Below are 112,509 nucleotides of genomic sequence, written 5' to 3'. Positions count from 1 at the left end.
AGGTCAAGTATGTTAACCTGTGCCGACCCGAGCACCTGGTCGCCGGCGATGCACAGCGTCTGGTACAGGTGCTGATCAACCTGCTCGGCAACGCGCGGGACGCGAGCCAGAGCGGCGACAGCATCACCATTGCCAGTCAGGAAAACGAGCATCAGGTGCTGCTGCAGGTTGAAGATCAGGGCAGCGGCATCGACAAGGAAATCAAGGACCGTCTGTTCGAGCCCTTCTTCACCACCAAGGAACCAGGGACAGGTACCGGGCTCGGATTGGCACTGGTCTACTCCATCATCGAAGAGCATTATGGGCAGATTACCATCGACAGCCCGGTCGACCAGACAAACCAGCGCGGCACCCGCTTTACCATTACATTGCCGCGCTACAGTATGAGCGCTAACGGCGCCCCTGCCTGAGCTGTATTCAGGCGCCGTCACGCACGAGGTAACTATGTCAGATATTCTGGTTGTTGAAGACGAAGCCATCATCCGCACGGCACTCAAGCGGCTGCTGGAGCGCCACCACTACCAGGTAGCGGAAGCCGGATCGGTCAGCGAGGCCTGCGAACGCCACAACCTCGACAACTTTGATCTCATCATCAGCGACCTGCGCCTGCCAGGCGAACCCGGCACCGAACTGATTCGACGCGCCGCCAACACCCCGGTGCTGATCATGACCAGCTACGCCAGCCTGCGCTCGGCCGTCGACTCCATGAAGCTCGGCGCTGTCGACTATATTGCCAAGCCCTTCGACCATGACGAGATGGTCGAAACCGTGCAACGCATCATTGCCAGCGGCAGCGCACGCAAGCAGCAAGCGGCCGCGCCCGAACAACCCGCAGCCAAGCAAGCGCCGCAAGCCATCCCGGACGAAGACATTCGCAAACAGATGGGCATCATCGGCGGCTGCGACACCATGCTCACGCTGTTCAAACGCATTCGCAAGGTCGCGCCCACCGACTCCACCGTGCTGATTCAAGGCGAATCGGGTACCGGCAAGGAGCTGGTCGCCCGGGCCATGCACGAGCAATCGCAACGCGCCAAAGCGCCGCTGATTTCGGTCAACTGCGCAGCCATTCCGGAGACCCTGATCGAGTCCGAGCTGTTCGGTCACGAAAAGGGCTCCTTCACCGGCGCCACCAGCAATCGCACCGGTCTGGTTGAAGCCGCCGACGGCGGCACTCTGTTCCTGGACGAAATTGGCGAGCTGCCACTGGAAGCGCAGGCGCGCCTGCTGCGCGTGCTGCAGGAAGGCGAAATCCGCCGCGTTGGCTCGGTGCAATCGCAGAAGGTCGATGTGCGCCTGGTCGCAGCCACCCACCGCGACCTCAAAACCATGGCGCGTCAGGGCCTGTTCCGCGAAGACCTTTACTACCGCCTGAACGTGATCGAGCTGCGCCTGCCGCCGCTGCGCGAACGCGGCCGCGACGTGATGCTGATCGCCGAAGCTCTGCTGCAACGCGCCGCCGACAACATGAACATGGAAGGCTTGCATTTCAGCAAGGATGCCGAGCAGGCCATTCTGGCCTACAGCTGGCCCGGTAACGTGCGTGAGCTGGAAAACGCCATTGAGCGCTCAGCCATTCTCTGCGACCACAACGAGATCACCGCAGACCTGCTGGGCATTGAGCTGGATGCAGAGATAGAGCGCGCCTCCGAAGCTGCCAACGCCCTGCAGACCATGCAGCACGACGTCACGCCAGGCCAGGAGCCGGCAGAAGACCTGTCGCTGGAGGACTACTTCCAGCACTTTGTGTTGGAGCATCAGGACCACATGACCGAAACCCAGCTGGCGCACAAGCTAGGCATCAGCCGCAAGTGCCTGTGGGAACGCCGTCAGCGTCTGGGCATCCCGCGTAAGAAAACCGCCAGCACCTGATCCTCCCCCTCGCAGCAGAGGCTCAGGCGCAAGTCGCCACCTCTGCGTCCCCTTGTAACGCCTTGCACCCCACCATGTGTTACCTGTTACCGGGAAAGTTCCCGCAAAACTGTTACCGCACTCCTACCCAGAGGTAACACTTTAGTCCAATTGGAGGTAACACCTTGGGGGTAACACGGGGGCAAGAAAATAAGCAAAAACACCAACTCATTGATTTTAAAGGATTTTAAAAAGTTGGCACGCGGAATGCTTTATATCTGGCACAACAACAATAAAAACCAAAGCACATAACAAAAATAACATTCTACTCCACACACAATAAAAACAAGACGTGAGAGACGCAGCAAACTGATTTTTTTGGAGAATAGCAGTCAGATCGTGAGCAGGATGCTCAGTTGGATGAAGAAGAATAAAAGTTGCCCAAGCAACCCGCCATCCAGAGCCATACGCAGGCCGAGCTGAACCTACGCTTCCAAAGCAATCCGTTTGGTTTAGACAACCCGAGATGGGTCAGTCGGAAAGCGGCGCTTGCCGCTTTGAACAAAAAAGAATAGCTCTCATAACAACAATAATAAAAAACCATTAGGGGGAGTGCCCTACTCCCCTTGAGCTTTCCTTCTCCGGCAACATCCCCCCTTTCCTTACCTTTGTTCACAAATCAAGCTAGAATGCTCGGCAACCGTGGCCTCTCGCCACCTGCGTGCCAGGCCAGGCATACCGCCAACCCGGCTCACTCACCTTGCGCTGCCGTGACGATGCTTGCTTGCTGACAACCCTGCTGCATCCCCGCACTGCCGCCGGAACCACTGCCATCTATGATTCGAAAGCTGTTGCAGAAAATGCCCTCTCCCTTCGGCCTACCCCAGCGCCGGCGCACCACCCCGTCCGTCATTCCCGCCAGCCAGCACCAGGTGCGGCGAGAGCGTCTGAGCCGGCACGCGGTGAGCGTAGTGGAAAAACTGCAGCAGGCCGGCTATGAGGCCTTTCTGGTAGGTGGCTGTGTTCGCGACCTGATGCTGGATATCACGCCAAAGGATTTTGACGTCGCCACCAGTGCCACGCCCGAGCAGGTGCGCGCCACCTTCCGCAATGCGCGCCTGATCGGCCGGCGCTTCAAGCTGGTCCATGTGCACTTTGGCCGCGAGATCATCGAGGTGGCCACCTTTCGCGCCAACCACGAAACTCAGGCCTCGGAAGAACAGTCCCGCCAAAGCGAATCTGGTCGCTTGCTGCGTGACAATGTGTACGGCACCTTCGAGCAGGATGCGCAACGCCGCGACTTCACCATCAATGCCCTGTATTTCGACGTCAGCACCGGGCAGATCCACGACTTTGCCCACGGCGTGCACGATATTCGTAACCGCCTGATCCGCCTGATCGGCCACCCCGAGCAGCGTTACCAGGAAGACCCGGTGCGCATGCTGCGGGCCATCCGCTTTGCCGCCAAGCTGGACTTCGAGATCGAGCCGCACACCGCCGCTCCCATCGAAGAGATGGCCCCGCTGCTGCACGACATTCCCGCAGCGCGCCTGTTCGACGAGTCCCTCAAGCTACTGATGAGCGGCCAGGGCAAGGCCACCTTTGATCTGCTGTACCAGTTCGATCTGATTGCACCGCTGTTCCCGGACACCGATGAGGCGATTCTGGAGAACCCGGAGTACACCCTGCGCCTGGTGCGCCAGGCACTGGACAACACCGATGCGCGCATCGCCCAGGACAAGCCGGTAACCCCGGCCTTCTTGTTTGCAGCCTTCCTCTGGCCGGCCCTGCCCGCGCGCGTCGCAGCCCTGGAAGAGCAAGGCATACCGCCGATCCCCGCTTATCAGCAAGCGGCCCACGAACTGCTCGCCGAGCAGTGCCTGCACACCGCGATTCCCAAGCGTTTCAGCATTCCTATGCGCGAGATATGGGACATGCAGCCGCGTCTGGAGCGACGCAGTGGCCGGCGCGCCGATCAGTTGCTGGAGCACCCGCGTTTTCGCGCGGCATATGACTTTCTGCTGCTGCGCGAAGAAGCCGGCGAACAGACCGATGGCCTCGGCCGCTGGTGGACCCTTTACCAGGACGCCAGCGCAGACCAGCGCCGCCAGATGATTCGTGAGCTGGGTGACGCACCCAAGAGCGGCGGCAAGCGCGGTCGTTCACGCTCGCGCCGCAAACCGCGCAAGCCACAGTCGAACGACTGATGCCTCAGGTCTATATCGCGCTGGGCAGCAACCAGGGCGACCCCGTTGCGCAGGTGCGCGCTGCCTGTCAGGCCATGGCCGCGCTGCCGGGCAGCCAGCTGCTGGCCTGCTCGTCGCTCTACCGCAGCGCCCCCATGGGGCCGCAGGACCAGCCGTCCTACGTCAATGCTGTCGCCTGCCTGCAGACCACACTGGCCGCAGAGCCACTGCTGGATCACCTGCAGGCAATCGAACAGGAGCACGGCCGTGTGCGTAAGGCCGAACGCTGGGGGCCGCGTACGCTGGATCTGGACATTCTGCTCTACGGCAGCGAGGTGATACACACCGACCGGCTGCAGGTGCCGCATTACCACATGCATGCCCGGGCCTTCGTGCTCTACCCCCTGGCCGAGATAGCGCCAGCGCTGCAGATGCCCGACGGCACACAGCTCGACACCCTGCTGCAGAACTGCCCGCGTGGTGATCTGCAGGCATTGCCCTTTTTTATACAACAGCCTGATGCGCGATCAGACTTGACACCCCATGACTGACACGTAGGATGCCGATTCCGGCAGGGCTCTACCCCGGCTCTGACGGACAGCCGTCTTACCAAGGCTATACTCTCGCAGCAGTGCCCCTGCGCGGGAGTCCGGACTCAACGGCGCCGCTGCCATGCAGTTGCGCACAGCAAAGGCCACACACTGGAAACAGCCATGCCTGACGTTACTCTGACCACACTGAACAAGCTCAAGCAAAGCGGCGAAAAGATCGTTTGCCTGACAGCCTATGACGCGACCTTCGCCCATGTTGAAAGCGAGGCCGGTGTCGAGGTGATGCTGATCGGCGACTCCCTGGGCATGGTCCTGCAGGGTCACGACAGCACCTTGCCGGTCAGCGTCGACGACATGGCGTACCACACCGCTGCGGTCAAGCGCGGCAACAAAGGCGCACTGATCATGGCCGATCTGCCGTTCATGGCCTACGCCACCCTGGAACAGGCACTGACCAACAGCACCACACTGATGCAGGCCGGCGCCCACATGGTCAAGCTGGAAGGCGGCCGCTGGCTGGCCGACAGCATTGAGGTGCTGAGCCGCAACGGCATCCCGGTCTGCGCCCACATGGGGCTGACGCCGCAAGCCGTGAATGTGCTGGGCGGCTTCAAGGTACAGGGCCGCGACGAGGTCCAGGCCCGCGCGATGATCGAAGACGCCAAGGCGCTGGAAGCCGCCGGTGCGGCCATGCTGCTGCTCGAGTGCGTGCCCCCGGCACTGGCCAACGCCATCACCCAGGCGGTGAAAGTGCCGGTTATCGGCATTGGCGCCGGCAGTGGTACCGATGGTCAGGTGCTGGTGGTCCACGACATGCTGGGCCTGTCTCTGAGTGGACGTGTGCCGCGCTTCGTGAAAAACTTCATGTCCGGCCAGCCTGACATTCCGGCAGCAATTCGCGCCTACGTCGCGGCGGTCAAGAACGTCGAATTCCCAGCAGCCGAACACGAGTTCTGAACCCATGAACACCCTGCATACCATCGCGCAAGTGCGCGCTGCGGTTGGTCGTGCCCGCCAGGAAGGCAAGCGCATTGGTCTGGTGCCCACCATGGGCAATCTGCACGCAGGTCACGTTGCCTTGGTGGAAAAGGCCCTGCAACGTACCGATTACGTGGTGGTGAGCATCTTCGTCAACCCGATGCAGTTCGGCCCCGGAGAAGATCTGGACAGCTACCCGCGCACCCTGGCAGAAGACCAGAAAAAGCTGCTGGAAGTAGGCGCTCATCTGGTGTTTGCCCCCAACGCCAACGAAATGTACCCCGATGGCATGGACGGCCACACGCGTATCAGCGTACCCGTAGTCTCTGAGGGGCTGTGCGGTGCCAGCCGCCCAGGGCACTTTGAGGGCGTGGCCACCGTGGTCAGCAAACTGCTCAATATTGTCGGGCCAGATGTCGCCGTGTTCGGACAGAAGGACTACCAGCAGCTGGCGGTGATCCGCAAGATGGCCCAGGACCTGAGCCTGCCGGTACAGATCATGGGCCACCCCACCGTGCGCGCCGAAGACGGCCTGGCGCTGTCCTCGCGCAACGGTTACCTGAGTGCCGAACAGCGGGCCATTGCCCCCGTCTTGCAACAGACGCTGCAGCAGATCGCCAGCGCTGTGCAGAGCGGGCGCACGGACTACGCGCAGGTCATCAACGAGGCCAGCCTGCGCCTCAGCGAAGCCGGGCTGCGACCCGACTATCTGGATCTGCGCAACGCCGACAACCTGGCGCCGGCGAGCGACGACAGCACCGATCTGGTGGTGCTGGCTGCCGCCTATCTGGGTACCACCCGCCTGATCGACAACCTGGAATTCAGCCGCGCCTGAGCGGCTTAACCTCTCTCCTGCGGGCCGTGGGAAGCACTGATTAATTCCGCATGCCCTCTGGGGCGTGCGTTGCGTCGCTTGCCAATAGCGCCAGTATCTGCCCCTTGAGCACTCGCAGAGGGCGTGTGGAGTTGATCTGTGCTTCCCCATCCGCCCGCCAATAAGACGCCCTCCTCTCATACCAAAGAAGGGTTGTCTTGCCCCCCTCTGATGGCCGACGCTAATTAGCCTAAACTGACCGACCAACCCCGCGCGGTTTCGTCGGTCCAGATTCTCTACTGCAGTACCGGATACCCCGCAGGGCCGGCTGACAAGAGACTGCCTGATTCAATAACAAGAGGGGAATTCCCATGTACAAGATTGAAAACCACAAGGTATCGGACGCCGCCCGTGCGCATACGCACCTGGACGACGCCGGCTACCAGCGCATGTACAAGCAGTCACTTGAACAGCCCGATCAGTTCTGGGCCGAGCAGGCCGAACGCTTCCTGACCTGGGACAAGCGCTGGAGCAAGGTTCACGAAAGTGATCTGAGCAAAGGCCAGGCTGCCTGGTTCATCGACGGCAAACTCAACGTCAGCGTCAACTGTATCGACCGCCACCTGGCCGAGCACGGCGACGATATCGCCATCATCTGGGAAGGCGACGACCCGAGCGACGCCCAGCGCATCAGCTACAAGCAGCTGCACGACAAGGTCTGCCGCCTGGCCAACGTGCTCAAGGCTCGCGGCGTCAAGAAAGGCGACCGGGTTTGCCTGTACATGCCCATGATCCCCGAAGCGGCCTACGCCATGCTGGCCTGCGCGCGCATCGGCGCGGTGCACTCTGTGGTGTTTGGCGGCTTCTCGCCCGACGCCGTACGCGATCGCATTCTGGATGCCGACTGCCAGGCCGTAATAACCGCAGACGAAAGCGTGCGCGGCGGCAAGCGCGTACCGCTGAAGGTCAACGTCGAGAAAGCCCTGCAAGAATGCCCCAACGTCCACACCGTTATTACCGTCAAACGCACTGGCGCCGACGTTGCCTGGACCGAAGGCCGTGACGTCTGGTACGACGAAGCCACCGCCAACGTCAGTGCCGACTGCCCGCCCGAACCGATGGACAGCGAAGACCCGCTGTTCATCCTCTACACCTCAGGCTCCACCGGCAAACCCAAGGGTGTGCTGCACACCACCGGCGGCTACCTCCTGATGGCGGCCATGACGCATTACTACGTCTTCGACTACGTGCCGGGCGAAGTCTACTGGTGTACAGCTGATGTGGGCTGGATCACCGGCCACTCCTACATTGTCTACGGCCCGCTGTGTAACCGCGCCACCACCCTGCTGTTCGAGGGCGTGCCGACCTACCCGGACGCCTCGCGTTGCTGGCAGGTTATCGACAAGCATCAGGTCAACATCTTCTACACCGCGCCCACCGCCCTGCGCGCACTGATGGCCAAGGGTGACGAGCCGGTGAAGTCCTCCTCACGCGCCAGCCTGCGCCTGCTCGGCACGGTTGGCGAGCCGATCAACCCGGAAGCCTGGGAGTGGTACTACCACGTGGTCGGCGAACAGCGCTGCCCGATTGTCGACACCTGGTGGCAAACCGAAACCGGCGCCGCCATGATCACCCCGCTGCCGGGCAGCACCACTCTGAAACCCGGCTCGGCAACCCGTCCGTTCTTTGGTGTGGAGCCAGCGCTGTACGATCCGGAAGGCAACGAACTGGAAGGCGCGACCAGCGGCAACCTGGTCATCAAACGTTCCTGGCCCAGCCAGATCCGTACGGTCTATGGCGATCACCAGCGCTTGGTCGACACCTACTTCAGCACCTACAAGGATGTTTACTTCACCGGCGACGGTGCGCGCCGTGACGAAGACGGCTTCTACTGGATCACCGGTCGCGTGGACGACGTTCTCAACGTCTCCGGGCACCGTATCGGCACCGCCGAAGTAGAAAGCGCTCTGGTACTGCACGACGCCGTTGCCGAGGCAGCCGTGGTTGGCTGCCCGCACGACATCAAGGGCCAGTGCATCTATGTGTACGTCACGCCGATGAACGGTGTCGAGCCGAGCGAGGAGCTGGTCAAGGAACTGAAAACCTTTGTCGCCGACCAGGTGGGCGCCTTTGCCCGCCCCGAGTTCATGCAATGGGCTCCGAGCCTGCCGAAAACCCGCTCGGGCAAAATCATGCGCCGCATCCTGCGCAAGATCGCCTGCAACGAACTCGATAGCCTGGGCGATACCTCAACCCTGGCCGACCCGACTGTTGTGCAGGATTTGATCAGCAACCGCATCGCCCACGCCTGAGAACAGGCACTGGTGCAGCCGCCCGGCTGTACCAGTGTCGAGACAGCTTGTTCTGACCAGACCACCCCTCTATGCTTGTGCACTCGAAAAATAGTGCCTGTGTAGAGGAGTCTGTTCATGCAAGAGGTCGTGATTGTAGCCGCCACCCGTACCGCCATCGGCAGTTTCGGGGGCCAGTTTGCCAAAGTGCCCGCCCACGAATTGGGCGCGACCGTTATCCGCCGCTTGCTGGACGAAACCGAAATTGACCCGGCGTCGGTCGACGAGGTTATCTTCGGCCAGGTACTCACCGCCGGCTGTGGCCAGAACCCCGCCCGTCAGGCTGCCATCCACGCCGGCCTGCCGCACAGCGTCCCCGCACTGACCCTGAACAAGGTCTGTGGCTCCGGCCTCAAAGCCCTGCATCTGGCTGCCCAGGCTATTCGCTGCGGCGATGCCGAGATCATGATCGCCGGCGGTCAGGAATCCATGAGCCTGTCGCCCCACATCATCCCCACCTCCCGCACCGGCCAGCGCATGGGCCACGGTCAGATGATCGACACCATGATTCAGGACGGCCTGTGGGACGCCTTCAACAACTACCACATGGGCATCACCGCCGAGAACCTGGTCGACAAGTACGGCATCACTCGCGAGGAGCAGGACGCCTTCGCGGCGGCTTCCCAGCAGAAAGCGGTTGCTGCCCGTGAGGCAGGCGTCTTTGATCAGGAAATCACCCCGGTGAGCATTCCCCAGCGCAAGGGCGACGCCGTGCTGATCACCCAGGATGAACAGCCGCGCGCAGGCACCACCGCCGAGAGCCTGGGCGGCCTCAAGCCGGCCTTCAAGAAAGACGGCAGCGTCACCGCCGGCAACGCCTCCAGCCTCAATGACGGCGCCGCCGCGGTGCTGATGATGAGCGCCAGCAAGGCCGCCGAACTGGGTCTGCCGGTGCTGGCCCGCGTCGCCTCCTACGCTAATGCCGGGGTTGATCCGGCGATCATGGGTATTGGCCCGGTCTCCGCCACCCAACGCTGCCTGAGCAAGGCCGGCTGGCAGGTCGCTGACCTGGACCTGATCGAGGCCAACGAAGCCTTTGCCGCACAAGCGCTGGCCGTCGGCAAGGAGCTCAAATGGGATGCCGAGAAGGTCAACGTCAACGGCGGCGCCATCGCGCTGGGCCACCCGATTGGCGCTTCCGGCTGCCGCGTGCTGGTCACCCTGCTGCACGAGATGCTGCGCCGTGACGCCAAGAAAGGCCTGGCCACCCTGTGCATTGGTGGCGGCCAGGGTGTCGCCCTGGCACTGGCCCGCGACTGATCTCCCCCGCCTGCAATGGCGCCGCCCGGCGCCATTGCATTGCTTGCTCGCAAGCGCCTGCACTGCCTCCTACACTGTTGAACTGACCGCCCGCAAACCGGTCATAGCCTGCGCAGCACCTGTCGCAGGTGCTTACCTGTGCCACTTCAATCTTGCGAGCCCTGCATGGACAGCCAGAACAGCCCTTGCGTCACCCTGCCGCCCGGCGCCTACCTGCTTGAAGGTACCCGTACGCCTGGCTTGAACAGCGCCAGCCGAGCCCGCGCCGGCTTCAGCGCACTGGATCTGGCGGTGCAAAGTGCCAACGCCCTGTTACTGCGCTGCGGCCTGGCCGCCAGCGCACTGGACGGCGTGGTACTGGCCACTGACGCCAGCCAGGCAGCAGATAAAGTGCGTCAGCGGCTGCAATTGAGCCCGGTTACGCCACTGCAGCAATGCACCCAGGGGCTCGATGCCGTCGCCCGCGCCAGCCAGCAGATCCGCAGCGGCGACGCCGATCTGCTGCTGGTCATTGCCAGCGACGCAGCAGCTGCGCATGGCTCGAGCGCCATCAGCGAATCAGCCAAGCGCCTGGCAGCCCTGTTCGAGGTGGCAGAGGAAGACGCCGAAGCCTACGATCAGGCCTGCGGCCAGCGCCATAGCGAAGCCGAGCAAAGCGGCCTGTTCAGCCCCTACCGCATTGCCCTGTTTGATCGCCAGGGCGAAGCCTACAACAGCGATCAGACCACTCCCGACAGCGGTGCCTGCGCCTTGCTGCTGGCCTCTGCCAAAGGCTGCGCACAACTCAAGCAACGCCCGCTGGCCCAGCTCAGCAGCCAGGCCCTGGCCCGCGCGCCGGCAGACTACCCCAGCCTGGCGCCGCTGCTGGCCAGCACCCGCCTGCTGCAGAAAGAGCGGCTAGGCCTGAACGACATTGATCTGTGGGAGTTACCCGACGCGCCCGCACTGGCGCTGCTCGCCAATCTGGCCGCCTGGCAGGACGCGCGCTTTTGCGAGCGCCAGCTGGAGCTGGAGCAGCCCATGGGCCGTCTGGACCCGACCAGCCTCAACCCGCTGGGCGGCTCTCTGGCGCTGGGCGCGCTGCCGGTCAGTGGTGGCTGCCGACAACTGCTGCAACAGGCCGACACCTTGCATCGCCATGCACTGGGCCGGGCGCTGGTGTGCGAGCAACAGGATACCGATCAGGCCCAGGCCTGGCTGCTGACCCGTGCAGAGGAGGTGCAGGCATGATGGACGCGCTCAACGACCTGATGCAACGCGAGCGCTGCTACGGCCCCTTCCGCCAGCAAGACCTCGAGCAGCCGAACGAGGGCCCGTGGCAGCACTGGCGCCTGCGTCGCGACGACAGCGAGGTCGCCTGGCTGCTGTTCGATCAGCAAGGGCAATCGGCCAACCTGCTCGGCAGCGCTGCGCTGCGTGAACTGGGCGACGTGCTGGCCAGCCTGCGCCGGGAAATGCCGCGCGCGCTGGTCCTGCGCTCGGCCAAGGCAAGCAGCTTTTGCCTGGGCGCCGACCTGCACGATTTTGCCGCTGTCGACAACGAAGCCGACGCGGTGCGCCAGCTGGTGGACGCTCACCTGCTGGCCCAGCAACTGATTGATCTGCCCTGCCCGACGCTGGCCGTCGTGCACGGCGACACCCTTGGCGGCGGCCTGGAACTCGCGCTGTGCTGCGACATGCGCCTGGCCGCACCGGATGCCCGGCTGGGCCTGCCGGAGATACTGGTCGGTCTGCATCCGGGGCTGGGCGCCACCGCGCGCCTGCCGGATCTGGTCGACCCGCTGCTGGCCATGCGCATGATGCTCAGCGGCAAGCCACTCAAAGCCGATGCGGCGGCACAGGCCGGACTGCTGGACGGCGTGGCAGCGGAACATGCCCTGCCCAAGCTGATTGACGACGCCGTCAACGGCCGCCTGACACTGCAGCGCCGCAACCTGCGCGCTCGCCCCTACCGGCTGGACTGGGTACGACGCCTGGCCGCCATTGGCTTGCAGCGCCGCGCCGACGCGCTGGTGGACCCCGCGCACTACCCGGCGCCCAGCGCACTCATCGACCTCTGGCGCCGCCACGGCGGCAAGCCGGACCTGATGCTGCACCGCGAGATCTACTCCTTTGCCCGCCTGCTAGCCAGCGGCACCACCGGCAACCTGATTCACCTGTTCTTCCTGCGCCAGCGCCTGAAGGCAGAGGCCGCGCCGGACCCGCGCCGGCGCGCCAATCACCTGCACCTGCTGGGTAACAGTCCGGCAGGGGTTGAGCTGGCCGCACTCGCGGCGCAACGCGGCCTCAAGGTGAGCATTGGCGATCAGCAGGCGATGACGCCGTGCATCCGTCAACTGGCCGGCAGTGAAGACCTGCAGGCCGCGCTGGATCGCCTCATCTTTGACCCGGAGCACCATGGCGCCGCCCTGGCCGATGCGCTGATCGACGCCCAGACCGGCGATCTGGAGGAACGCCGTGCCAAGCTGGCTCGCCTAGAGCCACAGATGCGGCCACAGGCGCTGCTGCTCAGTCTGCACGATGCGCTGGAGCCACTGCGCAGCGCACTCGGCGACGCCGGCCGTATGCTCGGCGTGCGCTTTGCCGGGCCGGTACAGCGCGGCGCGCTGGCAGAGCTGGCCAGCCACAGCACCGGGCGCACCATCAGCCAACAGCACGCGCGGCAATTACTCGGCCAGCTGGGCTGCCTGCCGGTTGCGGTAAGCAGCCAACCCGGTCTGCTGCTGCGCCGGGTGCTGGCGCCCATGCTGCTCGAAGCCCTGCTGCTGCTGGAAGAAGGTCACGAGGCCAGCGCCATCGACCAGGCGGCCCTGGACTTTGGCTTCGATAAGGGCCCGTTGGCGCTGTTGGATGACTGGGGTCTGGCCGACAGCCTGCAGCTGTTCGAACAACTGCACAGCGAGCGCGACACGCCACCGATCGAGCCGCCAGCGTTGCTGCGCAATTGGGTGGAACAGGGTCGTGAACGTATCCGCCCGAATCCGGCGGGGCGCTGGACGCTACCAGGGCGCAAGCAGCCACGCCTGCCCGCCGAGGAAGGCGACCGCATGCTGCTGGCCTTGCTCAACAGCGCGGTGCGTGCCTGTCGCCAGGGTATCGTGGCCGACGATGAAATGCTCGACGCCGCCATGACTCTGTCCGGCCACTTCCCGGCGTTTCGCGGCGGCCCACTGCGCTACGCGCGCAGCTGCGGACATGCAGCGCTGATTATCCGCCTGCAGGACCTCAGCCAAAGCCAGGGCCCGCGCTTTGCGCCAGACCCGGGCTGGACGCCGGCAGAGGATTCAGAAGCCGGGCAAGGATGAGGTCTGCTGCTCGGTCTTGCTCAGCTTGGCCTGCATCTCGGCACGCATCTTCTCGGCCAGGGGCGCGGCCAGCAGCTGGCGCAAAAAGGTCGGGTTCGCCCCCTTGCTGTGACAGTAGCGGAACACCTCGTTGATGGTCGGAAAGACCGCGTCACCGGCCAGCACGGTGACCTCATCTCCCGCCCTGACCTCGCCCGAGGTCAGCACGCGGGCGTAGGCGCCACAACGCTCGGCTCGCACAAAGGCCTTGGCAAAGCGGCTGTCACCTACCCGCGCGGCCAAGGTGGAGCAGGGAATGCGCGGTGCGGTAATTTCCAGCAACAGTTCGCCAATGCGCAGCCGATCACCAATGCGCAAGGCAGGCCACCAGTGTGACAGGGTCAGGTTTTCGCCAAAGAAACCGGCGGCCAACGGGCGCTGCAGCTGCTCACTCCACCAGTCGATGTCCTCCTGGCTGAAAAGATAGATGGCCTGGTCCGGGCCGCCGTGATGCTTCAGGTCACCAATAAAGTCGCCGGGCACACCAGCCTGCTCAACCATCACCGGGCCATCCAGAGGCTGCTTGAAGTGACCGGTACGCGCAGTGCGCACCCCCACCTCCAGGTTTTGCGCCTGGGCGGCGTTAATCGACAGCAGACTAGGGGAACGGGGCTGGCTCATGGACATACTCGCAACGGGGAGGAGAGACAGCAGTCGACCGGAAGTGGCGACCGCCTGTCAAGACGGGGCGCGGGCGGTCAGATAGCCGCGCGCCAGAAAGAGAAAGTGGGCACTGCCCACCATCGGCAGAAAGACCAGCATGAACGCCGCCGACGGCGTCAGTTGCCAACGCCAGAAAAACCCAAGCAGACACACCAGCCCGACCAACAGCATCAGCACAACAGCCTTTGGCGACACCTCCTGGCGCTGCGGACGGGTCAGTATCAGCAGCAACTTGGTGAGCGCCCACAGGCCACAAAAACCACCAACCAGCAGCGCCGTAAACAGCCAGGCAAAGGCTTGCGGCTCACCGGCGGCAAAGACCAGCGGCAACTGCACCAGCCCCAGCCCCAACAGCACCACCAGAGGACCAAAACACACCACCGCCTCCAGCAGATAAACGCGGCGCGGTGAGCGCAGTAGACGGCGCAGCGGGCTTTCGCTCACGACATCAGAGTCAGCGCAAGGGCGTGACACAGAGTGGGCAGGCAGGGTGCGTTCATGGCTTACCTTCGCCATACGGCGTTGCGGGCAGAGGTCAGTCTACAGGGGCCTCAGGAGCACGGTAACGCTCGCGTGCCTGCCTGTCCACCCGGTCAACGGAGGCCAGGTCGCAGGCACCAAATTCAGCGAGGTTCTGACGCGCCGTTGCCAGGGTCGCCTGGTTGGGCCCGCTGACAGTGTGCTCGTCACGCACGCCATCGTCTTCCCAGAAGCAGACCGAACAGATCTCGTAGCTGGCGCTGCTGCTCAGGCTGAAGTAACCGCAGCACGGGCAGGCGAACATCGGCTCGGGGTTACCCTCTATCTGCGCAACCGCGATACCGCGCTGGTTCAGCGCCTGCACCAGATAGGTATTGGTCACCCCGTAAAGATCCTCAACCAGGCTGACGTGCACCAGCGGGTCCAGACAGGGGTCTGCGGTATCGTCCGGCTCCACACCGCGCATTACCGCGATGCGCAACGCGGGCGGCAACGCCGCCAGCTGTGGATCGGCCTCGCTGAAACCACAAAAAAACCAGAACGCGATGCGCTCACGGCGTGACTGTTCATCCAGCTCTTTCAACAACCAGCCGGCCAATTCCTGCTTTGCCTGTTCCCTTTGCATGCCACGCCCTCCCCTGCGCCAGTTCGCCGGTGCTCAGCCAGTGAGCACCTTGTCCATGTCACAGCGTAGCAGGCTGACACCATCCCGCTGCACCGCCTGACGGGCGATCAGACGAAAGCCCTGGGCCTGGAAAAAAGGCAGGGCCGCCAGACTCGCTTCGGTCCACAGGCGCGTTACCCCGGCGCCACGCAGGTGCTGCTCTGCAGCCAGATAAAGCTCGCTGGCAACACCCTTGCGCGCAGACTCCGGAGCGCAATACAACAGGTCGATGTGACCATCCAGGCTGTAACCGATAAATCCGGCGAGCTGACCACTGTCTTCCAGCAGGCAAAGCTGCAGCGTCGCCAGGCGACGATGCCAGAGGGTTCGGTCGGGGTTGGACGGCGCCCAGGCATGGCGCTGCTCGGCGTCATAGTGCTCTGCCGCCAACTGATCTACCGAACGCTGGAACAGTGCGATGCAGGCGTCGTAGTCGCGCGCGCAGGCGTTGCGCAGGCAGCGACTCATGCCGTAACGCCGTACAGCGCGGCGCGCCCGTGACGGGCCTCAAGCCCGCGCCGGGTAGCCGCTGGCAGGCCCCTCACTACCAAGGTGTAAGACTGGTCGATCATCCTCTGCAACTCGCCGTCAGGCACCGAACCGTCAAGCCGTACGCTATTCCAATGTCGCTTGTTCATGTGATAACCGGGCGTTACTGCGGCAAACAGGTCGCGCAAGCCAACAGCCTCATGTGGGTCGCATTTGAGATTGACGCACTCACTGCCGCCGCGCTGATACAGCAGGGCAAACATCTTGCCCTGCACCTTGAACACGGCGGCATCGGGACCGAAGGGGTAATCAAGTTCCGCCTCGGGTTTGGCCAATAGTCTGTCTTTCACCTGTCCGTTCCTACTCTGCGAAACGCGGCATGTTGACGAAAAAGCGTGTGCCCTGATCAGAGGAAACAAAGCCAATCTGCCCGCCCATCTGCTCAACCAACCCCCGCGTGATTGCCAGACCCAGGCCGGTACCACCGCTGCGCCGCCGGCTGGAGCCGTCGGCCTGGGTGAAACGGTCGAAGACCCGATCGTAAAAGGCAGTCGGGATACCCTCGCCCTGATCGGTGACGCTGATACACCAGAGATCCTGCTGCTCGTCGGCGACAACACTGATACCCACTTCACCACCCTGCGGGGAAAACTTGACGGCGTTGGACAGCAAATTGTCCATCACCTGCTTGAAGCGGGTCGGGTCAGCCAGAATACGCGCATCGGGATGCGGATTGAGGTAGCGCCAGCGCACCTGACGCTGCTCTGCGTAGCCCTGGTTTTCCTGCATGGCGGCATGCAGCAGCGTGTCGAGGTTCTCCGGCTGCACATTGAGCTGCATCTGGCCGGCGACAAGCTTGTCGATATCCAGCAAATCGTTGATCAGCCTGAGCAGGTGTTCAGCGTTACGCATCGCCACCTCCACCAGATGCTGTCCGCGATCGGGCAGCGGCCCAAGGGCGCCCCCGCGCAGCAGGCCCAGGGTCCCCAAAATGCTGGTCAGCGGTGTGCGCAGCTCATGGCTGATCGTCGAGACAAACTCGCTCTTCAGGCGCTCGTTCTCGGCCCGCGCGGCGTCGCGGTCGCGCTGCTGGCGGATGGCGTTACTCCGGGTGTAACCGATCAACAACAGCACCACCAACAGCGCCCCGTAGAGCACGCCGCGAGGCGCACCACTGCCGGCCTGCGGCGTGCGGTACTGTACCTGCAGCTGCCAGACTATACCCGGCAGTTCGATATCCAGCACCGCCGCAGGCCGCTCCGGCGCCGGGGGAGTCCCCCAGATAACCCGGGCTTCGCCCTCTGCCTGAACGCGCAGCAGCCGGATACGCAAGTCCTGCCAGCGGGCCTCGCTGTCGAGCATGCCCAGCAGTTGGTCTGCATCCATCACAGTGCTGACCAGCCCCCAATAACGCCTGTTGATGTAGACCGGCGCACGGTAAACCAGGCCGTTGCCCCCTTGTACCAGAGTCAGGGGGCCATCCAGCACCGGCTGCGCCGAGGCCATCATGCGCTCAACCGCAGCCCACTGCGCCGGTGAGCTGGTGTAATCAAAGCCCAGCGCAGCCTCGTTATCCTGCAACGGATAAATCAGCTCGATGCGGTTGTTCGGGGCGACACCGATATTGCGAACATCACTGGTGCCCTCCAGCATGCTGGCCATCCACAAACGAATACGGCGCGGGTCATCCAGCCCCTGCTGACTCTGCAGATAGGACACCAGCCCGCGGCTCAGGTAGATGCTGTGATTCAGCCGCGTCTCCAGACTGCTGCGCACATCGGCAGCACGGGTGAGCAACGCGTGCTCAACACCTTGGCGCTCGATGCGGGCAAGCTCACGCACCGCGACCTCAATGACCACCACGCCCAGCAGCAGCAAGACCGACAGGCTCGACAACAGGCCGCGATAAGCGCGCAGCAGTTCCCGATTCATTCACTCCCTCCCCGTTCACACAGCCAACGCTGCAGCGTCATCCTTCGGCCCCTACTCTATACCCAAAGCTGCCAGGCCCGCATGCCGACGCCGCCATTGCAGGGGCGTCGTGCCGGTCCACTGCCGCCAGGCGCGGTTGAACGCGCTTTGCTCGCTGTAGCCCAGCAGCAAGGCGATCTCGCCAAGCTGTAGTGCGCTATCGGCCAGATAGGCCTGCGCTAGGTGCTGACGCGTGCGCTCAAGCAACAGGCGCCAGCTTAGTCCACGTTGCTGCAGGCGTCGCTGCAGACTGCGTACTGACAGGTGCAGGTCCGCAGCCACCCGGGCAAGACTGACCTCCCCCTCGGGCAGGCGCCTTACCAACGCCTGTTGCAGTGCACGGTCCAGCGCGTCTGCCGTTGGCAGCGCCAGCGCCAGCGCACGGGCCTGCTGCTCCAGCAGGGCGCGCATGGCCAAATCAGTGTGCGCCAGCGGCAGCGCCAGCAGGGTTGCAGGCAGCATGACGGCGGTGCAGTTATCGGCATAGCGCACCGGGCAGCCAAAGTGCGCCTCGGCGGCTTGTTGCTGGCAGGCATCAGCTGCAAAGGCAAAGCACACCTGGTGCAGGCGCGCCTGCGGCAACAGACGCCGCAGCATCCGCCACAAGGCTGCGATCGCCACGCTGTCCGCCAATGCACCGGTGGAGGCCGATGCCGGCCAACGCATCGCCAGTATGCCGTCCTCTAGGGAGACGCTGACCAGTTGCTCGCCGTAGAGCAGATGCTCGTAGCGCTGATACGCCTGCAGAGCCTCTGCCAGAGTCGCACTCGTCAGGCTGAGATAGCCAAGCAAGCCCGCGTGCCTTGGCTGCGCGCAGGCGCCGATCTGCAGCGCTGGCGCTGCCTCATGTGGCACCAGTTGAACGGCATCGGCCAGCATCTGCTGCCAGAGTTGCATGGGCACCGGTTCATCAGGCCGGCGACTGTCCAGCCGCAGGCGCAAGTCAGGCGCCGCCAACTGGTGCACGTCCAGCCAGTCACTCAGCAGCTGCGTCCAGGCTCCGGTGACTCGTACAGGAACGGCCATAGCTCTCTCTACATTGGCGTATTCAGTCAAAAATGCGGCACATATCGTCAATAAGCAAGTCCGCTGGCCGGCGCAAAATAACGCCAAAACAACGATGGAGCACGCCATGGACAGCCTGAGCAGCCTGTTCACCCAGGTCATCGCCGACAGCGGCCTGCAAGACCTTTTGCAGCGTTTGCCCGCCTGGTTGGCACTCGATGAGCGCCAGCTGATCTTTGTGCTGGCAACACCGGTGTTCATCGGCGTGTTCGTTTGGGAATACCTGAAAATCCGCCACGACCATAGCCTGGTCGACACCCGCGAATCAGTACGCAACTTCATGCTGGGCGCGGGCTATCAAACAACCGAGCTGCTGTTTGCCGGGCTGATCGCCTTCCCAGTCCACGCGCTGGCCTATCAACACCGGCTGTTCGACATCCCGTTAACCCTGACCAGCGCCTTGGCGCTGTGGCTACTGACCGACCTGTGCTTCTACTGGATGCATCGCAGCTCGCATCGGGTGCGCTGGTTCTGGGCCGCACATGTGACCCATCACTCCAGCGAGCGCATGAACTTCTCGACCGCCATGCGCCAGAACGCGACCAACATCTTCAATGGCGGCTGGCTGTTCTATGTGCCGCTGTCGCTGCTGGGCTTCAACCCGGTATGGATTGGCGTGTGCTATGCGCTGTCACTGGTTTATCAGTTTTTCATCCACACCACAGTGGTCGGCAAACTGCACCCGGTGATCGAGTACCTGTTCAACACGCCCAACCACCACCGGGTTCATCACGCCCGTAACCCGGGTTACATCGACACCAATTACGGCGGCGTCTTTATCATCTTTGATCGACTGTTCGGCACCTTTACCAGCGAGCGCGCCGACCAGCCGATCGAGTACGGCATCACCCGCCCGGTCTACAGCAACAGTCTGCTGGTGAACTGGTTGCATGAGTACCGCGACATCGCCCGTGACATGCGCCAACCGGGGCCGCTCGGCCAACGCCTGCAGCACCTGTGGCGGCCACCAGAGTGGGAGCGACCTGAACACAAGGACTAACCGCAGACGCGGTATACTCCGCGGCCATGAAACTCGACCGTTTTATCAGCAACAACACGCCGCACAGCAGGCAGGCCGCACGCCTGTTGATCGCCAGCGGCCGTGTGACGGTCGCCGGCGAGCGCGTCTGCGACCCGCGCTTTGAGGTGGATCAGTTTGTTGCGATCAACCTCGATGAAGCGCTGCTGCAATACCGTCCGGCGTTGTTTTTCATGCTGCACAAGCCCGTTGGTTATCTGAGTGCAACCAGCGATCCGGAGCACGCCACCGTACTTGAGCTGTTTGCACCGGAACTGAGAGATGAGCTGCATATCGGCGGCCGACTGGATCGCAGCTCCAGCGGCCTGCTGATTCTGACCAACGACGGCAGCTGGTCGCGGCGATTGACCGAGCCAAAGGTCAAGCTGCCAAAGACCTACCACGTGACCACCCTGCGCCCGATCAGCAGCGAGACTGCCGAGCGTTTTGCCGCCGGGATTTACATGACCACCGAGCAGTTGACCACCTCGCCCGCGAAGCTTGAGCAGTTGGCTGAATACGAGTGTCGGCTGACCATCTACGAAGGCCGCTATCACCAGATCAAGCGGATGTTTCATGCGGTCGGCAATCAGGTAGTGTCACTGCACCGCGAAAGCATGGGCGCAATTCAGCTCGACCCGGCTTTAGCACCGGGGCAATATCGCGCGCTGACCGCTGCCGAGATTGCTTCGGTTGATCAGGCGTCTACATCCTCATAGCAGGCGGGCTCAAAGCGCGGCGTACAGATCGCCAGAAACACCAGCGGCTGCTCACCAATACAGCGGATACGCTGCGGGCAGCCAGCCGGAATCACCACCACGTCTCCCGCTGATACTCGCTGTGGCGCCTATCCGCCCAACTCGACCACCCCCTCGCCAGCCTCGATCAAGTAGCGCTCAACCACATTGTGCAGCCGGTGCCACCGCGTCTGCCCGCCCAACGGCAGGCGAGCGCGGGCAACCGACATCACCGGATCATCCGGGCTGTTAGACAACTCGTGGATATAGCAGCCTTCTTCGAAGTAATACTCGTCGGCCGGGTCAAAGCGGCGAATCAGCGGACTCATTTACTCTCCAACGGATAGCGCACCAGCACCGAGTAGCGCGAGCCGCCCTGCCCCGCATCGCTGGCAAACAAACACAGCTCCGTTACCTGCCACGGCGCCAGCAACAACCCGCGTTGAGCTTGCAGAAACGGCTGCAGCGAACCGCACTCCGAGCCACAACGGGCAAGCGTCACATGAGGGACAAAGCGCTGCGGATCAGCGGCGCACCAGGGCGAGATAAGCAGGTCAATCTGTTCACGCAGCGCCTGCAGCGGCGCCGGCGCAACAACACCGGCCCACAAGATGCTTGGACGCTGGGGAGAGCCAAAGTAGCCCACACCCCCCACCTGCAAAGTGAACGCCGACGCCTGCAGCCGCTGCAGCGCTTCTGCCAACTGCGCGGTTGGGGCATCGGGTAACTCACCGATAAAGCGTAAGGTCAGGTGCAACTGGGCTGCTGATTGCCAACGCAAGCCCGGCCCAGGTTCGGCAAGCGCCAGCAGGGCCTGCGTTTGCGCGGCTGGCAGTTCAAGTCCGATGAACAATCTGGGCATCGCTACTCTCAACAGGGTGATATCGGGCCTGCGCGCGGCGCAGGTACTGCCCGGGCATCACACCAACCACGGCTTTGAAGGCATGACTGAAGTGCGCCTGATCGGCATAGCCCGCCTGGTACGCCACCTCAGCCAGCGGTTCGGGAGCGCCTTGCTTCAGCAGCTCGCGGGTAAAAGCGACCCGGTGCAGGCGCTATCTGGCGGTAGCCAAAACCCGCCAGGCTGCGTTGCCAGGCGGGCGGGCTGAGCTGCTGAACAAGAGGGGTAGTCATGGCTGCAGAATAGCAAAGCGCCGCCCAGCAGATGTCGAAAATCTACAATACCGCCAGCGCGGCCACGGATAGATTGGACTCACATTCAACAGTCGGAGAAACACCATGCGAGTCGACTACTTCACCGTTGCACCGGGCGTAGCCCGCGCCATGATGGGCCTGGAGGGCTATCTGCACAAAGAGGCCACAGGGGACGACAAACTGCCCAAGCGCTTGCTTGAACTGGTCAAGATCCGCGCCTCACAACTCAATCAGTGTGCCTATTGCCTGGACATGCACAGCAAAGACGCGCGGGCGCTCGGCGAAACCGAGCAACGTATCTACGCCCTCAGCGCCTGGCGCGAAACCCCGTTCTTTGACCTGCGTGAGCGCGCCGCCCTGAGCTGGACCGAGGCGCTGACCCGCCTGGAGCCGGGGGCGGTAACAGACGCCCTGTTTGAGCACGTACACGCCCAGTTCAATGATCGCGAACTCAGCGATCTGACCCTGGCCATCTGCTCGATCAATGCCTGGAACCGCTTTGGCGTCGCCTTCGAGCCAGAGGTAGGCAGCTACTCCCCCGCTTAAGCTGTGCTTGCAGGCCAACTGATTGACAGTGTCAACCAAAATGCAATATGGTTGACACTGTCAACGTAATAGAGCCCGCACGCATGCAGCGCCCCTCACTCAGTCACGCCCTCCAACAAGTCGCACACGCCTACCGCGGGCACATGGCGCAAACCATTCGCGAAGCCGACTTGCCGCTTCCCGGCACCCATGTTCGCGCGCTCAAGGCGGTTTGCTACATGGAAGGCTGCACCGCGCAACGCATCGCCCAGCGCATGCGTCGCGACAAGGCCCAGATCACCCGCGTACTGAACGACCTGCTTGAGAGCGGTCTGATCCTCAAAGCCTGTAACCCGGCCGATAAGCGCAGCCAATTGCTGCACGCAACGCCCGCAGGCGAGGCGATGATGCTGCGCATTCAGACGCTTGAGCAGCAAACGCTGGCACGTATGACCCGTGACCTGACCCAAGAAGAGGTCGAGCACTTTATCCGCATTGCCTGGCATATGACCCAGAACCTGGAAGGCGACCTGCCACCAGACAACTGATTGGAGACTCAACCATGGCCAGACCCACACCACGCACCCTGCACGTCATCGGCAAACAAGCCGTCAGCCGCAACATGCTGCGCGTGACCCTCGGCGGCGAAGGCATGCAGGCCTTCCCGGATGACCAGGCCGGTGCCTATATCAAACTGATCTTCCCGGCCACCGCCGAGCAACCGCAGTTGATGCGCACCTACACCGTGCGCGCGCAGCGCGAGCACGAGATTGATGTCGACTTTGTGCTGCATGATGACGGCGGCCCGGCGTCGCTCTGGGCCAGCGATTGCCAGCCGGGCGACAGCATACTGGTCGGCGGCCCGGGGCCGCGCAAATCGCTGCACGAAGGGCCGGATTGGTACCTTATTGCCGGTGATATGACTGCGCTGCCCGCCATCAGCGTCAACCTGGAAAGCCTGCCGCAGGACGCACGCGGCGTGGCCGTTCTGGAAATACTCGATGAAGCCGACATCCAGCCACTGCAGGTGCCGGACGGTATCGAGCTGATCTGGCTGGTCAACAGCCATCCTGGCGACGAGAGCCACCCACTGGTCGAGCGCATTCGCCAAATCGACTGGTCGCCGGGCAGGGTTCAGGTCTGGGCTGCCTGCGAATTCGGCAGCATGCGCGCGCTGCGCCAATTTCTGCGCGAAGAGCGAGAGGTCGCACGAGGCGACCTGTATATCTCCAGCTACTGGAAAAACGGCAGCAGCGAAGACCAGCACAAACTGGCCAAGCGCGCCGACGCCGAGCAGGCGGATCAACGCCCGGCGTAACCGGACAGCGTCTACGCCAATGAGGTGAGTAACGAGGGCCGCAACTGCGCCCTTTCGGCGTGCAGCACAACCACCTGCGGCCTGGCTGTCAGGTCCAGCTGCCACGGCCCCCGCGCTGGGCCAGGGTTTCAACACAGTGATCAATAAAGGCCCGCACCGGGGGCAGCATGCCCCGTGGCGTGGTAAAGACCATGTGGATCTGCCCCTCCAGCGCATGCCATTGCGGCAGGATATGCACCAGACGACCGCTGCGAATTTCTGCCTCACAGATATGCTCAGGCAACAGCACCACCCCGCGCCCGGCCACTGCCGCCTCGCAGATCAACTGCAGATCACCGCTGCTGAAATGGGGCACATGGTGGTGATCGCAGGTTTCGCCAACGTCGTTCGCGAACTCCCAGCGATCACGCTCCAACATTTCGCCCACTGACAGGGTCGGAAACCGCGCCAGATCATCCAATGTCTCCGGCGCACCGCCCAGACGCTGCAGAAGTGCCGGACTCGCTGCCAGAATTCGCGCCCCCACGCCAAGCGACCTCATCGCCAGCGATTGATCCGTATCAAAGCGGGTAGCCACCCTGAACGCCACATCGATCCGCTCATTGATCAGGTCGACCCGCTGGCTAGACAGGCGCAACTGCAAACGCACCTCAGGGTATCGACTCATAAAATCGACCAGCGTCGTTCGTCCAAGGTACTCGAGCATACCGGCAGACATGGCGACCCGCACGGTGCCACGCACCTCGTCCCGTGCGGTCATGGCCAGCGCTTCTGACGCCTCCAGCCGCTGCAGGATGACCTCGCACTCCCGGTACAGCTCGCGGCCGATATCGGTGACCCTAAAGCTGCGCGTAGAGCGCTCTATCAGCCGCGCACCAAAGTCAGTCTCCAGCCGCGCCACTCGCTTGCTCAACTTCGACTTGCGCTCCCCCGTCGCACGCTCGGCTGCAGCAAATCCGCCGTAGCGCACCACGCGGGCAAAACATAAAAGGTCATTCAAATCTTGCATCACACCCGCCAATAGTTTCCAAAAAGAAACAATGAATACGCAAAAACATGGCTGCAGGCCAATAAAAACAAGGCATATAATAAAAACCAAGCCAACAAGGCCAAAAAAAGCGCCATCAATAAAGACCAAATCAGAAACAGTGATCTTACCCTGGCGCTCACCACCCAATCTGGAGATACCGCCATGAAATACCTGCTCCCCCTGCTACTCGCAATTAGCGCACTGACTGCACCTCTGGCCAACGCCGAAGATGGCAGCAAACGCTTGAGCCAAATGCTCGATCACCAACAAGGCCAGGTTCAGCAAGACGCGCAACCGGGCCAGCAACAGTAATCACCACCCCAGCGACGCGCCCTGCCCACCCCGTTACAGGGCGCTCTACCCTCCCAGTCAAAGTCCTCGCCGCCAGTAAAACACGACACTGTTTCCCTTTCGGAAATTCTGCATCAACAGAATAGGCGCTACTGCGACAGTTTGTCACCCCCATATAGTGACGACAACGGCCTGGAAACAGCAGCTACCGGGTATTTCCATGGCACTTGCCAACAGGATACCCGGAAACAGTTGCAGAATATTTCAATACAACCTTGCCAGGCCCGCCTTACCTTCAGGAGATGCAGCCATGAAAAACCTTTCAGCCTTGATCGTTGCCTCGTTTCTCGCCTCCAGCCCCGTCGTGCAGGCCGATGATAGCCGGCACCGCCTGAGCACCAATGACCGCCTCGCCAGCCAAAGCACATCAGACTACCTGCAGGGTCTGATCGAAGCCCAGGCTCAGGCCAACCGTCACGAAGACGAAGAGCAGGACGTCTGAGCTACTGCGTACTGCAGCCTAACCCGACATATCAGCCGCAGGCGCTACTGGAACTGACACGCGACTCCACTACAGTTACCAAGGATACGCCCGCAATTGCGGGCGTCCGGGTTAACCATTGGAGCATCGATACGTGAAAGGACTTGCCGCCCCGCTGGACGTAATGGTCAGCCTCGCCTGCCAAGCTGAAACATCACCCCTCCCTTCCTGACAGCCCCCCGCGGCCGCCAGGCCATCATCTCATTCGTCGAGCGCGTCACCAGCCCCTCCTCGCCTGACCATGTCGAGCTAAGCGCAAATAGGCCCACACCCGAGACTCAGCCGTCAACAAGATCAGCGACGCACTGGACCAGGTTCCTCAGCGCGGCTGCCGCGCGCCAGGCAAGACAAGCCAAAACCAGCTGTTCACATTCTTTCTGAACTAAACCAGACAAATCTCCCCAAAACAGAACGGAGCCGAGTGCGCGCAACCGAGCTCCAAGGGCATACGTGTCCGGCAATCCAGACCAGAAGAGAACATGGAGACCTGATGATGTCTGAACAAAAGCCAAAACCGACCACAACGGACGCCGGTATCCCGGTATCCAGTGACGAGCACTCACTCACCGTTGGCCCCGACGGTCCTATCCTGCTGCACGACCACTATCTGATTGAACAGATGGCGCAATTCAATCGCGAGCGCATTCCTGAGCGTCAGCCACATGCCAAGGGCGGCGGCGGCTTCGGCCATTTTGAGGTGACCCACAACGTCAGCCAGTACACCAAGGCAGCCGTTTTCCAGCCAGGCACGCACACCGACGTCCTAATGCGCTTCTCAACTGTCGCAGGCGAGCGCGGCAGCCCGGACACCTGGCGCGACCCGCGAGGCTTCGCAGTCAAGTTCTACACCAGCCAGGGCAACTATGACCTGGTGGGCAACAACACGCCGGTATTCTTCCTGCGTGACCCCATGAAGTTTCAGCACTTTATACGCTCGCAAAAGCGTCGCGCCGACACTAACCTGCGCGATCACGATATGCAGTGGGATTTCTGGTCCCTGTCACCCGAATCAGCGCACCAGGTGACCTGGCTGATGGGCGATCGCGGTATCCCGAAAACCTGGCGTCACATGAACGGTTACAGCAGCCACACCTATATGTGGATAAACGCAGAAGGTGAGCGCTTCTGGGTTAAATACCACTTCAAAACTGACCAGGGCGTTGAGTGCCTTACCCAAGAGGAAGCCGACAAGCTGGCCGGACAGGATGCGGACTATCACACCCGCGACCTTTACGAAGCCCTCAAGCAGGGCAATCACCCCAGCTGGACCCTTCACGTGCAAGTCATGCCATTTGCCGAAGCCGAGCAATATCGCTTCAACCCCTTCGACCTCACCAAGGTTTGGCCGCATGGCGATTACCCGCTGATCCCCGTCGGCAAGCTGACACTGGACCGCAACCCCACCGACTATCACACCGAGATTGAGCAGGCTGCGTTCGAACCCAACAACCTGGTACCCGGCATCGGCCTGAGCCCGGACAAAATGCTGCTGGGCCGAGTTTTTGCCTACGCTGACGCGCATCGCGCGCGCCTAGGCGTCAACTACAAGCAGATACCGGTCAACCGCCCCAAATCGCCTGTGCACAGCTACAGCAAGGACGGCGCCATGCGCATGGACAATGTGACCGATCCGGTTTACGCACCCAACTCCAAAGGCGGTCCGGCGGCGGATCCGTCGCTCAACCCGCCGGTCGACGTATGGCAAACAAGCGGTGACATGGTGCGCCAAGCCTACACCTTGCGCACCGATGACGATGACTTTGGACAAGCCGGCACGCTGGTGCGCGAGGTGATGGATGACGCTCAGCGCGAGCGACTGGTGAATAACGTTGTAGGGCACCTCAGCGCCGGGGTCAGCGAGCCGGTGCTTGAACGGGCGCTGCAATACTGGCGCAATATTGACGCAGACATCGGCGAGCGCATCGCCGCTGGCATGAAGTGCGACTGAGCCAGCCTTAAACGCAAAAACCCGGCCTGAGCCGGGTTTTTGCTAAGCAGAGCGCCGCGTTACACGCCGCTTACCTCAGCAGCTTCAACGTCCTTCATGGACAGCTTGATACGACCGCGGTTGTCCACGTCCAGTACCAGTACCTTCACTTCCTGACCTTCTTGCAGCACGTCAGTCACCTTCTCGATGCGCTCGTTGGCGATCTGGGAGATGTGAACCAGACCGTCTTTGCCCGGCAGGATGTTGACGAACGCACCAAAGTCGACAATGCGCTCGACCTTACCGGTGTAGACCTTGCCGATTTCCGCTTCAGCAGTGATGGCGTCAACGCGCGCTTTGGCCGCGTTGGCAGCATCTTTGCTGGCAGCGAAGATCTTGACCATGCCGTCGTCGGTGATGTCGATGGACGCGCCAGTCTCGTCGCAGATGCCACGGATGGTCGCGCCGCCCTTGCCGATCACGTCGCGGATCTTCTCGGGGTCGATCTTCATGCTCAGCATGGTCGGTGCGTTGGAAGAGATTTCCTTGCGCGACTCCGGCAGTACTTCGTTCATCTGCTTGAGGATATGCAGACGCGCTTCGTGCGCCTGACCCAGAGCGATTTCCATGATCTCTTCGGTGATACCGTTGATCTTGATGTCCATCTGCAGCGCAGTAACACCCTTCTCGGTACCGGCAACCTTGAAGTCCATGTCGCCCAGGTGATCTTCGTCACCCAGGATGTCGGTCAGTACGGCGAACTTCTCGCCTTCTTTAACCAGACCCATGGCGATACCGGCAACCGGTGCTTTCATCGGCACGCCAGCGTCCATCAGCGCCAGAGAGGCGCCACAAACGGACGCCATGGAGCTGGAACCGTTGGACTCGGTGATTTCAGACACCACGCGGATAGAGTACGGGAACTGCTCCATGTCGGGCATGACAGCCTGCACACCGCGACGGGCCAGACGGCCGTGACCGATTTCGCGACGGCCAGTGCCGCCCATACGACCACACTCACCCACAGAGTAGGGAGGGAAGTTGTAGTGGAACATGAAGGGCTCTTTGCGCTCGCCTTCCAGCATGTCCAGCAGCTGAGAGTCACGGGCAGTACCCAGGGTGGTGACAACCAGCGCCTGCGTTTCGCCGCGGGTGAACAGCGCAGAACCGTGAGTGCGGTCCAGCACGCCAACTTCGATGTTCAGCGGGCGGACGGTCTTGGTGTCACGGCCATCGATACGCGGGTTGCCGTTAACGATGCTCTCGCGAACGGTACGGTATTCGATCTCGCCGAACACGTCTTTGACTTCACCGGCAGCGAATTTGCCTTCTTCTTCGCCAGACAGCGCAGCAACAGCCTGGTCGCGCAGCTCGCCCAGACGAGCGTAACGCTCCTGCTTGTTGACGATGGTGTAGGCGTCAGCGATACCAGCACCAAACTCGCCCTTGATGGCGTTGATCAGTGCGGTGTTTTCAGCAGGTGCCTGCCAGTCCCAGGCCGGCTTGCCAGCTTCGGCGGCGAATTCCTTGATAGCGGCGATCGCGCCCTGGAATTCCATGTGGGCAAACAGCACGGCGCCCAGCATCTGGTCTTCGGTCAGTTCCTGTGCTTCGGACTCAACCATCAGTACCGCTTCTTCGGTACCGGCAACGACCATGTCCAGTCGGGAGGTGGCCAGCTCTTCGTAGGTCGGGTTCAGCACGTAACCGCGCTGATCGTCGAAGGCAACACGAGCTGCGCCAATCGGGCCGCCAAACGGCACGCCGGAGATGGCCAGGGCAGCGGAGGTACCGATCATGGCAGCGATGTCCGGATCGGTGGTCTTGTCGGTGGACACTACGGTGCAGACAACCTGCACTTCGTTCATGAAGCCTTCGGCGAACAGCGGGCGGATTGGACGGTCAATCAGGCGCGAGGTCAGGGTCTCTTTCTCGGAGGGACGGCCTTCACGCTTGAAGAAACCACCGGGGATACGGCCAGCGGCGTAGGTCTTCTCGATGTAGTGCACGGACAGAGGGAAGAAATCACGACCAGCTTCGGGCTGCTTGGCGGCCACGACGGTGACCAGAACGCTGACAGCGTTGTCGATGCTGACCAGAACGGCACCGGAAGCCTGGCGAGCAATGCGGCCTGTTTCCATGGTAACGGTGCTGTTGCCTAACTTGAATTGCTTAATAACCGGTTTCACGGTGTCTTCTCTCTCTTCTTTGCCTTTGGGGGAAACTCTGGGCATGGCCGGGAATCGGACCCGGCCATGTCCAAACGGGGCTGGTCTTAGCGACGCAGACCCAGACTGCTGATCAAAGCGCTGTAACGAGACAGGTCTTTCGACTTCAGGTAGTCCAGCAGCTTGCGGCGCTGGTTAACCATGCGAATCAGACCACGACGGGAGTGGTGATCCTTCTTGTTGTCCTTGAAGTGGCCTTGCAGCTTGTTGATGTTTGCAGTCAACAGAGCTACCTGGACTTCCGGAGAACCGGTATCACCTTCACCGCGCTTGTACTCGGCAACGATTGCAGCTTTTTCTTCAACACTCAGTGACATCTCGTATTTCCTCTGAGGTAACAGGCCGGGAGCAGTTCTCCCGTGTTTTAAATCGAGGCATGACCGTGCCTGTTGACAGCCACCCTCGTGGTGACCCGTTTTCGGGTCAACTCCAACGCCGAATCATACTCCCGAATGACCGGGGATTCAGCCCAATTCTGCATTGTCGCCTGCGCTGCTGGCGACCGCTCGTCAGGGCTCGAAACGCAGCAGGCGTTTCGGTGCCACGCGAGCATCATCCGTCATCTCGCCAATACCCAGAAAACGACCACTGGCATCGCGTAAACGCACCTTGCCAAAGGCCGGGCTGCCCGGCACCCGCACGGCCTGGCCGTGGTTCAGGTAGTAGGCAGTCTGCTCGGTAAGGTCCAGCACCGGCCAGTCTTCCAGACCGCTGTCCATGGGCAGCAGCAGGTGATCCAGTGCTTCGGCGCCGCCCTCGGCGTGCAACGCCTCAAGGGCTTCAAGGGTAACCGATTGGGTCAGATCAAAGGGCCCGGCTTTGATGCGGCGCAGCGCCGCAACGTGGGCGCCACAGCCTAACGCTGCGCCGACATCCTCAACCAGGCTGCGAATATAGGTGCCTTTGCTGCAATGCACTTCCAGCTGCAGGCGATCGCCTTCGAGGCCAAGCACCTTGAGATCGCTGATGGTGATGGTGCGCGCCTTGCGCTCAATGGTTTCACCGGCGCGGGCCAGCTTGTACAGCGGCTGACCTTCGTGCTTGAGCGCCGAGTACATCGGCGGCACCTGATCAATCTCGCCAGTAAAGCGCGGCAACAGCGCCTCGACATCGGCCAGCGTGACGTTGACCGGCTTCATTTCCAGCACGTCGCCTTCAGCATCGCCGGTCGCCGTGGTCATACCCAGGCGCGCTTCGGTGATGTAGGCCTTGTCGGCATCCAGCAGGTATTGGGAGAACTTGGTTGCCTCGCCCAGGCACAGCGGCAGCACGCCGGTCGCCAAGGGGTCAAGACTACCGGTGTGCCCGCCTTTGGCGGCATTGAACAACCAGCGCACCTTTTGCAGGGCCGCGTTGGAGCTCATGCCCAGGGGTTTGTCGAAAATCAGGATGCCGTCAATCGCACGGCGCTTGCTCTTCGCTCCGGCCACCCGTTACTCCTTGTCGCCGTCGCCGTGCTGGCGATCTTCCGCTACCGCACGCTCGATCAGCGAGGACAGGTGCGCACCGCGGCGAATGCTCTCGTCATACTGAAAGTGCAGGCTCGGAATCGTCCGCAACTTCATGGTGCGACCCAGCAGCATGCGCAGGTAGCCCGACGCATCCTTGAGGATCTCCAGGTTGAGCGCGATGTCTTCCGCGCTATCGCGGTTCATCAGAGTGATAAACACCTTGGCATGGGACATGTCGCGACTGACTTCAACCGCCGTCACTGTCACCATTCCCAAACGCGGGTCACGCACCTCACGCTGGATCAGCTGCGCCAGCTCGCGCTGCATCTGATCTGCCACCCGCTGGGTACGACTGTATTCTTTTGCCATAGTAACCATCTCAAGCAACAAACTCCGGGCTGCCAGGCAGACCGGAGTTTGTCGCACATAGCAGGCGGCGCCCGGGTGGGCCGCCGCTGTCACATTACAGACTGCGCTGTACCTGAACACGCTCGAAGACCTCGATACGGTCGCCGGCACGTACGTCATTGTAGTTCTTGACGCCGATACCACACTCCATACCGTTACGGACTTCGCCAACGTCGTCCTTGAAGCGGCGCAGGGATTCCAGCTCGCCTTCGTAGATAACAACGTCTTCGCGCAGTACGCGAATCGGGCGGTTGCGGTACACAGTACCTTCGATGACCATGCAACCGGCCACCGCGCCAAACTTCGGCGAACGGAACACATCACGCACTTCGGCAACACCCAGAATCTGCTCGCGAACGTCGCTGCCGAGCATACCGGACAGGGCCTTCTTCACATCATCAATGATTTCGTAGATGACGCTGTAGTAACGCAGGTCCAGACCTTCAGTCTCGATGATCTTGCGGGCCGCCGCGTCAGCACGGACGTTGAAGCCGAAGACCACAGCATTGGAGGCCAGTGCCAGGTTGGCGTCGGTTTCGGTGATACCACCCACGCCGCCGGAGACGATCTTGACCTGTACTTCGTCGTTGCCCAGCTCGGACAGCGAGCCTTGCAGCGCTTCCAGCGAGCCACGAACGTCGGCCTTGATAACGATGTTGAGAGTCTTCTTCTCGTCCTGGCCCATGTTCTCGAACATGTTTTCCAGCTTGGCAGACTGCTGACGCGCCAGCTTGATTTCGCGGAACTTGCCCTGACGGAACAGAGCCACTTCGCGGGCCTTCTTCTCGTCAGCAACCACGTTCAGCTCGTCACCGGCGTCCGGCGTGCCATCCAGACCGAGGATCTCGACCGGAATGGACGGACCCGCTTCCTTGATCGGCTGACCGTTCTCATCCAGCATGGCGCGCACACGACCGTAGTTGACCCCGGCCAGCACGACGTCACCCTGACGCAGGGTACCGTTCTGCACCAGCACGGTAGCGACGGGGCCGCGCCCCTTGTCCAGACGAGACTCAACCACCACACCGCGACCCGGAGCGGACGGCTGCGCCTTGAGCTCAAGGACTTCAGCCTGCAGCAGAACCGCTTCGAGCAGCTCTTCGATACCGGTACCGGCCTTGGCCGAGACGGGAACGAACATGGTATCGCCGCCCCACTCTTCCGGAATCACATCACGGGCTGCCAGATCGTTCTTGATACGGTCCGGATCAGCCTCTTCCTTATCGATCTTGTTGATCGCAACCACGATCGGCACACCGGCCGCCTTGGCGTGCTGGATAGCTTCTTCGGTTTGCGGCATGACGCCATCGTCGGCGGCAACCACCAGAATCACGATGTCGGTAGCCTTGGCACCGCGGGCACGCATGGCGGTAAAGGCCGCGTGACCGGGGGTGTCCAGGAAGGTCACCATGCCGCGATCGGTTTCTACGTGGTAGGCACCAATGTGCTGAGTAATACCACCAGCCTCACCGGAAGCCACCTTAGCGCGACGGATGTAGTCGAGCAGCGAGGTCTTACCGTGGTCAACGTGACCCATAACGGTAACAACCGGTGCGCGGCTCAGCTCTTCACCCTCGTGGTGCATGGACTCGACCAGCTTGTCTTCCAGGTCGCTCTCGCGAACCTGCTTGACCTTGTGGCCCATGTCTTCTGCAACGATCGCAGCAGTATCCTGATCCAGCACCTGGTTGATGGTAACCATGGTGCCGTTCTTGAACATGTACTTGATGACCTCGGCCGCCTTGACCGACATCTTCTGCGCCAGCTCGGCAACGGTGATGGTTTCACCAATCACCACTTCACGCACGACCGGACCGGACGGCTTCTCGAAGCCATGCTGATTGCGCTTCTTGGCCTTCAGCTTGCCACCGCCACCACGACGGCGGCTGTCGCTGTCATCATCAACCGACATGCGCGGCGCGTTGCGGGCCTTGTCCTTGCCACCGTGCCCACCGGCACGCTTGCGGCTGCGCTGCTCTTCCTCATCACGGGATTTGCGACGCGCTTCTTCTTTCTTCTTGTGATGCTCGGCCGGAGCCGGGTCGGCAGCCGGGGCCGGCGCCGGAGCAGCTTCAGCCACAGCAACCTCAGCCTCTTTGGCGGCAGCAACGGCGGCCGCATCGGCCTGACGCTTGGCTTCAGCCTGAGCTGCATCAGCCTCGCGCTGGGCCGCTTCTTCGGCTTTGCGCTTGGCCTCTGCTTCGGCAGCCTGCTGGCGCGCCTCCTCGGCTGCACGCAGCTGCTCCAGCTCGCGCTGACGCTCGGCTTCGAGGTCCGCCGGCTCGCGCTTGACGTAAGTACGCTTCTTGCGCACTTCTACGTTTACTGTCTTACTGCCAGCTACTTTCAAGGTGCTGACCGTTTTGCGCTTGAGGGTAATCTTGCGCGGCTCAGAGCCGGAATCACCATGGGCGTTCTTCAGATACGCCAGCAGCGCCTGCTTTTCATCATCACTGACTGCCTGCGCAGGACCGGTCTGGGACAGACCTGCTTCCTGCATCTGTTGCAGCAGGCGCTCTACCGGAGTACCTACTTCATCAGCCAATTGTTTGACCGTCACTTCCGCCATTCACTTCTCTCCTCAGTCGGGTCCGTGCGTCACCGCAGGGGGAATCTCGTCGAGTCCGACCGGTTATTCAAACCAGGGGGCGCGGGCTGCCATGATTAGAGCCGCAGCACGCTCTTCATCGATACCGTCGATGTCGAGCAGATCGTCAACAGACTGCTCGGCCAGATCTTCCATTGTCAGGATGCCGCTAGCAGCCAGCTGGAACGCCAGCGCTCGGTCCATACCCTCCATGTTCAGCAGGTCGTCAGCCGGCTGGGCATCTTCCAGTTTTTCTTCATTGGCGATGGCCTTGGTCAGCAGGCGATCTTTGGCACGCGCACGCAGCTCGTTGACGATATCCTCGTCAAAGCCATCAATCTCCATCAACTCTTCCATCGGCACGTAGGCCACCTCTTCCAGGGTGGTGAACCCTTCTTCAACCAGCATCTGTGCGACTTCTTCGTCTACATCCAGCTCGTCGACAAAGTTGCGCAGAATGTCACCGGTCTCGGCTTCCTGCTTGGCGCGGATGTCATCCTCAGTCATCACGTTCAGGGTCCAGCCGGTCAGCTGGCTGGCCAGGCGAACGTTCTGACCGCTGCGACCAATGGCTTGCGCCAGGTTGTCTTCAGCGACCGCCAGATCGATAGTTTGGGTGTCTTCGTCGAGAATGATGGAGGCGATTTCCGCCGGCGCCATCGCATTGATCACAAATTGCGCCAGATTGTCGTCCCACAGCACGATGTCCACGCGCTCACCGCACAGCTCGCCGGAAACAGCCTGAACACGCGAGCCACGCATGCCGATACAGGCACCCTGCGGATCGATACGCTTATCCTTGGAACGAACGGCGATCTTGGCGCGCGAACCCGGATCGCGGGCAGCACCCATGACTTCGATCAGCTCTTCGGCAATTTCCGGCACTTCGATGCGGAACAGCTCAATGATCATTTCTGGGCAGGCGCGCGACAGCACCAGCTGCGGGCCACGGTTCTCGGTGCGAATGTCCTTGAGCAGGGCACGGATACGGGTGCCGGAGCGGAAGGTTTCGCGCGGGATCATTTCTTCGCGAGGCAGCACTGCTTCGGCGTTGTTACCCAGATCAACAATAACGCTGTCGCGGGTAACCTTCTTCACGGTGCCGCTGATGATGTCGCCCAGGCGATCGCGATAAGCGTCTACTACCTGCGCCCGCTCAGCCTCACGCACTTTTTGTACGATGACCTGCTTGGCGATCTGGGCAGCAATACGACCAAACTCGACCGACTCGATCTTTTCTTCGGTGACGTCACCAATGGTCAGAGCGGCGTCACGCTCCTGCGCCTGATCCAGGGTCAACTGGATATCCGGATCATCAAAGTCTTCGTCGGCCACAACGGTCCAGCGACGGAAGGTGTCGTAGTCGCCAGTGTGCCGGTTGATCGACACGCGCACGTCTATTTCGTCTTCGTAACGCTTTTTAGTCGCCGTCGCCAACGCCAGCTCCAGCGCTTCGAAGATAACTCCGGGTGGAACACCCTTCTCGTTGGAAACGGATTCCACAACCAGCAACACTTCTTTGCTCATCGTATGCCTCGCCTAACGCCATCCATTGGGCTGTGCAGCCCGAAATTTGCTCAAAAACGCGGAATGATATTGCCTTTGTCGATCCAGTCGACCGGCAGCAGGTATTCATGATCATCTACCTGCAAGACGACTTCATCACCTTCCACGCCGCGAATTACACCCTGAAAATTGCGCCGCCCCTCATAGGGCGAGCGCAGTCTGATCTTGGCCTGCTCTCCTACATAGGCTGCATACTGCTCGAGACGAAACAGCGGCCGATCCATACCAGGAGACGAGACTTCCAGGGTGTAATCACCTGAAATCGGGTCTTCCACGTCCAGTACCGCACTGGCCTGCCGACTGACGGCAGCACAAGCCTCAACGCTCACCCCTTCCGGATGATCTATATAGACGCGCAACAGGGTGTGCTTACCCTGGGACAGGTATTCGATACCCCAGCAGCTGTAGCCCAAGGCCTCGACCACCGGGACCAGCAGGGCCTCCAACTCAGTCACTTTGCCGGACACATTCACCGCCTGTTTGTTGCATGAATAAAAAATGGGCCTAAAAGCCCATCGTTGAGTCTGGCCACTTCGCACAAGCGAAGCCCAGAGACCAATGCCGAAACCGACATATAGCTAACAAAAAGCCCCTGAAAAGGGGCCTTTTGAGACTGGTTGCGGGGGCAGGATTTGAACCTACGACCTTCGGGTTATGAGCCCGACGAGCTACCAGACTGCTCCACCCCGCGTCGAATCTAGGGCATGAATTATACGCACAGAAGCCTCACAAGACAACCGGCGTAAACCACCCCTGAAAAGAACAGGGCCTGTCGAACCAGGCCCTTATTTTGATTGGTGCGGAAGATGGGACTCGAACCCATACACCCTAAGGCACTACCCCCTCAAGATAGCGTGTCTACCAATTCCACCACTTCCGCAAAACTTTTTTACTACCGCAGCCAGTTCTTACTCGACTGCCGGCGGCACTTCCTCGCCCAGCGTCTCAGGGACGTCACTCGGCGCTACATCCTGCTCCAGCACCGGCACATCTTCATCCAGCACCGGCGCAGGCTCAGCCTGCTCGATCTGCAGCGCAGGGGACGGCAAACCCGCCTCAACCGCCGCATCCGCCTTGTGACTGGCGTAGTAAGCCAGACCCAGGGAGGTGAGGAAAAACACAGTCGCCAGAATCGCGGTAACACGACTCAGGAAATTGCCAGACCCCTGACTGCCGAACACAGTCCCGGACGCACCAGCACCAAAGGACGCACCGGCTTCGGCACCCTTGCCCTGCTGCATCAGAACCAGACCAACCAGGGCGATAGCCACCAGCAGGTGCAGCACTACAATCACGGTCTCAATCATTACACTCGTCCAGCGGCGCGAGCGATCGCGCCGAACTCTTCTGCATTGAGAGAGGCTCCACCAATCAGCCCCCCATCGATATCCGGCATGGCAAACAACGCTTCGGCGTTCTCACCCTTCACGCTGCCACCGTAAACTATCTGCACCTTGCGCGCCTGCTCATCATCGAGTATTGCGAGCCGTGCGCGAATCATGGCGTGCACATCCTGAGCTTGCTCAGGGGTTGCCGTCAAGCCAGTGCCGATCGCCCAAACAGGCTCATACGCCACCACACCCTCAGCCAAACCACCCACACCAAACACATCCAATACCGCCTGCAACTGCCGGCCTACCACCTCAGCTGTCTGCCCCGCATCACGCTCAGCCTGGGTTTCACCAACACAGAGCACAGGACACAAACCGCTGGCCAATGCAGCAGCAAACTTGCGGCAGACCACTTCATCCGTCTCGCCAAACAGCGAACGACGCTCAGAGTGCCCAACCAGAACGTAAGCGCAACCTGCGTCACGCAACTGGGCGGGCGAGATCTCACCCGTCAAAGCTCCAGGCTCAGCCTGAGCAGCACACACCTGACCACCGACCTGAATTGGCGTGCCCTGCAGCTGTTCGCAACAACGATCAACATACAGCGCCGGAGGAGCAATCATCAGCTCAACCCCTTCAGGCCATTCTTGCGCAGCCAAGCCTTGCAGCAGGGCGTCTACAGACTGCCGTGAACCGTGCATTTTCCAGTTACCGGCGACTAGTGGACGTCGCATGCCATACCTCTCTGCCCAGGCGGGCGCCAATCTTAACCAAGTTGCATCAGCGACACAACCGACTTTTTTACCCGCCGCACACCTGGGTTACAACAGCCGCCAACGCAGTCGCTTCCTGCTCGACCTTGGCCGCATCCTGGCCCTCGACCATGACCCGTACCAACGGCTCGGTACCAGACAGACGCAACAGCACGCGCCCCGCACCCGCCAACCTGGCCTCGGCCTCGGCAACAGCCTGCTTCACCGCCGGGCTTTCCGTCGGAGATGCCTGGCCGGGCGCGTAGCGCACGTTGATCAACTTCTGGGGGCACTTTTGCATGCAACTGCGTGCCTGCGCGAGACTTTGCTCACTGCGCTGCAGCGCCTTGAGCACCTGCAGCGCAGCAATGATGCCGTCCCCTGTCGAGGTATGGTGCAGACACACGATGTGCCCTGACGACTCACCACCCACCAGCCAGCCACGCTCACGCAGCTCAGCCATAACGTAGCGATCCCCGACCTTGGCGCGCACAAAGGGAATACCCTGCTCCTTCAGCGCCAGCTCCAGACCGAGATTACTCATCAAGGTACCCGCCACGCCGCCATTGAGTATCCCGCGGCGCTGCATATCAAGGGCAATGATGCACAGCAGCTCATCGCCATCCACCTCTTCGCCAGCGTGATCCACCATCAATACGCGATCACCGTCACCGTCAAACGCGATACCCAGATCGGCACCTTCGCGCAAGACGGCTGCACGCAGCGCCGCCATATCAGTCGAGCCGTGCCCCGCATTGATGTTCAACCCATCCGGACTGGCGCCAATCACCACGACGTCTGCCCCCAACTCGCGAAAGACACTGGGCGCCACCTTGTAAGTGGCACCGTGTGCGCAGTCGAGCACCAGCTTCATCCCTTTGAAGCTGGTGCTGGTTGGAACACTGCTTTTACAGAACTCGATATAACGGCCAGCGGCATCCTCTACCCGGGTAACTTTACCCAAGGCAGCCGAGTCGACCACGCTCATCGGGCTATCGACCAGGCGCTCGATTTCGAGCTCTAGGCTGTCCGGCAGCTTGCTGCCGGCACCCGAGAAGAACTTGATGCCGTTGTCGTAAAAGGGGTTATGAGAGGCGCTGATAACAATGCCCACATCAGCCATAAAGGTACGCGTCAGATAGGCAATCGCCGGAGTGGGCATAGGGCCAAGCAGCTGGACCTGCGCGCCGGCCGCCGACAGACCCGCCTCCAGCGCCGACTCGAACATATAGCCCGAGATCCGCGTGTCCTTGCCGATAATGACTCGACAGGCACCGTGATGCCGAAAAGCAGTCCCAACAGCCCAACCGAGCTTGAGCATGAACTCAGGCGTAATCGGCGCATCACCGACACGGCCACGAATGCCATCGGTTCCAAAATAGCGTTTTTCCATGGACTAACTCTTGTTATGAAAGTTGTGACTGCCGGGCCTGGCGCACTGCCTGCGCCATTGCGACGGCATCCCGGGTAGCAGCAACGTCGTGCACCCGAATAATGCCCGCACCCGCGTCTACCGCCAGGGCAGCCAAAGCCAGGCTGCCGTAAAGGCGCTGATCGACGGGCCGATCAAGTACCTGACCAATCATACTCTTGCGCGACACCCCGACCAGCACCGGCAACCCTTGTGGGCGCAAGTCAGACAGGCGTGCAAACAATTGAAGGTTGTGCTCCAGCGACTTGCCAAAACCAAACCCCGGGTCCAACACCAGACGCTCGCGGGCGATACCGGCGCCTTCGCATACCTCGACCCGCGCCTGCAGATACGCATTTACCTCGTCGAGGACACTAGCATAACGCGGCGCAAGCTGCATTGACTCAGGCTCACCCTGGCGATGCATAAGACAGACCGGTAACCCGGTAGCTCGCGCAGCCTCCAGCGCTCCCTCGCGCTCGAGCGCGCGCACATCATTGATCAGCCCGGCACCTGCTGCGGCAGACGCGGTCATGACCTCAGGGGAGCTGGTATCCACAGAAATAATCACGTCAAACCGTGATGCAATGGCCTCGACCATTGGCACCACGCGCTCAAGCTCCTGCCCTACCGGCACAGGCACCGCACCCGGGCGGGTGGACTCACCACCGACATCAATCAGAGCGGCTCCATCCGCGACCATCTGCTCCACATGCCGCAGCGCCGCCTCGCGCTGGTTGAAGCGCCCGCCATCGGAGAAAGAGTCCGGAGTGACATTGAGAATGCCCATGATCTGGGCGCGAGAAAGGTCAAGCTCCCGATTGCCGCAGAGCAACCGGGAGCAGCTGGAGCTTGAGCTCATTACAGAATCAATGCTCCCCGGCCGGCCCACCGATCGGGCCTGCGCCCTTGGAAGCCTCATCGAGCTTGCTGTCGCCACCCTCGTCGCTGGTGACAATAGCGCCCGGACCGGACTTGCCATCACCCTGCCAGTCTTTCGGCTCACGGGGCGCACGGCCAGCCATGATGTCGTCAATCTGCTGGGTGTCGATGGTTTCGTACTTCATCAACGCTTCAGCCATCATATCCAGCTTGTCGCGGTTCTCGTCCAGCAGGCGGCGCGCCGTGCCGTAGCACTCATCGATGATGCGGCGCACCTCTTCATCAATCTGCTTGGCCGTTTCACCAGACACGCCAGACAACCCACCACCGCCAGAGCGGCCCAGGTAACCCTGATCTTCCTCTTCGGCGTATTGCAGCGGGCCAAGCTTCTCGGACAAGCCCCACTTGGTCACCATATTCTTGGCCAGCTGGGTTGCGCGCATGATGTCATTCGATGCACCGGTGGTTACACCGTCAAAGCCCAGCGTCATTTCTTCGGCAATACGGCCACCGAACAGCGAGCAGATCTGACTGGTCAGCGCGCGCTTGGACAGGCTGTAGCGATCTTCTTCCGGCAGGAACATGGTCACACCCAGCGCACGACCGCGCGGGATAATGGTGACCTTGTAGACAGGGTCATGCTCAGGTACCAGACGACCGACAATTGCGTGGCCGGACTCATGGTACGCCGTGTTGAGCTTTTCCTTCTCGGACATGACCATGGATTTGCGCTCGGCGCCCATCATGATCTTGTCCTTGGCCATCTCGAACTCGCCCATTTCCACCAGACGCTTGTTGGCACGCGCGGCGAACAGTGAGGCCTCGTTCACCAGGTTGGCCAGATCAGCACCAGAGAAGCCGGGAGTACCACGTGCAATCAGCGATGGCTTGACGTCATCACCCAGCGGCACCTTGCGCATATGCACCTTGAGAATCTGCTCGCGGCCACGGATATCCGGCAGACCCACCACAACCTGACGGTCGAAACGACCGGGGCGCAGCAGCGCCGGGTCAAGCACGTCGGGGCGGTTGGTCGCAGCAATCACGATGATGCCGTCGTTCGGCTCAAAGCCGTCCATCTCGACCAGTAACTGGTTCAGGGTCTGCTCACGCTCGTCGTGACCGCCACCCATTCCCGAGCCACGATGACGGCCGACCGCATCGATCTCGTCGATAAAGATGATGCACGGCGCGTGCTTCTTGGCCTGCTCGAACATGTCGCGCACACGGGATGCGCCGACACCTACGAACATTTCAACAAAGTCGGAACCGGAGATGGTAAAGAACGGCACCTTGGCTTCACCGGCGACTGCCTTGGCAAGCAGGGTTTTACCGGTACCCGGCTGCCCCACCATCAGTACGCCGCGCGGGATATGACCGCCCAGGCGCTGGAACTTGCCCGGATCACGCAGAAACTCGACCAGCTCCTGCACGTCTTCCTTCGCCTCATCACAGCCGGCGACATCAGCAAAAGTGGTTTTGACCTGATCCTCGGTCAGCATGCGCGCCTTGCTTTTGCCAAAGCTCATCGGACCGCCGCGGCCACCGCCGCCGCCCTGCATCTGGCGCATGAAGAACATGAAGATGGCGATAATGATGAGGATCGGGAAGCTGGCAATCAGCAACTGAGTCCAGATGCTTTGCTGCTCGGGCTGCTTGCCCTCGATGATGACATCGTTGTCGAGCAGGTCGCCGATCAGGCCATTATCCTGAATCGCCGGGCGCACGGTTTTGAAGGACTCACCACTGCGCTCGCGCCCGGTGATGATATAGCCATCCACCGTCACCCGCTCGACCTGGCGGTTCTCTACCAGATCAAGGAACTGGGAGTAATTCAGCGTATCCGGTTCCTTGGTACTACTGAAGTTGTTCATCACCGTGACCAGTACGGCGGCAATGATCAGCCACAGGATGAGGTTCTTCGCCATATCGTTCAATTCACTACCCTCTTGCTCCCAGCACCATTGCGGGAGCCTTGCTGAGTCTGTTGTCCACCCTGCCCACATTACACCAGTTTAGGCCAACTCGGCAGTCGACGCTGTGTAACGCCCTGTGTCGCCAGACACCAAAGACTGCATCGACAACGCCGGGTTCCGGCAGCGCGGCCAAATCTACTCTGCCCGCCCCTTGAAGCCGCGGGCCAGCAGGTAGGTCTCTCGCGAGCGCCCGCGTGAAGCGTCGGGCTTGCGAGTCACCAACTTGTCGTATTGTCCGCGCATTTCACGGAAATACTCGTCAAAGCCTTCACCATGGAACACCTTGATCAAAAAATCGCCACCCGGACGCAATACTCTGGCGGCCATATCCAGCGCCAGCTCGCACAGGTACATCGCCCGCGGCTGATCTACCGCAGGTGTTCCACTCATATTGGGGGCCATATCTGAAATAACAAGGTCTACCTGCGAATCACCAATGGCCGCCAGGATGGCCTCGAAGACACTGTCCTCGGTAAAGTCGCCCTGAATGAAGGTAACATCGGGAATGCTGTCCATGGCCAGAATATCCGAGGCAATGACGCGCCCCTTCTCGCCAATCAACCGCGCAGCGACCTGGGACCAGCCGCCGGGCGCCGCGCCCAGGTCCAGCACGGTCATACCCGGCTTCAGAATGCGGTCACGCTCCTGAATCTCCAGCAGCTTGTAGCTGGCGCGAGAGCGATAACCATCCTTCTGCGCCTGCTTTACGAAGGGATCGTCAAAGTGCTCCTTGAGCCAACGCTTGCTTGTCTTGGACTGTGCCACGGAATACCTCGTGCAGCGGGCCACGCCGCCGGTTAAACTAGTGCATCACACACTTAATGAATTTTCATACGGAACATTATGGCGCTCAGCTCCGCACAGAAAAAAGATCTCAAGCGCATCGGCCATCATTTGAAGCCGATCGTCATTATCAGCGAACAGGGTATCAGCGAAGGCGTCCTGGCCGAACTGGACCGCGCGCTGAACGATCACGAACTGATCAAGATTCGCGTCACCGTCAGTGACCGCGACGCCAAGCAGGCCCTTATCAACGAGGCCTGCCAGCAAAGTGGCGCCGAGCTGGTGCAGGTCATCGGCAAGATGGCCATCCTGCTGCGCCGGGCCAAAAAGCCCAACCCCAACCTGTCCAACCTCAAGCGTTTCCAGGAGTTCTGAGCCGGTAACGCGTCAGCCCCGCACCTCATCCGGACGGGGCTGTACCGCCAGCACCAGGCCAGCAAAGGCAACGACCAGGTAGCAGAAAATCCCGTACAAGGGGTTCGGCTGCAGACGAAAGCCAAAAAACGCCCCCGCCGCCAGCAACACCAGCACCAGCATCTGCACACGCAGATCTCGCCAACCGGCACGCCGCATCCCGAGCTGAAGCAACTGCAACGCTCCGGCCACCAGCGCGATCAACATCACCGACGGGCGCAGTACCGAAGCAGCCTCTTCAACCAGCAGAGGCGCCAGCCCCATATGCTGCAGGCCGGGCAGCAGAATGAAGTGCAAACTCCACACCGCCCCCACCCACAGGGTCAGCAGTAGCTGCCAGGCAATGCGTCCGGCACCGTGCCGCGCCGGACCACCTGAACTGGCAGCCTGCTCCGTCACAGGTGCTGAACCTCGACGATTTCGTACTCAACTACGCCACCCGGCGTTTTGACCGCCACGATTTCGCCTTCTTCCTTGCCAATCAGAGCGCGGGCGATAGGCGAGTTGACCGACAGCTTACGCTGTTTGATGTCAGCCTCGTCGTCACCAACAATCTGATACACCACCTCTTCGTCGGTATCGACATTGGCGATGGTGACCGTGGTTCCGAAGATAACCTTGCCGGTGTGCGCAATGGCGGTCACGTCGATCACCTGTGCATTGGACAGACGACCTTCGATATCGCGAATACGCGCCTCGACCATACCCTGCTGCTCACGCGCAGCATGGTATTCGGCGTTTTCTTTCAGATCACCCAGCTCACGCGCTTCGGCGATTGCCTGGGTGATCTGCGGACGCAGCTCGGTCTTAAGGTGCTTGAGTTCGACTTCGAGGGCTTCTGCGCCCTGCTTGGTCATCGGGTACTTCATGGATCAGATACCTTTATGCAGGTCCTGGAGACGGCGCACAGCGCGCTCCGGACCGAATTTCAGTGCAGTGCAGACAGCCTCGCCACCAGCCAGCGTGGTGGTGGAGTAAACCTTGTGCTGCAGCGCGTTGCGACGGATGGAGTAGGAGTCGGCAATCGACTGACGACCCTCGGTGGTGTTAATCACCAGATCAATCTCGTCGTTCTTGATCATGTCCACGATGTGCGGACGCCCCTCGGTCACCTTGTTGACGCGGCGCACGGTCAGGCCGGCGGCCTCCAGCACCTTGGCTGTACCGGTAGTGGCAACCACTTCAAAGCCCAGCTCGATCAGGTCACGGACGACATCAACCGCGAACGGCTTGTCATCTTCGCGCACGCTGATGAATACGGTGCCGCTGGTCGGCAGGACTTCGCCCGAGCCCAACTGGGATTTGGCAAAGGCCTCGCCGAAGCTGTCGCCAACGCCCATCACCTCACCGGTGGACTTCATTTCCGGGCCGAGGATCGGGTCAACACCCGGGAACTTGGCAAACGGGAATACCGCTTCCTTGACGCTGAAGTAAGGCGGCACCACTTCTTCAGTGAAGCCCAGTTCTTGCAGCGACTTGCCGGCCATCACACGGGCAGCAATCTTGGCCAGCGACTGACCAATGCACTTGGAAACAAAGGGCACGGTACGCGAGGCTCGCGGGTTTACCTCAATCACGTAGATGGTCTCACCCTGCACCGCCATCTGTACGTTCATCAGGCCGACCACGCCCAGCTCCAGCGCCATCTTGCGCACCTGCTCGCGAATGTCGTCCTGAATGTTGGCCGGCAGCGAGTACGGCGGCAGCGAGCACGCGGAGTCACCGGAGTGAACACCGGCCTGCTCGATGTGCTGCATGATCGCACCGATCACCACGTCTTTGCCGTCGGATACGGCATCGATATCGACTTCGATAGCGCAGTTCAGGAAGTGATCCAGCAGTACCGGGCTGTCGTTGGACACCTTAACCGCTTCACGCATGTAGCGCTTGAGCTCTTCTTCCTGGTAAACGATTTCCATCGCGCGACCGCCCAGTACGTAGGACGGACGCACAACCAGCGGGTAACCGATGCGCTTGGACAGGGCCAGTGCTTCGTCTTCGCTGCGCGCAGTGGCGTTCGGCGGCTGACGCAGGTTCAGGCGCTCAACCATCTGCTGGAATCGCTCACGGTCTTCAGCGCGATCAATCGCTTCCGGGCTGGTGCCGATAATCGGCACACCGGCCTCTTCCAGCGCGCGCGCCAGTTTCAGCGGAGTCTGACCGCCGTATTGAACGATCACACCCTTGGGCTGCTCAACGCGGACGATTTCCAGTACGTCTTCCAGGGTCACCGGCTCGAAGTACAGGCGATCGGACGTGTCGTAGTCAGTGGAAACGGTTTCCGGGTTGCAGTTGACCATGATGGTTTCATAACCATCTTCGCGCATCGCCAGCGCGGCGTGTACGCAGCAGTAGTCGAACTCGATACCCTGACCGATACGGTTCGGGCCACCGCCCAGCACCATGATCTTGTCGCGACCCGACGGGTTGGCTTCGCACTCCTCCTCGTAGGTCGAGTACATGTAAGCCGTATCAGTCGCAAACTCGGCAGCACAGGTATCAACGCGCTTGTACACCGGCAGCACGTTCAGCTTGTGGCGGTGACGACGCAGGTTTTTCTCGCTCACAGCCAGCAGCTCAGCCAGACGCTGATCGGAGAAACCCTTGCGCTTGAGGCGGAACATCAGGTTGTAGTCGATATCGGCCAGCCCCAGGGTCTTGACCTTCTCTTCTTCCTTGATCAGATCTTCGATCTGTACCAGGAACCAGGTATCGATCTTGGTCAGATCAAACACCTGCTGCAGAGTCATGCCGGCGCGGAAGGCATCGGCCACGTACCAGATACGGTCGGCACCCGGAACGGTCAGTTCGCGGGTCAGCTCGGTCATCACATCGCCAGCAGCCGCATCGACCTTGGGATCAAAGCCGCTGACACCCACTTCCAGGCCGCGCAGTGCTTTCTGCATGGACTCCTGGAAGGTGCGACCGATCGCCATGACCTCACCCACCGACTTCATCTGGGTCGTCAGGCGCGCATCGGCATTGGGGAATTTTTCAAAGGCGAAACGCGGAATTTTGGTAACCACGTAATCGATGGACGGCTCGAAGGACGCCGGGGTGCGACCACCGGTGATGTCGTTCTGCAGTTCGTCCAGGGTGTAGCCCACAGCCAGCTTGGCGGCGATCTTGGCGATCGGGAAGCCGGTCGCCTTGGAGGCCAGCGCAGAGGAGCGAGATACACGCGGGTTCATCTCGATGACAACCATACGGCCGGTGTTCGGGCAAATACCGAACTGCACGTTGGAGCCACCGGTTTCGACACCGATCTCACGCAGTACCGCCAGCGAGGCGTTACGCATGATCTGGTATTCCTTGTCGGTCAGCGTTTGCGCCGGCGCGACAGTGATGGAGTCACCGGTGTGCACACCCATCGGGTCGAAGTTTTCGATAGAGCAGACGATGATGCAGTTGTCCTTCTTATCGCGGACCACTTCCATCTCGTACTCTTTCCAGCCGATCAGCGATTCGTCAATCAGCAGCTCGTTGGTCGGCGACAGGTCCAGACCACGGTTGCAGATTTCTTCGAACTCTTCACGGTTGTAGGCGATACCGCCACCGGTGCCGCCCATGGTGAAGGAGGGGCGGATAATGCACGGGAAGCCAACCTGCTCAAGCACGCCGTACGCTTCTGCCATGCTGTGCGCGATACCGGAGCGCGGGCACTCCAGGCCGATGGCTTTCATAGCCTTGTCAAAGCGCGAGCGATCTTCGGCCTTGTCGATGGTGTCGGCGTTGGCGCCCACCATCTCGACGCCGAACTGCTCCAGCACGCCGTGCTTTTCCAGGTCCAGCGCGCAGTTCAGCGCGGTCTGGCCACCCATGGTCGGCAGCAGCGCATCCGGGCGCTCTTTTTCGATGATCTTGGCAACGGTCTGCCATTTGATCGGCTCGATGTAGGTCGCGTCGGCCATGGCCGGGTCGGTCATGATGGTCGCCGGGTTGGAGTTGACCAGAATGACGCGGAAGCCTTCTTCCTTCAGGGCCTTACAGGCCTGGGCACCGGAGTAGTCAAACTCGCAGGCCTGACCGATCACGATAGGACCGGCGCCGAGGATCAGAATGCTTTTGATGTCTGTACGTTTTGGCATAGTCGTTTACAAATCCTAGGGTGTACCGGGGTTCAGGCGCGTTTTTTCATGGCGTCAATGAAACGGTCGAACAGCGGTGCCACATCGTGCGGGCCCGGGCTCGCCTCAGGGTGCCCCTGGAAGCTGAAGGCAGCCTTGTCGGTACGCTCAATACCTTGCAGGGTGCCATCGAACAGCGACTTGTGGGTCGGACGCAGGTTGGCCGGCAGGCTGGTTTCATCAACCGCAAAGCCGTGGTTCTGACTGGTGATCATCACAACGCCGGTGTCCAGATCCTGAACCGGGTGGTTGGCACCGTGGTGGCCGTGGCCCATCTTCACTGTCTTGGCGCCAGAGGCCAAGGCCAGCAGCTGGTGCCCCAGGCAGATGCCGAAGACCGGGATGTCCGTTTCCAGAATGTCCTTGATTGCCGCAATGGCGTAGTCGCACGGCTCCGGGTCACCGGGGCCGTTGGACAGAAACACGCCGTCCGGATTCAGCGCCAGCACCTCGGAGGCAGGCGTCTGCGCCGGCACAACGGTCAGGCGGCAGCCACGCGCGACCAGCATGCGCAGGATGTTGTATTTCACGCCGTAGTCAAAGGCGACAACGTGGTGCGGCAGCTCGGCATCAGCCAGCTCAGGGTGGCTGTCGGTTTCCAGGTTCCAGACACTGGAGCGCCACTCATAGCTCTGCTTGACCGACACCTCTTTCGCCAAATCCATGCCTTTCAGGCCCGGGAAGCCGCGTGCCAGCTCCAGCGCTTTTTCTTCCGAGATATCATCACCGGCCAGCAGGCAACCGTTCTGGGAGCCCTTCTCACGCAAAATGCGCGTCAGGCGGCGAGTATCGATACCGGCGATGGCAACAATGCCGTTCTCGCGCAGGTAGTCATCCAGCGTTTGCTTGCAGCGCCAGTTGCTGGCGAGCAGCGGCAGATCGCGGATAACCAGACCGGCGGCCTGAACCGCGTCGGATTCGATATCTTCAGGAGTGACACCGGTGTTGCCGATATGGGGATAGGTCAGCGTCACAATTTGACGCGCATAGGAGGGATCGGTGAGGATCTCCTGGTAACCGGTCATAGCCGTGTTGAACACGACCTCGCCAACACTGGAACCGTCGGCGCCGATGGACTCACCGCGAAAAACGCTGCCGTCGGCGAGTGCGAGAATGGCTGGCTTGGACAAGAAAACCTCCGAAAGAACTGACACATTTCACTAAACGCGGGCTGCAAAAAAGCGGGAATGAAGTGTTGAACACAACATCCCGCTCGCAAAGGCATTGTCAGATACGCGCTGAATAGACAGATTAGCGCAATAGTTTAACGGCTCAAGGGTGAAATATCCACTGCCGTCGCCCGCGCCACCGCCGGGCGCCAGACCCATCTCGCATCTTCAATATCCGTCTCGTCTGTGTTACAACACGACTTGCTAACCGCCGGGCAGGAGCCCAGAACAGACGGCAAAGACCGTCACCGGAGCGCACTTGCGCCCGGATAACACAACAAGAACAACACAGGACTCGGGGACACCTAATCATGCATATGCACTTGAAACGCATCCTTGTGCTGCCGTTGCTGCTCATCGCCTCTCTGGCCCATGCCGATCCACTTCGCCTGCAGGCACTGCATGAATTCCGCAGTGAAGGCTTCGAGGCAGGCACCTACCTGCTGATCGACAACAACCTGTACGAGCGCGTGCGCGAGCCAGGCAACCGCGAAATCTACAATACCTCCCTGCGCCGAATGGACGCCCTGCTACGCCAGATGAACAACCCTGGCGACCTGCGCCCTCTGTACAACGACTTCGTAGCGTTGATCCGCGAACTCGAAGGCATGGCCGAAGATCAGGCCCATTACAGCCTGGCGACCGTCAACCGCATCATGATGGCCCACGGCAAGCTCGAAACCGCAGCCGCCGAACTGTATGCCGCCGAGGCTACCGACGCCCCTGAGGACCTGCTCGCCCTGCATCGCCAGAGCATCGAAACCCATCGCATTCTGCTGCTTTACCAGAACAACATGTTCAGCTCCGTCGGGGTTTACTTCCTGCCGAGCAAGGAAGGCATCTTTGATGAACTGGACGCACGCATCCATGCCGGCTCGGGCGAACTGAAAAAGCTGCTGCCAGAGCACGAGGCTACCTTCGAGCAGCTGGACAAGCAGTACAGTTTCATCCAGCCGCGACTGATCAACCATCACGCCGACTGGGTACCCACCATTGCCGCGTTCTACCTGAGCAAAAACACCGAGACCCTCGACGAGCTGTCCCGCGAGAAGGCCAATCTTGCCGAGGCCAACGCCGGCACCCCGTAACGTAACAACAAAAAAGGCACCGCAGCTTACGCTCGCGGTGCCTTTTTTCTGCGCCCAACAGACTCAGTCTTTCAGGCCCAGCACGTCCTGCATATCAAACAGGCCCTCGTCACGACCAGCCAGCCACATGGCAGAGCGCACAGCGCCCTTGGCAAAGGTCATGCGACTGGAGGCCTTGTGGGTAATCTCCACACGCTCGCCCTCGGTAGCGAAGAGCACCGTGTGATCACCCACCACATCGCCAGCGCGCACGGTAGCAAAGCCGATGGTCTGCGGATCGCGCGCACCGGTCTGCCCTTCACGGCCATACACAGCCACCTTTGACAGATCACGACCCAGCGCATCAGCAACCACCTCGCCCATACGCAAAGCGGTGCCGGAGGGCGCATCGACCTTGTGACGGTGGTGCGCTTCAATCACCTCGATGTCCGCGTCATCCCCCATCACCCGAGCCGCCATATCCAGCAGCTTGAGGCAAAGGTTTACACCCACGCTGTAGTTCGGCGCAAAGACGATGGAAATGTCCTTGGCCGCCTCGGCGAGCAGCGCTTTTTCTTCTTCAGAGAACCCGGTCGTGCCAATCACCATCGACTTGCCCGCCTCACGGCAGACTTGCAGGTTGACCAGCGTGGTTGTCGGGTGCGTGAAGTCGATCAGCACATCAAAGTCGTCGACCACCTGCGTCAGATCACCACTGATCGCAACGCCAAGGCGACCGACGCCGGCCAGCTCACCCGCGTCAGCGCCGATCAGGGAACTCTCGGGGCGCTCAATCGCTGCGGTCAGCGCAGCACCTTCAACCTGGCCAATCGCCTCGATCAGGATCTTGCCCATGCGCCCGGCTGCACCTATTACCGCAATACGTCTCATGCTGCGCTCCTGCCTCAGAATTTCATGTCTTCAAAGAAGTTTTTCACGCCATCAAACCAGCTCTTGGCGCGCGGCGACTGACTGGAGCCTTCTTCCTCAAGGGTCTGGCGCAGCTCTTCCAGCAGCTCGCGCTGACGCTTGGTCAGATTGACCGGCGTCTCGACCACAACGCGGCACAGCAGATCACCGGGCGAACCACCACGCACAGGCGTCACGCCTTTGCCACGCAGACGGAACAGTTTGCCAGTCTGCGCCCCTTCCGGAATCTTCAGCTTGACGCGGCCATCCAGCGTCGGCACTTCCAGCTCACCACCCAGTGCAGCATCAACAAAGCTGATCGGCACTTCGCAGTACAGGTTTTTGCCATCGCGCTGGAAAATCTTGTGCTCGCGCACCGAGACAACGACATACAGGTCGCCCGCCGGGCCGCCATTAACACCCGCCTCGCCTTCACCAGCCAGACGAATGCGGTCACCGGTATCAACACCGGCCGGCACCTTGACCGAGAGATTCTTCTGCTTCTCAACGCGGCCTTCACCATGACAGTCGTTGCACGGGTCGGTAATCATCTTGCCGGTACCGTGACAACGCGGACAGGTCTGCTGCACAGAAAAGAAACCCTGCTGCATGCGTACCTGACCGTGACCGCCACAGGTGGTACAGGTCGCTGGCGTAGTGCCTTTCTTGGCACCAGTGCCATCGCAGGTTTCACAGCCAACCAGGGTCGGCACGCGAATGGTCACCGAGGTGCCGCGGACGGCTTCCTCCAAATCCAGTTCCAGGGTGTAGCGCAGATCGCTGCCGCGCTGCACACTGGACCGGCCGCCACGGCCACCGCCGCCAAAGATGTCGCCAAAGACATCGCCGAAGATATCGGAGAAGTTACCGCCGCCAAAGCCGCCGCCTCCGGCACCCATGTTCGGATCGACACCGGCATGACCGTACTGATCGTAGGCCGCGCGCTTGTTGGCATCGGTCAGCACTTCGTAGGCCTCGGTGGCCTCCTTGAACTTCTCTTCGGCCTTTTCGTCATCCGGGTTGCGGTCAGGGTGAAACTTCATCGCCAAACGGCGATAGGCCTTTTTCAGTTCGGCCTCGCTGGCGCCCTTCTCGACCCCCAGCACTTCATAATAATCACGCTTGGACATGTGTTCGATTTCCCTCAGAGAGACACTCGGCACAAACGGCAACGCGGGAGAAGCTCCCGCGTTGCCAGGCAGAGTGGTCAGGCGGCGCGCTCAACGCACCGCCCGGCCCGGTTCATCAAGGACTTACTTGTTGTCCTTGACCTCTTCGAACTCGGCATCGACCACGTCGTCGGCATCGTTGCCAGACTCCGCGCCGGCCGCTGCGCCATCAGCCTGACCGGCCTGAGCCTGTTCGGCGTACATTTTCTGAACCAGCGGACCAGACGCTTCGGACAGGGCGTTGATCTTGGCTTCGATCTCTTCCTTGTCACCGGTCTTGATCGCCGCTTCCAGATCGCTCAGCGCGGTTTCAATAGCAGCCTTCTCTTCGTCGGTCGCCTTGTCGCCAGCCTCGGTCAGCGTCTTGCGAGTCGCATGGACCAGCTGATCGGCCTGGTTGCGCACGGTCACCAGCTCTTCGAACTTACGATCTTCCTCGGCATTGGCCTCGGCATCACGCACCATCTTGTCGATTTCGTCATCCGACAGACCGGAAGACGCCTTGATCACGATGGACTGCTCTTTGCCAGTCGCCTTGTCTTTGGCAGACACGTTCAGAATACCGTTGGCGTCGATGTCAAAGCTGACTTCGATCTGCGGTACGCCACGCTGCGCCGGCGGAATGTCGGCCAGATCGAAACGACCCAGCGACTTGTTCTGCGACGCCTGCTTACGCTCACCCTGCAGCACGTGAATGGTCACGGCAGTCTGGTTATCGTCAGCAGTGGAGAACACCTGCGACTTCTTGGTCGGGATGGTGGTGTTCTTCTCGATCAGCGTAGTCATCACGCCGCCCATGGTTTCGATACCCAGCGACAGCGGGGTCACGTCCAGCAGCAGCACGTCTTTCACGTCACCAGCCAGAACCGCGCCCTGGATGGAAGCGCCAATGGCAACCGCTTCGTCCGGGTTAACGTCTTTGCGCGGCTCTTTGTTGAAGAACTCGGCAACGGTCTTCTGTACCAGCGGCATGCGGGTCTGACCACCCACCAGAATCACTTCGTTGATATCGGTCACATCCAGGCCAGCATCCTGCATTGCGATGCGGCAAGGCTCGATGCTGCGCTTGATCAGGTCTTCAACCAGCGATTCCAGCTTGGCGCGAGTGACCTTGACGTTCAGGTGCTTCGGACCGGACGCATCTGCAGTGATGTACGGCAGGTTAACGTCAGTTTGCTGACTGGAAGACAGCTCGATCTTGGCCTTTTCAGCCGCTTCTTTCAGACGCTGCAGAGCCAGCGGATCGTTGTGCAGATCAACGCCGTTCTCTTTCTTGAACTCGTCTGCCAGGTAGTCGATCAGACGCATGTCGAAATCTTCACCACCCAGGAAGGTGTCACCGTTGGTGGCCAGCACTTCAAACTGGTGCTCGCCGTCAACTTCGGCAATTTCGATCACGGACACGTCAAAGGTACCGCCACCCAGGTCGTATACGACAACGGTGGAGTCGCCACGCGCCTTGTCCATACCGTAGGCCAGAGCAGCTGCGGTCGGCTCGTTGATGATGCGCTTGACTTCCAGACCAGCGATGCGACCGGCGTCTTTGGTGGCCTGACGCTGACTGTCGTTGAAGTAGGCCGGTACGGTGATAACCGCTTCAGTGACCGGCTCGCCGAGGTAGTCTTCGGCGGTTTTCTTCATCTTCTTCAGCACTTCGGCCGACACCTGCGGCGGCGCCATCTTCTCGTCATTTACCTGAACCCAGGCGTCACCGTTGTCGGCTTTGACGATCTTGTAGGGCACCAGCTTGATGTCTTTCTGTACGACGTCTTCTTCAAAACGGCGGCCGATCAAACGCTTGACCGCGTACAGGGTGTTCTGCGGGTTGGTGACCGCCTGACGCTTGGCAGACTGGCCAACCAGAGTTTCGCCGTCATTGGTGTAGGCGACGATGGACGGCGTGGTGCGCGCACCCTCGGCGTTCTCGATAACCTTGGCGGAACCGTTTTCCAAAATGGCGACACAGGAGTTGGTGGTCCCCAGGTCGATACCGATAATCTTGCCCATATGCTTCTCTCCGAATCTGGCTGCCGCGTTCAGTCAGCGGCGCTGTTTATCTGTGCATGAACCCTTGATGGGGTCTGCAAAATCAATTTCAAGCCTGCTCGTCAATCGACTGAGTGCCGGCGGCTGGAGCCTTGCTCACCACAACCATTGCCGGGCGCAGCAGGCGACCACTCAGGGTGTAACCCTTCTGGAAAACCTTGAGCACGGTGTTGGCTTCAACGGCGGCGCTTTCTTCCATCGCCATGGCCTGATGCAGCTCCGGGTTGAAGGGCTCACCCTCGGGTACGACCGGCACCACCTGGAAACGGGCCAGGGTGTCGGCGAACATTTTCAGGGTCAGCTCGATACCTTCGCGCATCGGCTTGATGGCTTCATCGTCGGCATTGGACAGCTCCAGGCCCCGCTCCAGGCTGTCGACGATCGGCAGCAGGTCATTGGCAAAGCGCTCAAGCGCAAACTTGTGCGCCTTTTCTACGTCCTGCTCGGCACGGCGGCGGGCGTTCTGCACATCGGCGACGGCCCGCAGAGCCTGATCCTGAGCGGCAGCAAGCTGTTCTTCCAGACTTGCCACACGCGCCGCAAGATCGCCCTCAGGCGTTTCAACGGCTGCCTCGGTAGCCGCGTCCTGATCCTGCAGATCCGGTCTCTGTTCCTCTGCCATGTCTTTCTCCTGTCATAGGGTTATGGCGCTGCGGCGCTGGGCTCACAGCCTGTCAATGATGATCCGCCAGCGTCACTGGCGTTGCCTGGCAACCTATATGGGGCCATTCCCACAACCTTCAAGGGGAGATCAAAAGACAGATTGAGGGGGCTTGTAGACACCGGGAAAACTACTGTATAAACAACCAGAACAAACAACAGGAGCACGCGCCATGCTGGTCCATCTCGCGGTCAACAACTACGCCATCGTCGACAACCTGGAGCTGGATCTGGGCGGCGGCATGAGTGTGATCACCGGGGAAACCGGCGCCGGCAAATCGATCATGCTCGACGCTCTGGCCCTGACCCTCGGCGACCGCGCCGACAGCGGCGCCGTGCGCCCGGGCAGCGACAAGGCGGACATCCTCGCCACCTTCGACATCAGTCACATCCCGGAGGCACGCCAGTGGCTGGATGAGCGCGACCTGACGCAAGACGACGAGCAGGTCATCCTGCGCCGCGTCATCACCGCAGAAGGTCGCTCACGCGGTTACATCAACGGCTCCCCCTGCCCCCAGCAGGATCTGCGCGCCCTTGGCGAAATGCTCATCGACATTCACAGCCAGCATGAACACCAGTCGCTACTGAAAACCGACACCCACCGCCGCCTGCTCGACGAATACGCAGGGGCCGGGGAGCTGGCGCGCCAGGTTCAGCTTGCCGCACAGCGTTGCCGCCAGACTGAAAAGGCCCTGTTACAGGCCAGCCGCCAGAGCGAAGAGCAAAGCGCGCGCCAGCAGTTGCTGGCCTACCAGCTGGACGAACTGGACAACCTCAGCCTGCAGGACGGTGAACTGGAAGAGCTGGAAAACGAACAGCGCCAGTTGGCCAGTGCCGACCAGATACTGCACTCGTGCCAGCAGGTCATCAATATCTGCAGTGAGAACGATGCCGGCAGCGTGCTCGAAGCTCTGACCGCCAGCCTGCAGCGTTTGGACAGCTTCAAAAGCCACAGCAGCCAGCTGGGCGAAGCCAGCGACCTGATCGCCAGCGCCCAGATTCAGATTGAAGAAGCCGTGGGCGAGCTGACCCGCTATCTGGATCATTTCGAGGCCGACCCGGAGCGCCAGCAATATGTAGAAGAACGCCTGAGTGCGATCTTTGAGCTGGCCCGCAAGCATCGCATCCAGCCGGCCGAGCTGCCGGTTTTGCAGCAGCAACTGATTGACGAACTCGAAGGCCAGCAACAGCAGGCCGCCGACGCCGAGCGCCTACAGGAAGAGCTAACCGCCTATCAAGCGCACTACCGTCAGCTCAGCGAAAAACTCTCGGCCCAGCGCAGCAAAGGCGCCGGCAAACTGGCTAAGGCGGTTACCCAGGAGATTCAGCGCCTTGGTATGCCGGGCGGACGCATCGAGCTGCAACTGACGCCGCTGGATGCAGACACTTACCCGGTCACCGGCCTGGAGAATGTTGAATTTCTGGTCAGCGCCAACCCGGGCCAACCCGCCAAGCCGCTTGCCAAGGTCGCCTCCGGCGGCGAGTTGTCACGCATCAGCCTCGGCATCCAGGTGATCACAGCGCAAACATCCCGCGTGCCCACGCTGGTATTTGATGAGGTGGATGTGGGTATTGGCGGGCCGACCGCAGAGATTGTCGGCCAACTGCTGCGCCAGCTCGGCGCCCGCGGGCAAGTGCTGACCGTCACCCACCTGCCACAGGTTGCAGCGCAGGGGCACCAACACCTGTTCGTGCGCAAACAGCAGACCCGCAACAGCACCCGCACCTGCATCGACCAACTGGACACCGATGCCCGCATTCAGGAAGTAGCCCGCATGCTGGGCGGCATTGACCTGACCGATGAATCGCTGGCCCACGCCCGCAAGCTGCTGAGCGCCACCGCCGACTGACCTTGGCGCAGGCACAAAAAAACCGGACACCAGGCCCGGTTTTTTTTGTGTGGCGATGCACTTATTTTTGCGGCTTGCGCACGTACAGCACCAGATTATGGTCGACCAGCTCAAAGCCGTGTTCCTTGACGATCTCGCGCTGACGGCGCTCAATCTCTGCATCAAAGAACTCAACGACTTCACCCGAGTCGACGCACACCATGTGGTCATGGTGCTCACCGTCTGCCAGCTCGAATACAGCATGGCCGCCATCAAAGTTATGGCGCACCACCAGACCGGCAGCCTCAAATTGGGTCAACACACGATAAACAGTGGCCAGACCAACGTCTTCGCCTGCCTCCATGAGTGCTTTGTATACGTCCTCTGCGCTCATGTGGCGCTCAGTCGAGCCGTCCAGCATCTGCAGGATCTTGACCCGGGGCAGGGTGACCTTGAGGCCGGCTTTGCGGAGTTCTTGATTTTCAAGCATGGCTAGTATTCTCGTTCAGCGCTTCGCAGGGCGGGATGAGTCGGGTATGATCGGCCTTTTCAGCCATTCCACGATAGCGGATGTTAGCACGTGACGCGAAAAAGCTTTAATCGAAACCTTTGCATACTGCTATGCAGTGCATCTATCACCCTGCTTTCCGGTTGCGGCATCATCCCGGGCATTTACAAAATCGACATTCAGCAGGGCAACGTCGTCACCCAGGAGATGGTTGATCAGCTGCGCCCGGGCATGACCACCCGCCAGGTTCGCTTCATCATGGGCACGCCGCTGATTCAGGACACCTTCCACCCGAATCGCTGGGACTACCTGTACAGCATGGAATCCGGTCACAACGATCGCGTGCAAGAGCGCATCAGCCTGACCTTTGAAGACAACCGCCTGGTCGGCCTAGCCGGCGACTTCATGCCGGGCAAAAGCTCAGACGAAGAGATCATGAGCGGCAGCGGCGTCGAGACCTACCCGGTCGATCTGGGTGCCCCGCTCGGCACCGGCGAGTAACCTCCCCAAGGCAGCGCAATCACCACAGCGCTGCCCGCCTCCTACGCGCTTAATCCTCCGCCTTGGCCGCCTTGGCCTTGGCAGCGCGCTGCTTGCGCACCTCCTTCGGATCGGCAATCAACGGGCGATAGATTTCCACCCGCTCCCCTGCCGCCAGCACCCGCTCATCCGGCTTGGGCACCGCCTTACCGAATATCCCCAGCGGACACTGCAGCGGATCAATCTCAGGAAAGTGCTGCTCAATGCCCGACTGACACACCGCAGCACGCATGCTGGTGCCTTCCGGCACCGTCAACGACAGGATCTTCTGCTTGTGCGGCAGCGCATAGGCCACCTCCACCACAACGCTTTTATCAGCCACGCCAGGTCTCCTTGGCGCGCTGACAGAAGGCATCCACCATGGCATTGGCTGCTTGATTGAACAGCGGCCCAAGGGTTGCCTTGACCAGAGCACCGGCGTACTCGAAGTGCAGATCCAGGGTGATCTTGCAGGCAGAGTCGCTCAGCGCCTTGAACTCCCAGACCCCGCGAAAATCACTGAACGGCCCGTCTACCAGTTGCAGAGCGATGCGCTCGCCCGGGACCAGGGTGTTGCGCGTGGTAAAAGACTGACTGACACCCGCCTTGGCGATGTCCAGCCGCGCGCACATCTCATGCTCGGACTCACTGAGAATGGTCGCCCCGGAACACCAGGGCAGAAATTCGGGGTAATGCTCCACCCGATTTACCAGCTCATACAAATGGCTCGCCGGGTAAGGCAGCAAAGCCGAGCGCTGAATATGCGTCATGCCGTTTTCACTTGCTCAGTTCAGTTACGAGAATGATCAGAATGCCCGCAGGGGCAACATAGCGTAACAGCGAATAGACCAACGAGAACAGGCGCTGATGCCGCAGCGCCAGCTCATCCCGGAATACATCGCGATCCAGCACCCAGCCAGCAAACAGCACAAACAGCAGCCCGCCCAACGGCAACATTATGCGACTGGTGAGGTAATCGATAGACTCAAAGAAGGTCATGCCGCCCTCACTGGTCCAGCGATACAGGTGCCAGCCGTCAGCATCGGTGACAAAGAAACGCGCATCAGCCAGCAGGTTGAACGACAGCACCGTGCCCAGGCCAACCACCCAGCACAGCAGCGCAATAACGGAGGTCACCTGGCCGCGGCTGCGGCCGGTACGCTCGACAAAAAACGCCACCGCCGGCTCCAGCATCGAGATCGCAGAACTCCAGGCAGCCACGGTCACCAGCAGGAAGAACACCACACCAAACACGTTGCCACCGGCGATGTTGCCGAAGGCAATCGGCAGCGTGACAAACATCAGCCCCGGCCCTTCATTGGGCTGCAGCCCGGCGGCAAAGACCACCGGGAACAGCGCCATCCCGGCCGTCAACGCCACCACGGTATCCAGCAGCCCGACAGTGAGCACGGTCGAGCCAATCGACGCCTTGCGCGGCATATAGGCACCAAACACCATGATCGAGCCGACACCCACGCTCAGGGTAAAGAAGGCATGTCCCATGGCGGCAAGAATGCCGTCCGGCACCTTGGCCAGGTCAAAATCGAACAGAAAGCGCACGCCTTCCATAAAGTGCCCGGTGGTCATGCTGTACCCCAGCAGCGCCAGCAGCAGCACAAACAGCAAAGGCATCAGAATGCGCAGCGTGCGCTCCAGCCCCGCCACCACCCCACGGGCGATCACCCAGGCAGTCAGCAGCATAAATAGAGAGTGCCAAATGGTCAGCCGCACCGGGTCGCTGGTCAGGCCGCCGAAGCGCTGGCCGGCACCGGCGCCATCAATACCGCTGAACTCTCCGCGCACCATGCCGAGGATATAATCCAGCGCCCAGCCGGCAACCACACTGTAAAAGGACAGAATCAGCAGCGCCCCGATCATCCCCATAACCGCCGCCCAAGACCAGCGCTCGGAGGCACCCGAGCAGCGCGCCAGCGTGCTCAGGGTATTAACCGGGCTCTGCCGGCCGCGACGGCCCAGCAGCGTCTCAGCCAACATCACCGGCAAACCGATCAGCGCAATGCACACCAGATAGACCAGCACAAAGGCGCCGCCGCCATACATGCCGGTCATGTACGGGAACTTCCAGATATTACCGAGGCCTACGGCTGAGCCGGTCGCAGCAAGAATGAAGACCCAGCGACTTGCCCAGATCCCGTGAATGGAGACAGTGTCTTTGCTCATGAGCGTTCCCGGTTAGCCCTGAAAAAAAGGAAGGCATTGTCCAGATTTTGACCAACACCCACAAGAGCTAGCGTATTAATGAAGGGTAGGCCTACTGCGCGAAAACTCCACGCTAAAACCCCGCAAATACAGGTATAATCGCCGCCCATGAGCAAACCAAAGAAACCAGCGGCCAACAGCGGCACCATTGCCCTGAACAAAAAGGCCAAACACGACTACTTCATCGAGCAACGCTTCGAAGCCGGCATTGCCCTGACAGGCTGGGAAGTAAAAAGCCTGCGCGAAGGCAAGGTGCAACTGGTCGACAGCTACATCATGCTCAAGAACAACGAAGCCTTTCTGCTCGGCGCCCACATCACCCCGCTGAAAACCGCCAGCACCCACGTGATTGCCGACCCAACCCGCACACGCAAACTGCTGCTGCACGCCCGCGAGCTAGACAAGCTGATCGGCGGCGTACAAGCCAAGGGCTTTGCCTGCGTGCCGCTGGCGCTGTACTGGAAAGGCCACCTGGTCAAATGCGAAATCGCCCTGGTACGCGGCAAGAAAGACTTCGACAAGCGCCAGAGCCTGAAAGAACGCGACTGGGATCGCGAGAAGCAGCGGGTCGTACGCGAAAATAATCGCTAATTTTTTCACCGTCTCGGAACCAACCCGATAACACCCGGTCACAGCTTATGACAGGCAGGTCGCTCCACCCGCCTGTTTATGGTTTAAAGCATGTAACGCCCTATGCCCTGATACGTCAGGGTATTTTTTTGCCTGCATCACGCCCTGTTCCGCACGGAACCTTTCGCGTACAATCCCGTCTCAGTAACAGACCAGCAAGATTTGGGGCCGATTTGGATTCGACGACGGTTACAAAACTTGAGGGGCATGCCGAGTTGGTAGCAGATCTCGTAAATTCGCTGCTGCACATTTATAGTTGCCAACGACGACAACTACGCACTAGCCGCTTAAGCCGGCTAGCGGTCACCAGGGGATGCCTGTAAACCCGAAGTTGACCGACAGATAGAACAGGATCGCCGCCAAGTTTGCTGTAGACGTAACGGCTAAAACTTATACAGCTCGCTCCAAGCACCCTGCCACTCGGGCGGCGCGGAGTTAACTAAGTAGAGATGGCTAAGCATGTAGAACCGATAGCGGAGGACTGGCGGACGGGGGTTCAAATCCCCCCGGCTCCACCAAATTAGCAAGACCTAAAGCCCTGATAACCCAAGTGATTTTCAGGGCTTTTTGCTTTCTGGCTTATGCCAGTGTCGCAAAAATATCGACATCAGGCACTCGTCGCATTTTTGCAGGTAGGCGGCCGGGGCGATCCAGCAATAGGGGTGTCAGCCTGAGGCTGGCACCGCGCTATTTACCTTCAAGGCGCATCAAATACCAGCTTCGCGGCGTTGGCCCTTAACCAGTCACGGCACTGCTGATAATCCGGCATCACCCGTTCCACCTCGCGCCAGAATGCCTGCGAATGGTCGTGGCGGATCAGGTGGCACAGTTCGTGGACGACAACGTAATCGATCATGCGCGTCGGCGCCATCATGATCTGCCAGTTGAACTCAACGGCGCCCTTGGCAGTGCAACTGCCCCAGCGGGACTTGAACGAGCGCACACTGACGCCAGCGGGATGAGCACCGACCATCGGTGCGTAGCGCGTCACCTTTTCCTGCAGCTTCTGCTCGGCTTGCCGCTTGTACCAGCGCACCAGCGCGTTTCGCACGATATGCGGCTGCTCCGCGCCAGCAGGTACCGTGACCAGCAGCCGACCATTGGTTAGTTTCACCGGCGCAAAATTGCCCGTTTCCACCTTCAGGCGGTAGTTGCGGCCCAGGTAGCTGAAGGCTTCGCCAGAGACGTATCGTTTGGCCCTGACCGGGACTGCCTCCTGGTGCAGGGCGATCTTTTCCCTGACCCAGCTGCGCTTGCTGGCCAGCAACTGGTCGATTTTCTCTACCGGCGTGTCGAGCGGAACCACCACCGACACCGCGCCCTCTTCCACGCGGATATCCGCTGACTTGCGGCGGCGGGTGCGGATGACCTCGACAATAAAGCCGTGACCATCGCGGTATTCAGGTTCCCGGGCGGCCGACATCAGGCGAACTTACTCTTGGCCAATTCCATAAAGCGATCCTGCACCACCTTCACCAGCGCCGGGTCGGCGAAGGCGCAATCGAGAATGGCGCGCTTGATCGCCTTTTTCATGCGCTTGATCTCTTCGTCCTTCTTGAAGAAATCAACGATCTGGGTGGCTTCGTCGAACATCTCGACCAGCGCACGGGTGGTCGCCTTGATCTCCTCATGCACGGCCTCGTCCACCACCTCGTCGCCACTCAGGCGAATCACCTCGGCCATCAGGATGTTGTAGAACGCCAGCTCGGTTTCAGTGAGGCCCAGGTCTTTGGCGGCCTGCTTACGGTCGCTCTCAAGGGTACTGACCATGGCCAGCAGCAATTCCAGTTGCTGATCCCACTTGCCGTTGGTCTTCTCGATGATGTCGCGCAGGCGCAGGCTAAGTGATTTGTAGTATTCCGGGTCTTCTTCCAGGTTGACGGTGATGTGGTGCTTGATGGCGCTCTCGATCTCGGAGGCGCGCGACTCCGGTGACTTGATCTGCTGCACCGATTCGCGAAAGTTGGCCGCCATCAGATCCACAGGTGGAATCTTCGGATCAACACCGGTGCTGAGGATGTGCTCATTCACCAGCTGCCTGACCTTTTCTCCGGCGTCATTGATATTCAGGCCCGGGTCACGGTAACGGGTGCGGGCGGAGTTCTGCACCTTACCCCACAGCTTCAGGTCGGCAATAAACGGCCGGGCTGCCGGGTCGGGCAACACCACGTCCATTTGTTTGGCAAAGCGTTTGAAAGCCAGCTCAAACTGCTGGCGAAGGTCTTCTCCCTTAAGCGCCAGCACGTAGGCATCAATGTCCTTGCCTTGCACTCCCGCAAATAGCTGGGCCACCCGCGTGTGCGCAGCTTTCAGCCTCGGGATTTCATCTTTGAGGGTATGGTAGGTACCCTCTACGTCGTCAGTGCTGAACTGCTCCAGCGCCTCGGCGAGGTAATCCGACAGCCCGTAGTAATCCTCCACAAAACCGGCCTCCTTACCCTTGTAGGCGCGGTTCACCCGGGCGATGGCCTGCATCAGGGTGTGATCCTTCAGGCTGCGGTCGATGTACATCACCTGGGCAATGGGCGCATCAAAGCCGGTCAGCAGCATGTCCTTCACGATCAAGAAGGCCAACGGGCTTTCGCTCAGGGGCTTTTTGAAGGCGTCAATGGCGTGCTTGTGCCGGGTTTTGTCGGTGTATTGGGCAATGTACAGCGGGTCATTATGGTTGCCGCTGATGATCACCTCGGATGGCGGCGCGCCCAGCTCATCCAGGGCTTTCTTGTACAGCGTGGCGGCGTGGCGGCTGCCCACCACAATCATCGCCTTGAAGCCGTCGGGCTGAATCTTTTCCCGGAAGTGCTTGAGCAGGTCGATACACACCCAGCGAATCCGCGCCGGGGCTTCGCGCACTGCGCGCTCTACGCCATATTTCTTTTTGATCTCACGCTTTTCGTCGTCGCTGTAATCCTTGAAGTACTCGTCGAACAGCGCGTCCAGCGACTCTCCCGCCACCTCTGTTCTTACCTGACGGCCTTCGTAGATGATGCGCACCGTCGCGCCATCTTCCACCGCTTCGTTGATCTTGTACTGGTCGATATAGCCGCCAAAGGCCTGATCCATTTTCTGGTTTTTCAGCAGCGGCGTACCGGTAAAGCCGATTTTGGGTGCGTTGGGCAGCGCCGCGTTGATGGTCGCGGCCAGCCCGCCAAACTGGGTGCGGTGTGCTTCATCCGCCAGCACGATGATCTTGTCGCTGGGGTTCAGGTCGGCAAAATCACCGGCCTCGGCAGCATCCTGAAACTTCTGCACCATAGCCGTCACAATGTCGGACGCATCGCGGGTCAGCAGCTCCTTGAGCTTGGCGACCGAGGTGGCGTTGTGGATGGTTTCGTTCTGCGCATCGCGGAAGGTGGCCGAGAGCTGGCTGTCCAGCTGAGTGCGGTCGGTGACGAACACCAGCTTGTACTTTTGCAGCTGCGGGTCGCGGCGCATTTTCACCGCCAGCATCACCATGGTCAGCGACTTGCCCGAGCCCTGGGTGTGCCACACCACGCCAGACTTTTCCTTGCGATCCTTGCCGTGTTTCAGCCGTGCGATCACCTTATTGACCGCGCGGTACTGCTGATAGCGGGCGACCTTTTTGATCAACCGCCCCTCCACCGGCTCGAACAGGATGAAGTTGCGGATCAGGTCGAGGAAGGTATCGCGGCTGAACATGCCCATCAGCAGCCGCTGCTGGGCAGTCACCTCATCAGCAGTCGCGGCGTTGCCCGCGGCCACCTGCTGCGCAGCCACCAGATAGGCCGCAGAAGGGATATCGGTGACGCCCTGTGTCGCTGCCGGCTGAGCCAGCGCCTGAATATCTGCATCGGTATAGGGGTAGGCGTCTTTCCAGTCGCCGTAGTGCTGGGCCATGGAGCTGATGGTGCCAACCCGCGCCTGATCCCGGCAGGTGGCGACCATCAACTGGTTGTACCAGAACAGCTTCTGCGCGCCCTCATCGTCTTCCGGGCGGCGCAGGTTGGCGTAACGGCGCAGCTGGTTAATGCCCTCACCCATGGCATCGGCGGCATAGGGCGATTTGCACTCGATCACCGCCAGCGGCAGGCCGTTCACGAAGCAAACAATATCGGGAATGATCGTCTGGTTAGGCCCTTCGACCTTGAACTGGCTGGTGCAGAGAAAGTCGTTATTGGCCGGGTTATCAAAATCCACCACGGTAACGGTCTGGCCCTTGCGGCCTGCGCCAAGATCCTGCTCCACGGCAATGGCGTTATCGCCGGTACCGCAGAGCATTTCCCAAATGGCCTTGTTGTACTCAACTAACCCGGCAAAGTTGGGGTGGGTAAAGCCGCGCAGCACCTTGCGCAGGTTCTCGTCGCTGATCCACGGGTTCAGGCGCCGCAGCGCCGCCTCCAGCCGCTTGGCCAGTACCACATCGCGGAAATACGTCCGCTCCTGACCAGCCGCGTCAGGGGCTAGCGCAGCTCCCGGAATGAAGCACCAGCCCAATTGTTGCAGCTGAGCTAAAGCGGGGCTTTCAACCTTGTCGTATTCGTCCTGAGTCACTCCAACTCCTCGTCCCTACCGAGTCTGTGTAATACGTCCTCTAGCGTTTTATACGCCTGCAGATGGCTTGGCGCGCGCATCTGCTCAAGATTTTTCATCTTCCAACGTACCGCGGGCAGCGCCTCAATGCCTTCCAGCCCTAACAAGGCCCAATCCGGCGTTTTGTTTTTAAAGGACAACAAAAACTGCTTTTCAGCATCACTGATAGAACAATGGAGCAAGCGGATCAGCTGCTCTCTGGCCGCCTCCAGAGTCTCTTGTGGCACATCATCGCTTGCCATGCCGGCAAATTCACCACGATACACGTCGCTAATGTCTTTGCGGTGGGGGTTTAGCAGCTCGGCTATCGGTCGATGATGACTGATGATGTACACCAAGGTCGCTTTACGTATTGCCTCGGTCAGCCCTTCGTTCTGCAATAGCAGGTGGATGTCATACAAATCGCGAGGGTGCTGCCTGTCCAAGGCAGCGCAAATCTTGCCGGCATACAGGTCAGCCAGACTGACAACCTGCATCTCGGCATAGCCGAATTCGTCTTCAACCCGTTCGGAGACGGCTCTGCGCTCGGGTTCATACACCGAGCCCCGTAACACCGGAGACAACTCTACCTTGATCAGCACCGTGCCGCGCTGCACCACCAAACGCAACGCATCCGGTTTTGCTTCATAGGCTTGGGTAACAGTTACCCCGCGCAAACGGCGCTCAATATCTTCGGCAATACGAGCCAAGGCCTGCTGAATATTCTCCAGCGACGTGTCTCGACTTTCGATAGGCAAATAGACCAGGTCGATATCCACAGACAGCCGCGGAAAGTCCCGAACGAACAAGTTAATGGCGGTGCCGCCTTTCAAGGCAAAACAGCGTTCCTTGTCCACCAGCGGCAACACCTGCAACAGCAGCTGCACCTGCTTTCGATAGCGCTCTGTATTATCCATTCAGCACAGTGCTCATCAGGTTTGGTCGTCGGGATAGTATTGATACAGGCTGGCCGGCACTGTTATCCAATAGCGTTTATCCAGGCGCCCGCCCTTTTCGATCACCCGCTTGCCCTTGCCCAAGTCCACCTCCTGGTCGTTCAGCGTTTTCCACCAGCTGTGGGAGTGCCGATCAGCAAACCAGCAAAACAGGCGCTTGGCCTTGATGCTCTTACAGTGCGCCAACATCAGGCTTACCTTGCGGGGTGACAGGCTGGTCAAGCCTTGCATGATCTCATCGGCGTGCTCAAAACTGATCTGCTCCGGCACCTCATGCAGCAGCTCGATATAGGCCGTCTCGGCACGCGCCAATACCTGAGCATTGGCGCCGGGGCTCCAGGGGCGATGGAGCACGCCGATTTGCTGTTCAACGGCCTCCGGCTGCCAGAGGCGCTGCGTTTTGTGCCAGCGAAAGCGCACGCCCTCAACTTGCCCGGCCAGCACCTGCAGCCAGCTGGGTTCCGGCAAGGTGCTGTATACCTCTATCACCCGCTGGGCACCCAGCGTGAGGTACTGGCTGTAGCCGTATTCCTCCAGAGCAGTCAGCCCCCCGGCATAGGCCGGGATATCCATCGACAAGGAGAAGGACGCCACCACATTCTCCCAGTTCAATGCCGCATGCTGCTGACAAAAAACGCCACGGGCCAACTTTCTGAGCCGGCCGCTTTTGACATGGTTATCCAGCCTGTCCTTGCTCAGGCCGTGCGCCAGCAACCACGCCCGACTCGCCACCATGCCCATCGGCAGCAGCGTGCTCAGCGTATCAGCGCCAGCGGCGGCGGTTTTAGGGCGGGAGTCATCAGACATAGCAGGCTGAATACACCATAACGTGAGGGTAACGGTTTAAGTGGTTAAGACTTTACGGCGATCAGCGCCGTACTTATAGGGATTTTTAAACCAGCGTAGCGTACTGGTTTAACTTATCAAGCCATTACGGCGAGAAACGCCGTATTCCACGCCATTTTTAAACCTTTCGCAGCTCTCCCGGTAGCTGCATCTTGCTGTCAGGCATTCGGCTTCCTGGCTACTGCTGCAGCTTCAAGCAGGTAAAGTGAGTTCACCAGCATAAACTCGCGCACCGCTTCGTCATCGCTTGCCGCTACCTCACGATGCGCACGGGGATTGCGATAAGCCCCGAAAACCGATTTGAACAGGTTGGCTTTGCTACTTTGCTCGCTTGGGTTTTCATCACCCCAGTGGAGAATAGAGCCCTCCCCCAAAAAAGCCTTGGTCAGCAACTTGCTGCCACTTTCTCCCGGCATATCGATCCGCCGGCGAATCTGGTCTTCCAGGCGTTTAAACGCGGAATCAATGGCATAGCCAGGGTTTTCGGGAAAGTTCAGCGCCAGATCCACAAGGCGCTTGTCCAGTAACCCGAAATTAATGGTGGGTGGAAAGTATCGCTGCAAGTCACGATGTGAACCCAGCATGTAGTCGTAATAACGCACGGGCAAAACCGGCTTAGCCAGCTCCAGATAATCCACATCTTTACTCAACAGGCAGCCTGCATTGAGACGTTCCATGATTGCGGGTGAAACATCGTATTCTTCAATGTCTGCCCCCTGCCACTGCAACATCCGCAAGACCGTTGATAACCCGGTGGGGCCTTCGCCGTTATAGCCAGAAGAAAAGCCGGGCTTTATGGCAACAAAATGCTCATGTTCCATCGTCAACAGCAGCCCGTGATCACCGCAGTTATGACGATCAAGGCAGGTGAGCAGCTTGGCCACATAGATTTTATCGCCAAAGTGGATCAATCGCGCTACAGCATCCAAACAGTGCTGAGTTATCCCGCTTGCCCCGTGGTATTCGATGGCAGCCAAATCTTTTGGTTTAAATGAAGGCATGTGGTTAATCCACCTTTACGCGAACCTTTCCGGTAAGGAGGTCTTGCATTAGGGCTTTTTTTACTAGCAGCAATGCGGCGAGTTTCTTATTGGCAGAATCTAGACGATGGTCAATAGAGTCCAGAGATCTGGCTATGACTATCTGCTCTCGCATCGGCGGAAGTTTAATGAGAATTGACTCTATGCGAAATAAGGCAAGCTTGGGAACGCCCCCGCCCGTACCTTTCTCTTGGTTTAGTTGGTCCTGAACCTGGTTGGAGGACATAAGGTGTTTGAGGAAGCCAGCACATGCTCTTTGCGTATCAGTGAGAACAATTTTTGCCGCATTCTCTGTAAGCTGAGCCCCATCAAGCTTATCCGGAACAGACCCCGTAACGCCTATCGTGCCTGCAATTGAAATATAAAGGTCATTTTTGCTGATGGTGTACCGTTTTATTAACTCCCTATCTTCTGGTAGGACGTATCTTAAATTGTCACCTTTGATAGTACCGTTACTAAAATCACTTACTCGAATGTAGGGGTAAGGAGTTTTGTTTTCCGCGAAAGGTCGGCCTTTTGGCATTCGCTTACCACCTTTCACTTTGGCTACTTCTTTAAGTTCAACCACACTCCACTCTGCTGGAACGAAACCCGCCGGCGAATCCTTGAACGCGCTATGCGGGGCGCCGTCCGGCCCAATACCGTTGACCAGCAGCTCCTGCATCATGCCGGCTTTCAAGTCTTTCAGCTTGTCGAGCTGAGCGCGTATTTTTTCGACCATGTCATCGACGGATGACAAAATCTCCGCAATTTTTTTTTGTTCGGGGAGAGGAGGTCTAGGAATCTCTATCTTCTTTAACTCATTAAGAACGATTCTCCGAATGGCAGATCCTGACTTTGCACTTTCGAGCTGCTGATAAAATAGCGGAGAGAGTAAAAACTGGCTGCAGAATTCAGGATCAATATTGCTTTCGTCCAGTCTGATAATGGCTATCGATGAAAGCAGCACAACCTTTTCTGATTGACGGTAAACAAAGGTTTTCCCCACAGTGCCATCTTTCGAAAAAAGAACATCCCCAACCTCAGGAGCGCAATTACCTCTAACCAAGGAGTTAAAGTCATTCTCTGAAATCAAACGGCACGACGCGAAATCAATAAATCTTGACCCCATATTCTGAACTGTCGCTATCGGTCTCCCACCCTCATGCGTAGGGGGAGAGGCATGGGCGCCGTCGGTTATCAGCTGTGCATTTCTGCCCAGCGTGGTCAACTCCCAACCAGAAGGCGCAGCCTCACTCATACCCCAGCTCCCTCAAATACCCCTTCATTACGCTTTCCGCTTCCGCCACCTGAGCATCCAGTTCATTGAGCGACACGCGATACTTATCCCACCAGCGTTCCAGTTGGTTGATGACCTGTGCATCAGCGTCGCCGGCGGCCTCACGGATGGCGGCCTTGCTGTCGATCTCGGGCTTGAAGTCGTAATACTCAAACGCTGCTGGATCGCCGCTGTCGCTGGAATCGCGGGGAACAAAGACCCTGGATACGTCAAAGTCTTGCAGAATTTCTTCGCGGATATACTCGCTCTCCACTTCCCGCACCGGGATGCCGCCGTGGAGGATGGCGCGCACGTCGAAGATTTCCGGCGGGGGGCTGGTGTCAGCGTAGCGGCGGATGTTGAGGTTAAAGTCGTTCTCTGCAATCTCGGCCAGCGCGACGATCTTGGAGTAGCGTTTGAGCTCGGCATAGCGCTCGAAGGTGTGGATGATCTTGTCGATGTCCTGCTGGCGTAGTTTGTTCTGGTTCTTGCCCTCTTCAAACTCCAGCTCGCCGTTGATAAACAGCACCTTGCCACGGCGCTCGGTGGGCTTGCGCTTGTTGATGATCAGCAGGCAGGCGGGTATGCCGGTGCCGTAGAACAGGCCGGACGGCAAACCAATCACCGCTTCCAGCAGGTCATCCTGCAGTATGCCCTGGCGGATGGCCTTTTCACTGGCGCCGCGGAACAGCACGCCGTGGGGCATGACCACGCCCATCATGCCGTCGGCATTGAGACTGGCGATCATGTGCTGAACAAAGGCCAGGTCGCCGGCGTCCTTGGGCGGGGTGCCATAGGGGAAGCGGCCATAGGGGTCGTTGTCGGCCTCCTCCTTGCCCCATTTCGCCAGGCTGAAGGGCGGGTTGGCGATCACCCGGTCAAAGGTCATCAGCTCGCCGTGTTCGGTGTGTTGCGGCTCGCGCAGGGTGTCGCCCTTGCGGATGTCGGCGCTGTAGACCCCATGCAGGAACATGTTCATCTTGCAGATGGCCCAGGTGTTTAGGTTCATCTCCTGGCCGTAGAGCGACAGGTTGGCTGCGTTCTCGCCGTGGGTGGCCAGGTAGTTGCGGGTTTGCACCAGCATGCCGCCGGAGCCGGCAGTTGGGTCATAGATGCGCATGCCGGCGTGGGGCTGCAGCAGGGAGACCAGTAGCTGCACCACTTCCGAGGGGGTATAAAACTCGCCGCCCTTTTTGCCGGCACTGTCGGCAAACATCTTGATCAGGTATTCGTAGGCGGTGCCGAGCAGGTCGGGCCGCTCAAAGTCCTGATTACGGAGCCGGTGCTTGCTGAAGTGGCTGAGCAGGTCGCGCAGCTTTTTGTCGCTGAGCTTGTTTTTGATGTTGAAGTCGATGGACACCAGCACGCCTTCCAGCGCGGTGTTGTATTCCTCGATGGCCTCGGTGGCCTTGTTCAGCTCGGCGCCGATATCGTGCTTTAGGTCTTTCAGCGCATCCCAGCGGGCCTGGGGCGGAATGTAGAAGGTCTTGTCGTATTCATCCTCGTCATCAGCCAGCGCTTCGGCCTGCTGCTGGGACTTGCCCTTGCCCACGTAATAACGCACCACCACCTCACGGGCTTCCTCAAAAGCATCAGACAGGCGCTTGAGAAACATCATGCCGAAGATGTAATCCTTGTACTCGGAAGCATCCATGTTGCCGCGCAGAATGTCGGCGGCTTCCCAGAGGTAGGATTCGAGTTGCGGGAGGGTAATGCTGTGACTCATTCAATGAATTCCATCTATTGAAATAGGCGTGGGCGACGGTGCCCAAGCGCGTAGCAAAAGGCTTTGAGTCTATCGGCGCCGGGTGAGGCCGGCAATGTAAAAGGATGCCAGGCGCATGAGCCTTACTGTTGACGACCTTTAAAGCGCCGAGGGGAACTGCATGTTTACCCGCGTTACCCCCTGCAGCCGAGCCTGCGGATCGGGCAGCAACAGTGGCGGGCTGTTTAAGGCAGCACTGATCAATGCTTCCTGAGGGGCTGTGTACGACCAAATTGCCAATACGCTTGCTCAATTGCGCACCCATTGACCCAGCAAACAAGACAGCCGTACCATCGCATACGCTAATCCATATATGCATATTCACTGATAGAACCGGCCTGGCCAAAAACATGCTCGAACACCTCACCCCACCCACCGTCTTCAAGTGCCTGGCCGATGAGACCCGCACGCGTCTGATGCTGCTGATCGCCGCCGAGGGTGAGCTGTGCGTGTGTGAGTTGACGGCGGCGTTGGAGCTGAGTCAGCCGAAGATTTCCCGCCACCTGGCGCAGTTGCGTACCGGCGGGTTGCTGGCGGATCGGCGGCAGGGGCAGTGGGTGTATTACCGTTTGCACCCCAACCTGCCGGACTGGGTGGCTAAGGTGCTGGATACCACGCTGGCAAGCAATCGCCATTGGCTGAGCGCAGACAGCCGGCGGCTGCAGCAGATGGGTGAGCGGCCCGAGCGCAACGCGCTCTGCTGCTCGCCTGCCGCCCCCTCAATTAGCTGAATCGGAGTCTGCATGTCTCACCCTGACCTGCCCAATCTGGATCTCGACCTGGCCCCCGCCCCCGATCCGCAAAGCCTGCACAGCCCGCTGCGCGCCACGCATGCGCCGCGCATTCTGCTGCTGCACGGCTCGACGCGTGAGCGCTCCTACAGCCGCCTGCTGGTCGAAGAAGCCGCACGCTTGCTGGCCCACTTTGGCGCTGAAACCCGCATCTTTGATCCATCTGGCCTGCCGCTGCCGGACGATGCGCCGGACACCCACCCCAAGGTGGTTGAGCTGCGTAAGCTGATGCAGTGGTCCGAGGGGCAGGTGTGGTGTTCGCCCGAGCGTCACGGCGCGATGACGGCGGTGTTCAAGGCGCAAATCGACTGGGTGCCGCTGAGCATCGGCGCGGTGCGTCCAACCCAGGGCAAGACGCTGGCGGTCATGCAGGTGTGCGGCGGCTCGCAGTCATTCAACGTGGTGAACCAGTTGCGGCTACTGGGCCGCTGGATGCGCATGTTCACCATCCCCAACCAGTCGTCGGTGCCCAAGGCGTTTCTGGAGTTTGACGAGGCCGGGCGCATGCGCCCCTCACCGTTCTATGAGCGGGTAGTGGATGTCATGGAAGAGCTGGTGAAATTCACCCTGCTGCTGCGCGAGCACAGCGACTACCTGGTAGACCGCTACTCCGAGCGGCGCGAGTCGGCCGAGCAGCTGTCGGCGCGGGTCAACCAGCAGCAAATTTGAGGATGGATCATGGGACTGTTTGAACGCTGGCTGAGCCTGTGGGTTGCACTGGCTATCGCTGTGGGTGTGGTGTTGGGCTCGCTGTTTCCGGCGCTGTTTGCCGGTGTGGCGGCGCTGGAGTTTGCCCACGTCAATCTGCTGGTGGCGGTGCTGATCTGGGTAATGATCTACCCGATGATGGTGCAGATCGACTTTGCCGCCGTGCGAGATGTCGGCAAACGTCCGCGCGGGCTGGTACTGACACTCATCGTCAACTGGCTGATCAAACCCTTCACCATGGCGTTGCTGGGCTGGTTGTTCTTTCGTGTGCTGTTTGCCGACTGGGTGGACCCGCAAAGCGCGGGCGAATACATCGCCGGCATGATCCTGCTGGGCGTGGCGCCCTGCACTGCCATGGTGTTTGTCTGGAGTCAGCTGACCCGTGGCGACCCCAACTACACGCTGGTGCAGGTGTCGGTGAACGACCTGATCATGGTGTTTGCCTTTGCGCCGCTGGTCAGCCTGCTGCTGGGCGTGAGCGATATTCAGGTGCCATGGGCGACGCTGCTGCTGTCGGTGCTGCTCTACGTGGTGCTGCCGCTTGGCGCGGGCGTGCTGACCCGCCAGTGGCTGCAGCGCCGGGCGCCCGAGCAGTTGCCGCAGCTGCTGCAGCGCCTCAAGCCCTGGTCGGTATTGGGCCTGCTCGGCACCGTGGCACTGCTGTTCGGTCTGCAGGCCGACACCCTGCTGAGCCAGCCGCTGACCATTGTGCTGATTGCCATCCCGCTGCTGGTGCAGACCTACGGCATCTTCGCGCTGGCCTATGTGGCCGCCTGGAAGCTGCGCCTGCCGCATCCGATTGCAGCGCCCGCCTGCATGATCGGCACCTCCAACTTCTTTGAGCTGGCCGTCGCTGTCGCCATCTCGCTGTTCGGGCTGCACTCCGGTGCGGCCCTGGCCACGGTGGTCGGCGTGCTGGTCGAGGTACCGGTCATGCTGTCGCTGGTGGCCTTTGCCAACCGCACCCGTCACTGGTTCCCAAGCACAGAGTGACCTCACAAGGCAGGAGTCCGCTATGAGCATCAAGGTAGGTATCAACGGTTTTGGTCGCATTGGTCGCCTGGCGCTGCGCGCAGCCTGGGACTGGCCAGAGCTGGAGTTTGTGCGCATCAATGACCCGGCGGGCGACGCGGCGACGCACGCCCACCTGCTCAACTTTGATTCGGTGCACGGCCGCTGGCAGCACGAGGCCGGCAGCAACGCCGAGCAGGTGTTGATCGAGGGCAAGGCGATCACGGTTACGGCCAATCGCGCGCTGGCCGATACCGACTGGAGCGACTGCGATCTGGTCATCGAGGCCAGCGGCAAGATGAAAACCCTGGCCAGCCTGCAGCCGTATCTGGATCAGGGCGTCAAACGGGTGGTGGTGTGTGCGCCGGTCAAGGAGCCGGGCGCGCTGAATGTGGTGATGGGCGTCAACCAGGACCGCTTTGACCCGCAGCAACACCGCATTGTTACCGCCGCCTCCTGCACCACCAACTGTCTGGCGCCGGTGGTCAAGGTGATTCAGGAGGCGCTGGGCATCCGCCACGGCTCCATCACCACCATTCACGACCTGACCAACACCCAGAGCATCCTCGACCAACCGCACAAGGACTTGCGCCGTGCCCGCGCCAGCGGCATGAGCCTGATCCCCACCACCACCGGCTCGGCTACCGCGATTGCCGAGATTTTCCCCGAGCTGCGCGGCCGCCTGAACGGCCATGCGGTGCGCGTGCCGCTGGCCAATGCCTCGCTCACCGACTGCGTCTTTGAGGTCGAACGGCCTACCAGCGTGGACGAGGTCAACGCCCTGCTCAAGCAGGCGGCGGACGGCCCGCTGCGCGGCATTCTCGGTTATGAGGAACGCCCGCTGGTGTCCATTGATTACCGCACCGACCCGCGCTCCTCGATCATCGACGCGCTGTCGACCATGGTGATCAACCAGACCCAGGTCAAGCTCTACGCCTGGTACGACAACGAGTGGGGTTACGCCAACCGCGCCGTGGAGTTGGCACGGTTGGTCGGCCAATACACCTGAGGACGCGTGAGATGCGCACACTGTCCAGCCTGCCGGCTGCCGTGCGCCAGTATCTGGTGGTCACCGCCAACTACTGGGCCTTTACCCTGACCGACGGCGCGCTGCGCATGCTGGTGGTGCTGCACTTTCACAGTCTGGGCTACGCGCCGCTGGAGATTGCCGCGCTGTTTCTGTTCTACGAAATCTTTGGCGTGGTCACCAACCTGATCGGCGGCTGGCTGGGCGCGCGTATCGGCCTGAACCGCACCATGAATCTGGGCCTGGCCTTGCAGGTGGTGGCGCTGTTGATGCTGACGCTACCGGCCAGCGCCCTCAGCGTGCCATGGGTGATGGCGGCGCAGGCGCTGTCCGGCATCGCCAAGGACCTGAACAAGATGAGCGCCAAGAGCGCCATCAAGCTGCTGGTGCCTGATCAGCAACAAGGCACGTTATACAAGTGGGTGGCCATTCTCACCGGCTCCAAAAATGCCTTAAAGGGCGTGGGCTTCTTTCTGGGTGGTGCGCTGCTGGTGCTGCTCGGCTTTGCCGGCGCGGTACTGGCTATGGCGATTGCGCTGGCGGCGGTGTGGCTGATCAGCTTGCGCCTGCTGAAGCAGGACCTGGGGCGTGCCAGCGCTAAACCTAAATTCCGCGACCTGTTGTCCAAAAGCCGGGCCATCGACCTGCTCTCGGCCGCGCGCCTGTTCCTGTTTGGCGCGCGTGATGTGTGGTTTGTGATTGCCCTGCCGGTGTACCTGAGCAGCGCGCTGGGCTGGGACTTCTGGCTGGTCGGCGGCTTTATGGCCAGCTGGGTGATCGGCTACGGGCTGGTGCAGTCGATAGCGCCACGACTGACCGGCCGGCAGCAGGTGCCGGCCGGGCGCAGCGCTGCTGGCTGGGCGTTGTTGCTGGCCCTGTTACCCGCCGCCATTGCCCTGGGCATGCAGCTCGCGCCGCAGAGCGCCAGCGCCGTGCTGATTGGTGGCCTGCTGCTGTTTGGCGTGGTGTTCGCCATCAACTCGTCGCTGCACAGCTACCTGATTGTCAGCTACGCCAAGGGCGACGGCGTGTCGCTGGACGTCGGCTTCTACTATATGTCCAACGCCATGGGGCGGCTGATCGGCACCCTGCTGTCGGGCTGGGTCTACCAGCAATACGGGCTGGCCGCCTGCCTGTGGACCTCCAGCGCCTTTGTGCTGCTGGCCGGGTTAATTTCGCTGGGTCTGCCGGCGCAGCGCGCACCGCAGCAGGGCTGACAGCCTTAGCTGGCCGTCGCCGGGCAGCGCGCCAGGTCAGCCGGCTGCAGCAGATAGAGCGCATCAAGAAAAGCCGGCAAAAAGCTGCCGGGCCCCGCGGCCTGCTCCTGCGCTCGTTGCCCGGCCGCAGCAAATACCCGCGCCGCTGCCACCGCCGCCGCCAGCGGCTGATCCCGGGCAATGGCAACAAAACCGGCCAGCAGCGCGCTGAGGGCACAGCCCATGGCGGTTACCTGCGGCATCAAATGGCTGCCGCCGACAATACGCAGGCTGCGCTGGCCGTCGGTGGCCAGGTCGGTCTCGCCGGTCACCAGCACCACGCAGCCCTGCGCCCGCGCCAACTGCTGCGCCGCCTCTGCTGCGCTATCCACCGAATCGCCGCTGTCCATGCCACGCCCCTGCCCGGCGGCGCCAGCCAACGCAATGATCTCCGAGGCATTACCGCGAATCGCCGCCGGCTGCAGCGCCAGCAGCTCGGCAACCAGGCCACGGCGGTAGGCGGTTGCCGCGTGCGCTACCGGGTCCAGCACCCAGGGCACGCCAGCCCCTCGGGCGCCGGTAATGGCGGTGCGCATACCCTCAGCCCACTGCGGCGAAGGTGTGCCCATATTGATGCTCAGCGCAGAGGCCAGGGCCGCAAACTCGCCAGTCTCCGCATCGCTGTGCACCATAGCAGGCGAGGCGCCTGCGGCCAGCAGCACGTTGGCGGTCATGTTCATAGCCACGTAATTGGTGATGCATTGCACCAGTGGCGTCTGTTCGCGCAGCCGTTGATACAGCGCCCAGCTATCGGCCAACTCGCTATCGCACACACCCATGCCTGCATCCCCCGTGATGAATATCGGCGCACTCTACCACCAGTCAGGCGCCTGTTTTCTGGTGCCTTAGCGCAAGCGCCAATCAACCCGTTGCGTGCATCAGGTACTCGACAAAGGCGTAGGCCACCACCGGTAGCTGGCGATTTTGCAGCGAGGCCAGCACCAGGTTAGCCGCCGGAAAGCCCCTATCGGCAATTTCGCGGCTGACCAGCTCGTCACCTGCCTGCGGTACCCCAATCTGAATCTGAAAGCTCAACGCCTGCTCATAGCGCAGGTAACCGAGCAGAAATTCAAAGCTGTTGCTCTCGACCAGCGCCCGCAACTTGATCGAGCGCCGCGCCAGATAGGTGTCCAGCAGCTGCCGGCCGGCGGTTTCCCGGCTGGGCAGCACCACCGGGAAATCCAGACACTGTCGCAGACTGATGGCGCCCGGCTGAGCCGCCAGCGGATGGTCTCGGTGCATGACCACGCACAGCGGCTGCACCAGCTCATGCATGCGCTGGATGTCGGTCTCCGGGGTGAGATGAAAGATCAGCGCTAGATCAGACTCAAAGCTGCGCAGCGCATCCAGTGCCCGATGGTGATCACCCACCTGTACCTGAAACTCCACCAGCGGGTGTTGCTGGCGAAAGCCGGCAATACGCTTGGGCAGGTAGCTGCCGGCTGCCGCCTGGCTGACCACGATACGCACACGCCCCCGGCGCAGCCCCTGCAAGTCTTCTATCTCCGAGCGCACCTGCTCCAGATGCGCGGCGCGGCTGCGGATGTACTGCACAAACAGCTCACCCGCCGCGGTCAGGCGCATGCCCCTGGGCAGGCGCTCGAACAGCGGCGTGCCCAGCTCGTCCTCCAGATCCTGAATACGCCGATTGACCGCCGAGGGCGCCACGTGCAGACGCTCGGCGGCCTGGCGAATCGACCCCACCCGGGCCACTTCATCCAGATAGTGCAAAAAACGCAGGTGGTTCATAGCTTCTCCTGAGCACCGTCACAGTGCAGCAAACCGCACAGCATGAGTGCATTCATTGCCGGGCGGTCGCACTCGCCAACCATGCATACCTCACCCAGACTGCCGCATAGCCCGAACCCTTGAACGACGCGCGAAGCAAGCCAATGACCGGCAAGCCGCCCGGCATCCCGGCTGCAGCATAACCGTTGCCTAAACGGCAACGCAATGCACGCTAAAAGGTGACATTTGATAGTCACTAATGGCATGTGCACTGCATCGTCTGCCAGCATGAAAAAGACCATCGACGACACCGAGGCCTACGGCCCTCACCCGGACAATGCCTGGCACCGACACTACGGTGTGACCAGCCTGCTGCGTCCGCCCCACACCCCGCAGCCGCTGCTGTTCGGCAGTGATCAGGGCAACCTGGAGCTGGACATCAGCACCAGCGCAGTGGTCGTGGTCGACATGCAGAACGACTTCTGCCACCCCGAGGGCTGGTTCGCGCAAAAAGGCGCCAGCATGCGCGCCACACGGCGCCCCATCGCACCGCTGCGCAAGCTGCTGCCAGCCTGGCGCCAGGCGGGCGGCCGTGTGGTCTGGCTCAACTGGGGCATCCGCGCCGACCGCCTGAATCTGCCGCCGGTGGTGCACTTTGTCGGCAAGCGAGGCGCGGGCGAGGTGGGCTATGGCGAGCACTCGCCAATCGACCACGGCCCGGCACTGGTGCAGGGCAGCTGGGGCGCGGAGGTGATCAGCGAACTGCCGCCCGAGCCCGCCGATATTCAGGTGTGCAAACACCGCCTGAGCGGCTTCTGGGACAACGAACTGGACAGCATCCTGCGCGGCCAGGGCATCACCAGTCTGCTGTTCGCCGGTATCAACACCGACCGCTGTGTCTTTTCCACCCTGCAGGACGCGGCCTTTCTCGGCTACGACTGCGTGCTGCTGCGCGACGCCTGCTCTACCCCCTCGCCGGCCTATGTCAGCCGCGCCATCCACTTTCTTGTTGCGCAGTGCCACGGCTTTGTTGCCACGGCCGCTGCGCTGAATACCGCCATCGCATCACACCATCAGGAGTCTTGAATATGTCAGCAAAAATCCGCCGGCCACGTCTGGCCAAAACCCTTAGCGCCCTCAGCCTTGGCTTGGGCATGTTCGCCGCGGCCAACGCACAGGCGGCGACCGATATCGACCTGGTTCTGAACTGGAAGTACGAAGGCGCCCAGGCCTGGTTCTTCCTCGCCGAAGACAAGGGCTACTTCAAGGAGCACGACCTGAACGTCACCATCGATCAGGGCGAAGGCTCTGCCGCTTCCATTCCGAAGGTGGCCTCAGGTGTCTACGACGCGGGCTTTGGTGACACCAACGCGCTGATCCAGCTGGCCTCGACCCAGCCGGAGCGTGCGCCGGTGGGCGTTTACATGATCTACAACACCCCGCCGTTCGTGATTGCGGTCAAGAGCGACAGTCCGATCACCGAACCGCAGGATCTGGAAGGCAAGATCGTCGGCGCCCCGGCTAACGACGCCGCCCTGAAGCTGTTCCCGGCCTTTGCCGAGATGACCGGCATAGACCAGTCCAAGGTCACCATCAACAACATGGCGCCCAACCTGCGTGAGCAGTTGCTGATGCGCGGCCAGATCGACGCTGCCTTCGGTTACATCACCACCATCAGCTTCAGCGCCAAGGGCATGGGCATCAACCCGGACGAGGAGCTGCGCTTCATTCGCTACGGCGATCACGGCATGGACCTGTACTCCAACTCGATCTTCTTCTCCCAGGAGTTCATCGCCGAGCACCCTGAGGCCGTGCGTGGCTTTGTCGCCGCCATCAACCAGGCCATTCAGGACGCCGTCGCCAACCCCGAAGAAGCCATCGACGCACTGATGCGCCGCGAGCCGCTGCTCAACCGCGCGGTCGAGACCGACAAGATGCTGACCACCGTACGCAACGACATGAGCCACCCGGAAATCGCCGACATCGGCCTGGGCGACGTCAGCGACGACCGCCTGCAGCAGAACATCGACATCGTGGTCAAGGCCAACCAGCTGGAGAACGCACCGGCCCCGACCCAGATCTTCGACCGCAGCTTCCTGCCGGCCCGGGCTGACCGCCCGAGCAAACTGTGAGCGACGGGAGACACTGATGAATCTTGATCTGCAGGACAAAGTCGTTGTCATCACCGGCCCGGCCAAAGGGATGGGCCGGGCCGTCACCCTCGCCTTTGCCCGCGAAGGCGCCCGCCTGGTGCTGGCCGGCCGCGATCTGGACGCCATCGCGCCGGTCGCCCGCGAAGTCACCGAACTGGGCAGCGAGGTAGAAGTGGTGCCATGCGACATGACCCGCAGTGCAGATGCCGAGGCCCTTGCGGCCGCGGCACTGGACTGCTTCGGCCGCATCGACGTACTGGTCAACGTGGCCGGCGGCTCCGGCCCGATTGGCAAGACCGGCTGGGACACCACCCAGAGCGAGTTCGACGAGATCGTTCAGCTCAACATGACCGGCTGCTTCAACACCATGCGCGCAGTAATGCCCGCGATGATCGAGCAAGGCAGCGGCAAGATCGTCAACGTTGGCGGCACCTTCGGCATGCGCGGACGCGCCGGCCGCATGGCCTATTCCGCCTCCAAGTGGGGCCTGCGCGGCATTACCAAGAGCTTTGCGCTGGAAGCCGGCCCGCACGGTATCAACGTCAACTGCGTTGCCCCCGGCATGGTGGATGGCCCGCGCTTTCGCGACAAGGTGTGCGCCAACATGGCCAAAACGCTGGGCATCAGCCCGGAAGAAGCCGCCACCCGCCACGCCGCCGACTACGCGCTCAAGCGCGTCTCCACCGACCAGGACGTTGCCAATGCCTGCCTGTTTCTCGGCAGCGACGTCTCCCGCCAGATCACCGGCGTCGACCTCCCGGTCGATGGCGGCTGGGCCATGCTTTAGGAGTACCTGATGAACCAAGTTGACCTGCTGATCCGCGGCGCCCGCGTTGTATCAGACCACCAGATAATCGAAGCATCGGTGGCCATCGACGGCGAGAAGATCGTTGCCGTGGGCCGCGATGAGCTGATGCCATCTGCCCGCGAGGTAGTACAAGCCGACGGCCTGTACCTGCTGCCGGGTGCGATCGACAGCCACGTGCACTTCCGTGACCCGGGCTACGCCCACAAGGAAACCTGGAAGACCGGCTCGGCCGCTGCGGCCTGTGGTGGCGTAACCACCGTCTTCGACATGCCCAACACCAACCCGCCGACCGGCACCATCGAAGCCCTGCGCATGAAGCAGAAAGCCGCCGAGTCGTCCTACGTTGACTACGGCATTCACGGCCTGCTGGGTGACGACACCGTCGGCCACCTGGAAGAGTTGATCGACGCCGGCTGCACCAGCTTCAAGGCCTTTGTCGGCAACACCTTCGGCAACCTGCCGGCGCCCACCGATGGCGCGCTGCTCGAAGGCTTCGAGAAACTGGCCCCGCTGGGCATTCGTACCGTGGTGCACGCCGAGAACTCGTCTATTCTCTCCCGCCGCCAGAAGCGCATGCAGGACGCCGGTCGCATCGACGCGTTGGCGCATTTAGCCGCCCGCCCGGTGGTCGCCGAGATTGAAGCCATTGGCCGCGTGCTGACCCTGGCCGAATGGACCGGCGCACGGGTGCACATCGCCCACCACAGCGCCGCCGATTCGCTGTTTCTGATCCGCGAGGCCAAGCGCCGTGGCGTCGACGTGACCGTTGAGACCTGCCCGCAGTATCTGCTGCTCAACACCGACCATACCGACCGCCTGGGTGGCATCCTGCGGCTGAACCCGCCGATTCGCGAGCCCCGGCACAACCAGCCGCTGTGGGATGCGCTGATGGACGGCACCATCGACATGATCGCCACCGACCATGCGCCACACGCGCCGGAAGAGAAGACCCGCGAGAACATCTGGGAGTGTGACTGCGGCTTCCCCGGCATCGAAACCCAGATGGCGCTGATGCTCACCGAGGTCAACCGCGAACGCGCCAGCCTGATGGACTACGTGCGCTGGAGTTCGGTCAGCCCGGCCAAAGCCTGGGGCATCTACGGCAAAAAGGGCGTGATCACCCCCGGCGCCGACGCCGACATCGCCATTGTCGATATGCAGCGCAGCGGCATCCTCTCGGAAAACCAGCTGCACAGCACCAGCAAGATCTCGCCCTGGCATGGTCGCCCGGTCAAGGGCTATCCGCTGCATACGCTGGTGCGCGGCAAATTTGTGATGCGCAACGGCGAGCTGGTCACCGAGGCCGCTGGCTGGGGCCGTTCGGTCAAAGCCATCCAGCAAATGCCGACACCGCGCCCGCAGAACACCGAGCACTACACCAACGCGATCCTGAGCACGCCTGAAGGTGTGCGCCCGACCGCGGAGCCACGGCGCTGAGCGCAGGAGCAGACTCATGACTGACACCCAATCCATCAGCGCCACGCGGCCAATGATCGAACTGTCCGATGTGACGGTTCGTTATGGCGGCAATGTGGTCGCGTTGGACAACACCACGCTGCGCATCGACAAGGGCGACTTTGTTGCTCTTGTCGGGCCCAGCGGCTGCGGCAAATCCACCATTCTCAAGCTGGTCGCCGGCCTGCTGGAACCGACCGCCGGCGCCGCCATTGTCGGCGGCCGCGAGGTCGGCGCCATCGGCAGCCACGCCAAGCGCCTGGGTCTGGCCTTCCAGAACCCGACCATGCTGCCGTGGCTGAGCATTCTGGATAACGTGATGATCCCGCTGAAGATCGTCGAGCCATTCCGTCAGGACTACCGCCGCAAGCGCAAAGGCGAGTTCCGCGAACGCGCCGAGGCTCTGCTGGAGCAGGTCGGTCTGGCCGGCTTCGGCAACAAGCGGCCCTGGCAGCTGTCCGGCGGCATGTTGCAGCGCGCCTCTCTGTGCCGGGCGCTGGTGCATGAGCCCGACATTCTGCTGCTCGACGAACCCTTCGGCGCCCTTGATCAATTCACCCGGGAAGAGCTGTGGGACACCATGCAGGATCTGTGGATCAACCGCCGACCGACCGTGTTGCTGGTGACCCACGATCTGCGCGAGTCGGCCTATCTGGCCAGCCGCATCTGCGTGATGAGTTCGCGCCCCGGCCGCATCATCGAAGATCAGCGCGTCACCTTCGCGCGCCCGCGCACGCTCGAATCAAGCTACCAACCCGATTTCACCAGTCTGGTGCAGTCACTGCGCATGAGCATTGCCGAGGCCCGCGCGCCCGGCAGCACCCAGCGCACTGCCGCACAACGTCAGCCTGAGGAGGTATCCGCATGAGCAAGCCCCTGCCGCGCTGGCGGCGCAACCTGTTGTCTTTCTCGGCGATGATCGGCTTCTTCCTGCTCTGGGAAGTGCTGTGCCGGCTGCTGGGCGTCTCCGAGCTGGTGTTGCCGGTGCCCAGCCAGATTGCTGCGGTGCTGATCGAGAAGATGCCGATTCTCTGGCCGCACACCCAGCAAACGCTGATGACCACGCTGGTCGGCTTCTTTCTGGGGGTATTCATCGGCCTGCTGATCGGCGTGATCATCGGCTCCTCGCGGGTCGCCTACGACATCGCCTATCCACTGCTGGTGGGCTTTTCCAGTATTCCCAAGGTCGCCGTGGTGCCGATCTTTGTGGTCTGGTTTGGCTCGGGCACCATCCCGGCGATTCTGACCTCCATGGTCATCGGCATCTTCCCGGTGGTGGTCAACGTGGCAACGGGCCTCGCCACCACCGAGCCGGAGCTGGAAGACGTGCTGCGCGTGCTCGGCGCCAAGAAGCGCGACATCCTCTGGAATGTCGGCCTGCCGCGCACCCTGCCCTACCTGTTCGCCTCACTGAAGATCGCCCTGACCTCGGCGTTTATCGGCACCGTACTGGCCGAAACCGTGGCCTCCAACAAAGGCATCGGCAACGTGATGATGATTGCCAGTGGCAACTTCGACGTACCGCTGGTGTTTGCCGGGCTGTTCATTCTGGCCGCCCTGGGCGTCGCGCTTTATTCAGTATCAGCGCTGGTTGAAAGCCGTTTCACCAGTTGGACCCAACGTGGCAAAGGCTCGGAGGCCGCATGACCCGTAACCCGAACATCAACAGCATCGCGGTGTTCTCCGGCTCCAACTTTGGCGCCCATGAAGACTACATCGAGCAAGCAAAAAAGCTCGGCCAGACCCTTGCCGAGCGAGGCCAGCGCCTGGTCTACGGCGGCACCACCAAGGGCCTGATGGGCGTGGTTGCCGATGCCGCGCTGGACGCCGGCGGCGAGGTCATCGGCGTGATCACCGAACGCCTGCAAGCGCGTGGGCACCTGCACCCCAAGCTGACCGGACACGAAGTGGTCTCCGGCATGCGCGAGCGCAAGGCGCGCATGGCCGAGCTGGCCGACGCCTTTGTCGCCCTGCCCGGCGGGCTGGGCACGCTGGAAGAGCTGTTTGAAGTCGCCACCCTGACCCAGCTGGCCGAGCACCAGAAGGCTCTGGCCTGCCTCAACGTGCGCGACTTTTTTGTGCCGCTGCGCAACATGCTGACCCACGCCACCGCGGAAGGCTTCATGAAGATTGAGCACTGCGACATGTTGATTCTCGAAGCCGACCCGCTCAAAGCGCTGGAGCAAATCGACCAGTGGAAAGCGCCCACCGTCACCAAATGGATCGGCCAGCCCGGCTCCTGACACAAGGAATCCCCCCATGACCCGTATCAAGATCAGCGCCGGCGGCTTCGACTTTATTGCCGAGTGCCACCCCGACGCGCCCGACACCGTGGCGGCCTTTCTCTCGCTGCTGCCCTACCACCAGAAACTGATCCACGTGCGCTGGAGCGGCGAAGGCGCCTGGGTGCCGCTGGGCGACTATCAGCTCAAGAACGGCGAGCAGCCGATCGGCTTTGAAAACCACACCAGCCACCCCTCGGTTGGCGACGTGCTCTTCTACCCCGGTGGTTACAGCGAGACCGAGATCATCATGGCCTACGGCGCCTGCAGCTTCTCCAGCAAGCTCGGACAGCTGGCCGGCAACCACTTTCTGACCATCATCGAGGGCCGTGAGAACCTGCGTGCCCTCGGCATGAAGACCCTCTGGGAGGGCGCTCAGGACATCAGTTTCGAGCTCGCCTGACGCATTCGACCTGACCCATTTGACCTGACCTAGTTGAAAAGGTACTGCCCATGAAAACGCGCGTCACCCGTCTGAGCGCCAGCTCGCCAGACGACATCTCTACCCTGGCCCAGGCCATCAGCAACGGCCAGATCGACCCTACCCGCGTCATTGCCGTACTCGGCAAGACCGAAGGCAACGGCTGCGTGAATGACTTTACCCGCGCCTTTGCGACCAGCACCCTGCGCCGTTTCTTTGCCCAGCAACTGACCTTGTCGGAAGCCAAGGTTGAGGAGCGTATTGCCTTTGTCATGTCCGGTGGCACCGAGGGCGGTCTGAGCCCGCACTGGCTGGTATTTGAAGTCGACAGCAGCGATGAAAACGCCGATTACAGCCTGCCTGGACTGGCGGCCGGCGTCGCCTTTACCCGCGACTTCAAACCGGAAGAAATCGGCCGCCTGGAACAGGTCATGGAAACCCGCGACGCGGTGCGCCGTGCCATGGCCAGCGCCGGCATCCAGCGCGAAGATGACGTGCACTTTGTGCAGATCAAATGCCCGCTGCTGACCGCCTCGCGCATAAGCGAAGCGGCATCGCGCGGGCACACCACCGCCTGCCACGACACCTACGAGTCCATGGGCTACTCACGCGGTGCCTCGGCACTGGGCGTCGCCGTAGCGCTGGGCGATCTGACGGCAGAGCAGCTGAGTAACGAGAAAATCTGTAGCGACTGGTCGCTCTACTCCACCCGCGCCAGCACCTCGGCCGGTATCGAGCTGCTGCGTAACGAAGTGCTGGTGCTGGGCAACGCCGCCGGCTGGGACCCGGCCTACCGCATCGGCCACGCGGTCATGGAAGACGCCCTGGATACCGCCGCCATCGACCGCGCGCTGGCCAGCATGCCCGGCGGCGCGCAGCTGACCATCACGCCCGACAACATGACCGGCCTGCTGGTCAAGGCCGAGCCCTCAGCGTCAGGTGAGATTCGCGGCAACCGCCACGTGATGAGCGACGACAGCGACATCAACGGCTCACGCCATGCTCGCTCGCTGGTTGGTGGCGTGCTGGCCGGCAGGCTCGGCGACACCCGGTTGTTTGTGTCTGGCGGTGCCGAGCATCAGGGGCCCAACGGCGGCGGCCCGCTGGCACTGATTCTGCGCCCGTAAAGCAGCACTAGAAACAACAAAGCCCCGCAGCTGCGGGGCTTTATTGTACTCGCTAAAGACTGTAATTCAGCCAGCGCGATAGCTGCGCCGAGCGGCCTCCAGCATCGACAGGCTGATCTTGTGCACCGACTGGCGGCTTTGTTCGATATGCGTGCAGAGCAGGTGCTGAGCCACATCGCGCTGGCGATCGAGCAGCGCCTGCAGAATCAGCGCGTGCTCTTCATAGGTCTTCTCGATCCGCTGCGCCTGATAAAAGTCCAGACGGCGAACGATACGGATACGCTCGCACACCTCCTGATGCATGCGCGCGGCCTCACCGTTGCCGGCGATGCGCACCAGCTCGCAGTGAAACTGTTCATCCAGCTCGGCCATGATCTGCATGCCGTCCTCGCGGTCATCGGCCGGCACCATCCAGGTGGCGCAGAGCGGCTGCAGCCGGTCCCGGATATCGGCGGCGGCACAAAGCCTGTCCAGCGCCGCGCACTCCAGGGTGATGCGCACCTCGTAGAGCTCATCGATGCGTTCAAAGTCCAGCGGCTTGACCGACCAGCCCCGGCGCAGCCCCACTTCCAGATAGCCTTCGCGCTCCAGCCGATACAGCGCATCGCGCACCGGCGTACGCGAAACCTGATAGCGCTCGGCTATCTGGTTCTCGCTGAAGCGGTCGTGGGGCAGCAGAACAAAGTCAAAGATGTCCTGTTTGACCCGCTGGTATACCTGATCGGCCAGGGAAACTGCCTGCAGTTGCGCCATGTGCGCTTATTCCTGAAGAGAAGACAGATCGATACTGACATGCGCAGCAACGACCTGCCAACGCCCGTCAATCCGCGCCCAAGTCTGCATCTGGCGACCAACACGCGTCGTCTCACCATCGCGGAATTGAGTGCTGACGGTGGCATAGTCCTCGCCAAAGGTGCTGACCACGGTGTTGTAGAGTTCGCGGCCGGGGCTGACCGGCACGCACACCCGGCGGTAATCGGCAATCGCCTTGGCGCCATAGAGGTTCTCGGCCACGCCGTAGCGCACGGTGTGTTCGCTGTCCCAGAAGTAGTGGTCCAGGGTGTCCATCTCATTGACCAGTAGCGCCCGCTCGTAGTCAGTAAACGCCTCGGTCACCTCTTTGACGACCGCCGGCAGGTTGATATCAGTCATTGCTCACTCCAAGGCTTGCCTGCAGCTGCTGCAGTCGGGCAACACGGCCAACGATTCCGCCTTGCGCGGTAATCATGGCCAACGTCGCCTGTTTGAATTCAGGGAAATAGCTCTCTGTGGCCTCATCGATCAGCAGGCAACGGTAACCGCGATCATTGGCCTCGCGCATGCTGGTCTGCACACAAACTTCGGTGGTCACACCGGCAAAGATCAGGCTGTCAATGCCCTGCTGCTGTAGGCGCTCGTGCAGGCCGGTGGCGTAGAACATGCCCTTGCCGGGCTTGTCGATCACCCACTCGCCGGCCAGCGGCGCAACCGCCTCCAGAATCTGGTTACCGGGCTCGCCACGCACCAGGATCCGGCCCATGGGGCCAACGTCACCAATCTGCATGCCCGGCGGCCCACCGGCGCGCTTGGCGGGTGGGCAGTCAGACAGATCCGGCAGGTGCGACTCACGGGTATGAATCACCAGCAGACCGGCTTGTCGCGCGATGTCCAGCAGCTGCTGCACCGCCGGGATGATGGCCGCGAGCGGTGTAACATCGTTACCCAGCGCCGCACCAAAGCCGCCGGGTTCGATAAAGTCGCGCTGCATGTCGATGACCACCAGCGCGGTACGCTCGGGGTCAAAGGCAAAGTTGTCCGGTACCGCTGTTACCTCGATCATCCTGCCACCTGTTGAGCCGCTTGCTCGGTACCGGCCATGTAGCGCCCGAGCACCTGACGCTCGGCCGCTGCGGGGACGGTTTCGTGGTTTATTTCGCCATCGTGGATGACCAGAATCCGGTCCGACAGCTCCAGTAGTTCATCCAGGTCTTCGCTGAGCAACAGCACGGCGGCGCCACGGTTGCGCGCTTCCAGCAGTCGCCGGTGAATCAGCGCCACAGAGGCAAAGTCCAGACCGAACACCGGGTTGGAGACAATCAGCACCGCCACGTCTTCGGTCAGCTCGCGGGCCAGCACGGCGCGCTGCACGTTGCCGCCAGACAGCGTGCCGATGGGCCGGTCCGGGTCATCCGGGCGCACCTGAAAGCGGCTGATCAGCTCGCGGGCACGCTCACGAATAGCCCGGCGGTTGATCAGCCAGCCACTGCGACACAACGGTGCGTGGTCGTAATCACGCAGGGCCAGGTTCTCCGCCACGCTCATGCCGGCGATGCAAGCGTTGCGCAGCGGCTCTTCCGGCAGGCTGTAGACCTTTTCACGTTGCATTTCGACACGGCTGGCAGCGTAGGGCCGGCCGTTGACGCGCACCTCGCCCGAGCTGGTCGGGCGTTGGCCAAGCAGCGCTTCGGTCAGCTCGCGCTGGCCGTTGCCGGAAATGCCCGCGATACCGACGATCTCCCCCGGCAGCACCGACAGCGAAACGCCCTTGACCGCCAAGGTGCCACGGTCATTGGCAACCTTGAGGTTGCTGACCTCCAGCCCCGGCGTGCGTTCGGCCAGATGCTCCACCCGCTCCAGCGCGCTCTGCTGTTCGCGGCTCTCGCCCATCATCCAGGCCGACAGCTCGGCCTCGTCAGTGTCAGCCACCGCCTTGCTGCCGACCAGTTTGCCGCGCCGCAGCACCGTCACGTCGTCGGCAAAGCGCATGACCTCGCCAAACTTGTGGGTGATCATCAGCACCGACAGCTCACCGGCGTGCGCCAGTTGCTGCATCAGGCCCAATACTTCCTCGGCCTCCTGCGGCGTCAGCACCGAGGTGGGCTCGTCGAGAATGATGAAACGCCGATCCAGATACAGCTGCTTGAGGATCTCCAGCTTCTGCTTTTCGCCAGCGGCCAGCGAACTGACCGCGCGCTCAACATCCAGCTTGAACGGCATGCGGGCCATAAAGGCATCCAGCGCCGCCCGCTCCTGTTTCCAGTCAATAGCCCAAGGCAGCTCGCCGCGCGAGAGCACCAGGTTTTCCGCCACGCTCAGGCCGGGGGCGACGGTAAAGTGCTGGTACACCATGCCGATGCCCAGACCATGTGAGTCGCGGGGCGAGGCGATGCTCTGCTCCCGGCCGCCCACCAGCACACTGCCCTCATCCAGCGGGCCGTATCCGACAATGCCCTTGACCAGCGTGCTCTTGCCCGCGCCGTTCTCACCCAGCAGCGCGTGGACGGTGCCGGCACGGACCTGCATGGAGACGTCATCCAGCGCGCGAAAGCTGCCAAATACCTTGCCAGCGCCGATGGTTTCCAGACTCAGGGCGCGCATAGTCACACCTGCTTGAGGCAGTCGATCAGCATGGCCGAATCACCAATGGCGCCGAACACCCCGCCCTGCATCTTGACCATGCTCAGAGCCGCCAGGTGGTTGGCGTGATCGGTCGCGCCGCAGCAGTCTTCCAGCAGGATGCACTCAAAACCGCGGTCATTCGCTTCGCGCATGGTGGTGTGCACGCAGACGTCGGTGGTGATGCCGGCCAGAATGATGTTCTCGATACCGCGAGTACGCAGAATCAGTTCCAGATCGGTAGCGCAGAACGAGCCCTTGCCCGGCTTGTCGATGATGATCTCGCCGTCGATTGGCGCCAGCTCGGGGATGATTTCCCAGCCTGGCTCGCCGCGCACCAGAATGCGCCCGCACGGGCCGGTATCGCCGATACCCGCGCCGATACGCTGCGAACGCCAACGCTTGTTGGCCGGCAGATCAGACAGATCCGGACGATGCCCTTCACGGGTGTGGATGATCCAGAAGCCCTGCTCGCGCAGCACCTCCAGCACTCGGCTAATCGGCTCGATCGGCGCGCGGGTCAGCGACAGGTCATAGCCCATCGAGTCGACATAACCGCCCTTGCCGCAGAAGTCGGTCTGCATGTCGATAACGATCAGCGCAGTGTTCTCAGGCGTCAGGTTGCCGTTGTAGGGCCAGGGATAGGGAGCAGACTGCAGATAACGCTCGGTCATGGCTCAGTTCTCCTCAGCCGGTTGATAGGTGCGTTCGGGAGTGTCAAAGCCGCAGGAAGTGCCATCGGTATGCACCACCTCGTCTTCCCACGGCAGGCGGTATTTACCGGCGACCAGGTCGTGCATATAGCTGTAGGGCGCATCCTGCGCGCCACCTTTGACGGCCGTATAGCCGCGGTGACCGAACTGGTAGATGTTGTTCTCCACCCCCCAGTGAACGCGCGCCTCGCGCACCAGATCAGGCCGCATCTCGCAGCTGACAATCTCGTCAGCGCGGCCGCCGCCAACGGCCATTGGCGTGCCGTCAAAGTCGACAAACATCGCCTCGCCCATGGAGTCGAAGGTGCCGTCCGAGCCGCACATGCAAACGCTCGCGGTCTGCATCAAGTTGCAGAAGCTGTTGGCCTGATTGGTGATCTGCCAGGAGTGGCGAATGGGCGCGGTGTAACCGGCGGTACGAATCATGATCTCCGCGCCCTTGTAGGCACATTCACGCGCCATCTCGGGGAACATCCCATCGTGGCAGATAATCAGCGCCAGCTTGCTGCCCTTGGGCCCGTCACAAACCGGAATACCCAGGTTGCCCGGCTCCCACGGTTCGACCGGGACCCACGGATGCAGCTTGCGGTAATACAGCTGAATCTCGCCCTGATCGTTGACGATGATACCGCTGTTGTAGGGGTTGCCGTTGGGGTTGGCTTCCATGATCGAGAAGCAGCCCCAGATCGCGTTATCGACGCAGGCCTGACGCAGCGCGGCTACTTCCGGCCCGTCGAGGGTGCACATGATGTCGTCGGAGGTATCCATCGACAGGCCGTGCAGCGAGTATTCCGGGAACACGATCAAATCCATACCGGCGACGCTGCGACGCGCCTTGCCGACCATGGCAACGACCTTTTGGGTCTGCTCCCACAGCTCTGCGCGGGTATGCGGATCAGGCAACGCCAGTTGCGCCAGACCGATGACAACGCCGTTCGGCGACTTGTTGAGACCACCCAGACCACTGGACATAGTTAGCTCCTATCGAGTCAGACTGAGTTCGCCCGGGGCGCCACTCAGGGTTTGATTGGGACGGCAGGTGATGAACATCACCGCCAGCGTGAGTGCATAGGGTGCAGCGGCAAACAGGTAGTAACCGGCGCTGATGCCGACCGATTGCAGGGCCGGGCCAATGGCGCCGGCAGCGCCGAACAGCAAGGCGGCCCACAGACAGCGCAGCGGTTGCCAGCGGGCAAAGATCACCAGTGCCACGGCCATGATCCCCTGCCCGCTCGACAGTCCCTCGTTCCAGCTGCCGGGGTAATACAACGACAGATAGGCGCCGCCGATACCGGCCAGAAAACCACCAGCGGCAGTCGCGGCAATGCGCACCAGCACCGGGCGGTAACCCAGCGCCCGAGCGGACTCGGCGTGATCACCGACCAGCCGCAACATCAGCCCCCAGCGGGTGCTGCGCAGACCCCAATGCAGCACAAAGGCCAGCGCCACGCCGATAAAGAACAGCACATTGATGCTCAGCGCCGAGCGCACGCGCTCGTCCTCGCTCCATCCGCCCAGGCCGATAGCCACAAGCGACGGTGCCTGCGGCTGAATGAAGCTCTTGCCAAGAAAGAACGCCAGGCCGGTGCCCAGCACCATCAAGGCGATACCCACGGCGATGTCGTTGACCCGCGGCAGCGAGCAGATCGCACCGTGCAGCAAGCCCAGCAGCAACCCGGTACCGCCTGCGGCCAGCACGCCGGTCCAGGCAGAGCCACTGAGGTAGGCCACCGCGTAACCGGCCATGGCGCCACTGACCAGAATGCCTTCAAGGCCCAGGTTGATACGCCCGCTCTTTTCCGTCAGACACTCACCGAGGCTGACAAAGATGAAGGGCGTACCGACACGAATGGCGCCGGCCAGCAGCGCCAGAAAGAAAGTTGCCAGATCAAGATCAGCCATGTTGCAACGCCCCCTGCGCCTGTATTGCACGTTCGTTCAGACGCAGCCGCCAGGCGACAATGCGCGGGGTCAATGCTTCCCAGGCCAGCAGGCTGGTAAACAGAATCCCCTCCAGGATCAGCGTGGTCGCATCCGGCAGGCCGAGGCGACGTTGCAGCAAGCTGCCACTGGCTTCGATACCACCGAGCAAAATGGCGCAGGCAATGATTGCCAGCGGGTTCTGCCGCGCGGCAAAGGCCACCAGAATGCCGCTTGCGCCATAGCCGGCGATAATCGCCGCATTGGCACTGCCCTGCACCGCCGCCACCTCAAACATGCCGGCCAGACCGGCACAGGCACCGCCTAGCACACAGGTGAGAATCACCAGGCGATCCACCGGCAGGCCGATCATGCGCGCGGTGCGCACGTTGCCGCCGACCACCTGCAAGGAAAAGCCGGTCACGCTGTTGCGCACCAGCACTTGCGCAAGAATGCAGGCGATAACGCCGACCACTAGCCCCCAGTGAACCTGAAAGGCATCGCTGATCGGGCCGATCATCACGCTGTCATCCAGCGGTATGGTTGAGGGCTTGTTGAGACTGGCCGGATCGCGCAGCGGGCCTTCGACCAGCTGGTTGAAAATGGCGATGGCCACGTAGGAAAGCAGCAGGCTGCCGATGGTTTCGTTCAGGCCGCGTTTCTGACGCATCCAGCCATTGAGGCCAATCCAGAAACCACCCACCACCATGGCCGACAGTGCCATGCACAGCAGCAACAGCGTCACCGGCATGGCCGGCAGCCACAGCGGCGTCACCGCAGCGGCAAGCCCGCCCAGTACCAGCGCGCCCTCACCACCAATAATGATCAGGCCGGCACGCGCCGGCAGCGCAACGCACAACGCCGTCAACATCAGCGGCGCCGCACGTTGCAGCGTGTTCTCCCAGGCAAACGCCGAGCCGAACGCGCCTTGTACTACCAGTTGGCAGGCCTGCCAGGCAGGTTTGCCCTGCAACGCCAGAAACAGCATGAACAGCACAAAGGTGGTCAGCGCAGCGAGTAGCGTAGGCAGACCGGGGAGCAGCAGCGCCCCGGCCCGATAGATCGCATTGCGAGGATTCATCAGTTACCTCAGATCTGGCCGCGTACGCCTTCAACCAGATAGTCCATGCTCTCCAGCACGACATCGGTCTGACCCAGCGCAGTCCCCGCAGCGATTACCTCGTTGCCCTGATTGTCCTTCAGCGGGCCGGTAAAGATGGCAAAGCCGCCGGCCATCATCTCGGCCTTGATGGCATCGGCGCGGGCCTTGGCTTCAGCGCTGACCAGGGGCCCGTACGGCGAGGTCTTGACGAAGCCTTCCTTCAGGCCGCCACGTAGGAAGTTGATCATCGGCTCACCCGCCTGGGAAGCAGCCACATGGGCGCGATAGGGGGTTTCCCAGTTCCACTCGGCACCGGTCAGGTAACCGTTGGGCGCCAGTGCAGACTGGTCGGCGTGATAGCCGCAGGTCATGGCGCCACGCTTCTCGGCCGTTTCAACGATCACCTTGGGGCCATCCACGTGGCAGGTCAGCACGTCACAGCTCTGGTCGATCAGGCTGTTGGCGGCTTCTGCTTCCTTGATCGGCAACGACCAGTCGCCGGTGAATATCACGGTAGTGGTAATTTCCGGATCAACCGAGCGCGCGCCCAGGGTAAAGGCGTTGATGTTGCGCAGTACCTGCGGCACCGGCTTGGCGGCAATAAAGCCCAGCTTCTTGGTTTGGCTGGCAAAACCGGCGACCACACCATTGAGATACTGGCCCTCGTCGATGTAACCGAAGAAGCTGCCGGCATTGGTCGGGTGCACACCCTCGGTCCACAGGCCACCGCAATGGGCAAAGTGTACGTCCGGGAAGCGCTCGGCCATCTTGATGACGTGCGGGTCGAAGTAACCGAAGGAAGTCGGGAAGATCAGCGTAGCGCCATCCTGACGGATCATCGCTTCCATCGACTTTTGCACGGCCACTGTCTCAGGCACGTTCTCTTCTTCAACCACCACCACGTTCGGCAGCGTCTTGATGATGGCCGCGGCCTCGGCATGCGCCTGGTTGTAGCCAAAATCGTCACGGGCGCCGACATAGATAAAGCCCACCACCAGCGGGTTATCTGCAGCGCGTGCAAAGCTGAATGGCATGGCGGCAGTAACGCCGATCAACCCGGCCAGTTTCAAGAGTGTGCGGCGATCAATATTCGACATGGATAGCTCCTTGGGAAGATGACGCTGCCATTCCACCAGCCGTCGACGTGGTAACCGCTCGACGGCCAGTTGAATACCAGCTTGTATACCAATGTGCACACCACTAAGCATTGATCGTGCCACCGCTCTATTACCGTGTTTTCAGCCCTGCAGCGCCGATTAATGGCCCGCACCTGCACAGGCGTGGTGCGCCGCAGAAAGCGCCGCACCAGATGCTCGCAATCCGCCCTGCCCGACATGGCGAGCTGTGCTCTCAAGATCACCGGCCTGCCTTCGACAGAGACGACCTGCAACAGCAGATGGACGGCGCCGACATCGACGCCATCCTGTATCACCTGCACACCCTCAAGGGCAGCTCAGGCACCATGGGCGCAACTCGGCTGTCACGCCACTGCGCCAAGCTGGAGCAGGCGTTCAGAAGAGACCCGCAAGCAGCCCTCGCCATGAGCGAGTGGAGTACGGCGCTGCGCACCGAGCTGGAGCAAGCGGTTTCACTGCTGGAAGCAGAGGTGGCGAAGCTGGAGCAAACAGAAGCCGACAGGTCCTCCGACTAGCACAAGCCACACAGAGCCTCTGCCTCCTGCTGAAACACAACGCGAGGTCTCGGAAGGCGCTGGCAACCTGCCCACATCGTGTAATGCAGAAAGAAGACAAAGAGGGACTCGACCTGAGCAACACGCCACCCCAGATCATCAGCCAAAGGCTGCAGAGAGAAAGAAGGCAACGCGACCAGGTCCTGTCCGCAGGCTGCCACGCCCAGAGAGTGATAAGGCAACAAATGAAACGCCGGCCCGCCCGCCGTCTACCATCAAAAGGTCATATGGCGAGAACTACCTGCCCTTACCTTTCGCCTTCCACCTGATGCCAGATACGCAGGATGATCAGGGTTTCTGGATGTACCGAGTATCGAATCACACATCTGCCGAACACCAGATCGCGGATCGTCGCGGGCGCTGGCGCCAGCAACACCGGCACGCCTCGCGGAGGAAACTCTGTCAGCGAGGCAATCTTGTCCACCAGCTCGACTGCAACCCGACGAGCCGCTGCCGGGTTATGCACTGCGATAAACTCACGCAAACGATTCAGGTCATCCACCGCGTCTTGGGTATAGACCAGCTTCACTTGCGCGGCCCTGGCGCATCGCGCTCGGCCTCGGTACCCCAGCTGGCAAGCCACTCATGCACCTCATTGCCATCCACCAGCTTGCCTTGCGCCGCTGACTCCATCGCCGTGAGCGTCTGCTGCCATCGCTCCTGCTCCAGCTGGTGGCGTTCAACATATTCCGCCAATGCCTGATTAATTACCCAGCCCTTGCTTCGCTGCAGGCGGTCAGCGATCGCTTCCAGATGCTGCTCGACCTCGGCCTGCAAGCGTACGGTTGTGACAGCCATAAGCCCTCCGCAATACGTTGTAATACGTCGTAGTATGAACCGCACTATAGCGCTGATATCGACTGCAAAGCCATGATCTGTAAGCGAACGAAAGCAATGGGATGGTTATACTCTCCGCGGATCATGGGCGTTCTGACGGACGGGAAATCGCCAGCTCCGGCTCGGGGGCCTGCAGGCGCCTGCACGGTGGAAGTGGCGTCCACCCTGAGCGCTCATGGTCCCCTGCCCTCCAAACGATGCCGCAGCCGTAAGATGGTCATCCGACCTGCCTTTGAGACGAGGGCTCGGTCAAAGGCTACTTACAGAGCAACGCTGTCTTCCAGCGCCATCTCCTGAGGTCCAGCCCCGCAGGTGAGGCAGCTAGCAAGGCACTAGCGCTCGCCTTTTCCCACGATAAAGCGTTGGAGCTACAGCCCTTTTCAGCCAACCAGTCGACATCAGATAGCAGCAATCGATTCACACAATTGCAATGAACGCGGTGAACTTGCTAGATTCCAAGCTCCCCCCATAAAACGGAAATTCCATCATGAAACGGATCCTGATTGGTACTGTACTCGCAGCTGCCTCCATGAATGCCTTTGCTGTTGCACCGGGCGGCCCCGGTTGCGGTTGGGGCAACATGCTGTTTGAAGGTCAGAGCGGCCTGCCTTCGCACCTGATCGCCTCCATCACCAACGGCACCTCCGGTAACGCCACCTTCGGCATGACCTCCGGTACCAACGGCTGTGACACCAGCGGTCGTCTGGCCTACAACGGCAAGCCCATGCTGGTACTGAGCAGCATCATGAGCGAGCTGTCTGAAGACGTTGCCCGCGGTGAAGGCGAAGCGCTGACCACCTACGCCGTCGTGCTGGGTATCGACGTTGAAGACCGTGACCACTTTGCTGCGGTTACCCACGCGCACTTCAGCGAGATCTTCCCGAGCGCCGACGTGACCGCCGAGCAGGTTCACGCGACCACCCTGAGCCTGATGAGCAAGGATCCGATCCTGGCCAAGTACGCAGAACAGGCGTAATCAGTCACGACTGATCCCGGAGCCGGCACTTGCCGGCTCCGTTTTTTCCTCCCTCTGCTGCTATCCCCTCCAATGCTCAAACGCCTGATTCCCCTGCTGCTCGGCAGCATCAGCCTTGGTGTGCATGCTGCACCCACGGTGACCGACAGTCAGCTGCAGGCCCTGGCAACAGAGCGCCACTGGCTGAACCTTGGGCACTACCAGCCCGGCCGTTTCAGCGGATGGCGCAGCTATGTAGATGACGACAGTTTCTTTCTGGCTGCCGATGGCGCCAGCAACCCGGCAAGCGAGCTGCAGGCCACGCTGCAGGCGCTGTATGCACCGGTGGGCGATGACTCCAACCAGCACGCCCAGTGCCGTTACCCGTCGCGCACCCGCTGGCTGAGCGAGCAGTTGCAGCTCAGCGGCCTGCCGACACCCGAGTGCAGCGAGTACCGCGAGTGGTATGAGGACATCAACCCACACGCGACCGTGCTGGTGTTCCCGGATGCCTACCTGAACAGCCCCTCCTCGATGTTCGGCCACACCCTGCTGCGCATCGACTCGCCCGACACCCAGGCCAGCGGCACCAGCCTGCTGACCTACGCTCTCAACTTTGGCGCCATGGTCGAGAGCATGGACAACAGCATGCTGTACGCCTGGAAAGGGCTGGCCGGCGGCTACCCGGGGCAATTCTCGCTGCTGCCTTACCGTGACAAGATCGGCGAGTACAGCCGCCTGGAAAACCGCGACCTGTGGGAGTACCAGCTGGACCTCAGCCCGGAAGAAACCGCGCGCATGGTCGAGCATGTCTGGGAGCTGCGTCAGGTCATCTTTGACTACTTCTTCTTCGACGAGAACTGCTCCTACCGCCTGCTGGAGCTGCTCGAAGTGGCCCGCCCCGGCCTGCGTCTGACCGAGCAGTTTCCGCTGACCGCAATCCCTGCCGACACCGTACGTGCCGTGCGCGAGGCGGGCATGATCAGCGATGTACATTACCGCCCCTCGCGTGAGCGTGAGCTGCTGGCCCGGGCCGAGCCGCTGACGCCGCCAGAGCTGCATTGGGTACGCCAGCTGGCAGACGACGACGGCGTGCTGCAGAGCAGCGAGTATCAGGCCTTGCCCGCGCCCCGGCGTGCGCTGATTCAGGAAGCCGCCTACCGCCTGGTGCGCTATGAGGCCGCCGGTCAGCAGCGCGACAGTGCCAATGCCGCCCGCAGCTACCAGTTGCTGCAGGCGATCAACCGCAATCCGCCGCCGGCACTGCAGATTGAAACACCGACCTACCCGGAATTTGGCCACGAGTCGCGCACCTGGCAGCTTGCCGCCGGCAGCCGCGAAGGCCGCGCCTTTGCCGAATACGGCCTGCGCATGGCCTACCACGATCTGGCCGACAACCTGGCCGGCTTCCCGCTGGGTGCGCAGATCGAGCTGGGCGACATCAAGCTGCGCCAGTACGAGGGCAATCACTGGCAGCTGGAAGAGTTCGGACTGGTCAATATTCGCTCGCTGACACCGCGCAGCGCTCTGCTCAAGCCTTGGTCATGGCAGGTTGAAGCGGGCTGGGAGCGGGTGGCCGGTGAAGACGGCCAGCGCCGGCTGGTGCCGCACCTCAACGGCGGCGGCGGTTTTGCCTGGCAACCGTGGGACGGCGTGCTGGGCTACAGCATGGCGACAATGCGGCTGGAGCACCACCGCGACTTTGATGCGCCCTTGAGTGCTGCAGCCGGTTTTAACGCGGGGCTGCTCTGGCGCAACCCGCTGGGCAACCTGCTGCTGGAAGGACGCGGCGATTACTTCGACAACGGCGAGGTGCGTCGCAGCCTGCAGCTGGCCCAGCAGTGGGAGCTGGGCCGCGACCTCGGACTGCGCCTGCAGGCCTCGCGTGAGTTCAGTCAGTTCAGCGCACCGCAGACGGAGTTCGCCCTGCAACTGCGCTGGTACTACTACTGAGCAGCGGGGCCAAACGGCCCCGCTGTATCAGGCTTTGGCCTTGGCTGCCGCCAGATAACTGGCCAGTCGGCCGCCCATCTCCTGCCCCAGCGCCTGCAGGCCGCTCAGCGGCCGCACCATGACTTCAAATTCGATGATCTTGCCCGCCTCGTTGAAGCGAATCATGTCGATACCCTTGAGCTGACGGCCATGTACTTCAGCGCTAAATTCCAGCACCACGTTGAGCCCGTCACCGGTCGCCAGCTGACGGTGATAGGTAAAGTTTTCGAAAACCTGCAGTACGGTACTGAGAATGGTCGACACCACCTCCGCGCCCGGGTACGGCGAGTGCGCCATCGGCGAGCGAAACACCGCGTTGGCGTCCAGCAGGCCGATCAGCTCGCCCAGGTCCTTGCGTTCGACCATCTGGTGCCAGTGCTCAAGCGTGGCGGCGGCGGCCGGTTGAAGTTGCAGATCTGACATGGTGTTTTCCTTTTTGTAAGTGGCCAGAACGGCCGTCATTGTTCGGCGCGCAACTCGGCGCGCAGTATCTTGCCAACGGGTGATTTGGGCAGTTGCTCGCGGAACAGAATCTGCCGCGGCACCTTGTAGGCGGTCAGGCGCTCGCGGCAGTGCAGGATCAGCTGCTCGGCCGAGACGCCCGCACGGCGCAGGGCAACGAATGCGCGAATGGCCTCGCCGGTGCTGTCATCCGGCACACCCACCACCGCGACCTCGGCTACATCCGGGTGCTCGGCCAACACGTCTTCCACCTCGTTCGGGTAAACGTTAAAACCGGACACCAGAATCAGGTCTTTCTTGCGATCAACGATGCGCAGATAGCCCTGCTCGTCCATCACCGCGATGTCGCCGGTGTTGAACCAGCCGTCACAGAAGGCCTCACGGTTCTCATCCGGCCGATTCAGGTAGCTGCCTACCACGTGTGGGCCACGGATCAATAACTCGCCCGGCTCACCCGGCGCGCAGGCCTTGCCGTCAGCGTCACGAAGCAACACATCGCAACCGGGCAGCGGCAGCCCAACCGTACCGGGGCGGCAATGCTCACCCGGCGGATTGAAGGCAACAAAGCAGCTGCTCTAGGTCAGCCCGTAACCCTCCAGTATCTGGCCGGCCAGCGCACGCCAACGCTCGCCGGTGGCGGGGCGCAACGCGGTGCCGCCGGATACGGCAGCCTTGAGCTGCGGCGGATTGGCCTGCAACCAGGACTCAGCCAGCAAGCCTGCGAACAGCGTGTCGACGCCGGTCATCCAGCGCACAGGAAACTGCTCGAACGCCCGCTGCAGATTGCTCAGCGGGCGCGGATTGGGCACCAGCAGATTGCGTCCGCCGCTGCGATACAGCAGCAGGAAGTTAAAGTTGAAGGCGAAGATGTGATACAGCGGCGGCACGGTCAGAATCACATCCCCCGGCTCGAAGGGCATGCCGAACCCGGTGATGTAGTCCTCAGCCATCTGCAACACCGCCAGCAGATTGGCGTGGGTCAGCACCGCGCCCTTGCTGCGCCCGGTGGTGCCGCCGGTGTACTGATAAAGCGCAACCGGGTTGGCGCGATAGTCAGTCAGTGCCAAACGCGCCCCAACGGCCAGTGCATCGACAAAGCGCGGCAAGCCGGAAGCATCCACCCCCGCCTGCGCGGCAACTGCCCGTCCGATCTCCGGCACAAAGAAGTCACCAAGGCTGGTCGTCAGCAGCGGTACCCCCAGCTCTTGCGCCACCGGCAAGGCGCGCTCAACGAACAGATCGCAGGCGATCAGCAACCGCGCGCCGCTGTCAGCCAGCTGGCTACGCACCTCCCGCTCGGTATACAACGGGTTCACGTTGGTCACGATCAGTCCGGCCTTCCAGGCGCCCAGCACCGCGACCGGGTAATGCAGACTGTTCGGCAGCTGAATCGCCACCACCTCACCCACCTGCATCTTCTGCTCATGGATCAGCCAGGCAGCAAACTGGTCCGACAGCGCATGTACTTGGCTGAACGACAGGTCAGCGGTCAGTCCGTTAGGCAGCACCAGGGTAAACGCCGGGCTATCGCCGTAACGCTCGGCCAGCAGCTCTGGCAATTGCGCCAGGTTGCCCAGCAACAGCTCGGGCGACGGCTGATAGTGCTTCAGTGCGGGTGGGTAGCGACGCTCCCAAAGGCGGGGTTCGGTCATGCACAGGCTCCTTGTGTTGCAGTGCGCAGCAAACTTATCATCGTTAAGATAAAGTCAGACGCAGCCGCGGCGGCTCTTGGTAGTTATCTCGCTCAACTGCTGAAGGAAAGTACGGAGCAATCTTATCAATGTCAAGATACTTGCCCGTGTTAAGATTCGGGCCTGCTCAACCTGACCACCCGCAGAGAACCCGCTTATGGCAAAGCCCGCAAAACGCGCCCGCGATACCTACCACGTCGGCAACCTGGCGCCCCAGCTGCTGGCAGCAGCGCGTGCCTTGCTGGAAGAAGTGGGGCCAACCAAGCTGTCTTTGCGCGCGGTGTCCGAGCGGGTAGGCGTCAGCGCCACGGCGGCCTATCACCATTTTCAGAACCGTAACGAGCTGATCGGTCAGCTTGCCGCGCAAGGCTTCTCCGAGCTGGCTCGCGCGCTACAGCGCGCCTACAGCAACGGCTCCGGGCTGGACAAGCTGCGCGCCGGCAGCCTCGCCTACCTGCACTTTGCGCGCAGCAATCCGGCGCTCTATCAATTGATGTTTGGTCCGGAATTTACCGAGCAGACCATGATTCCGGCACTGCAGCGCGAACGGCTGGCCGCCTTCGGCGAGCTTAAGCGCATGGTGGCCGATACGCTGGGACAGGAGCTGGACTGCTCCGAGGTGCGCAAGGCATCGGTCGCCGCCTGGTCTTACACCCATGGCCTGACCTCTCTGGTCATTCACGGGTTGCTGCCGGGCGCAGCCGAGTACAGCGATGAGCGCTTTGTCGACCGCACACTGCAGGGTTTTGCTGCGCTGGCAGCCAGCTGCTCGCCGCCAGCGCAGTAACCTGCATCCGCCGAGCGCCCTACTCGAAGGGTTTCGGCCGCGGTGTGGCGTTATTGGACGGCGGCAGAATCGGCAGCGCAAAGCTGGGTTGCTGGCCGGTCAAGGTCTTGAGGAAGGCAGTAATGCTGGCAATATCCTCGTCGCCCAGCTGGCGCCCCAGTTGCAGCCGGGCCATCACGTCAACCGCCTCTTCCAGCGTCCAGTAGGCGCCATCATGGAAGTAGGGATAGGTCAGCTCGACGTTACGCAGGGTCGGCACCTTGAACTTGAAGCGGTCGGCGTCCTGGCCAGTCAGCCCGGCAACGCCCTCGGCCGGGTTGGCGGTTTCATAGGCACTGACCAGCCCCATTTTCTGAAAGCTGTTGCCACCGGCGGCCGGGCCGTTATGACAGGCCACACAACCGGTGTCCTTGAACAGCTGATAGCCGCGCAGTTCGTCCTCTATCATCGCCTGGGTATCACCCAGCAACCAGCGATCAAAACGCGAGAATGGTGTGACTAGGGTTTCCTCGAACTCGGCGATGGCGTCGGTCACCTCGTCGATGGTGATCTGCTCCACACCGTAGACTCGGGCAAAGGCGTCGCTGTACTGCGGAATCGAGCGCAGGGTATCGACCGCCAGGGTGTGGGTAAACGCCATTTCGCCCGGGTTGGCGATGGGCCCGGCGGCCTGCTCCTTGAGGTCTGCCGCGCGGCCATCCCAGAACTGCGCTACGTTGAGGCTGGAGTTGAGTACGGTCGGTGAGTTGATCGGGCCCTGCTGCCAGTTGTGCCCAATGGAGGTTTGCAGGTTGTCGCTGCCGCCCATGCTCAAGTTGTGACAGGAGTTGCAGGAAATAAAACCCGAGCGCGACAGGCGCGGGTCAAAAAACAGCTGCTTGCCCAGCTCCACCTTGGCCGGGTCGGTTATCTGCGCGGGCAAAATGGGCTGGATTGGTTCGTTGTTCGGTGTCATCGCCATCGCCGGTGCGATGCCGGCCATACACAGGAGCAATACACGGATCTTCATATGCCACCTCGGCTGCTTATCCATTAACCACATAAAGATCATGGTCAATAGGCCGCAACCACTCACTGACCTGGGTCAAGTGGACGGGCTGCAGATGGCGGCGACAGTAGTCGTGTCAGGCCTCGCGCAGCTCGAAGCGCTCAAAAAGCCCGTGCAGCTGCAGCCACAGACTGGCCGCTTCGGGCGGGGCAGTACTCAGCCCCAGCGTGGGGTCCAGCATGCGCGCGGGGCGCGCCAGTTGCACGGTAAAGCGGCGTACACCCTGCCGTGCCAGCCGATAGGCCAGGCGCAGTACAGCGCCGCTGTCGAACAGTTGCCAGTGCACGGTGGTGCGGCATTCATAGTCAACACCGCTATCGTGCAGCAGTCGCAGGCTCTGCCAGTTGGCCTGACCGCTGCGCGGCGTGCCGGTGATCAGCTCGACCTGATCCTCCAACCCCTTGACGTCAAACCCCACCCAGTCACACCAGGGCAACACCCGCTCCAGCGCAGCAGGCTTGATACCGGCGCTGTGCAAACCAACCTTGAAGCCGAGCGACCGCACCGCCTGCATCGCCTCAGGCAAAGCCGGCTGCAGGGTGGCTTCGCCGCCACTGAAAACCACCGCATCAAGCAGGCCCTGGCGCTGTTGCAAAAAGCGCAAGACGCTGCGCCAGTCATGCGGCGCCTTACCGCGCGCAGCGATCAGCTCAGGGTTGTGACAATACCGGCAACGCCAGGCGCAGCCCTGACAGAACAGCACGCAGGACAGGTGGTCGGGGTAATCCAGAGTGGTCATGGGTAACAGGCCGCCAATGCGCAAGCTGTCGGCGGCCTGAGCAGAACAGGCTTTCATGGGCTTTCCCGTAGCGCACCCGGCCCGCAGGCCGGATGCAGCGGTTGCTCAGCGCGGCTCGCTGAAGTGTTGGCGTTCGCGGTGCTCGGACTGCTTGCCCGGGTTGAAGGCCGACACCGGACGGTGATAACCCATGACGCGCGTCCAGACTTCGCAGCGCTGACGCTGCTCGGTGGGCAGGGTGTTGCATTGGCTCATGATGTTGCTCCTTGCTGTGGGTAACGGGATTAAGCGTCGCTGCAGGCGCCGCAACAGATACTGGCCTGCTGTTGCAGCAGCGCCTCGTCGCAACGCGGACAAAACTCGTGCTCGCCGGCCAGATAGCCGTGCACCGGGCAGATCGAAAAGGTCGGCGTGATGGTCAGATACGGCAGGCGAAAGCGCGACAGCGCGGCGCGTACCAGCTGCCGGCAGGCGGCCGCCGAGGAGATCCGCTCCCCCATATACAGGTGCAGTACCGTGCCGCCGGTGTACTTGCACTGGGCAGCATCCTGCAGCGACAGCGCCTCGAAGGGGTCGTCGGTCAGGCCCACCGGCAACTGCGAGGAGTTGGTGTAATACGGCGCCTCGCTGCAGCCGGCCTGCAAAATGTCGGGATAACGCTTGCGGTCCTCTTTGGCAAAACGATAGGTCGTGCCCTCGGCTGGCGTTGCCTCCAGGTTATAGAGGTGCCCGCTGCGCTCCTGATACTCGACCAGCCGTGCGCGCACATGGTCCAGCACCCGCAAGGCCAGCTCGGCACCCGCCTCGGTGTGCATGCCCTCGCGGTCGGCCGTGAAGTTGCGCAGCATCTCGTGCACACCGTTAACGCCAATGGTCGAGAAGTGATTGCGCAGGGTGCCCAAATAGCGCTTGGTGTAGGGATACAGGCCGGCATCCATATGGTGCTGAATGACCTTGCGCTTGACCTCCAGGCTCTCAAAGGCCAGATCCAGCAACTGGTCCAGCCGCGCCAGCAGCGCCGGCAAATCACCTGCATGCACGTGACCCAGCCGCGCGCAGTTGAGGGTCACCACACCCAGCGAGCCGGTCTGCTCTGCCGAGCCAAACAGGCCGTTGCCGCGCTTGAGCAGCTCGCGCACGTCCAGTTGCAGGCGGCAGCACATCGAGCGCACTTGGTTGGGCTGCATGTCGGAGTTAAGGAAGTTCTGGAAGTACGGCAGCCCGTAGCGCGCGGTCATCTCGAACAGCCGCGTGGCGTTGTCGCTGTCCCAGGGAAAGTCGTGGGTAATGTTGTAGGTCGGAATCGGGAAGGTAAACACCCGACCGCGCGCGTCGCCGGCCATCATCACGTCAATGTAGGCGCGGTTGATCAGGTCCATCTCGTGCTGCAGATCGCCGTAACAGAAAGGCATTTCCTCGCCACCGATGACCGGCACCTGTTCACGCAGATCCTGCGGACACACCCAGTCAAAGGTCAGGTTGGTAAAGGGCGTCTGGGTCCCCCAGCGCGACGGCACGTTGAGGTTGTAGATAAACTCCTGCAGCAACTGGCGCACCTGTTCAAAGGTCAGGCTGTCCTTGCGCACGTAGGGTGCCAGATAGGTGTCAAAGGAGCTGAATGCCTGCGCGCCGGCCCACTCGTTCTGCAGGGTCCCGAGAAAGTTCACCATCTGCCCCAGGGCGCTCGACAGGTGTTTTGGCGGCCCCGCCTCGATACGCCCCGGCACACCGTTGAGGCCCTCGTGCAACAGGCTGCGCAGCGACCAGCCGGCGCAATAGCCGGCCAGCATGTCGAGGTCGTGGATGTGCAGATCGGCCTCGCGGTGGGCGGCGCCGATTTCCGGGCTGTACACCTCGTCCAGCCAGTAGTTGGCAACCACCTTGCCCGACACATTGAGAATCAGCCCGCCAAGGGAGTAACCCTGATTGGCGTTGGCCTGCACGCGCCAGTCTTCACGCCGCAGGTATTCGTTCATGGAGGCTGCCACGTCCACCAGACTGCGCCGCTCACGCCGCAGCCGCCCGTGGCGTTCACGATAGACGATATAGGCGCGGGCGGTGGGATAGTAACCGGCGTCCATCAGCACCCGCTCGACGCAGTCTTGAATCTGCTCCACCGTCAGCTCAGGCCCCTCGGGCAGCAACGGCAGCACCGCGCGGGTCAGGATGTGCGCCTGCTCGGCGCCCAGCTCCCCGGTGGCCGCACCAGCGCGTTCAATGGCGCGCTCGATCTTGCTCGAGTCAAAGGCCACGCGGCTGTCATCGCGCTTGTTCAACCACCGTGGCCAGCTTTGGGTCTGCATATCCATTCGCGCCTCCAGAACACATCATGTAGTAGAAAAATTAAACACAAACACAACATGGTGCGCATTCTGCCGACAGAAATGGCGACGGTATCTTGATCGAGATCAATGGACGGCAGGTTTTCCAAAAGAGCTGCGCAGCATCCGCTGCGGGCCCGCACATCGACAGTCAGGGCCAGCAAAGCGACCAAATTAATCAAATAAAATCTAATTTATGAAAAATTATTATTGATTAGACCAAATCAAACCACGGCGGCAAACTGGCGCCCGCAACACTCATCCCCTGCTTTACCGACAAGCGCCATCATGACCGATACCACCAGCATCACCAGCAAAGCCGCCCCCCAACGTCTGACCCTGCTACCGGGCCAGCAACTGCATACCCGCCCGCGCGAATGGCTGCGCGCCACTTGCGGCGCGGCAATCGGGCTGTTTGTCAGCGTCTGGGTATGCCAACTGGTGTTTGGCGCAGCGGTCGCCACCCTGCTGATCGGTCCGGTTGGTGCCTCGGCCATCCTGCTGTTTTCTGTACCGTCCGGCGCGTTGGCCCAGCCCTGGTCGATCTTTGGCGGTTATCTGGTATCGGCCATAGTGGCGACGCTGGTGGCGCAACTGGGCGGCCACAGTCTGGAAATGGCGGCATTGGCCGTTGCCCTGTCGTTGATTGCCATGTTCGCGCTGCGCTGCCTGCATCCACCCGGCGGCGCGGTCGCGCTCTGCGGGGTGCTGGCCGGCCCGGCGCTGCAGGCGCTGGACGAAAAGGCTGTGCTACCGGTGATGCTCAACGCGCTCACGCTGATCGCCATCGCACTGTTCTACAACAACCTGACCGGCGTGCGTTATCCCAAACGCCCGCTGCCCGAGGTCAACCTGCAGCACACCAGCGATCAACCTGCGCTGCAGCGGGTCGGCTTTTCCGATGCCGACCTGGACGCCGCGCTGGCGGACATTGGCGGCTTTGTCGACCTGACCCGCGAAGACCTGACACAGCTGGTGCGCAAGGTAGAAGATGCCGCGCGGCGGCGCAGCATGGGCACAGCCCAGGTGGCCGACATCATGTCGCGTGACCTGCGCTGCGCCACACCAGAGACCCGGGTACGTGAAGCACTCGACCTGCTGCATGCGCACCGTCTGCGGGTGCTGCCGGTGCTGGATGCCGAGCAGGCGCTGGTGGGTATTGTCAGCCTGACCGACCTGGCCAACTTTGTCGGGCGCAGCGGCAGCTTTCGCCTGCTGCGACGCGGCGGAGGAGAAAAGTCACCACTCAGTGAGGTCATGACCTCGCCGGTCATTGCGGTGTCACCGCAGCTGCCTGTCAGCGAGCTGATACCCATGCTGTCGAGTCAGGGCCTGCATTGCCTGCCGGTGGTCGAGCAGAACAGACTGGTCGGCATGGTCACCCAGACCGACCTGATTGCCGCACTGCAGGACAACCTGCTGATGCGCGGCTGACTACGCGGGCGCTCAGCCCCAGCGCTGCGACCAGTCGTGACTGTCGGCGGCGGCGCGGCGCAATAGCGCGATCGCCTGCTGCAGCGCCTCGCTGTCACGCTCACGGGGATAGACCAGCCAGGCCGGGAAGCTGAACTCCGGCGCGCGTGGCACCCGCTGCAACTGGCCGCTATCCAGGTAGCTCTGCACCACCCGGGTCCGAAAATAGCCACTGCCGCCACAGCTGAGCAGATACTGCAGCGCCATGGGCCCCAGGTTGAAGGTCAGCTCGGCCTTGGCCTTATCCGGCAGAGCGCGATCATGCTGCTGACGAAAGGCCTCGCCCCAGTCGATGTAGATATAGGGCTCGGGCTGGCTCGGCAGGCAAACCTGAATCAGCTTTTCTTCCAGCAGCTCCTCCACCTGCAGGCCCGGCCAGTAGCTTGGCTGGAACACCAGCGCCGCATCCAGCGTGCCCTGCTCCAGGCGGCGCTGCAGCGCCGCACCTTCGCCGACCTCGGTGTGCACCGCCTGACTGCCCTGCTCCGCCCGCAACAAGCGCACCCAATGCAGCATCAGCGGATTGTAGAGGCTGGTTTCGCAGCCCAGGTGCAAGACGCTGTCGATACCTCTGATCAACGGCAGGTCGCGCTGCGCCGCCTCCCAGGTCTGCACCAGCTGGTTGGCATAGGTAACAAACAGCTCACCGTCGCGGGTCAGCCTGGCGCCGCCGCGGTTGCGCACAAACAGGCGGCAATTGAGCTGCGACTCCAGGCTCTGGATGCGCGCCGTCACCGCCGCCTGGGTCACGTGCAGCTGCTCTGAGGCGGCGATCAGACTGCCGCTGCGGACGACTTCAAGAAAGGTTCTGGCGAGGCTGATATCCATCGGTCGGGCTCATCGCGAGTGAGCCGGCATTGTGCGGCATCCGCCAGCGGCGGCCAAGCCAAGCGCTGATCTCGATCAATACGCAAGACAGGACAAGCCACTATGCTGCCGCCTTTTTTCGCAGGTCCCGATCATGCTTAACGCTCCCGAACTGCTGGCTCCGGCCGGCACCCTCAAAGCCATGCGCTACGCCTTCGCCTATGGCGCCGACGCGGTGTACGCCGGTCAGCCGCGCTACAGTCTGCGCGTGCGCGAGAACGACTTCCATAACCCGGAGGTCATGGCCGAGGGCATCAAGGAGGCACACGCACTCGGCAAGCGTTTCTACCTGGCCAGCAATATCGCGGCCCACAACAGCAAGGTCGCCACCTACCTGCGCGACCTTAACCCGGTGGTCGCCATGGGGCCAGATGCGCTGATCATGTCTGACCCGGGGCTGATCATGCTGGTGCGCGAGCGCTGGCCAGACCTGCCGGTACACCTCTCGGTACAGGCCAATGCGGTCAACTGGGCGACGGTGAAGTTCTGGCAGCAGCTGGGGCTGGAACGTATCATTCTGTCGCGCGAGCTGTCGCTGGAAGAGGTTGAAGAAATCCGCCAACGCTGCCCGGACGTGGGCCTTGAGGTATTCGTACACGGCGCCCTATGCATCGCCTACTCCGGCCGCTGCCTGCTGTCCGGCTACTTTAACCACCGCGACGCCAACCAGGGTGCCTGCACCAACGCCTGCCGCTGGCAGTACGACGTGCAACCCGCGGTCGAAACCGCCGAGGGCAATATCGAGCCGCTGGCACAGCCGGTGCAGATCATCACCCAGCACGACAAGCCGGATGAGCCGATGGCCATCGAAGAAGATGAGCACGGCACCTACATCATGAACTCCAAAGACCTCCGTGCAGTGCAGCATGTCGAGCGCTTTGTGCAGATGGGGGTTGATTCCCTGAAGATTGAAGGCCGCACCAAGTCGCACTTCTACGTCGCCCGCACGGTACAGGTGTACCGCCAAGCCATCGACGACGCGGTGGCCGGCCGCCCGTTCAACCTCGGCTTGATGGACGATCTGGAGAGCCTTGCCAACCGTGGCTACACCGAAGGTTTCTACCGCCGTCATCCACCGGGCGTGTACCAGAATTACGAGCAGGGCGCCTCACGCATGAGCCGTCACCAGTTCGTTGGTGAGCTGAGCGGTGAAAGCAGCGACTGGCTGGAGATCGACGTGAAGAACCGCTTTGCCATTGGCGATCAGCTGGAACTGATGACCCCGCAGGGCAACCACAGCTTTGTGCTCGAAGCCCTGCAGGACCGCAACGGCAACGCCATCGAGGTCGCGCCCGGCAATGGTCACAGCGTACGCATACCGCGCCCGCCGCTGGCCGATCTCAAGTACGCGCTGCTGATGCGCTGGTTGCCGGCTTAATCAGTGGTCAGCCGCGCAATCACATCGGCGGTGCTGGTCACCTCACCAAACTCATAGGCAATGGTGCTGAGCGAGATGCGCTGAATCTCCTCGGCACTGATGGCGCCGAAGCCCAGATCCGGGTAGTCCATCGCGGCGTTGGCGTCGCTCAGGGCGATCACCTTGTACTCGCGGTGTACGCCGTCGCGGATGGTGGTCTCACAGCAGACGTTGGTCACCGTGCCGCAGACAATGATCGTGTCCACATCGCGGGCGCGCAGCACGGTATCCAGATCGGTGCCGTGAAAGCCGCTGTAGAACAGCTTGTCGATGATCACGTCTCCCGGCTGCGGCGCCAGCGCGTCAATCACCTCCACATTCGGCTCGCTGCGGGCCAGAATCTCGTCCACGTCGGGGTACAGATCGCGCATGCGGCCGGTGTCGCTGCCGTCGCCGCGCACGATATGGCGCAGGTAAATCACCGGCACATCGACGCCACGGGCGGCATCAACCAGCGCCTGAATCGGCTGAATGATCTTGGCGGTGTTCGGCACGTAGAGTGCGCCGTCCGGTTCGCAGAACACCTTCTGCATGTCGACGACGATGACCGCAGCGCGGCGCGGGTTGAGGTCCCAGCGGACCAGGGGTTTGCTCATAGCGGCTATCCGGTTGAATGACTGAGCCGGCACTGCAGCAAGTTTTGTACCTTTTGGTCCGTTTCGGTCCTGAAGGTCCGGCCGATGCGGTATCCACAGGGTGCGCATCGCACAGCGCACGGATCACCGCCTGCACCGACTCGGGGCAACAACTGACCCAGGACAATTAAAGTGGGCAGGATAGTGTCTAGACTGCGCTTTTCATCCTGTCAGGAGCGACTGTCATGCACTGCGATATCGCCATCATCGGCGCCGGCCCGAGCGGCCTGTGTCTAGCCCGGGCTTTGGCCGACAGCGGCCTTGCGGTGACGCTGATCGAGCGTCAGAGCGAAGAGGCCATAGCCAACCCCGCCTTCGACGGCCGCGAAATCGCCCTGACCCACACCTCGCGCGCGCTGCTGCAGCAGCTGGATATCTGGGACCGCCTGCCCGGCGAGGACGTTGCCCTGCTGCGCGATGCACAGGTGTTCAACGGGCCGTCCGCCTTTGCCCTGCAAATTCAGGCGCGCCACGCCGGCAGCGATCACCTGGGGCATCTGGTTGCCAACCGGGCTATCCGCCAGGCCGCGTGGGACAGCGTGCAGGCCAAGGGCACCACGACACTGCGCGCAGGTACGCGGCTGCGTCACCTGCGCCAGCACAGCGGCGGTGTTGAACTGGCCCTGGATGACAGCAGTACGCTGGAGTGCAGCCTGCTGGTGGCGGCAGACAGCCGCTTTTCCGAAACCCGGCGCCTGCTCGGCATCGGCGCGCAGATGAAGGACTTTGGCAAGAGCATGCTGGTGTGCCGCATGCAGCACGACGCAGATCACCAGCAGGTGGCCTGGGAGTGGTTTGGCTACGGCCAAACGCTGGCCCTGTTGCCCCTCAATGGCCGGCAGTCCTCGGTGGTAGTGACTCTGCCGCCACGGGATATCGAGCGTCTGCAGCAGATGAGCCCTGAGGAATTTGCCATCGAGATGGAACAGCGTTTTGACGGCCGCCTGGGCTGCATGGAGCTGGTCAGCGAGCGGCATGTCTATCCGCTGGTGGGCGCCTATGCCAGCCACCTCACGGCGCACCGCAGCGCCCTGATCGGCGACGCTGCCGTGGGCATGCATCCGGTCACCGCCCACGGCTTCAACTTTGGCCTGGGCAGCGTGCAACGCTTGAGCACCCTGCTGCTCGACGCCAAGCAGCGCAACCGCGATATTGGCTCCATTGCCCTGCTCAACCGCTACGAGCGCCAGCAGCGTCTGGCGACCTGGCCGCTCTACCAGGCGACCAACCTGCTGGTCGACTGTTATACCAATGACCGCCTGCCCATGCGCCTGCTGCGCGGGGCGGCGCTGCGCACGGCCCAACAGTTGCGCCCACTCAAGCGCGGCATTGCACGGCATCTGACCGCCGGCGCCTGAGCCGGCAGCACCCGGTGATACCTCGCCGGGTGCTGCATCTCATCACCAGCGATCAGGCGGTTATCAGCCGCCAGCCCAGCACCGCTGCAGGCAACAGCAAGGCCGTCAACACGCCCAACGCACCCATCGCCAACGCAGCAAAGGCGGCACATTCATCGCCCTCCTCCAGCGCCCGCGCCGTGCCCACCGCATGCGCGTTCATGCCGTAGGCCATGCCGCGTGCTGCCGGATGCACCACCCCGGTCAGTTTCAGCAACGGCGGCAGCATCACCGTACCCAGCACCCCGGTGAGCATGACCAGTACGGCAGCCAACGCTGCCAGTCCACCCAGTTGCTCGGCCAGCGGCATGGCGATCGGCATGGTTACCGACTTGGTCGCCAGGGTCATCAGCACCGGTAAATCCGCGCCTAACAGCCGAGCGGTCAGCAAGGTAATAGCCACGATGGCGCTTCCGCCGACCAGCAGCGTAACCATCACCGGCCAGAGATTGGCCCGGATGCGCCGCAGGTTGCGATACAGAGGCACCGCCAACGCCACCGTCGTTGACCCCAACAGCCAGGCAATCGGCATCACAGCTTCGCGGTAGGCGGCGTAGTCCAGCTGCAACAAGCGGATACCGGCGATGATCAGCAGCATGGTGATCAGTACCGGCTGCAACACCAGCCAGCCGGTGCGCCAGTAGAGCCAGAGCGCAAACACAAAGGCCGCAAGCGTCAGCGCGATGGCCGTCAGCGGCGCGTGGGCGACTTGCAGCAGAGCGTCAGTCATCATCGCGCGGCCCTGCCATCAGCCGCTGCATCAACACACCGCACAAAGGGATGCACAGCACCAGCGAGACCAGCAGCCCCGCGCCAATAGCGGGCAACTGGGCCAACAGCACATCACCGCCGAGCAGAATGCCGGTCGCCGGAATCGCCAACATCAGCGGCAGGTAACTCAGCAGTGCCGCAGCGGCCTGCTCCAACCAGTCTGGAATGCGGCGCAGCAACACAAGCAACGCCAACAGCAGCAGCAAACCGATCACCGGCGCAGGCAGCATTGGTAGCCAGAGCGCCTGCAGCAACGCGCCCATCGCCTGCATCACGACCAGCAACAGCAGCCCCTTCAGCACTCGCTGGCCCGCCGACGAAACAGCGGCCGTGGCTCGATCGCCGAACGCCCATAGAGCACGCTCATGCCGTTCAGCCCCTTCAGTGCATCCTCGGCCGACTTGTCCTCGCGCACGGCAAAGGCATCAAAGCCGCACTGGCGCATGTGGCTGAGCTGATCGCGCAGCACATCGCCAACCGCACGCAGCTCCCCAGTCCAGCCGATGCGCGTGCGCAAAAGATACGCCTGACTGTAGCCGCGGCCATCGCGAAAGCTGGGGAACAGCACCGCAATCAAAGGCAGTACCGCGAGGTAGGGCTGCAGCTGCTCGGCCTCGTCATCAGGTTGCAGACAAACTCCGTCGGCGCTGGGCTCCAGGCCGCTGAGCACCGCCTCAGGCTGTCGCTGCAGCCACGCCTCAAAGCTGAGGATGCGGGGACCATCGGAGGCCGAATCCTCGCTCAGCGCCAGGGTCCAGGGATCCGCGCTCACCAGCTCAGGCCCATGTTCGGTCAGTCGAATCAAATTATTCATGCGCGGACCTCCTGCGCCGGATATACCCGCGCCTTGAACGGGGCGAGTCCAATACGCGCGACGGTATCGACAAAGCGCTCGATACCAACCCGCTGCTCGCGATACACCTCAACCAGTTGGGCAATCACATCAGGGACGTCCTCGGCACTGAAGGCTGGGCCGATCACCTTACCCAGCGCGCTCTGCTTGCCCTGCGCCCCGCCGATGGTGAGCTGATACCACTCGCTGCCGTTCTTATCGACCCCAAGAATGCCGATGTTGCCGATGTGATGGTGGCCGCAGGCGTTCATGCAGCCGGAGATATTCAGGCTGATTTCGCCCAGATCCTGCAGTAGCTCGGGGTCGGTAAAGCGCTGTTGAATCGCCTGCGCCACCGGAATGGACTTGGCATTGGCCAGCGAACAGTAATCGCCACCGGGGCAGGCAATCACGTCGGTCAGCAGGCCAATGTTGGGTGTGGCCAGACCGAACTCACAGGCCTGCTGCCACA

At 61.5% G+C, this 112,509-nt stretch carries 112 protein-coding genes, 2 tRNA genes, 1 other RNA gene and 2 pseudogenes (2 of these 117 running past the window's edge); 45 read left to right on the top strand and 72 right to left on the bottom strand.

Going from position 1 to position 112,509, the window contains the following annotated elements; translation table 11 throughout:
* The 10 genes from BM116_RS06550 to BM116_RS06505 all read left to right on the top strand — a co-directional run.
* Positions 1-410: the 3' end of a sensor histidine kinase gene (locus BM116_RS06550; protein WP_090475054.1), read on the top strand. It extends 2,542 nt beyond the left edge of the window; only the last 410 of its 2,952 coding nucleotides appear in the window; its start codon lies beyond the left edge, outside the window; its stop codon occupies positions 408-410.
* Between the two features lie 34 nt (positions 411-444).
* Positions 445-1,872: a sigma-54-dependent transcriptional regulator gene (locus tag BM116_RS06545; protein ID WP_083726800.1), complete on the top strand. Its 1,428-nt coding sequence runs from the start codon at positions 445-447 to the stop codon at positions 1,870-1,872.
* Between the two features lie 815 nt (positions 1,873-2,687).
* Positions 2,688-4,058: a polynucleotide adenylyltransferase PcnB gene (locus BM116_RS06540; protein WP_083726802.1), complete on the top strand. Its 1,371-nt coding sequence runs from the start codon at positions 2,688-2,690 to the stop codon at positions 4,056-4,058.
* Positions 4,058-4,588 (top strand): 2-amino-4-hydroxy-6-hydroxymethyldihydropteridine diphosphokinase, encoded by a 531-nt coding sequence (gene folK / locus BM116_RS06535; protein ID WP_083726804.1) that lies wholly within the window; start codon positions 4,058-4,060, stop codon positions 4,586-4,588. Before BM116_RS06540 ends, folK begins: the two co-directional genes overlap by 1 nt.
* Positions 4,589-4,750: 162 nt before the next feature.
* Entirely contained in the window at positions 4,751-5,545 is a 795-nt protein-coding gene (gene panB / locus BM116_RS06530; protein ID WP_083726806.1) for a 3-methyl-2-oxobutanoate hydroxymethyltransferase, read from the top strand.
* A 4-nt stretch (positions 5,546-5,549) separates the two neighbouring features.
* Entirely contained in the window at positions 5,550-6,401 is an 852-nt protein-coding gene (gene panC / locus BM116_RS06525) for a pantoate--beta-alanine ligase (protein ID WP_083726808.1), read from the top strand.
* Between the two features lie 350 nt (positions 6,402-6,751).
* Positions 6,752-8,692 carry an acetate--CoA ligase gene (acs, locus tag BM116_RS06520; protein WP_083726810.1) on the top strand — a complete coding sequence of 647 codons (1,941 nt, stop codon included), beginning with the start codon at positions 6,752-6,754 and terminating at the stop codon, positions 8,690-8,692.
* A gap of 117 nt (positions 8,693-8,809) precedes the next feature.
* Complete coding sequence (locus tag BM116_RS06515) at positions 8,810-9,991, top strand: acetyl-CoA C-acetyltransferase (protein ID WP_083726812.1); 1,182 nt, start codon at positions 8,810-8,812, stop codon at positions 9,989-9,991.
* A gap of 165 nt (positions 9,992-10,156) precedes the next feature.
* Positions 10,157-11,221 carry an acetyl-CoA C-acetyltransferase gene (locus BM116_RS06510; protein WP_083726814.1) on the top strand — a complete coding sequence of 355 codons (1,065 nt, stop codon included), beginning with the start codon at positions 10,157-10,159 and terminating at the stop codon, positions 11,219-11,221.
* Positions 11,218-13,296, top strand: coding sequence for an enoyl-CoA hydratase-related protein (locus tag BM116_RS06505; RefSeq protein ID WP_083726816.1), 2,079 nt, complete (start codon positions 11,218-11,220; stop codon positions 13,294-13,296). Before BM116_RS06510 ends, BM116_RS06505 begins: the two co-directional genes overlap by 4 nt.
* Here the strand turns inward: BM116_RS06505 and BM116_RS06500 are convergent.
* The 7 genes from BM116_RS06500 to BM116_RS06470 all read right to left on the bottom strand — a co-directional run bounded on the left by BM116_RS06500 (position 13,276) and on the right by BM116_RS06470 (position 18,628).
* The gene (locus tag BM116_RS06500) at positions 13,276-13,956 is read right to left on the bottom strand and encodes an MOSC domain-containing protein (protein ID WP_169847262.1); all 681 of its coding nucleotides are present in this window, start codon (positions 13,954-13,956) and stop codon (positions 13,276-13,278) included. The genes BM116_RS06505 and BM116_RS06500 overlap by 21 nt on opposite strands.
* A 57-nt stretch (positions 13,957-14,013) precedes the next feature.
* A complete protein-coding gene (locus tag BM116_RS06495; RefSeq protein WP_139056967.1) occupies positions 14,014-14,442 on the bottom strand; it encodes a hypothetical protein in 429 nt (142 codons plus the stop codon).
* 91 nt (positions 14,443-14,533) lie between these two features.
* Positions 14,534-15,103: a CPCC family cysteine-rich protein gene (locus BM116_RS19125; RefSeq protein WP_235846709.1), complete on the bottom strand. Its 570-nt coding sequence runs from the start codon at positions 15,101-15,103 to the stop codon at positions 14,534-14,536.
* A gap of 33 nt (positions 15,104-15,136) precedes the next feature.
* Positions 15,137-15,610 (bottom strand): GNAT family N-acetyltransferase, encoded by a 474-nt coding sequence (locus BM116_RS06485; RefSeq protein WP_083726822.1) that lies wholly within the window; start codon positions 15,608-15,610, stop codon positions 15,137-15,139.
* Positions 15,607-15,981, bottom strand: a complete 375-nt coding sequence (locus BM116_RS06480; protein ID WP_083726824.1) for an MmcQ/YjbR family DNA-binding protein — start codon at positions 15,979-15,981, stop codon at positions 15,607-15,609. The genes BM116_RS06485 and BM116_RS06480 overlap by 4 nt, the downstream gene beginning before the upstream one ends.
* Before the next feature lie 10 nt (positions 15,982-15,991).
* A complete protein-coding gene (locus tag BM116_RS06475; RefSeq protein WP_083726826.1) occupies positions 15,992-17,563 on the bottom strand; it encodes a sensor histidine kinase in 1,572 nt (523 codons plus the stop codon).
* A 51-nt stretch (positions 17,564-17,614) separates the two neighbouring features.
* Entirely contained in the window at positions 17,615-18,628 is a 1,014-nt protein-coding gene (locus BM116_RS06470; RefSeq protein ID WP_083726828.1) for an AraC family transcriptional regulator, read from the bottom strand.
* 106 nt (positions 18,629-18,734) lie between these two features.
* Here BM116_RS06470 and BM116_RS06465 point away from each other — a divergent pair, with 106 nt between their 5' ends.
* Positions 18,735-19,667, top strand: a complete 933-nt coding sequence (locus BM116_RS06465) for a sterol desaturase family protein (protein ID WP_083726830.1) — start codon at positions 18,735-18,737, stop codon at positions 19,665-19,667.
* 26 nt (positions 19,668-19,693) lie between these two features.
* A complete protein-coding gene (locus tag BM116_RS06460) occupies positions 19,694-20,404 on the top strand; it encodes a pseudouridine synthase (RefSeq protein ID WP_083726832.1) in 711 nt (236 codons plus the stop codon).
* Between the two features lie 128 nt (positions 20,405-20,532).
* Here BM116_RS06460 and BM116_RS18950 read toward each other — a convergent pair whose 3' ends face one another.
* From BM116_RS18950 to BM116_RS06445, 3 genes are read right to left on the bottom strand one after another with little or no spacing between them, the layout of a single operon-like run.
* The gene (locus BM116_RS18950) at positions 20,533-20,751 is read right to left on the bottom strand and encodes a cupin domain-containing protein (RefSeq protein ID WP_211276272.1); all 219 of its coding nucleotides are present in this window, start codon (positions 20,749-20,751) and stop codon (positions 20,533-20,535) included.
* Positions 20,748-21,284, bottom strand: a complete 537-nt coding sequence (gene thpR / locus BM116_RS06450) for an RNA 2',3'-cyclic phosphodiesterase (protein WP_083726834.1) — start codon at positions 21,282-21,284, stop codon at positions 20,748-20,750. The genes BM116_RS18950 and thpR overlap by 4 nt, the downstream gene beginning before the upstream one ends.
* The gene (locus tag BM116_RS06445) at positions 21,259-21,411 is read right to left on the bottom strand and encodes an AraC family transcriptional regulator (RefSeq protein ID WP_407920304.1); all 153 of its coding nucleotides are present in this window, start codon (positions 21,409-21,411) and stop codon (positions 21,259-21,261) included. Before BM116_RS06445 ends, thpR begins: the two co-directional genes overlap by 26 nt.
* A gap of 250 nt (positions 21,412-21,661) precedes the next feature.
* Here BM116_RS06445 and BM116_RS06440 point away from each other — a divergent pair, with 250 nt between their 5' ends.
* From BM116_RS06440 to BM116_RS06430, 3 genes are all read left to right on the top strand, one after another.
* Complete coding sequence (locus BM116_RS06440) at positions 21,662-22,123, top strand: carboxymuconolactone decarboxylase family protein (RefSeq protein ID WP_083726838.1); 462 nt, start codon at positions 21,662-21,664, stop codon at positions 22,121-22,123.
* Between the two features lie 83 nt (positions 22,124-22,206).
* Positions 22,207-22,650 (top strand): MarR family winged helix-turn-helix transcriptional regulator, encoded by a 444-nt coding sequence (locus BM116_RS06435; protein WP_083726840.1) that lies wholly within the window; start codon positions 22,207-22,209, stop codon positions 22,648-22,650.
* A 14-nt stretch (positions 22,651-22,664) separates the two neighbouring features.
* Positions 22,665-23,420 (top strand): siderophore-interacting protein, encoded by a 756-nt coding sequence (locus BM116_RS06430; protein WP_083726842.1) that lies wholly within the window; start codon positions 22,665-22,667, stop codon positions 23,418-23,420.
* Between the two features lie 88 nt (positions 23,421-23,508).
* On the opposite strand, the gene BM116_RS06425 is transcribed toward BM116_RS06430, so the two are convergent.
* Together BM116_RS06425 and BM116_RS18650 are read right to left on the bottom strand one after the other, a co-directional pair.
* A complete protein-coding gene (locus tag BM116_RS06425; protein WP_083726908.1) occupies positions 23,509-24,429 on the bottom strand; it encodes a LysR family transcriptional regulator in 921 nt (306 codons plus the stop codon).
* Positions 24,429-24,614, bottom strand: a complete 186-nt coding sequence (locus BM116_RS18650; protein ID WP_139056968.1) for a hypothetical protein — start codon at positions 24,612-24,614, stop codon at positions 24,429-24,431. The genes BM116_RS06425 and BM116_RS18650 overlap by 1 nt, the downstream gene beginning before the upstream one ends.
* Here BM116_RS18650 and BM116_RS18815 point away from each other — a divergent pair.
* From BM116_RS18815 to BM116_RS06415, 3 genes are all read left to right on the top strand, one after another.
* Positions 24,613-24,762, top strand: coding sequence for a hypothetical protein (locus BM116_RS18815; protein ID WP_169847263.1), 150 nt, complete (start codon positions 24,613-24,615; stop codon positions 24,760-24,762). The two genes, BM116_RS18650 and BM116_RS18815, sit on opposite strands and share 2 nt — an antisense overlap.
* Positions 24,763-25,051: 289 nt before the next feature.
* Complete coding sequence (locus BM116_RS06420; protein WP_083726844.1) at positions 25,052-25,243, top strand: hypothetical protein; 192 nt, start codon at positions 25,052-25,054, stop codon at positions 25,241-25,243.
* A gap of 532 nt (positions 25,244-25,775) precedes the next feature.
* The gene (locus BM116_RS06415) at positions 25,776-27,230 is read left to right on the top strand and encodes a catalase (RefSeq protein ID WP_083726910.1); all 1,455 of its coding nucleotides are present in this window, start codon (positions 25,776-25,778) and stop codon (positions 27,228-27,230) included.
* 59 nt (positions 27,231-27,289) lie between these two features.
* On the opposite strand, the gene pnp is transcribed toward BM116_RS06415, so the two are convergent.
* The 15 genes from pnp to rlmE all read right to left on the bottom strand — a co-directional run bounded on the left by pnp (position 27,290) and on the right by rlmE (position 42,566).
* Entirely contained in the window at positions 27,290-29,398 is a 2,109-nt protein-coding gene (gene pnp / locus BM116_RS06410; protein WP_083726846.1) for a polyribonucleotide nucleotidyltransferase, read from the bottom strand.
* An 86-nt stretch (positions 29,399-29,484) separates the two neighbouring features.
* Positions 29,485-29,754, bottom strand: a complete 270-nt coding sequence (rpsO, locus tag BM116_RS06405; RefSeq protein WP_083726848.1) for a 30S ribosomal protein S15 — start codon at positions 29,752-29,754, stop codon at positions 29,485-29,487.
* 192 nt (positions 29,755-29,946) lie between these two features.
* The gene (truB, locus tag BM116_RS06400; RefSeq protein ID WP_083726850.1) at positions 29,947-30,867 is read right to left on the bottom strand and encodes a tRNA pseudouridine(55) synthase TruB; all 921 of its coding nucleotides are present in this window, start codon (positions 30,865-30,867) and stop codon (positions 29,947-29,949) included.
* Positions 30,868-30,870: 3 nt separating this feature from the next.
* Complete coding sequence (gene rbfA, locus BM116_RS06395) at positions 30,871-31,257, bottom strand: 30S ribosome-binding factor RbfA (RefSeq protein ID WP_083726852.1); 387 nt, start codon at positions 31,255-31,257, stop codon at positions 30,871-30,873.
* 94 nt (positions 31,258-31,351) lie between these two features.
* The gene (gene infB / locus BM116_RS06390; RefSeq protein ID WP_083726854.1) at positions 31,352-33,865 is read right to left on the bottom strand and encodes a translation initiation factor IF-2; all 2,514 of its coding nucleotides are present in this window, start codon (positions 33,863-33,865) and stop codon (positions 31,352-31,354) included.
* Positions 33,866-33,928: 63 nt separating this feature from the next.
* The gene (gene nusA / locus BM116_RS06385) at positions 33,929-35,410 is read right to left on the bottom strand and encodes a transcription termination factor NusA (RefSeq protein WP_083726856.1); all 1,482 of its coding nucleotides are present in this window, start codon (positions 35,408-35,410) and stop codon (positions 33,929-33,931) included.
* Positions 35,411-35,460: 50 nt separating this feature from the next.
* Complete coding sequence (rimP, locus tag BM116_RS06380) at positions 35,461-35,916, bottom strand: ribosome maturation factor RimP (RefSeq protein ID WP_083726858.1); 456 nt, start codon at positions 35,914-35,916, stop codon at positions 35,461-35,463.
* 147 nt (positions 35,917-36,063) lie between these two features.
* Positions 36,064-36,140: transfer RNA gene (locus tag BM116_RS06375), tRNA-Met, on the bottom strand.
* A 104-nt stretch (positions 36,141-36,244) separates the two neighbouring features.
* Positions 36,245-36,329, bottom strand: a tRNA-Leu gene (locus tag BM116_RS06370).
* A 28-nt stretch (positions 36,330-36,357) separates the two neighbouring features.
* Positions 36,358-36,756 carry a preprotein translocase subunit SecG gene (gene secG, locus BM116_RS06365; protein WP_083726860.1) on the bottom strand — a complete coding sequence of 133 codons (399 nt, stop codon included), beginning with the start codon at positions 36,754-36,756 and terminating at the stop codon, positions 36,358-36,360.
* Positions 36,756-37,514 carry a triose-phosphate isomerase gene (gene tpiA, locus BM116_RS06360; protein ID WP_083726862.1) on the bottom strand — a complete coding sequence of 253 codons (759 nt, stop codon included), beginning with the start codon at positions 37,512-37,514 and terminating at the stop codon, positions 36,756-36,758. The genes secG and tpiA overlap by 1 nt, the downstream gene beginning before the upstream one ends.
* A 67-nt stretch (positions 37,515-37,581) precedes the next feature.
* Positions 37,582-38,925 (bottom strand): phosphoglucosamine mutase, encoded by a 1,344-nt coding sequence (gene glmM / locus BM116_RS06355; protein ID WP_083726864.1) that lies wholly within the window; start codon positions 38,923-38,925, stop codon positions 37,582-37,584.
* A 13-nt stretch (positions 38,926-38,938) separates the two neighbouring features.
* Positions 38,939-39,805: a dihydropteroate synthase gene (gene folP / locus BM116_RS06350; protein ID WP_083726866.1), complete on the bottom strand. Its 867-nt coding sequence runs from the start codon at positions 39,803-39,805 to the stop codon at positions 38,939-38,941.
* Between the two features lie 7 nt (positions 39,806-39,812).
* Positions 39,813-41,753, bottom strand: a complete 1,941-nt coding sequence (gene ftsH, locus BM116_RS06345; protein WP_083726912.1) for an ATP-dependent zinc metalloprotease FtsH — start codon at positions 41,751-41,753, stop codon at positions 39,813-39,815.
* A gap of 183 nt (positions 41,754-41,936) precedes the next feature.
* The gene (gene rlmE / locus BM116_RS06340; protein WP_083726868.1) at positions 41,937-42,566 is read right to left on the bottom strand and encodes a 23S rRNA (uridine(2552)-2'-O)-methyltransferase RlmE; all 630 of its coding nucleotides are present in this window, start codon (positions 42,564-42,566) and stop codon (positions 41,937-41,939) included.
* A gap of 78 nt (positions 42,567-42,644) precedes the next feature.
* On the opposite strand from rlmE, the gene yhbY reads away from it, so the two are divergent.
* Entirely contained in the window at positions 42,645-42,959 is a 315-nt protein-coding gene (gene yhbY / locus BM116_RS06335; RefSeq protein ID WP_083726870.1) for a ribosome assembly RNA-binding protein YhbY, read from the top strand.
* A 12-nt stretch (positions 42,960-42,971) separates the two neighbouring features.
* Here yhbY and BM116_RS06330 read toward each other — a convergent pair whose 3' ends face one another.
* Genes BM116_RS06330 through carA form a run of 4 tightly spaced genes read right to left on the bottom strand, consistent with a single transcriptional unit; the run spans position 42,972 to position 48,255 of the window.
* A complete protein-coding gene (locus BM116_RS06330; protein ID WP_083726872.1) occupies positions 42,972-43,397 on the bottom strand; it encodes a hypothetical protein in 426 nt (141 codons plus the stop codon).
* Positions 43,394-43,867, bottom strand: a complete 474-nt coding sequence (gene greA, locus BM116_RS06325) for a transcription elongation factor GreA (RefSeq protein WP_083726874.1) — start codon at positions 43,865-43,867, stop codon at positions 43,394-43,396. The genes BM116_RS06330 and greA overlap by 4 nt, the downstream gene beginning before the upstream one ends.
* A 3-nt stretch (positions 43,868-43,870) precedes the next feature.
* Positions 43,871-47,086 (bottom strand): carbamoyl-phosphate synthase large subunit, encoded by a 3,216-nt coding sequence (gene carB / locus BM116_RS06320; protein ID WP_083726876.1) that lies wholly within the window; start codon positions 47,084-47,086, stop codon positions 43,871-43,873.
* Between the two features lie 32 nt (positions 47,087-47,118).
* Positions 47,119-48,255 (bottom strand): glutamine-hydrolyzing carbamoyl-phosphate synthase small subunit, encoded by a 1,137-nt coding sequence (gene carA, locus BM116_RS06315; RefSeq protein WP_083726878.1) that lies wholly within the window; start codon positions 48,253-48,255, stop codon positions 47,119-47,121.
* 350 nt (positions 48,256-48,605) lie between these two features.
* Here carA and BM116_RS06310 point away from each other — a divergent pair, with 350 nt between their 5' ends.
* A complete protein-coding gene (locus BM116_RS06310; RefSeq protein WP_090475052.1) occupies positions 48,606-49,382 on the top strand; it encodes a hypothetical protein in 777 nt (258 codons plus the stop codon).
* 63 nt (positions 49,383-49,445) lie between these two features.
* Here the strand turns inward: BM116_RS06310 and dapB are convergent, their stop codons facing one another.
* The 4 genes from dapB to grpE all read right to left on the bottom strand — a co-directional run bounded on the left by dapB (position 49,446) and on the right by grpE (position 54,107).
* Positions 49,446-50,252 (bottom strand): 4-hydroxy-tetrahydrodipicolinate reductase, encoded by an 807-nt coding sequence (gene dapB, locus BM116_RS06305; protein ID WP_083726882.1) that lies wholly within the window; start codon positions 50,250-50,252, stop codon positions 49,446-49,448.
* 14 nt (positions 50,253-50,266) lie between these two features.
* On the bottom strand, positions 50,267-51,400 hold the full coding sequence (gene dnaJ / locus BM116_RS06300; RefSeq protein ID WP_083726884.1) for a molecular chaperone DnaJ: 1,134 nt from the start codon (positions 51,398-51,400) through the stop codon (positions 50,267-50,269).
* 123 nt (positions 51,401-51,523) lie between these two features.
* Complete coding sequence (gene dnaK, locus BM116_RS06295) at positions 51,524-53,446, bottom strand: molecular chaperone DnaK (RefSeq protein ID WP_083726886.1); 1,923 nt, start codon at positions 53,444-53,446, stop codon at positions 51,524-51,526.
* 88 nt (positions 53,447-53,534) lie between these two features.
* Entirely contained in the window at positions 53,535-54,107 is a 573-nt protein-coding gene (gene grpE, locus BM116_RS06290) for a nucleotide exchange factor GrpE (RefSeq protein ID WP_083726888.1), read from the bottom strand.
* A 211-nt stretch (positions 54,108-54,318) separates the two neighbouring features.
* Between grpE and recN the strand changes: the two genes are divergently transcribed.
* Positions 54,319-55,995, top strand: a complete 1,677-nt coding sequence (gene recN, locus BM116_RS06285; protein ID WP_083726890.1) for a DNA repair protein RecN — start codon at positions 54,319-54,321, stop codon at positions 55,993-55,995.
* A 61-nt stretch (positions 55,996-56,056) separates the two neighbouring features.
* Here recN and fur read toward each other — a convergent pair whose 3' ends face one another.
* Positions 56,057-56,464 carry a ferric iron uptake transcriptional regulator gene (gene fur, locus BM116_RS06280; protein ID WP_083726892.1) on the bottom strand — a complete coding sequence of 136 codons (408 nt, stop codon included), beginning with the start codon at positions 56,462-56,464 and terminating at the stop codon, positions 56,057-56,059.
* 123 nt (positions 56,465-56,587) lie between these two features.
* Between fur and BM116_RS06275 the strand changes: the two are divergent.
* Positions 56,588-56,941 (top strand): annotated as a pseudogene (locus tag BM116_RS06275) (outer membrane protein assembly factor BamE); the annotation flags it as partial.
* A 91-nt stretch (positions 56,942-57,032) separates the two neighbouring features.
* Here BM116_RS06275 and BM116_RS06270 read toward each other — a convergent pair.
* The 3 genes from BM116_RS06270 to BM116_RS06260 are packed head-to-tail and all read right to left on the bottom strand — an operon-like array spanning position 57,033 to position 59,182.
* Complete coding sequence (locus BM116_RS06270) at positions 57,033-57,344, bottom strand: RnfH family protein (RefSeq protein WP_090475050.1); 312 nt, start codon at positions 57,342-57,344, stop codon at positions 57,033-57,035.
* Complete coding sequence (locus BM116_RS06265) at positions 57,337-57,771, bottom strand: type II toxin-antitoxin system RatA family toxin (protein ID WP_083726898.1); 435 nt, start codon at positions 57,769-57,771, stop codon at positions 57,337-57,339. Before BM116_RS06265 ends, BM116_RS06270 begins: the two co-directional genes overlap by 8 nt.
* Positions 57,772-57,778: 7 nt before the next feature.
* Positions 57,779-59,182 carry a sodium-dependent transporter gene (locus tag BM116_RS06260; RefSeq protein WP_083726900.1) on the bottom strand — a complete coding sequence of 468 codons (1,404 nt, stop codon included), beginning with the start codon at positions 59,180-59,182 and terminating at the stop codon, positions 57,779-57,781.
* Between the two features lie 147 nt (positions 59,183-59,329).
* Here BM116_RS06260 and smpB point away from each other — a divergent pair, with 147 nt between their 5' ends.
* Both smpB and ssrA read left to right on the top strand, forming a co-directional pair.
* Positions 59,330-59,812 carry an SsrA-binding protein SmpB gene (smpB, locus tag BM116_RS06255; RefSeq protein ID WP_083726902.1) on the top strand — a complete coding sequence of 161 codons (483 nt, stop codon included), beginning with the start codon at positions 59,330-59,332 and terminating at the stop codon, positions 59,810-59,812.
* 203 nt (positions 59,813-60,015) lie between these two features.
* Positions 60,016-60,369: a transfer-messenger RNA gene (ssrA, locus tag BM116_RS06250) on the top strand.
* Positions 60,370-60,548: 179 nt separating this feature from the next.
* Here ssrA and BM116_RS06245 read toward each other — a convergent pair.
* The 7 genes from BM116_RS06245 to BM116_RS06215 all read right to left on the bottom strand — a co-directional run bounded on the left by BM116_RS06245 (position 60,549) and on the right by BM116_RS06215 (position 70,207).
* Positions 60,549-61,274: a M48 family metallopeptidase gene (locus BM116_RS06245; RefSeq protein WP_083729093.1), complete on the bottom strand. Its 726-nt coding sequence runs from the start codon at positions 61,272-61,274 to the stop codon at positions 60,549-60,551.
* Entirely contained in the window at positions 61,274-64,363 is a 3,090-nt protein-coding gene (locus BM116_RS06240; RefSeq protein WP_083729091.1) for a type I restriction endonuclease subunit R, read from the bottom strand. The genes BM116_RS06245 and BM116_RS06240 overlap by 1 nt, the downstream gene beginning before the upstream one ends.
* Positions 64,360-65,298 carry a nucleotidyl transferase AbiEii/AbiGii toxin family protein gene (locus BM116_RS06235; RefSeq protein WP_083729089.1) on the bottom strand — a complete coding sequence of 313 codons (939 nt, stop codon included), beginning with the start codon at positions 65,296-65,298 and terminating at the stop codon, positions 64,360-64,362. The genes BM116_RS06240 and BM116_RS06235 overlap by 4 nt, the downstream gene beginning before the upstream one ends.
* A gap of 15 nt (positions 65,299-65,313) precedes the next feature.
* Positions 65,314-66,144: a type IV toxin-antitoxin system AbiEi family antitoxin domain-containing protein gene (locus tag BM116_RS06230; protein ID WP_083729087.1), complete on the bottom strand. Its 831-nt coding sequence runs from the start codon at positions 66,142-66,144 to the stop codon at positions 65,314-65,316.
* Positions 66,145-66,341: 197 nt separating this feature from the next.
* Positions 66,342-67,184 carry a TIGR02391 family protein gene (locus tag BM116_RS06225; protein WP_083729085.1) on the bottom strand — a complete coding sequence of 281 codons (843 nt, stop codon included), beginning with the start codon at positions 67,182-67,184 and terminating at the stop codon, positions 66,342-66,344.
* A 4-nt stretch (positions 67,185-67,188) separates the two neighbouring features.
* On the bottom strand, positions 67,189-68,463 hold the full coding sequence (locus tag BM116_RS06220) for a restriction endonuclease subunit S (RefSeq protein ID WP_083729083.1): 1,275 nt from the start codon (positions 68,461-68,463) through the stop codon (positions 67,189-67,191).
* Complete coding sequence (locus BM116_RS06215; protein ID WP_083729081.1) at positions 68,456-70,207, bottom strand: type I restriction-modification system subunit M; 1,752 nt, start codon at positions 70,205-70,207, stop codon at positions 68,456-68,458. Before BM116_RS06215 ends, BM116_RS06220 begins: the two co-directional genes overlap by 8 nt.
* 389 nt (positions 70,208-70,596) lie before the next feature.
* Between BM116_RS06215 and BM116_RS06210 the strand changes: the two genes are divergently transcribed.
* The 5 genes from BM116_RS06210 to arsJ are packed head-to-tail and all read left to right on the top strand — an operon-like array spanning position 70,597 to position 75,000.
* Positions 70,597-70,977, top strand: coding sequence for a metalloregulator ArsR/SmtB family transcription factor (locus BM116_RS06210; protein WP_083729079.1), 381 nt, complete (start codon positions 70,597-70,599; stop codon positions 70,975-70,977).
* Between the two features lie 12 nt (positions 70,978-70,989).
* Positions 70,990-71,706, top strand: coding sequence for an arsenical resistance protein ArsH (gene arsH, locus BM116_RS06205; RefSeq protein WP_083729077.1), 717 nt, complete (start codon positions 70,990-70,992; stop codon positions 71,704-71,706).
* A 9-nt stretch (positions 71,707-71,715) separates the two neighbouring features.
* On the top strand, positions 71,716-72,738 hold the full coding sequence (gene arsB, locus BM116_RS06200; RefSeq protein ID WP_083729075.1) for an ACR3 family arsenite efflux transporter: 1,023 nt from the start codon (positions 71,716-71,718) through the stop codon (positions 72,736-72,738).
* Between the two features lie 22 nt (positions 72,739-72,760).
* Positions 72,761-73,765, top strand: coding sequence for an ArsJ-associated glyceraldehyde-3-phosphate dehydrogenase (locus BM116_RS06195; RefSeq protein WP_083729073.1), 1,005 nt, complete (start codon positions 72,761-72,763; stop codon positions 73,763-73,765).
* A gap of 11 nt (positions 73,766-73,776) precedes the next feature.
* Positions 73,777-75,000 (top strand): organoarsenical effux MFS transporter ArsJ, encoded by a 1,224-nt coding sequence (arsJ, locus tag BM116_RS06190; protein ID WP_083729071.1) that lies wholly within the window; start codon positions 73,777-73,779, stop codon positions 74,998-75,000.
* A gap of 5 nt (positions 75,001-75,005) precedes the next feature.
* On the opposite strand, the gene thiM is transcribed toward arsJ, so the two are convergent.
* Positions 75,006-75,818 carry a hydroxyethylthiazole kinase gene (thiM, locus tag BM116_RS06185; protein WP_090475048.1) on the bottom strand — a complete coding sequence of 271 codons (813 nt, stop codon included), beginning with the start codon at positions 75,816-75,818 and terminating at the stop codon, positions 75,006-75,008.
* 82 nt (positions 75,819-75,900) lie between these two features.
* Entirely contained in the window at positions 75,901-76,788 is an 888-nt protein-coding gene (locus BM116_RS06180) for a LysR family transcriptional regulator (protein ID WP_083726404.1), read from the bottom strand.
* 267 nt (positions 76,789-77,055) lie between these two features.
* Between BM116_RS06180 and BM116_RS06175 the strand changes: the two genes are divergently transcribed.
* The 9 genes from BM116_RS06175 to atzD are packed head-to-tail and all read left to right on the top strand — an operon-like array spanning position 77,056 to position 85,013.
* Positions 77,056-77,853: a cysteine hydrolase family protein gene (locus BM116_RS06175; RefSeq protein ID WP_083726406.1), complete on the top strand. Its 798-nt coding sequence runs from the start codon at positions 77,056-77,058 to the stop codon at positions 77,851-77,853.
* Between the two features lie 2 nt (positions 77,854-77,855).
* The gene (locus tag BM116_RS06170; protein ID WP_083726408.1) at positions 77,856-78,899 is read left to right on the top strand and encodes an ABC transporter substrate-binding protein; all 1,044 of its coding nucleotides are present in this window, start codon (positions 77,856-77,858) and stop codon (positions 78,897-78,899) included.
* A gap of 16 nt (positions 78,900-78,915) precedes the next feature.
* Positions 78,916-79,707, top strand: a complete 792-nt coding sequence (locus BM116_RS06165) for an SDR family NAD(P)-dependent oxidoreductase (RefSeq protein WP_083726410.1) — start codon at positions 78,916-78,918, stop codon at positions 79,705-79,707.
* A 9-nt stretch (positions 79,708-79,716) separates the two neighbouring features.
* On the top strand, positions 79,717-81,165 hold the full coding sequence (gene allB, locus BM116_RS06160; protein WP_083726412.1) for an allantoinase AllB: 1,449 nt from the start codon (positions 79,717-79,719) through the stop codon (positions 81,163-81,165).
* Between the two features lie 16 nt (positions 81,166-81,181).
* Entirely contained in the window at positions 81,182-82,051 is an 870-nt protein-coding gene (locus BM116_RS06155; RefSeq protein ID WP_083726414.1) for an ABC transporter ATP-binding protein, read from the top strand.
* On the top strand, positions 82,048-82,830 hold the full coding sequence (locus tag BM116_RS06150) for an ABC transporter permease (RefSeq protein WP_083726416.1): 783 nt from the start codon (positions 82,048-82,050) through the stop codon (positions 82,828-82,830). The genes BM116_RS06155 and BM116_RS06150 overlap by 4 nt, the downstream gene beginning before the upstream one ends.
* Complete coding sequence (locus BM116_RS06145) at positions 82,827-83,426, top strand: LOG family protein (RefSeq protein WP_083726418.1); 600 nt, start codon at positions 82,827-82,829, stop codon at positions 83,424-83,426. The genes BM116_RS06150 and BM116_RS06145 overlap by 4 nt, the downstream gene beginning before the upstream one ends.
* 16 nt (positions 83,427-83,442) lie before the next feature.
* Complete coding sequence (locus BM116_RS06140; protein WP_083726420.1) at positions 83,443-83,868, top strand: DUF3830 family protein; 426 nt, start codon at positions 83,443-83,445, stop codon at positions 83,866-83,868.
* 50 nt (positions 83,869-83,918) lie between these two features.
* The gene (gene atzD, locus BM116_RS06135; protein WP_083726422.1) at positions 83,919-85,013 is read left to right on the top strand and encodes a cyanuric acid amidohydrolase; all 1,095 of its coding nucleotides are present in this window, start codon (positions 83,919-83,921) and stop codon (positions 85,011-85,013) included.
* A gap of 66 nt (positions 85,014-85,079) precedes the next feature.
* Here the strand turns inward: atzD and BM116_RS06130 are convergent, their stop codons facing one another.
* From BM116_RS06130 to BM116_RS06090, 9 genes are read right to left on the bottom strand one after another with little or no spacing between them, the layout of a single operon-like run.
* Positions 85,080-85,766, bottom strand: a complete 687-nt coding sequence (locus BM116_RS06130; protein WP_083726424.1) for a GntR family transcriptional regulator — start codon at positions 85,764-85,766, stop codon at positions 85,080-85,082.
* A 6-nt stretch (positions 85,767-85,772) separates the two neighbouring features.
* Positions 85,773-86,165, bottom strand: a complete 393-nt coding sequence (hpxZ, locus tag BM116_RS06125; RefSeq protein WP_083726426.1) for an oxalurate catabolism protein HpxZ — start codon at positions 86,163-86,165, stop codon at positions 85,773-85,775.
* Positions 86,158-86,832: a cysteine hydrolase family protein gene (locus BM116_RS06120; protein WP_083726428.1), complete on the bottom strand. Its 675-nt coding sequence runs from the start codon at positions 86,830-86,832 to the stop codon at positions 86,158-86,160. Before BM116_RS06120 ends, hpxZ begins: the two co-directional genes overlap by 8 nt.
* Positions 86,829-88,370, bottom strand: a complete 1,542-nt coding sequence (locus BM116_RS06115; protein WP_083726430.1) for an ABC transporter ATP-binding protein — start codon at positions 88,368-88,370, stop codon at positions 86,829-86,831. The genes BM116_RS06120 and BM116_RS06115 overlap by 4 nt, the downstream gene beginning before the upstream one ends.
* Before the next feature lie 2 nt (positions 88,371-88,372).
* The gene (gene biuH, locus BM116_RS06110; RefSeq protein ID WP_083726432.1) at positions 88,373-89,062 is read right to left on the bottom strand and encodes a biuret amidohydrolase; all 690 of its coding nucleotides are present in this window, start codon (positions 89,060-89,062) and stop codon (positions 88,373-88,375) included.
* A gap of 3 nt (positions 89,063-89,065) precedes the next feature.
* Positions 89,066-90,073 carry a formamidase gene (locus BM116_RS06105; protein WP_083726434.1) on the bottom strand — a complete coding sequence of 336 codons (1,008 nt, stop codon included), beginning with the start codon at positions 90,071-90,073 and terminating at the stop codon, positions 89,066-89,068.
* Positions 90,074-90,082: 9 nt separating this feature from the next.
* On the bottom strand, positions 90,083-91,003 hold the full coding sequence (locus BM116_RS06100; protein WP_083726436.1) for an ABC transporter permease: 921 nt from the start codon (positions 91,001-91,003) through the stop codon (positions 90,083-90,085).
* Positions 90,996-92,102, bottom strand: a complete 1,107-nt coding sequence (locus BM116_RS06095) for an ABC transporter permease (protein ID WP_083726438.1) — start codon at positions 92,100-92,102, stop codon at positions 90,996-90,998. The genes BM116_RS06100 and BM116_RS06095 overlap by 8 nt, the downstream gene beginning before the upstream one ends.
* An 8-nt stretch (positions 92,103-92,110) precedes the next feature.
* A complete protein-coding gene (locus BM116_RS06090) occupies positions 92,111-93,220 on the bottom strand; it encodes a BMP family ABC transporter substrate-binding protein (protein ID WP_083726440.1) in 1,110 nt (369 codons plus the stop codon).
* A 212-nt stretch (positions 93,221-93,432) separates the two neighbouring features.
* On the opposite strand from BM116_RS06090, the gene BM116_RS06085 reads away from it, so the two are divergent.
* The gene (locus tag BM116_RS06085; protein ID WP_139056964.1) at positions 93,433-93,774 is read left to right on the top strand and encodes an Hpt domain-containing protein; all 342 of its coding nucleotides are present in this window, start codon (positions 93,433-93,435) and stop codon (positions 93,772-93,774) included.
* Positions 93,775-94,060: 286 nt separating this feature from the next.
* Here BM116_RS06085 and BM116_RS06075 read toward each other — a convergent pair whose 3' ends face one another.
* Both BM116_RS06075 and BM116_RS06070 read right to left on the bottom strand, forming a co-directional pair.
* Positions 94,061-94,342, bottom strand: a complete 282-nt coding sequence (locus BM116_RS06075) for a type II toxin-antitoxin system RelE/ParE family toxin (RefSeq protein WP_083726446.1) — start codon at positions 94,340-94,342, stop codon at positions 94,061-94,063.
* A complete protein-coding gene (locus BM116_RS06070; RefSeq protein ID WP_083726448.1) occupies positions 94,339-94,611 on the bottom strand; it encodes a CopG family ribbon-helix-helix protein in 273 nt (90 codons plus the stop codon). Before BM116_RS06070 ends, BM116_RS06075 begins: the two co-directional genes overlap by 4 nt.
* A gap of 526 nt (positions 94,612-95,137) precedes the next feature.
* On the opposite strand from BM116_RS06070, the gene BM116_RS06065 reads away from it, so the two are divergent.
* Both BM116_RS06065 and BM116_RS06060 read left to right on the top strand, forming a co-directional pair.
* Positions 95,138-95,626, top strand: coding sequence for a DUF3015 domain-containing protein (locus BM116_RS06065; protein ID WP_083726450.1), 489 nt, complete (start codon positions 95,138-95,140; stop codon positions 95,624-95,626).
* Positions 95,627-95,698: 72 nt separating this feature from the next.
* A complete protein-coding gene (locus tag BM116_RS06060; RefSeq protein ID WP_083726452.1) occupies positions 95,699-97,558 on the top strand; it encodes an Lnb N-terminal periplasmic domain-containing protein in 1,860 nt (619 codons plus the stop codon).
* Between the two features lie 27 nt (positions 97,559-97,585).
* Here the strand turns inward: BM116_RS06060 and BM116_RS06055 are convergent, their stop codons facing one another.
* The 3 genes and pseudogenes from BM116_RS06055 to BM116_RS06050 all read right to left on the bottom strand — a co-directional run.
* The gene (locus BM116_RS06055) at positions 97,586-98,020 is read right to left on the bottom strand and encodes a nuclear transport factor 2 family protein (RefSeq protein WP_083726564.1); all 435 of its coding nucleotides are present in this window, start codon (positions 98,018-98,020) and stop codon (positions 97,586-97,588) included.
* Between the two features lie 35 nt (positions 98,021-98,055).
* Positions 98,056-98,394, bottom strand: coding sequence for an AMP-binding enzyme (locus BM116_RS19120; RefSeq protein WP_235846712.1), 339 nt, complete (start codon positions 98,392-98,394; stop codon positions 98,056-98,058).
* Between the two features lie 78 nt (positions 98,395-98,472).
* Positions 98,473-99,711, bottom strand: a pseudogene (locus tag BM116_RS06050) (AMP-binding protein); the annotation flags it as partial.
* Between the two features lie 196 nt (positions 99,712-99,907).
* Here BM116_RS06050 and BM116_RS06045 point away from each other — a divergent pair.
* Positions 99,908-100,537: a TetR/AcrR family transcriptional regulator gene (locus BM116_RS06045; protein WP_083726454.1), complete on the top strand. Its 630-nt coding sequence runs from the start codon at positions 99,908-99,910 to the stop codon at positions 100,535-100,537.
* Between the two features lie 19 nt (positions 100,538-100,556).
* Here the strand turns inward: BM116_RS06045 and BM116_RS06040 are convergent, their stop codons facing one another.
* The 4 genes from BM116_RS06040 to BM116_RS06025 form a co-directional block, all read right to left on the bottom strand.
* Entirely contained in the window at positions 100,557-101,519 is a 963-nt protein-coding gene (locus tag BM116_RS06040) for a cytochrome-c peroxidase (protein WP_235846711.1), read from the bottom strand.
* 142 nt (positions 101,520-101,661) lie between these two features.
* The gene (locus BM116_RS06035) at positions 101,662-102,381 is read right to left on the bottom strand and encodes an anaerobic ribonucleoside-triphosphate reductase activating protein (protein WP_083726458.1); all 720 of its coding nucleotides are present in this window, start codon (positions 102,379-102,381) and stop codon (positions 101,662-101,664) included.
* 48 nt (positions 102,382-102,429) lie between these two features.
* Positions 102,430-102,579, bottom strand: coding sequence for an anaerobic ribonucleoside-triphosphate reductase (gene nrdD, locus BM116_RS19250; RefSeq protein WP_083726460.1), 150 nt, complete (start codon positions 102,577-102,579; stop codon positions 102,430-102,432).
* Between the two features lie 29 nt (positions 102,580-102,608).
* Complete coding sequence (locus BM116_RS06025; RefSeq protein ID WP_083726462.1) at positions 102,609-104,633, bottom strand: ribonucleoside triphosphate reductase; 2,025 nt, start codon at positions 104,631-104,633, stop codon at positions 102,609-102,611.
* Between the two features lie 300 nt (positions 104,634-104,933).
* On the opposite strand from BM116_RS06025, the gene BM116_RS06020 reads away from it, so the two are divergent.
* Entirely contained in the window at positions 104,934-106,079 is a 1,146-nt protein-coding gene (locus tag BM116_RS06020; protein ID WP_083726464.1) for an HPP family protein, read from the top strand.
* 12 nt (positions 106,080-106,091) lie between these two features.
* Here the strand turns inward: BM116_RS06020 and BM116_RS06015 are convergent, their stop codons facing one another.
* Positions 106,092-106,946 (bottom strand): LysR family transcriptional regulator, encoded by an 855-nt coding sequence (locus BM116_RS06015; RefSeq protein WP_083726466.1) that lies wholly within the window; start codon positions 106,944-106,946, stop codon positions 106,092-106,094.
* Positions 106,947-107,079: 133 nt separating this feature from the next.
* Here BM116_RS06015 and trhP point away from each other — a divergent pair, with 133 nt between their 5' ends.
* Positions 107,080-108,363, top strand: a complete 1,284-nt coding sequence (gene trhP / locus BM116_RS06010; protein WP_083726468.1) for a prephenate-dependent tRNA uridine(34) hydroxylase TrhP — start codon at positions 107,080-107,082, stop codon at positions 108,361-108,363.
* On the opposite strand, the gene BM116_RS06005 is transcribed toward trhP, so the two are convergent.
* Positions 108,360-108,998, bottom strand: coding sequence for an isochorismatase family protein (locus tag BM116_RS06005; protein ID WP_083726470.1), 639 nt, complete (start codon positions 108,996-108,998; stop codon positions 108,360-108,362). The genes trhP and BM116_RS06005 overlap by 4 nt on opposite strands.
* Positions 108,999-109,222: 224 nt before the next feature.
* Here BM116_RS06005 and ubiM point away from each other — a divergent pair, with 224 nt between their 5' ends.
* Positions 109,223-110,395, top strand: a complete 1,173-nt coding sequence (ubiM, locus tag BM116_RS06000; RefSeq protein ID WP_083726472.1) for a 5-demethoxyubiquinol-8 5-hydroxylase UbiM — start codon at positions 109,223-109,225, stop codon at positions 110,393-110,395.
* 52 nt (positions 110,396-110,447) lie between these two features.
* Here the strand turns inward: ubiM and BM116_RS05995 are convergent, their stop codons facing one another.
* The 4 genes in view from BM116_RS05995 to BM116_RS05980 are tightly spaced (each overlapping or abutting the next) and all read right to left on the bottom strand, a layout consistent with a single transcriptional unit that may run on beyond the window.
* Positions 110,448-111,167, bottom strand: a complete 720-nt coding sequence (locus tag BM116_RS05995) for an LrgB family protein (protein ID WP_083726474.1) — start codon at positions 111,165-111,167, stop codon at positions 110,448-110,450.
* Positions 111,157-111,507, bottom strand: coding sequence for a CidA/LrgA family protein (locus tag BM116_RS05990; protein ID WP_235846708.1), 351 nt, complete (start codon positions 111,505-111,507; stop codon positions 111,157-111,159). The genes BM116_RS05995 and BM116_RS05990 overlap by 11 nt, the downstream gene beginning before the upstream one ends.
* Positions 111,501-112,019, bottom strand: coding sequence for a DUF934 domain-containing protein (locus BM116_RS05985; RefSeq protein WP_083726476.1), 519 nt, complete (start codon positions 112,017-112,019; stop codon positions 111,501-111,503). The genes BM116_RS05990 and BM116_RS05985 overlap by 7 nt, the downstream gene beginning before the upstream one ends.
* Positions 112,016-112,509, bottom strand: the final stretch of a protein-coding gene (locus BM116_RS05980; protein ID WP_083726478.1) for a nitrite/sulfite reductase. Its footprint extends 1,177 nt past the window's final position; the window shows 494 of its 1,671 coding nt (coding positions 1,178-1,671); its start codon lies off the right edge, out of view — the gene reads right to left on this strand; its stop codon occupies positions 112,016-112,018. The genes BM116_RS05985 and BM116_RS05980 overlap by 4 nt, the downstream gene beginning before the upstream one ends.

Origin of the sequence: Halopseudomonas pachastrellae, from assembly GCF_900114765.1 — a bacterium.
GTDB classification, from domain to species: domain Bacteria; phylum Pseudomonadota; class Gammaproteobacteria; order Pseudomonadales; family Pseudomonadaceae; genus Halopseudomonas; species Halopseudomonas pachastrellae.
Note: the sequence above shows the minus strand (reverse complement) of the source record. Positions and strands in the feature narration are given on the sequence as shown.

What these genes read in the sequence shown, in the direction of transcription:
- nusA (WP_083726856.1), bottom strand. Translation starts at nt 35,410, where the DNA reads ATGAGCAAAGAAGTGTTGCTGGTTGTGGAATCCGTTTCCAACGAGAAG.
- rpsO (WP_083726848.1), bottom strand. Translation starts at nt 29,754, where the DNA reads ATGTCACTGAGTGTTGAAGAAAAAGCTGCAATCGTTGCCGAGTACAAG.
- BM116_RS06220 (WP_083729083.1), bottom strand. Translation starts at nt 68,463, where the DNA reads ATGAGTGAGGCTGCGCCTTCTGGTTGGGAGTTGACCACGCTGGGCAGA.
- BM116_RS06015 (WP_083726466.1), bottom strand. Translation starts at nt 106,946, where the DNA reads ATGGATATCAGCCTCGCCAGAACCTTTCTTGAAGTCGTCCGCAGCGGC.
- secG (WP_083726860.1), bottom strand. Translation starts at nt 36,756, where the DNA reads ATGATTGAGACCGTGATTGTAGTGCTGCACCTGCTGGTGGCTATCGCC.
- panC (WP_083726808.1), top strand. Translation starts at nt 5,550, where the DNA reads ATGAACACCCTGCATACCATCGCGCAAGTGCGCGCTGCGGTTGGTCGT.
- BM116_RS06060 (WP_083726452.1), top strand. Translation starts at nt 95,699, where the DNA reads ATGCTCAAACGCCTGATTCCCCTGCTGCTCGGCAGCATCAGCCTTGGT.
- BM116_RS06420 (WP_083726844.1), top strand. Translation starts at nt 25,052, where the DNA reads ATGAAAAACCTTTCAGCCTTGATCGTTGCCTCGTTTCTCGCCTCCAGC.
- dapB (WP_083726882.1), bottom strand. Translation starts at nt 50,252, where the DNA reads ATGAGACGTATTGCGGTAATAGGTGCAGCCGGGCGCATGGGCAAGATC.
- BM116_RS06435 (WP_083726840.1), top strand. Translation starts at nt 22,207, where the DNA reads ATGCAGCGCCCCTCACTCAGTCACGCCCTCCAACAAGTCGCACACGCC.
- BM116_RS06215 (WP_083729081.1), bottom strand. Translation starts at nt 70,207, where the DNA reads ATGAGTCACAGCATTACCCTCCCGCAACTCGAATCCTACCTCTGGGAA.
- thiM (WP_090475048.1), bottom strand. Translation starts at nt 75,818, where the DNA reads ATGGGTGTGTGCGATAGCGAGTTGGCCGATAGCTGGGCGCTGTATCAA.
- BM116_RS18650 (WP_139056968.1), bottom strand. Translation starts at nt 24,614, where the DNA reads ATGGCGGTATCTCCAGATTGGGTGGTGAGCGCCAGGGTAAGATCACTG.
- arsB (WP_083729075.1), top strand. Translation starts at nt 71,716, where the DNA reads ATGGGACTGTTTGAACGCTGGCTGAGCCTGTGGGTTGCACTGGCTATC.
- greA (WP_083726874.1), bottom strand. Translation starts at nt 43,867, where the DNA reads ATGAAGTACCCGATGACCAAGCAGGGCGCAGAAGCCCTCGAAGTCGAA.
- BM116_RS06175 (WP_083726406.1), top strand. Translation starts at nt 77,056, where the DNA reads ATGAAAAAGACCATCGACGACACCGAGGCCTACGGCCCTCACCCGGAC.
- BM116_RS06165 (WP_083726410.1), top strand. Translation starts at nt 78,916, where the DNA reads ATGAATCTTGATCTGCAGGACAAAGTCGTTGTCATCACCGGCCCGGCC.
- BM116_RS06235 (WP_083729089.1), bottom strand. Translation starts at nt 65,298, where the DNA reads ATGGATAATACAGAGCGCTATCGAAAGCAGGTGCAGCTGCTGTTGCAG.
- trhP (WP_083726468.1), top strand. Translation starts at nt 107,080, where the DNA reads ATGCTTAACGCTCCCGAACTGCTGGCTCCGGCCGGCACCCTCAAAGCC.
- BM116_RS06005 (WP_083726470.1), bottom strand. Translation starts at nt 108,998, where the DNA reads ATGAGCAAACCCCTGGTCCGCTGGGACCTCAACCCGCGCCGCGCTGCG.
- BM116_RS06095 (WP_083726438.1), bottom strand. Translation starts at nt 92,102, where the DNA reads ATGAATCCTCGCAATGCGATCTATCGGGCCGGGGCGCTGCTGCTCCCC.
- nrdD (WP_083726460.1), bottom strand. Translation starts at nt 102,579, where the DNA reads ATGAGCCAATGCAACACCCTGCCCACCGAGCAGCGTCAGCGCTGCGAA.
- biuH (WP_083726432.1), bottom strand. Translation starts at nt 89,062, where the DNA reads ATGACCGAGCGTTATCTGCAGTCTGCTCCCTATCCCTGGCCCTACAAC.
- atzD (WP_083726422.1), top strand. Translation starts at nt 83,919, where the DNA reads ATGAAAACGCGCGTCACCCGTCTGAGCGCCAGCTCGCCAGACGACATC.
- BM116_RS06460 (WP_083726832.1), top strand. Translation starts at nt 19,694, where the DNA reads ATGAAACTCGACCGTTTTATCAGCAACAACACGCCGCACAGCAGGCAG.
- BM116_RS06415 (WP_083726910.1), top strand. Translation starts at nt 25,776, where the DNA reads ATGTCTGAACAAAAGCCAAAACCGACCACAACGGACGCCGGTATCCCG.
- acs (WP_083726810.1), top strand. Translation starts at nt 6,752, where the DNA reads ATGTACAAGATTGAAAACCACAAGGTATCGGACGCCGCCCGTGCGCAT.
- ubiM (WP_083726472.1), top strand. Translation starts at nt 109,223, where the DNA reads ATGCACTGCGATATCGCCATCATCGGCGCCGGCCCGAGCGGCCTGTGT.
- BM116_RS06500 (WP_169847262.1), bottom strand. Translation starts at nt 13,956, where the DNA reads ATGAGCCAGCCCCGTTCCCCTAGTCTGCTGTCGATTAACGCCGCCCAG.
- BM116_RS06150 (WP_083726416.1), top strand. Translation starts at nt 82,048, where the DNA reads ATGAGCAAGCCCCTGCCGCGCTGGCGGCGCAACCTGTTGTCTTTCTCG.
- BM116_RS05985 (WP_083726476.1), bottom strand. Translation starts at nt 112,019, where the DNA reads ATGAATAATTTGATTCGACTGACCGAACATGGGCCTGAGCTGGTGAGC.
- panB (WP_083726806.1), top strand. Translation starts at nt 4,751, where the DNA reads ATGCCTGACGTTACTCTGACCACACTGAACAAGCTCAAGCAAAGCGGC.
- folK (WP_083726804.1), top strand. Translation starts at nt 4,058, where the DNA reads ATGCCTCAGGTCTATATCGCGCTGGGCAGCAACCAGGGCGACCCCGTT.
- BM116_RS06180 (WP_083726404.1), bottom strand. Translation starts at nt 76,788, where the DNA reads ATGAACCACCTGCGTTTTTTGCACTATCTGGATGAAGTGGCCCGGGTG.
- smpB (WP_083726902.1), top strand. Translation starts at nt 59,330, where the DNA reads ATGAGCAAACCAAAGAAACCAGCGGCCAACAGCGGCACCATTGCCCTG.
- BM116_RS06055 (WP_083726564.1), bottom strand. Translation starts at nt 98,020, where the DNA reads ATGTCAGATCTGCAACTTCAACCGGCCGCCGCCGCCACGCTTGAGCAC.
- thpR (WP_083726834.1), bottom strand. Translation starts at nt 21,284, where the DNA reads ATGCCCAGATTGTTCATCGGACTTGAACTGCCAGCCGCGCAAACGCAG.
- BM116_RS06475 (WP_083726826.1), bottom strand. Translation starts at nt 17,563, where the DNA reads ATGAATCGGGAACTGCTGCGCGCTTATCGCGGCCTGTTGTCGAGCCTG.
- BM116_RS06465 (WP_083726830.1), top strand. Translation starts at nt 18,735, where the DNA reads ATGGACAGCCTGAGCAGCCTGTTCACCCAGGTCATCGCCGACAGCGGC.
- hpxZ (WP_083726426.1), bottom strand. Translation starts at nt 86,165, where the DNA reads ATGACTGATATCAACCTGCCGGCGGTCGTCAAAGAGGTGACCGAGGCG.
- BM116_RS06045 (WP_083726454.1), top strand. Translation starts at nt 99,908, where the DNA reads ATGGCAAAGCCCGCAAAACGCGCCCGCGATACCTACCACGTCGGCAAC.
- BM116_RS06230 (WP_083729087.1), bottom strand. Translation starts at nt 66,144, where the DNA reads ATGTCTGATGACTCCCGCCCTAAAACCGCCGCCGCTGGCGCTGATACG.
- dnaK (WP_083726886.1), bottom strand. Translation starts at nt 53,446, where the DNA reads ATGGGCAAGATTATCGGTATCGACCTGGGGACCACCAACTCCTGTGTC.
- folP (WP_083726866.1), bottom strand. Translation starts at nt 39,805, where the DNA reads ATGAGCTCAAGCTCCAGCTGCTCCCGGTTGCTCTGCGGCAATCGGGAG.
- BM116_RS06510 (WP_083726814.1), top strand. Translation starts at nt 10,157, where the DNA reads ATGGACAGCCAGAACAGCCCTTGCGTCACCCTGCCGCCCGGCGCCTAC.
- BM116_RS06090 (WP_083726440.1), bottom strand. Translation starts at nt 93,220, where the DNA reads ATGTCGAATATTGATCGCCGCACACTCTTGAAACTGGCCGGGTTGATC.
- BM116_RS18815 (WP_169847263.1), top strand. Translation starts at nt 24,613, where the DNA reads ATGAAATACCTGCTCCCCCTGCTACTCGCAATTAGCGCACTGACTGCA.
- arsJ (WP_083729071.1), top strand. Translation starts at nt 73,777, where the DNA reads ATGCGCACACTGTCCAGCCTGCCGGCTGCCGTGCGCCAGTATCTGGTG.
- rbfA (WP_083726852.1), bottom strand. Translation starts at nt 31,257, where the DNA reads ATGGCAAAAGAATACAGTCGTACCCAGCGGGTGGCAGATCAGATGCAG.
- BM116_RS06245 (WP_083729093.1), bottom strand. Translation starts at nt 61,274, where the DNA reads ATGTCGGCCGCCCGGGAACCTGAATACCGCGATGGTCACGGCTTTATT.
- BM116_RS06425 (WP_083726908.1), bottom strand. Translation starts at nt 24,429, where the DNA reads ATGCAAGATTTGAATGACCTTTTATGTTTTGCCCGCGTGGTGCGCTAC.
- allB (WP_083726412.1), top strand. Translation starts at nt 79,717, where the DNA reads ATGAACCAAGTTGACCTGCTGATCCGCGGCGCCCGCGTTGTATCAGAC.
- BM116_RS06085 (WP_139056964.1), top strand. Translation starts at nt 93,433, where the DNA reads ATGCTCGCAATCCGCCCTGCCCGACATGGCGAGCTGTGCTCTCAAGAT.
- BM116_RS06310 (WP_090475052.1), top strand. Translation starts at nt 48,606, where the DNA reads ATGCATATGCACTTGAAACGCATCCTTGTGCTGCCGTTGCTGCTCATC.
- tpiA (WP_083726862.1), bottom strand. Translation starts at nt 37,514, where the DNA reads ATGCGACGTCCACTAGTCGCCGGTAACTGGAAAATGCACGGTTCACGG.
- BM116_RS06430 (WP_083726842.1), top strand. Translation starts at nt 22,665, where the DNA reads ATGGCCAGACCCACACCACGCACCCTGCACGTCATCGGCAAACAAGCC.
- BM116_RS06070 (WP_083726448.1), bottom strand. Translation starts at nt 94,611, where the DNA reads ATGGCTGTCACAACCGTACGCTTGCAGGCCGAGGTCGAGCAGCATCTG.
- BM116_RS06020 (WP_083726464.1), top strand. Translation starts at nt 104,934, where the DNA reads ATGACCGATACCACCAGCATCACCAGCAAAGCCGCCCCCCAACGTCTG.
- BM116_RS06440 (WP_083726838.1), top strand. Translation starts at nt 21,662, where the DNA reads ATGCGAGTCGACTACTTCACCGTTGCACCGGGCGTAGCCCGCGCCATG.
- BM116_RS06155 (WP_083726414.1), top strand. Translation starts at nt 81,182, where the DNA reads ATGACTGACACCCAATCCATCAGCGCCACGCGGCCAATGATCGAACTG.
- carB (WP_083726876.1), bottom strand. Translation starts at nt 47,086, where the DNA reads ATGCCAAAACGTACAGACATCAAAAGCATTCTGATCCTCGGCGCCGGT.
- BM116_RS06140 (WP_083726420.1), top strand. Translation starts at nt 83,443, where the DNA reads ATGACCCGTATCAAGATCAGCGCCGGCGGCTTCGACTTTATTGCCGAG.
- BM116_RS06065 (WP_083726450.1), top strand. Translation starts at nt 95,138, where the DNA reads ATGAAACGGATCCTGATTGGTACTGTACTCGCAGCTGCCTCCATGAAT.
- ftsH (WP_083726912.1), bottom strand. Translation starts at nt 41,753, where the DNA reads ATGGCGAAGAACCTCATCCTGTGGCTGATCATTGCCGCCGTACTGGTC.
- glmM (WP_083726864.1), bottom strand. Translation starts at nt 38,925, where the DNA reads ATGGAAAAACGCTATTTTGGAACCGATGGCATTCGTGGCCGTGTCGGT.
- BM116_RS19120 (WP_235846712.1), bottom strand. Translation starts at nt 98,394, where the DNA reads ATGGACGAGCAGGGCTATCTGCGCATCGTTGATCGCAAGAAAGACCTG.
- BM116_RS05995 (WP_083726474.1), bottom strand. Translation starts at nt 111,167, where the DNA reads ATGATGACTGACGCTCTGCTGCAAGTCGCCCACGCGCCGCTGACGGCC.
- BM116_RS06035 (WP_083726458.1), bottom strand. Translation starts at nt 102,381, where the DNA reads ATGAAAGCCTGTTCTGCTCAGGCCGCCGACAGCTTGCGCATTGGCGGC.
- arsH (WP_083729077.1), top strand. Translation starts at nt 70,990, where the DNA reads ATGTCTCACCCTGACCTGCCCAATCTGGATCTCGACCTGGCCCCCGCC.
- BM116_RS06040 (WP_235846711.1), bottom strand. Translation starts at nt 101,519, where the DNA reads ATGGCCGGCATCGCACCGGCGATGGCGATGACACCGAACAACGAACCA.
- BM116_RS06470 (WP_083726828.1), bottom strand. Translation starts at nt 18,628, where the DNA reads ATGGCCGTTCCTGTACGAGTCACCGGAGCCTGGACGCAGCTGCTGAGT.
- infB (WP_083726854.1), bottom strand. Translation starts at nt 33,865, where the DNA reads ATGGCGGAAGTGACGGTCAAACAATTGGCTGATGAAGTAGGTACTCCG.
- BM116_RS06545 (WP_083726800.1), top strand. Translation starts at nt 445, where the DNA reads ATGTCAGATATTCTGGTTGTTGAAGACGAAGCCATCATCCGCACGGCA.
- BM116_RS18950 (WP_211276272.1), bottom strand. Translation starts at nt 20,751, where the DNA reads ATGAGTCCGCTGATTCGCCGCTTTGACCCGGCCGACGAGTATTACTTC.
- fur (WP_083726892.1), bottom strand. Translation starts at nt 56,464, where the DNA reads ATGCTTGAAAATCAAGAACTCCGCAAAGCCGGCCTCAAGGTCACCCTG.
- BM116_RS06105 (WP_083726434.1), bottom strand. Translation starts at nt 90,073, where the DNA reads ATGTCCAGTGGTCTGGGTGGTCTCAACAAGTCGCCGAACGGCGTTGTC.
- BM116_RS06115 (WP_083726430.1), bottom strand. Translation starts at nt 88,370, where the DNA reads ATGCGCGCCCTGAGTCTGGAAACCATCGGCGCTGGCAAGGTATTTGGC.
- BM116_RS06210 (WP_083729079.1), top strand. Translation starts at nt 70,597, where the DNA reads ATGCTCGAACACCTCACCCCACCCACCGTCTTCAAGTGCCTGGCCGAT.
- dnaJ (WP_083726884.1), bottom strand. Translation starts at nt 51,400, where the DNA reads ATGTCCAAGCGTGATTATTATGAAGTGCTGGGGGTCGAGAAGGGCGCC.
- BM116_RS06265 (WP_083726898.1), bottom strand. Translation starts at nt 57,771, where the DNA reads ATGACGCATATTCAGCGCTCGGCTTTGCTGCCTTACCCGGCGAGCCAT.
- BM116_RS06170 (WP_083726408.1), top strand. Translation starts at nt 77,856, where the DNA reads ATGTCAGCAAAAATCCGCCGGCCACGTCTGGCCAAAACCCTTAGCGCC.
- BM116_RS06100 (WP_083726436.1), bottom strand. Translation starts at nt 91,003, where the DNA reads ATGGCTGATCTTGATCTGGCAACTTTCTTTCTGGCGCTGCTGGCCGGC.
- BM116_RS06225 (WP_083729085.1), bottom strand. Translation starts at nt 67,184, where the DNA reads ATGCCTTCATTTAAACCAAAAGATTTGGCTGCCATCGAATACCACGGG.
- yhbY (WP_083726870.1), top strand. Translation starts at nt 42,645, where the DNA reads ATGGCGCTCAGCTCCGCACAGAAAAAAGATCTCAAGCGCATCGGCCAT.
- BM116_RS06130 (WP_083726424.1), bottom strand. Translation starts at nt 85,766, where the DNA reads ATGGCGCAACTGCAGGCAGTTTCCCTGGCCGATCAGGTATACCAGCGG.
- BM116_RS06540 (WP_083726802.1), top strand. Translation starts at nt 2,688, where the DNA reads ATGATTCGAAAGCTGTTGCAGAAAATGCCCTCTCCCTTCGGCCTACCC.
- BM116_RS06120 (WP_083726428.1), bottom strand. Translation starts at nt 86,832, where the DNA reads ATGATCGAGGTAACAGCGGTACCGGACAACTTTGCCTTTGACCCCGAG.
- BM116_RS06515 (WP_083726812.1), top strand. Translation starts at nt 8,810, where the DNA reads ATGCAAGAGGTCGTGATTGTAGCCGCCACCCGTACCGCCATCGGCAGT.
- BM116_RS19125 (WP_235846709.1), bottom strand. Translation starts at nt 15,103, where the DNA reads ATGCAAAGGGAACAGGCAAAGCAGGAATTGGCCGGCTGGTTGTTGAAA.
- BM116_RS06260 (WP_083726900.1), bottom strand. Translation starts at nt 59,182, where the DNA reads ATGAGCAAAGACACTGTCTCCATTCACGGGATCTGGGCAAGTCGCTGG.
- BM116_RS06145 (WP_083726418.1), top strand. Translation starts at nt 82,827, where the DNA reads ATGACCCGTAACCCGAACATCAACAGCATCGCGGTGTTCTCCGGCTCC.
- BM116_RS06485 (WP_083726822.1), bottom strand. Translation starts at nt 15,610, where the DNA reads ATGAGTCGCTGCCTGCGCAACGCCTGCGCGCGCGACTACGACGCCTGC.
- BM116_RS06025 (WP_083726462.1), bottom strand. Translation starts at nt 104,633, where the DNA reads ATGGATATGCAGACCCAAAGCTGGCCACGGTGGTTGAACAAGCGCGAT.
- BM116_RS06505 (WP_083726816.1), top strand. Translation starts at nt 11,218, where the DNA reads ATGATGGACGCGCTCAACGACCTGATGCAACGCGAGCGCTGCTACGGC.
- grpE (WP_083726888.1), bottom strand. Translation starts at nt 54,107, where the DNA reads ATGGCAGAGGAACAGAGACCGGATCTGCAGGATCAGGACGCGGCTACC.
- recN (WP_083726890.1), top strand. Translation starts at nt 54,319, where the DNA reads ATGCTGGTCCATCTCGCGGTCAACAACTACGCCATCGTCGACAACCTG.
- BM116_RS06195 (WP_083729073.1), top strand. Translation starts at nt 72,761, where the DNA reads ATGAGCATCAAGGTAGGTATCAACGGTTTTGGTCGCATTGGTCGCCTG.